We start from the raw sequence: 107,746 nt of genomic DNA on the forward strand, positions 1-107,746 counted from the left end.
TTACGCTGGCCTGGAATCAGCCCACCCGGCCCCTGCCGGACAAGGCTCCCGATAGGAACGAAAGTCAGGCCGATTCAGTTGCTGAAGATCTTGGCCGCGGTCTCCACGAAGGTCAAGCGTTCCATTCGAATGCACAGATTCTTCCGCGCAGCGCCGAAGGACGATCTCAGGTGATCAGACCGCGTCTTTCAGGAGCGCGCCGAGGCGTCGGTAGGCCCGCCGGAAGGCCTCCTCGTCGAGAAGGAGCCGACCATTCTCCTCATGAAGTTCAGGGATCGCCTGTTCGCCGAGCGAGATGCACAGCTCGACGATGACGCGCGCCTCCGCGGTCGTGCCGATGCCCGGGATCTTCTTCAGGTCAGGATGGGCTTCCAGCCATGCGGCGACCACGTCGACGAGGCCCTCACGGCTCTCCTCGCTCGACCACGAAACGGCGGTCGTCGTGCCGGGCTCGCGGGCGAAGAGCGCGAGGCGGCGCTGCGTGACATCATCGTCCTCTGCGCCACGCACAGACTCGGCGACGATCAGAGACGCCGCGATCACCAGGGCGTCGCTGTACTTCGTGAGCAACCGTTCGGTCAGCGCGGGGTCGTACTCCAGCGCCGTTCCGAAGATCGCCTCGTCGAGCGCCGGGAAGTAGTTGAAGAACGTGCTGCGCGAGACCATCGCGGCTTCGCAGATCTGATCGACGGTGACGCTCTGGATGCCGTTGTCATAGGCCAGCTCGACAGCGGCCTGCTCTATCCGGCGTCGGGTGAGACGGCGTTTGCGCTCACGCAGTCCTTCAGGCACGCGCACCTCTCCTCATCCGCTCCAATAAACCAGGCTACGTGCAGTGCGGCATCATTGTGGCCGCCTCCCCAGGCGGCCACAATGATGAGTGACCCAATGAGCCCGATGGTCGTCGCGTCCCCAGTCGCGCGCCCCCTCTGCCATCGAGGTCCCCCTCCTTCCGTCACCGTCCTCGAGAACGGCGGAAGCGTCTAAGTTTGGATCACAGTCCAACTTTACACCCCAATGCAGTTTTCCGCACCACTTTCGGTCCGGAACACACGAATCCCGCCGGCCGAGGGGGCAACCGGCGGGACTCGTGCAGGACTCAGCGCAGCTGCACCGCCGGAGCATCCAGGTCGATGCGCGTCACGCTCGAACCCGAGGTCGAGGTCCACGTCGTCGACGGCGCGTACGAGCCCGCGTCGAGATCGGCCTGCGTCACGACGTGCGAGGCCGAGGTGCAGGTGTACGACTGCTCGCCCGGCAGCGAGCGGTAACGGCAGTTCTGCGCCGAGTTCTCCGGGTCGAAGCCGGCGAGGTCGCCGGTCGGCACGACGGCGGTCGCCGCGGTCGAGAGGTTGCGCACCGTGAACGAGAACCGCAGCACGTCGCCGACCGCGTAGGTCTCCTGCGGGTTCGTGTGCGAGCCGACGACCGAGATGTTTCCGGCCGTGCCGAAGTACACGCCCGGGCCGGTGTGCTCGACGGTGGTCACGGTGGAGCCCGAGGTCGATGTCCACGTCGTGGTGGGCACGAACGCCTGCGCGTCGAGGTCGGCCTGCGTGATCGTATGCTTCGCCCACGGGCAGGTGTACGACCCGCGCGCCGGCAGGTCGCGGTAGCGACAGTTCTGCGCGGCATCCGCCGGATCGAAGTTCGTCAGCCCCGTGCCGACCGGGGAGATCGTCGTCTTCGATGCCGACAGGTTCGTCACCGTGAACTCGTACGCGACGACGTCGCCGACCTTCCAGCCGCCCGCGGGAGTCGCACTGGTCACACGCGACGAGGTGACCTCGAAGCCGCCCGGGGTGGCGCTGGGCGCAGCGAGCAGCCAGTCGTGGTCGAACTTCGCGAAGCGGATGCCGCCGTTGCCACGGTTGGGCTCGTAGAGCATGCCGACCGTTCCGTCAGCGAGCGTCGCGAGGGTCGAGTACCCCATGCCCTCCGGCTGGAAGACCCGCGAGATCGACCAGGTGTCGCCGTCGTCGTAGCTGATGCGGATGGTTCCGTTCTCGCGCTCGACCTGGGATGCCGAGTTCGAGAACAGCAGCACCTTCGCCTCATCCGACCCCTGCGGAGCGTTGGGGTAGGCGCGCAGGATCGAAGCGTTGTTGGTCGGGTCGGGCAGGTCGGTGTCGAGGGTCACGGGCCCGTAGGTGACGCCGCCGTCCTCCGAGTACGCCACCTTTCGGTAGTAAGACCTGGCCGAGTCGCGCGAGTTCATCATCACGCGGCCGTCCGAGAGCTCGACGGTCTTGTTCTCATCCATGCCGGTGCCGAAGGGCGTGCCGGCCTGCCAGGTCTCGCCGTGGTCGTCGGAGTAGACCGACACGGCCTGCACCTGGCCGCTCGTGGTGAGGAACGTGAACTGCTGCACGAGGCGGCCCGCCCACGGGCCGTAGCGCAGCTGGATTCCCTGGCCGGATGCCGCGAACCGCGACTTCACGTCGAGGTCTCCCGTGATCTCGGCGGTGATCGTGCGCTCGGTCCAGGTGTGGCCGTCGTCGGTCGATACGGAGACGTTCGCGTGGGCGACGTTGCGGTCGGCGGGATCGGTGCCGGGCTGCGAGCCCCAGAAGCCCTGGTCGTAGGACTTCACGTGGAAGTTGAAGATCGCACCGGTCTCACGGTCGACGATGTAGCTCGGGTCGGAGTATCCCTCGATCGGGGCACTCGTGCTGCCGGCCGCGATGACCTCCTGCGGACCCCAGGTGAGGCCGTTGTCGGTGGACCGTCGCTGAAGGATCGAGTTCGGGCCGGGCGAATCGGCCCCGGTCGGGCGACCATCGTACGAGGCGAGCAGGTCGCCGGAGTTCGTGACGGTCAGCGCCGGGATGCGGTAGTTCGGAAACCCGCCCTGCCCATTGGTGGCGAGCTGCTGCTCGGTGTACGAGCCGGCACCGCCCGTGGGAGCAGCGATGTCGAAGTCGGGATCGGGTGCGGCGGCGGTCGCGGCGGAGAGGGGGATCAGCGCGCCGCTCACCCCCATCAGCAGTGCGGTCGCAAGCACGAGTGCTCGGCGAGAGGATCGGCGGGGAGACGTGATCATCCTGTTCCTTCCGGGGGTCGGCGACGCTGACCGTCGCTCCCGGAAGGGAACGAGATGCAGCGTTGCAACTCGGGATGTCAGATGTCTGACGTTAAGCAAGCTAGACCACCGGATGCATGCACGTCAATGGTTCGGAGGTGCCGCAGCATCCTTTTGTTAGGTTTGCTGAGCGACGTTCAATCGCCACCAGGGGAGGCACCGGACATGAGATTTTTCCGCCGAATCGAGATTCCCGCCGAAATCCGCGATGAATCGGATGCTGTCGAGCCGGGCCTGTGGTCCCGTGGATTCGGTCTCGCCGCGACGCGCAGCCTGCAGACGCTCGCCGTCCTCGCGCTCGTCGCGATCGTCGTCTTCGCGATCACGCAGCTCTCGCTCGTGTTCATCCCCGTCACAATCGCGCTGATCCTCGCCTGCGCCATCCACCCGGTCGTGAATCTCATGCGCAAGCGGGGCGTCCCCTCGATCCTCGCCACGTGGATCGCACTCATCGGGATCATCGTGGTTCTCGGCGGCATCATCTGGATCATCGTGCTCACCGTGCGGACCCAGTGGGATGACCTGGCGACCTCCGCCACCGAGGGCTTCGTGCAGGTGGCGGCGTGGGTGCAGACGCTCCCCTTCGACATCGAGGCGATCGATCTCGATGACGTGTGGTCGACCGTCACGGGCTTCCTCACCAGCGCCTCGTTCGGCCAGGGCGCTCTCGCCGGTGTCTCGGCGACGGCCAGCTTCTTCACCGGCCTCGCATTGATGATCGTGGTGCTGTTCTTCTTCCTCAAGGACGGGCCGCGCATCTGGGAGTTCCTGCTGCGCCCCTTCACCGGCCAGGCGTACGCCCGCGCCCGCCGGGTCGGCGATAAGGCCGTCGAGGTGTTCGGCAGCTACATCCGCGGCACGTCGATCGTCGCGGCGGCCGATGCGATCGGCATCGGCATCGGCCTCGCGATCCTGCAGATCCCGCTGGCCGTGCCCCTCGCCGTGATCGTCTTCCTGACGGCATTCATCCCCCTCGTCGGCGCGACCGCCGCCGGCATCCTCGCCGCCCTCGTCGCGCTCGTCACGCACGGGCCGATCGAGGCGCTCGTGGTCGTCGGAATCGTCGTGCTCGTCAACCAGCTCGAGGGCAACTTCCTGCAGCCGGTCGTCATGGCCCGCTCCCTCAAGCTGCACGCCCTGGTCATCCTGCTCGCGTTGACCGCCGGCACGATCCTCGGCGGGATCGTCGGCGCCGTGCTCTCGGTGCCGCTCGCCGCCGCGGCTTGGGGCATCATCACCGTCTGGGACGGCCCGAGCACCCCCGCGCGCCCGTTCCGTCAGAAGCGCTCCGAAACGGTCTGATCCCGCGCGGGACGGTCACCGCGCGGCGAGGGCCTCGCGGATGCGGCCGAGCGCCTCGCCCAGGAGCGGGCGGGGCATGGCGAACACGAACCGGGTGAATCCGATCGCGGCCTCGCCGCATGCGGCGCCGTCCGTCATCGCGACGCGGGCATTCTCGCGGAACCACTCCCCCAGATCGCCGGTCAGTCCGGTCTCCCGGAAGTCCAGCAGCGCGATGTACGTGCCCTCGACCGCGGTCAGGCGCACACCGGGAATCCCGGCGACGAGCTGCTCGAGCATCCGCCGATTGCCGTCGAGGTAGTCGCGCACATCGTCGAGCCAGCCCGCGCCCGCCGTGTAAGCGGCGAGGTTCGCGACCGCACCGATCGTCGCGGTGCCATGCCCCAGCCATCCGCCATCGGCCTGCCAGAGCGCTTCGGACTCGGCATCCGAGAAGATCATCTGCGCGCACTTGAGACCGGCGAGATTCCACGCCTTCGAAGCGGATGCCGCGGTCACGGTGTGCGCGGCGGCCGAGGCGGAAACCGAGGCGTAGGGCACGTGCTGCGCGTCGCCGTAGACGAGAGGCGCGTGGATCTCATCCGAGAACACCCGGCCGCCGGCCCGCTCGACGACCTCCGCGACCGCCCCGAGCTCATCGCGCGTGAAGACCGTGCCGAGCGGGTTGTGCGGGTTGCAGAGCACGAGCAGCTCCCCGCCGTCGGCGAAGGCCTGAGCGACGGCATCCAGGTCCATGACCCAGCGGCCATCGACCTCACGGCTCGGCACCTCGCTCACGCGGCGGCCGTGCCTGGGCGGCACCGACAGGAACGGCATGTACGCCGGCGTCGGCACGATCACCGCACCCTCCGGCGAGGTGAAACGGGTGAGCGCGAACTCGAAGGCCGCGATCACATCGGGCACGAGCTTCACCCGGTCGGCGCCGAAGCGCCAGCCGTAGCGCTCGGAGTACCAGTCCGCCGTCGCCGCACGCAGCTCGGCGTCCAGGTGCGCGGGCAGATATCCGGTGAGGCCCGCATCGACGGCATCCGTCATCGCCCGCCGGATCACCGGAGCGACGCCGAAGTCCATCTCGGCGACGAAGGCGCCGATCGCGTCGGGGAACATCGTCCACTTCAGGCTGCCCGCCGCACGCAGGTCGGTCTCGGTGATCGCGTCGAAGCTCATGCCCCCATTCTCACCGCACGGAGGCCGGAGAGGGCGATGCGATCAGCCCAGGTGCTCGATGAGGATGCTGACACCGATGCCGACGAGCACGAGCCCGCCGACGATCTCAGCTAGCTTCCGGAACCGGGTGCCCACGCGGTGCCCGATGAGCACGGCCACGAACGAGAGGGCGAAGGTGACGAGCCCGATCACGGCGATCGCGAACCAGATGTTGATGTCGAAGACCGTCAGGCTCACACCGACGGCGAGCGCGTCGATGCTCGTCGCGATCGAGAGCATGACGACCTCCCGCACCGAGAACGCCTCTTCGCTGTCGACCGTGTCGCCATCACCGCCGCGCAGCGCCTCCCAGAGCATCTTCCCGCCGATGACGAGCAGCAGACCGAAGGCGATCCAGTGGTCGATCGGGTCGATGATGTCGGAGAACGCACTCCCCAGCATCCATCCGATCAGCGGCATGAGCGCCTGCGAGAATCCGAAGGCGATCGCGAGGACGAGCGCTCCCTTCAGAACGCCGCGGCGCAGCGCGAGCCCCTTGCCGAGGGCGACGGCGAAGGCATCGGCGGAGACGCCAAGGGCGAGCAGGAGCAGGGTGAGGAACGGCATGACAATCCCGGGTCGTGCCGGCGGGAGCCGACGGTGCATGGCGCGGGGCGACAGGATGCCGCATCCGCGCGCCGCTGCGCTGATCGCCTCATCCAGCCTGTCCCATGGACGCTCGGGGACACGACTCGGAATCGTGATTGCCAGCATTTCGGGGCGCTGAAATCACCGGCTCCCGGTGGAAGGAGATCCCCGGATGCCGCGTCTCAGCGCTGCCGCGATCGCACTGCCTCGGCGACCTCGCGCAGATCCTGCGCCCACCGGTCGGCATCGTCGCGCGTGTACCGGGCGATCGGCAGCGCGATGCTCAGCCCGATGCGGTGACCGCCGACCTCGCCGATCGACGTGGCGAGCGCCGCGATGCCGGGCTCGCTCTCGGCGAGGTTCGAGGCGATCCGGGTCGTGCGCACCTCGGCGAGATCCTCGAGAAGCGCCGGCATATCGATATCGGTCCGTGCATGAGGGAGGCCTGCGGCATCCGCGTAGCGCTGCACGATCTCTTCATCGGTGAGATCGGCGAGCAGCGCCTTGCCGCCGGCGGTGGCGTGCGCGGGCAACCAGACGCCGACGCGCAGCCCGAAGCGCAGCGTGTGCGTGCGGGCCTCGATGCCGTCGAGGTGCAACACGCGGGTACCGTGGAGCGCCGCGAGGTGCACGGTCTCTCCGGAGCGGTCGAACAGCGCCTCGAGCGCGGGGCGCAGACGGTCGGTGAGCTGCGGGATGCGCGTCGAGAGTCCGGGGCTCGTCAGAGCGGGGCCGGCTGAGTAGCGGCGGTCGGGGCTCTGCACGGCGAAGCCGTCGTGCACGAGCGTGGCGAGCAGCCGTTGCGCGGTGGAGGCGTTGACGTCGAGCAGAGCGGCGGCCTCGGTCACGCCGAGCGAGCCGTGGTCGATGATCGTCTTCAAAAGGACGAGGGCACGGTGGACGGACTCCACCCGTGGCGCTTCTTTGCGTATCACGCAAAAGAAGCTACCAGGGATTGCTTCTTACGCAAAGAGGTTCTACTATCGCTTAAATCGGAAACAGTCCGCACCCCAACGATTGAGGCACCATGTCGATGAAGACAGGAATTCTTCCCGAGACCGCGAGTATGCGAGCCCCGGGCAACCAGAGCAAGCGCTCCTCTCTCGCGGGCTTCATCGGCTCCGCGCTCGAGTACTACGACATGTACATCTACGCGTCGGCATCCGCCCTCGTCTTCGCCCGCGTCTTCTTCGCGGACGCCGGCGCCACCGGCCTGCTCTACTCCCTCGGACTCTACGGCGTGGCCTACCTCGCCCGCCCGCTCGGCGGATTCATCGCCGGGCACCTCGGTGATCGCTTCGGCCGCCGCAACATCATGATCCTGACGCTCCTCGTCATGGGCGTCGCCACGTTCCTGATCGGCTGCCTGCCGTCCTACGACACGGTCGGCATCCTCGCGCCGATTATGCTCGTCGCTCTGCGCCTGTGCCAGGGCCTGTCGGTCGGCGGCGAGCTCGCCGGCGCGACCTCGCTCACCCTCGAGCACGCCCCCGACAAGCACCGCTCGCTCTACACCTCCTGGGCCGTCAACGGCATCTGGGTCGGCTACATCCTCGCAACCCTCGCCTTCATCGGCGTCGCCGCCCTCCCCGACGACCAGCTACTCGCGTGGGGTTGGCGCGTGCCGTTCTGGCTCAGCGCCGTGCTCCTCGTGGTCGGCCTCATCATCCGCAGCACCGTCCGCGACACGGAGGCGTTCACGATCGAGAAGGAGTCCGGCACCACCGCGAAGGTGCCGCTGGGCGAGGTGCTGCGCCACCAGCCGTGGGACGTCGTGCGCCTGATCTTCGCATCCTTCCTGCTCGTCATCAGCACCACCGTCCCCGTCTACGGCCTCACCTACGCCACGAACGTCGTGGGCATCGACGCCGACGTCATGCTGTGGGCCGTCATCATGGGCTACGTCGTGGCGCTCATCACCCAGCCGCTCATGGCTTCGCTCGCCGACAAGATCGGCCGCAAGCCCGTACTCATCGGCGGCAACCTGCTCGGCGCCGTCGCCGTCTGGCTCTTCTTCTGGGCCGTCGGCGAGGCGAACATCCCGATGATCTTCATCGGCGTGCTGCTGACGGTCTCGATCGCCCTGGCCGCGACGAACGCCGTGTACCCCTCGTACTTCGCCGAGCTGTTCAACGTGCGCTACCGCGTGACCGGCATGGCCGTCGGCCTGCAGCTGGGCCTCGTGCTGACCGGCTTCTCGCCCGTCATCATTCAGGCCATCTCCACCGCCAACGGCGACGCCTGGTGGCCGGCTGCGGCCTACACGACCCTGGCCTGCGTCATCTCGGCGATCGCGATCGGCACGGGCCGCGAGACGTACAAGACGCCGCTCGACGAACTGGGCGTGCAGCAGCGCTGAGCCCCTGCGGCTCGAGCCTCCGCTCCCGTCGCACTTTCTGTCGGCGCGTCGCCTCGACGCACGACAGAAAGTGCGACGGGAGCGTTTTGCACTCGGGGGATCAGTCGCGCGGATCGGCGCGGTAGTCCTCGATCGAGGCGTTGAAGCGGTGCAGGAGTTCGGCGAAGCGGTCGACGTCGTCATCCGACCAGTCGCCGAGGATCTTTCCGAGAGCATCCACCGAGCGATCGCGCACCGCGACGAGGCGCTGTTCGCCCTCGGGGGTGAGCACGAACTTCCGCGCCAGACCGCCCTCGGGATCCGGCTTGCGCTCGAGGAATCCGGCCCGCATGGCCGCGCCCGTCTGGCGCTGCAGCGTGGACGCGTCGAGACGGAGCATCTCGCTCAGCTCGGAGATGGACATCGGACCATGGATGCTGATTCCGCTCAACAGCAGATAGACGCTGCGGTCCATGCCGCGCGCGCTGCGGTGGTGCGCGATCGTGTAGCGACTGAGCATCATCTGCTCGTACTCGATGTCTCCGATGCGGCGTTCCATGACCTGCCTTCCGATTACTCGATCCTATCGCCGATGTGTAACATACCTACGTTGTGCATAGTGCATATCAAGGACGTTGAGGGGGCCTCGTGGTCAGGACAGAGAGCGTACCGAAGACCGGATTCATCGTCGGAGTCCTCGCGCTCGCCGGGATCGCGGCATCCATCACCCAGACGATGGTGACCCCGCTCATCCCGCAGCTGCCCGCGATCTTCGCCACCTCACCCGCCAACACCGCCTGGATCATCACCGCGACGCTGCTGACCGCCGCCGTCGCCGTGCCGATCTCCGGCCGCCTCGGCGATCTCTTCGGCAAACGGCGCATGATCCTCGTGCTCGCCGTTCCGCTGATCCTCGGCGGCCTGGTCTGCGCCGTCGCCCCGAACGTCGAGATCATGATCACCGGCCGCGCCTTGCAGGGCCTCGGATCGGGAATGGTCCCCCTCGGAATCGCCCTGCTGCGCGACCTCGTGCCGACCGACCGCCTCCCCTCGGCGATCGCCACGGTCAGCGCAACGCTCGGTGTCGGCGGCGCGATCGGCCTGCCCGTCTCGGCGGCCGTCATCGAGTTCGCCGACTGGCGCACCCTCTTCGTCGGCGGAGCCGCCGTCACCCTGCTCGTCGCCCTCGCGATCTGGCGCTTCATCCCCGTCACCGCCGCCGGCGCCGCCGGCCAGCGCTTCGACGGCCTAGGTGCGATCGGCCTCGCGATCGGCCTCGTCTCCCTGATCCTCGCGGTCTCGAAGGGCTCCGAATGGGGGTGGGCCTCGCCCCTCACACTCGGGCTGCTCGCCCTCGCGGTCATCGTGCTCGTGCTCTGGGGCTTCTGGGAGACCCGCACGACCGATCCGCTCGTCGACCTGCGCACCGCCGCACGACCCCGCGTGCTGCTGACCAACATCGCCTCGATCTTCGTCGGCTTCGGCATGTACGCGAGCATGCTCGTCATGCCCCAGATCCTGCAGCTGCCGAGCGGAACCGGCTACGGCCTCGGCCAGTCGATCCTCGCCGCGGGCCTGTGGATGGCTCCTGCCGGCCTCATGATGATGCTCCTCTCCCCCGTCAGCGGCCGCCTGATCCGCACGCGCGGGCCCAAGTTCACCCTCGTGCTCGGCGTCTCGATCCTCGCCGCCGGCTACGGCGTGGGCCTCGTCGGCATGGGCAGCACCTGGGGCCTGCTGCTCACCGGAATCGTCATCAACAGCGGTGTCGCCTTCGCCTACGGCGCCATGCCCGCCATCATCATGAGCGCCGTCCCACGCAGCGAGACCGGAGCCGCGAACGGCTTCAACACGCTCATGCGCTCGCTCGGCACGACGACCGGAGCCGCCGTGATCGGACTCGTGCTGGCACAGATGACGACCGACCTCGGCGGAACCGCGGTTCCCACCGAATGGGGCTTCCGCACCGCGCTGATCCTCGGCGCCGGGGTCTCGGTCGTCGCCGCGATCATCGCCGCGTGCATCCCGGCCGCGAAGAAGGCCGACCTCGGGATCCCGGCGCAGGATGCTCCGACCGAGGAGCCCGTCGGCTCCGCGCGCTGAGCGCGGGCTCGCATTGTCGCTCCCGCAAGTCCTGACGCTCGACGAAACCACCCATCGCCAACCGCACGCTCATCGGCTACATTGTCAACAATCTTGCCGCCCTTGAGAGGAACGCCGATGCCTGACAAGACCGACGTGCGCGCACAGTTGCGCGACGCCATCCTGCGGGGCGTCTACGCCCCGCGCCAGCGCCTCATCGAAGCGGATCTCGCCACCGAGTTCGGAGCCAGCCGCTTCACGCTGCGCAACACCCTGATCCAGCTCGAGGCGGAGGGGCTGATCGAACTCACCCCGAACCGGGGTGCGCGGGTGCGCGAGATCTCCCCGGCCGAAGCGGTCGAGATCACCGAGATCCGCCAATCGGTCGAGGGTCTCGTCGCCGCTCGGGCGGCCGAGAGGGCGACGGATGCTCAGATCGCGGTGCTGCGTCAGATCGGCACCGACATGGTCGAGGCCATCGACGGTCATGAGCTGATGCGGTATTCGGAGCTCAACGTCGCCCTGCACGCCACGGTGCGCGAGATCGCCGAGCATGCGGCTGCCGATCGGGTGCTCGAGCAGCTCAACGGGCAGATGGTGCGCCATCAGTTCCGACTCTTCCTCGTGCCGGGGCGGCCCAGCACATCGCTGCCCGAGCATCTCGAGATCATCGAGGGCGTCTGCACGCGCGACCCCGCCCGTGCCCGTGCCGCGATGGAGATTCACGTCGGCAGCGTCATCGCGACTCTGAAGGAGTTCGCCGAAGCCGTCCCCGTTCCCCTCTGACGCCCCTCTCGCGGATTGTTATCAATTTCGTAAACAGAATTGACAGCGTCATCGGCTCGTGAGTAGCGTCGGGTCATCGGATGGCATTGGGGCCGTCCGCCGACACGACGGAGTGACATGAAAAAGGCAGGCATCTTCGCCCTCGCTGCGATCACCGCGGGCGCACTCGTACTGACCGGATGCACCGATTCGGATGCCCCGGCCACCGGATCCGGCGGCGACAGCGGCAGCTCTGCGGACCTGACGCCCATCACGGTCGGCGTCATCCCGATCGCCGACACCGCCGCCCTCTACGTCGGAGAGGCCGAGGGCTTCTTCGAGGAGCAGGGCCTCGACCTCACGATCGAGACCGCCACCGGCGGCGCTGCGATCGTGCCCGCCGTCGTCTCCGGCGACTACGACTTCGGCTTCAGCAACACGCTCTCCCTCATGGTCGCGGCCGACCAGGGCCTCGACATCCAGATGGTCTCGGCCGCTGTCGGCACGACCGGAGACACCACGAAGGACATGGGCGCGGTCATCGCCAAGCCCGGCTCCGGAATCTCCTCGCCCGCCGACCTCGCCGGCAAGAAGGTCTCATCCAACAGCGTCGGCAACATCAACGACACCGTCGTGCGCTCGGTCGTCGATGAGAACGGCGCCGACTCGTCCACGATCAGCTTCGTCGAGGTGCCCTTCCCCGACGCGATCGCCGCCGTCGAGAACGACCAGGTCGATGCCGCGTTCGTCGTCGAGCCGTTCGTCACGAGCGCTCTGGACGCCGGCCTCGACGTCATCACCTACGCCTACGCCGACTTCGACACGAACCTCGACATCGCCGCCTACTTCTCCCTCAACAGCATCGACGCTGACCTGCTCGAGAAGTTCCAGACCGCGATGACCAAGTCGCTCGAGTTCGCCGACGCGAACCCCGACGTCGTCCGCGAGGTCATGGCCACCTACACCTCAACCCCGCCCGAGGTCCTCGCCGAGATCACGATGCCCACGTTCCCGACCGAGATGGACCGCGCCTCGATCGAGAAGCTCGCCGCCGCGGCCCAGGAGTACGGCGTCCTCAAGGCCGAGCCGGACTTCGACAACCTGCTGCCGTGACCGCAGTCATCAACACGCACAGCGAGGTGCGGCGGCTCGGCCGCCGCACCTCCTGGGTGGGCAAGAACAGCGGAGCGCTGCTCGGCCTCGTGGGCGTGGTGGGCTTCCTCGCCATCTGGGAGATCGCCTCCCGCTCGGGCCTGGTGAACTCCCGCTTCATCCCCGCCGCCAGCGACGTGCTCGTGCGCTTCGGCCAATACGTCATCGACAAGGCCTTCTGGCGGGACGTGGGCGACACCATGACCAGCTGGTTCGTGGGCCTGCTCATCGCCGCGATCGCCGGCATCGTGCTCGGCTTCATCATCGGATCGAGCCGCTTCATGGAGCGCTTCACGCACTCCACGATCGAGTTCCTGCGGCCTGTGCCCTCCGTGGCCCTCATCCCGCTCGCGGTGCTGCTGTTCGGCACCAAGATGCAGTCCAGCCTGCTCCTGATCGTCTACGCCGCGTTCTGGCAGATCCTGCTGCAGGTCATCTACGGAGCGAAGGACGTCGACCCGGTCGCCGACGCGACCGCCCGCAGCTACGGGCTCAGCCGCCTGCAGCGCGTGCGCCACGTCGTCTGGCCGACGGCGCTGCCCTACCTGATGACGGGTCTGCGCCTCGCCGCGGCGGTCGCCCTCGTCCTCGCCATCACGGCCGAGATGCTCATCGGATCCCCCGGACTCGGCAAGCAGATCGCCGAGACACGAGAGGGCGGCGACACCCTCAGCATGTACGCGCTGATCGTCGCGGCCGGACTCATCGGCGTGGCCATCAACCTCGTCGCCCGCTTCGTCGAGCGGCGCGTGCTCGCCTGGCACACCTCCGTACGAATCGAGGCGATGGGATGAAGTTCCTCAAGTCCGTCCTGTTCCTGCTGGGGCTGCCCGCGATCCTCATCGCCCTGTGGTGGATGTCATCGGTCGTCAACCCGAGCTTCTACGTGCCGACTCCGCCGGAGCTCGTTACGACGTTCTTCGAGACGTGGTTCGGGGAGCGCTTCCAGCGCGACGTGCTGCCGAGCATCGGCCGCCTCAGCCTGGGAGTCATCGGCTCCATCGCTTTCGGTGTGGTCTTCGGCATCCTGATCGGATCCTTCCGTACCGTCCGCCGCCTGCTCGAACCGCTCCTGGAGTTCTTCCGCGCGATCCCGCCGCCCGTCCTGCTGCCCCTGCTCATGATCGTCATGGGCGTGAACTGGCGCATGCAGGTGTTCGTGATCATCTTCGGATCGCTCTGGCCCGTGCTGCTGAACACCGTCGAGGGCGTGCGCGCCACCGACGAGGTGCAGCGCGAGACCGCCCGCAGCTACGGACTCGGCCGGCTCGACCGGCTGCGCTACCTGACGCTGCCCGCCGCGGCACCGCAGATCATGGCCGGTGTCCGCCAGTCCCTGTCCATCGCCCTGATCCTCATGGTCATCTCGGAGCTCTGGTACACCTCCGCGGGCCTCGGGTTCACCATCGTCCAGTTCCAGCGGAACTTCGCCGTCCCCGAAATGTGGAGCGGCATCCTGGTTCTGGGCCTGCTCGGCCTCGCCCTCGCGGTCATCTTCCGCTACGCCGAGCGTTACATCCTTCGCTGGTACCACGGATTGAGAGAAGTGCAGCGTGAGTCCTGACAACAACACCCCCGTCCTCCTCGTCGAGGGTCTTCGCAAGGTCTACCCGGCACCCACGCCGCAGGCCGAGGCCGTCGAGGCCATCCGCGACCTGACCTTCTCGATCCCGCAGGGGCAGCTCGTCTGCATCGTCGGCCCATCCGGCGCCGGCAAGACGACGCTGCTCAAGTGCATCGCCGGGCTCCTGCCGCCCACCGCGGGCCGGCTCGAGATCGAGGGCAAGGCCATCACCGGCCCGCCCAAGACGATGGCCGTCGTCTTCCAGGAGTACGGGCGCAGCCTGTACCCGTGGATGACCGTGCAGGGCAACGTCGAGCTGCCGCTGAAGAGCGCGGGCATCGCGAAGGCCGAGCGTCGTCGCATCTCGCAGGAGGCCCTCGTCGCCGTCGGCCTCGCCGATGCCGGCGACAAGTACCCGTGGCAGCTCTCCGGCGGCATGCAGCAGCGCGTGGCGATCGCCCGCGCCGTGGCCTACCGCCCGCAGATCCTGCTGATGGACGAGCCCTTCGCCGCGGTCGACGCGCAGACCCGCGCCGACCTCGAGGACCTCGTGCGCAAGATCTGGAAGGACCTCGGCGTCACCGTGCTGTTCGTCACGCACGACATCGACGAATCGGTCTACCTCGGCCAGCGCGTCATCGTGCTGTCGAACCGGCCGACCGTCGTGCAGGACGACATCACGATCGACCTGCCCGATGAGCGCGACCAGCTCACGACGCGCTCCGACCCGCGCTTCGTCGAACTCCGCCACCACATCTACGGTGAGATCCAGCGCGCGAAGACCAACTCGGGCGCCACGCAGCAGGCCTCAGCCTGACACACTCGTTCCCGTCGCACTTTCTGTCGGCGTGCCACACTGGCACGCGACAGGAAGTGCGACGGGAACTGCGCGTTCGCGCGGAGAGAGGACGCACATGAGGGCTCGACACTGGCTCGGGATCGTCGCGCTGTGCCTGGTCGCGACGCTCATGCGTCCGGCGGTGACCGCGGTGGGGCCGGTCATCGACCGGATCGCCGGGGACACCGGCATCCCGCTCGCGCTCCTCGGGTCGCTCTCGACCATCGTGCTGCTCACCTGGGCGGTCGTCTCGCCCTTCGCGCACGGACTCGGCCGCCGCCTCGGCCTCGGCGCCGCGGTGCTCGCGGCCCTCGGCCTGCTCACCCTCGGCGTCATCGTCCGCTCCATCCCCGGCTCGAGCATGTGGCTCTGGGTCGGCACCGCACTCATCGGCATCGCCCTCGCGATCGGCAACGTGCTGCTGCCCGCCGTCATCAAAAGAGACTTCCCGCTGCGCGTGCCACTGATGATGGGCGTGTACTCGGCGATCCTCGGCGGCGCGGGTGCGGTGGCATCGGGTCTTGCGGTTCCGATCGCGGATGCTACGGGCGCCGATGCCGGAGCCGGGTGGCGACTGTCGCTGCTCGTGACCGGTGGCGCCCTCGCCCCGATCGCGATCCTCGCCTGGTGGTCCGTCATCCGCCACGAGGCGCGCACCCGAGATGCGGCCGGCACCGCGGCATCCCGCGCCGCGATCTGGCGCGACCCCGTCGCCTGGCAGGTCGCCGGATACATGGGCGTGCAATCGACCACCTTCTACGTGCTCGTCACCTGGATCGCGACCATGTCGCTCGACACCGGCCGAGACAGCACGCTCGCCGGCATCGATGTCATGGTCTACCAGGTGTTCTCGCTCGTCGGCTCGCTCGCGATCGCCGCCGCCATGCGCGGCCGCGGCGCCCGCATCACCCCTGCGGCCCTCCCCCTGCTCGGCATCGCCGGGATCATCGGGCTCATGCTCCTGCCCGACCTCATCGGCTTCTGGGTCATCCCGCTGGGCACCTTCTCGGGGATGTCCCTCGGCGTCTCCCTGACCCTCATGGCCGAACGCGCCCGAGATGCCAGCACGTCATCCGCCCTGTCCGGGATGTCGCAGGCCGTCGGCTATGCCATCGCCGCGATCGGTCCCGCTCTGTTCGGCGCCGTGCAGGCGAGCACGGGCAGCTGGGCACCATCGCTCGTGATCCTGCTCGTGACCATGAGCCTGCAGGCCCTGTTCGGCGTCTTCGCCGCCCGGCCCCGCTTCGTTCTCGACCGATCCTGAGTCCCGCTTTCCTGATTTCTCAGGAAGGGCGCCGATACAATGGACGACGGCCTCGAGCCGCAATGACGCATTCGATGACACGACACGACGAACGTCCCCACTGCGGCAGCTTCTGACACGGCACGGTCGAACCGCGCACCGTCCGTCCACCCCGTGTCAGGAGCCCCTCTTGTCGTCTTCCTCCGTGCCCACGCGCACACCCCGTCAGGCGGTGGGGATGATCGCGGTCGCCGCTGCGGCCGCGTTCCTCGCCACCTTCAACGAGACGTTCCTCAACGTCGCGCTCACCCCGATCATGCGCGACTTCGACGTGACCGTCGGCACCGTGCAGTGGCTCGCGACCGGCTACCTGCTCGTCGCCGCGGTGTTCGTTCCCGTCGCGAACGTGCTCTACCACCGCTTCTCGACGCGGCCGCTGTTCGTCATCACCGTCGCGTTCCTCGTCGTCGGCTCGATCATCGGCGCCCTCGCCCCGAGCTTCGAGGTGCTGCTCGTCGGCCGTCTGCTGCAGGCGATCGGCACGGGACTTCTGACCCCCATCGGCATGAACATCACGCTGACCGTGGCGCCGCGCAAGAAGCTCGGCCTCGCCATGGGCATCATGGCCGCGATGACGACCCTCGGCCCGTCGCTGGCGATCGTGCTGTCGGGCATGCTGCTGACCATCGCCCCCTGGCCTTTGCTCATGTGGGTCTTCGGCACGCTCTCGATGATCGTCCTGATCCTCGGCGCCCTGCTGCTGCGCAACGTCGCCGAACTCGGCCGCCCCGTGCTCGACGTCGTCTCCTTCCTGCTCATCACCATCGGCCTCGTCGGCCTGCTCTACGGAGTCTCCACCGTCTTCGAGGGGTCTCTGCTCATCGCGATCGGCGCCATGATCGTCGGCCTTGCCGCTCTCGTGCTGTTCGTGGTTCGCCAGAACCGCATCTCGAACCCGTTGATCGACATGCGCCCGTTCCGCAACACGCCCTTCGTACTGGGAATGCTCATGACCATGCTCGGTCTGCTCTTCGTCTTCGCGATGAACGTCGTCGTGCCGATCTTCCTGCAGTCCGCGCAGGGCGTCGAACCCCTCGGCGCATCGCTGGCCCTGGCCCCCAGCATCCTTCTCACCGTGGTTCTCGGCCCGATCGCCGGACGCCTCTTCGACCGCCACGGCGGACGCGTGAGCATCGCGCTCGGCTACCTGGTGATGGCCGTCTTCGTCGCGCTCGTCGTGATTACCGCCGGCAGCGGCTCGGTGGTCCTGCTCGCGCTGCTCTACATCCCGGCCGTGCTCGGCACCGCGTTCGTCGTCGGCCCCGCACAGACCTTCGCGCTCGCCAGCCTCGACCGCGAACTCGCCCCGCACGGCATCACCGCGATCAGCACAGGGTTCCAGGTCGCCGGCTGCGTCGGCACCTCGCTGGCCGTCGGCATCTACGGCGCCCTCGCCGGCCTCGACCTGGCCGACGGCGGCTCGTCCGCGCTGCTCGGCTTCCGCGGCGTCGGCGCGTTCGTCGCGCTGGCCTCACTCATCGGCATCGCCCTGGCCGTCGCCGCCTACCGCGGTAAGCGCGGTGCGGCGACGACGGCGGACTCCGACGAGGCCGCAGCCGAGGCATCCGTCCCCGCCTGACCCCACGAAACGAGAAGGGGGGCGCACCGGTCGAACCGGTGCGCCCCCTTCGTGCTTTCGGGTCAGTCCTCGATCGCGCGCGTCGCCTTGCGGTCGGCGATGAGCGTGTCGCGCACCGTGCGGCGCAGCACCTTCCCGATGAGCGAGGTGGGCAGCTCCTCCCAGACGGTGTAGGCGCTCGGACGCTTGTACTCGGCCAGGTGCTCGCGCACCACGGCACGGACCGCATCCTCGTCGAAGGTCGCCCCCTCTTCGAGCACGACGATCGCCGTGACGACCTCGGCTCCGCTGCCGCGGGGAATGCCGACGACGGCGGATGCCGCAACACCCGGAACCGTCGCGATGACCTGCTCCACCTCACTGGGTGCGACGTTGAAGCCGCCCGTGATGATGATCTCCTTCTTGCGGTCGACGACGGTCACGAAGCCGTCCTCGTCCTGCACGACCAGATCGCCCGTGCGCAGCCAGCCGCCCTCGAGCAGGGTCGCCGCGGTCTCCTCCGGACGGTTCCAGTAGCCCTGGAAAACTTGCGGGCCTCGGATCAGCAGCTCACCGGACTCACCCAGTTCAACCTCGCGGGTCGGCTCGTTCGGATCGACGACCTTGATGTCGGTCGAGGGGAAGGGAATGCCGATCGCACCGATCTTGCGGTGATCGGTGAACGGGTTCGCGAGTGCCACGGGGCTCGTCTCGGTGAGGCCGTAGCCCTCGTTGAGCATGCTGCCCGCCTGGTCCTCCCAGCGCTTGACGACCGCCGGGGTCAGGGTCATCGCACCGGAGATCGCGTAGACGACGCCGGAGAGATCCAGCTTGCCCTCCTTCGCGACGCGCGCGAGACGGTCGAACATCGGCGGCACAGCGGGCACGAACGTCGGCGGGAACTTCTTCGCCGCCTTCTCGACCAGCGCGGGGTCGAACGTCGGGAACAGCACGGCGCACGAACCGGTCTCGACCGAGTAGATGACCGACAGCAGCACGCCGAAGGAGTGGAACATCGGCAGCAGACCGTAGATGCGGCCCTCGCCACGGGTGAACTCCGGCATCCATGCGCCGCCCTGACGGGCATTGGACCACAGGTTCGAGTGGGTGATCATGGCGCCCTTGGGGGTTCCGGTCGTGCCGGACGTGTACTGCAGGGAGGCCAGATCGGATGCTGCGGGGCGCGGGTGCGACGCGGCCAGCGGTGCGCTCTTCTCGAGCTTCGCGAACGGGATCGTGCCCGGGGCGGGAGCCGTCAGCTTCTCGCGGGACTCGCGGGCCTTGGCGATCGGCAGCCCGAGCGCGAACCGCATCGAGAGGGGCATCGCGGTCGTGACGTTGACGGAGATGATGTCGCGCGGGCGCACATCGTCGGGGAGCGCGCGCAGCGTCGGCACGAGCTTGTCCCAGGTGATGACGATGCTCGCCCCGTGGTCGCGGAACTGCACCTCGAGCTCGTCGCGCGTGTACAGCGGGTTGTGCTCGACGACGACCGCCCCCAGCCGCAGCACGGCATAGAACGCGATGACGTGCTGCGGCGCGTTCGGCATGATCAGGGCGACGCGGTCGCCCGCCTTCACTCCCAGCTCGCGCAGGCCGTTCGCCGTGCGCGAGACGCGGTCGCCGAGCTCGCGGTAGCTCACCGTGCGGTCGAAGAAGGCGATCGCTGGGCGCTCCGCCCATTCGGCGACGCGCTCATCGAGCAGGTCGCTGAGCGAACCGGTGACGGGTTCGATGTCGATCGGGGTGCCCGGCGCATAGAACCGGTTCCAGGCGCGCGTCTCGTTCAGCTGCATAGGAAAATCCTACGCTGTGCGGGGTTTCGGGGCGGGGCGGGGCGTTCCGCCCCGCGGAGGTTGTTGCGCGTGGCGGACTTTCTTCCACAAAACCTCCGCCAGGAGCAACAACCTCCGCCAGGAGCAACCGGTGGGCGGGAGTCACCGCACCCGGCGGTGCACCGACTGCGGGGTGAGGTAGGCGGCCAACCCCTCGAGCCCGTACTCGACGCCGAGTCCGGAGTCGTGCCGGCCGCCGAAAGGGGCGTAGTGGTTGGAGGCGAACATGTTGACCCCGACGGAGCCGGTGTCCATGCGCCGGGCGATGCGGAACGCGACATCCTCATCGCCGCCGAAGACGATCCCGCCGAGACCGAACGGGGTGTCGTTGGCGATGTCGACCGCAGCGTCGATCGAATCGGCGCGCAGCAGAGTGATGACCGGACCGAAGATCTCCTCGCGCGCGATCGTCATGTCGGGCGTGACGTCGGCGAACACGGTCGGGGCGACGAACGCCCCGCCGGGGATGGGTTCGGGAACATCTCCCCCGACGGTCGCCCGCGCACCCTCGGCGACGCCGGCGCGAATGTACCCGCGCACGCGGTCGCGCTGCGCGAGGGTCGCGACGGGGCCGAACACCGTGGCAGGATCCAGGGGGTCTCCGACGGGAGCCGCGGCGACCGTCGCGGTCACCATGTCGACGAGTTCGTCGTAACGGTCGGGGGTCGTGACCAGGCGCGTGGAGATGTAACAGGTCTGCCCGGTGTTGCGCATGCTGCTGCGGATCAGTCCCTTCGACATGGCATCCAGGTCGGCATCCGGCAGCACCAGCGCGGTCGACTTGCCGCCCAGCTCCAGGGTGACCGGTCGCAGCAGTTCGCCGCAGGCGGCGGCGATGCGCCGGCCGACCGGCGTCGACCCGGTGAACGCGACCTTGTCGATGCCGGGATGCCGCACGAGCAGCTCGCCCGTGGCGCCCTCGCCGGTGATCAGGTTGATGACCCCCGGCGGGATGCCGGCCTCATCCGCCGCGTCCAGCAGGAACCGGATCGACAGCGGCGTGGGACCAGCGGGCTTGATGACGACGGCGCATCCGGCGACGAGCGCCGGGGCGAGCTTGATCACGACGAGGTTGATGGGGAAGTTCCACGGCGCGATGAGCGCCGCGACGCCGATGGGGTCCTGCGCGACGACCGTCTCCGCTCCCCCGGTCGGGAACGCCCGCACGTCCCCCGTCTCCAGGTGCGCGGCGAGGCTCGCGAACACCCGCAGGATGGATGCCGCGTTCGCCGCGGCCCCGGCGGTCTCCGAGACCGGCGAACCGTTCTCGAGCGTGTTCGTGATGCTCAGCGCGTCGGCCCGGCGCTCGACCGCGTCCGCCATGCGGCGCAGCAGATCCGCACGCTCCGATGGAGCCCGGGCAGCCCACTGGGGTTGGGCGGCCCGGGCCGCTGCCACCGCGGCATCGACGACCGCCTCGTACGCCTCGGGCACCGCCCCCCATTCCTCACCGGTCGCCGGGTCGACGACCGGTGAGGTCACGGGGGAGGTCGCCGTCGTCTCGACCCCGCCGATGCGGTGGCCGGTGACGCGGGTGTACGGCAGTCCTGCCGCGGCCTCGCGGTGGCGATCGCGCATCGCCGCCACGAGGTCGTCTGTGAGAAGGGTCATGACAGCTGCTCGATCCTCAGCAGCAGCTCGGCGCGGTCGAGCTCGGCGGTCGCCATCTGCACGGCGGCGTCGGTGAGCAGCTCGGGCATGATCTCCGCGTGCAGGCGACTGCAGTAGTGCGCGGGCGTGAACCCGAACCACTGCGAGGCCAGCGCGATGCCGGTCGGGGTGAACCGCCACAGCCGGTCGGCGTCGCGCACGAGGGAGTCCTCGATCGAGTGCGATTCCTGCCGGGTGTCGTGCCCGTCGATGATGTCGGTGACGCGGGTGATGAACGCGTCGTCGTAGCCGAGCGGGGGCAGCACCTCGCGGGCGATGTCGCAGCCGTGCCGCTCGTGCTCGTAGCGCACATCGGCCCGGCGCCAGTCGCCGGCGAAGCCCTCGGAGATGATGCGGTCCTGGTCGACGCGCGCCCAGCCGGTGTCGTGCAGCAGGATCGCGACGCGCACGACGAGCGCGTCGGCCTCGGGGTGCGCCTGGCAGAGCCGCTCGGCGAAGGCGAACGAGATGGGCAGGTGGATGTCGTTCTGCCGCGAGCGCGATTCGGTGACGATTGCCCGCCACAGCGGGTCGAGGTCGTCGTGCGCGGCAGCGGCTGAGATGGGGGTGGTGTCGACGGGGACGACGGCGGGGAGGGTCATGTCATTCTCCGACTTTCAGGCGGCAGCGGCGTCCGGCAGGACGACGGCGGATTTCAGCGGGACGGTGGTGTCGCGGGCCGCATCCGGCGGGATCGTCCCGCCCTTGGTGAGCGCGGATTTCACGGCGAGGAACTCCACCGGGTGATTGACGACGTCGGCGGCGATGAGGCGCCCTTCTCGGTAGTAGAGCACCGAGAACTTCTCGCTGTCGGGCTCTCCGCGCACGATCACCCGGTCGTATCCGGTCGACAGCCCGGCGATCTGGAGCTTCAGGTCTCCCTGGTCCGACCAGAACCACGGAACGGAGCGGTATTCGGCGTCTTCTCCCAGGAGGGTCGCGGCGGCGATCTTCGCCTGCTCGAGGGCGTTGTTGACGCTCTCGAGACGAATGCTGCCGCCGATGCCGAGCGGGTAGGGGTTGGGCATGAGCGTGCAGTCGCCGGCGGCGACGGTCATGCCATCGGATGCTCGGGCCGCCGAATCCACGACGATGCCGCCGTCGACGACGAGACCGAGCTGGTCGGCGAGTTCGGTGCGCGGGATGACGCCGACGCCGATGAGGACGAGGTCGGCGGGGATCACCGTGCCGTCCTCGAGTTCGACGCCGGTGACGGAGCCCTGGGCTCCGGCGATGCGGGCGTCTCCGCCGAGGATGCGGCGGATCCGAGCATCCAGCACGACATCGATGCCGCGTCGCCGGTGCGCGTCGAGGTAGAAGGCGCTGGTCTCCTCGGCGACGACCCGGCCGACGAGCCGGGGCGCCGCTTCGAGCACCGTGACGTTCTTGCCGAGGCCGCGGGCGACCGCGGCGGTCTCGAGGCCGATGAATCCGCCTCCGATGACGACGACGTTCTTCGCCTGCTCATCGGCGAGCGCGGGCTGCAGGGCGATGGCCTGGTCGGCATCGCGCAGGTAGTGCACGCCGTGGTAGTCGGTGCCCTCGAGCGGCAGACGGCGGGCGGATGCCCCGGTCGTCAGCGCGAGCCGGTCGAACTCGATCCGCCGGCCGCCCTCGGTCGTGGCGATGCCTGCGCCGTCGGGGCCGCGGTGCACGGTGACGATGCGGTCACCGGTGACGAGCTCGATGTCGCGTTCGGCGAACCATTCGCGGGTGCGCAGGATCACATCGTCGGGCTGCAGCTCGCCCCTGATCCACCCTTTCGACAGCGGCGGGCGCTGGTAGGGGCGGTGGGGCTCCTCGCCGACGAGGAGGATCGGGCCCGTGTCGCCGCGCTCGCGCAGCACCGAGGCGATCTGGACGCCTGCCTGACAGGCCCCGACGATGAGTGTGGTGGACATGGCGGTCTCCGGGTCAGATCTGGTCGCTGGGGGTGGTGACGTGGTACTCGCAGCCGTCCTGCAGTTTGATCTGACAGGACAGTCGCGAGTTCTCCTCGCGGTCGACGGCGGTGCCGTCGAGCATCTCGTCTTCGAGGTCGCCCGGTCCGCCGACGAGCTCACGGGTCTCCTCGGCGACGAAGACGTGGCAGGTGGCGCAGGACAGGCTGCCGCCGCATTCGCCGACGATGCCGGGCACGCCGTTGCGCACGGCGGTCTCCATGACCGAGTCGCCGGGCCGTCCGTCGATGCTCGTGACGGTGCCGTCGTCGGCGGTGTAGATGACGGTGCTCATGGGATCTCCTTCGATCGGGCGGGGTCTCAGATGAACTGGCGGCCGCCGTCGACGACCACGGTCTGGCCGGTGACGAACGCCGCGGCGGGCGAGGCGAGGTACTGCACGGTGCCGACGATGTCGTCGGGGTCGATGGGGCGGCGGATGGATCCGCGGTCGACGCCGTACGTCTCCGCGTTCTCGATCAGGCCGTGGCTGGCCTCGGTCAGCGTGAAGCCGGGGGCGACGGCGTTGACGGTGATGCCGCGAGCGCCGAGCTCCTTCGCGAGCACCCGGGTGAGGCCGATGACGCCGGCTTTGGATGCCACGTAGTGCGCCCACTGGGCGGAGCCGCTGTAGACGGTGGCCGACGAGATGTTGATCACCCGGCCGTCGTCTGCGAGGTGGGGGGACAGCGCGCGCGCCACTTGCCACGGCCCCTTGAGGTTGACCGCCATCACACGGTCCCACTCCCCCTCGTCGATCTCCTCGAACGGCGATCGGGTGACGGCGGCGTAGATGGCGGCGTTGTTGATGAGCACGTCGACGGATGCTCCGCCCTCCGCAGCGGCGGAGGCGAGAGCATCCGTCGACGCCCGATCGGTCACGTCGACCCGCACCGCGAGAGCCTGGCCGCCGGCATCCGTGAGGGATGCTGCGACGCGGGCAGCCGCATCGCCGTCGATGTCGGCGACGACCACGCGGTCGCCGGCCGCGGCGAAGGCGCGGGCGAACGCTGCGCCCAGGCCTCCGCCGGCGCCGGTGATCACCACGGTGCGAGTCATGTCTTCTTCTCCTGGGGTTCGGGTCAGTCGAGGATCGTGACGGTGCCGGAGTTGCCGTCGACGCGCAGCATCTGCCCGGTGGTGATCTCCACCGAGGCGGTGCCGGTGCCGGTGACGGCGGGCATGCCGTACTCGCGGCAGACGATCGCGGCGTGGCTCATCATTCCGCCGATGTCGGTGACGGTCGCGCGGATCTTGCCGAAGATCGGACCCCAGCTGGGAGCGGTGACCGGGGCGACGAGGATCTCGCCGTCCTGCACCTCGCTGAGCTGGTCGGCGGTGGAGATGACACGGGCAGGCCCCTCGGCGGTGCCGGGAGAGGCTGCCATGCCCTTGAGCGTCCCCTCGGGCACATCGCTCTTGCCGAGCCAGTTCTGGATCTGGTCGTCGGTGATGCCCCACAGCATCAGGGTGAAGGGCTCGGTGATGACCTCGGGCGGGGTGTTCAGCGCCGGCTGCGGACGGGCCGTCGACAGGGCGTCGACGATGCCGCGGCGGCGCTCGACCTCGGCAGGCCAGTGCGAGGGCCCGATCGCCGGGGCGCCGACCATCCAGCCGTTGACGTAGTCGAACAGCACCTCGCGCACCTCGTCGCGGCGCAGGTAGAACATGTCGCTCGTCTCGGGCCAGAAGCCCGCCTCGTGCAGCACCGCCGAGAGCTGGCGGGCCTTGCGCCAGAAGACGCCCATGGTCCAGTGCTCGATGTAGAAGTTGTGGTTCTCGACGTACGGGTAGACGGTGCGCGCAAGCCCCAGCTTGCCCTGGAACGTGGCGAGCGCGTCGCCGTCGAGCAGCTCGGCGTACTCGGCCGTGATGCGATCGCGCTCGGCGACGAGCTCCTCGACATGACGGTCGATGTCGGCGCCCTGCTGCAGCTTCTCGATGTAGCCGGCGATGAACGCCAGCGGGATCGCGGGCACATCGCGCCAGTACTGGTCGTGCGCGTAGAAGCCGTTTCCGGTCGTGAAGTTGAACCAGGGGTCCTGGGCGTCGTTCCACGCCTCGGTCCACGCCGTCCCCGCGGGGTGCGCGGCGATCGCGGCGAGGGTGGCCGCGGCATCCGACGTATCGCCGAAGAGACCCGTGAGGCCATCGCGCACCGCGATCTTCGCCAGCTTCTTCAGCTCGTCATCGGGGCGGAACAGCTCCATATCGACGCCCTGCACCATCGTGGCGATGGCCTGGTCGGGGATGCGGGGGAAGAGCTCCTTGCAGAACATGAACAGGTCGAGGTAAGCGACGTAGCCGAGGTTGAGGAACTCGAAGTGGTACTGCCAGGCGCGGTAGGCCAGCGAGATGAGCTTGTCGTAATTCTCGAGGAACTCCGTCGCCGGGCTAGTGCCCTTGCCGCTGAGCACATCCTCGATCGGGATCATCGCGGGCAGGGCCGTGAAATCGAGCCCCTCGATCTCGTCGATCGTCGCCCGGAGCTTGCGGTGCCAGTTCTCGAGCAGGCTGTCCCAGTTCTCGAAGTAGTGGCCGGCGCGCTGCATGAACTCCGGAACGCGCGCTTCGATGTCGGCCGGGTCGACCGCGACGGGCGACATGAAGACATAGCCGTTGTGGATGCGGTATTCGATGCCGTTCGCGGTGGGGATCAGCAGCTGACGGGCGTTGTACTGCCCGAGGCATCCGACGGCGAACTCGAAACCGATCGTCTCGAAGGGCTTCGTGACGCTCGGCCAGTGCTGGCTGTCGCAGAACCAGAACTTGGCCTCCTCGACGTCTCGGCGGCCGTCCTGGAAGACGAGGTTGTAGGCGTAGATGTCCTTCCAGCCCTCGGCGCCGGCGGGCGGGGCCTGCTCATAGGGGCTCGGGAACGAATTGCGGGCTGTCGTGGCGGGTGCCACAGCGGTCGACTCTGACATGGCTGTGATCCTTTTCGGGTATGCGGCTCAGCGGCCGATCTGGGTCATGAGGGACTGGGTGATGCTGGCGATTCCGAAACCGGAGGTGGTCGGCGCCGCGGCGGGGGTCTTGTTCGACCAGACGGTCTCGGGGCGCGACTGCAGAAGCAGCAGGTTCTCGCCCTCGGGCAGAGTGCGATCGATCGCCCACTCGATGTCCTGCGGGGATCCGAAGTGCTTCTCGGCGCGCTTCGCGATCGCGGCGACCGCGGTCACCTCCGCGTCGCTGAGCGAGCGGATGCCGCGGCGCTCGGCCTCGACCTCGCGCTCCACGACGCCCTGGGAATCGGCATCCGGAATCATCTCGATGTGCTTGTCGCCGATCTGCTCCTCGCTGATCGTCAGCAGCACCTTGTCGACGTGCAGGTTGTCCGGGGTGACGGTCCCCGAGACGACGGACTCCCCCAGCCCCCAGGCCGCATCGATCACGATCGTCGAGCGGTCGCCGTTGGAGGGGTCGATCGTCATCGCGACACCGGCGGTACGGGCATCCACCATCTTCTGCACCGCGACGGCCATCGACAGCCCCTCATCCGGGATGCTGTTCGCCAGGCGGTAGACGATGGCGCGCGAGGTGTAGAGCGAGGCCCAGCAGCGGCGCACATGCTCGGCGACCGCATCGCGACCGCGCAACCACAGGTAGGTGTCCTGCTGGCCGGCGAAGCTCGCATCCGGCAGGTCCTCGGCGGTGGCGGAGGAGCGCACCGCGACCGGCTGCTCCTCGCTGAAGCGCTCCTGCAGAGCGGCGAAGGCCCGCGAGAACTCATCGCGGATGGCGTCCGGGATCTCCCGGCTCAGGAATTGATCCCGGATCTTTGCCGAGACCTCATCCACCATCGCGACGTCCTCGGGGTCGAGGCCGGCCAGCAGCGCATCGATCTCATCGGCGAGCCCCGTGAGCTCGACGAACGACGTGTACGCGGTCGTCGTCACGGCGAACCCGGGCGGCACCGGCATGCCCGCACCGGTGAGATTCACCAGAGAGGCGCACTTGCCGCCGAGATCCTCGATTGTCGCCGGGCCGGGCTCATCGAAGAAACGGATGAAGAGGTAGTCGCTCATGTCAGGCCTCCCAGGTGACGGGAACGGAGAGGGGAACGCGGAACGAGAGGTTCTCGCGGAAGTCGATGTCGGCGCCGTCGACCAGCTGCAGGCCGGGAACGGCGGCGATGGTCTCCTCGAGGGCGATCTTCGCCTGGAGCTTCGCGAGCATGTTGCCCAGGCAGTAATGGATGCCGAACCCGAAGGAGAGGTGATTGCGGGCGTCGCTGCGGGTGATGTCGAAGACCTCGGGGTTCTCGAACACGGCGACATCGCGGTTGGCGGAGCCCATCACGAGGAGCACGTTCGCGCCCTTCGGGATCGCGACTCCGCCGATCTCGGTGTCGGCCAGCGCCCTGCGGCGCCAGGCGACGATCGAGCCGGAGAAACGGAGCACCTCGTCGACCGCACTGGGGATGCGACTGGGGTCGTCGACGAGGTGCTCCCACTGCTCCCGGTGCGACAGCAGGACGCGGATGCAGTTGGCGATCAGCGTCGTGGTCGTCTCATGACCGGCGAACAGCAAGCTGTAGCAGAGCGAGGCGATCTCGTGGTCGGAGATCTCGGCGCCATCACCCTGGGCCGACACGAGGTCGGCGATGAGGTTGTCCCCGCCGGAGTGGTGCGCCTCGGTGACGAGGGCGATGCACTCCTGCCAGTACTCGACGAGGTTGTGCGCATGCGGCACCTGCTCCTCGTCGTCGAGGTTCCCCCACGTCATGGCCGCGCGGGAGTCGGACCAGCGCTTGTACGTCGGCACGAGGGAGGTGTCGACGCCGAGGAGCGTCAGGATCGTGATCGTGGGGATGTCGTAGGCGACCTGCGAGAAAAAGTCGCCGGCGCGGCCGGGGTTCGCGAGCATCTCCTGCAGCGCCTGGCGTGTGTTCTCGCGGATCGTCGGCTCCAGGGCCTTGAAACGGCGCGGGGTGAAGGCGCGCTGGGCGATCGCACGGATGCGGGTGTGCTCCGGAGGCATGCGGGCAGACAGGCCCGAGTAGGCGGTGAAGCCGCCGTCCCGCATAATCTCCGTGGCCTGCGGACCGCGCTCGCGCACCGGGGCCTGGGCGTTCTCGCTCGAGAACGTCTCCCAGTTCTCGAACGTCGACTTCACGTCCTCGTAGCGGGTGACCACCCAGCAGTCGATGCGCTCGTCGTACATGACCGGCTCATTCGCGCGCAGCTCGGCATAGGCGGGGAACGGGTCCTTCAGGTCGAAGGGCTCGTAGCCGTGGTGGGAGCCGGCCTCGACCGCTCCGGTCGTGGCGGCCGCGCTGTGGTCTACCGGACAGCCTGCTGCGGCTGCGGCTGCTGCTCGTGCTTCGGTGAGCGAGAGGGCCATGACGACTCCTTCGTGTCTGCGCCTGTGGTTTTGGTAGTTCCGGCGGCCCGCGTCATGTGCGGGTGGGCCGCCGGAACGTGTCACTCATCTAACGCCGGGTCTCCGCCTCGGGGTCGCTACCCTTCCGTCCAGTGGAAGCCGGTTGCCGCAGCGACTGCAGCGGGAAGTGCCCCACGCTCGCCTCGATGCGGCGGGCGATGCCGCGCAGTGCCGGCAGATGCCGCTCGATCGAGGTCGCGGCATCCGTCGTCGTGACCAACCCCAGAGCGGCCCCGACGAGCCCGTTCTGGAAGACGGGAACCGCGATCGACGTCGCCCCGATGCGCGTCTCATCGACCGTCGTCGCGAAGCTTCGGGTGCGCACGACGGCGAGCTCGGCGCGCAGTGCATCCGGATCGACATGCGTCAGCGGCGTCCGGCTCTCCAGGGGCCGGGAGATGATCGCCTCCCGCACCCACGGCTCCTCGAACGCGAGCAGCACCTTGCCGACCGCCGTCGCATGCAGCGGCAGACGCCCGCCCACCCGTGAGGCCTGCGGGACCCTGCGCGTGCCGTAAACGCGGTCGATGTAGAGGGCCTCGGCGCGCTCGCGCACCGCGATGTGCACCGTCTCCTGGGTCAGCGTGAACAGGTCCTGCAGCAGCGGACGGGCGATCTCCCGCACCTGCCGCCCGGCATGCTGGCCCAGCTCCCACAGCCGCAGGCCGATCTGGTAGCGGCCGTTCGCATCGCGCTGCAGGGCGCCCCAGCTCTCGAGCTCGCCGACCAGGCGGTGAGTGGTGCTCAACGGCAATCCGGTCTCGGTGCTGATCTCGCTCAGACTTCGCGCCGCGAGCGAGCGCTCGAACAGCTCGAGGATCATCAGCACGCGCCCTGTGACGCTCTGCCCCGGTTGGGACGTACGACCAGCCATCGGCCACCCCCTCGTGACACTTCCGGTGAGTGGAAGTGTACGCCGGAGAGGTGACGCGGTCGAGAGGCGCTTCGGCGCCGCTGCGCCGCTGCCCGGTCATCCGGCCGCCGCCCGTCGCGCCGGCTCTACCCGTCACCCCGCTGCACAACTCAGGAGAAACACCGGCATCGGCGGGTTGCTGCGACCTCAGATCACGGAACCGCGGAAAATCTCCGGAGTTATGCGAGGCGGCGTGCGCGCAGGGAGAAAGCGGGTCAGTCCCCCGGAACCCCGAAGGCGTGCTGCGTCTTGATGGGCGCGACGGCCGCCGAGGCGAAGAAGGCCAGCAGCGCGCGGGCGCGATCCGGGTCGGCGGATGCCGCGGCCACTGCACCGGAGAACACGGTGTCGATCGCCGCATCGGCCGGCATCACGCCGAGGATGCGCACGCCCGGCTGGCCGACGAGCTCGCTGAGCTGCTGGAAGCCGAGGTCGACGTCGCCGGCGGCGAGGGATGCCGCCACGGGGATACCGGGCTTCGCCTGGACGAGACGGCCCTCCAGCTCCTCGGCGAGACCCCAGTCGGAGATCATCTGCACGAGCGCGGTGCCGCTGGGACCGGTCGAATAGCCGATCCTTCCGGCGACGCGCAGCGCCTCGCGCAGTTCCTCCACGCCGGCGAAAGCCGGCCCCTCGGGCCGTGCCGCCGGCTCCCCCGAACCGGACGGCACGGCCACGGCCACCTGCGACAGCACCAGGGGTGCGATCGTCGCAGAGTCCACATGCCCGGCATCGGCGAGCTTCTTCAGCGCACCGGATGCCAGGAAGACCAGGTCGAATGCTTCGCCGTCGGCGACGCGGGATGCCGCGTCCACTCCCCCGACGGATTCGACGTCGATACGCGCCAGCCCGGTCGCCTCGGCTGCGGCGGTCAGGTCCGCGAGCACGTGGCGGGTCGCCATCGACGAGATCGCCCTCATGCGGCGTCCTCGAAGGTCTCGGCGTCGACCTCGCCCGTCGCCCGGGCGGCGTAGCGCGGACCGGAGACGGTGTCGTGGTTGATGAGCTCGCCGGCGCGGGCGAGCAGTTCGGCGTCGACGGCGAGGGATGCCGCGGCCTGGTTCTCGATCGCATGATCGAGGCTCGTCGTCCCGGGGATCGGCACGACGTGGTCGCCGCGCGAGAGCAACCAGATGAGCGACAGCTGCGCCGGCGTCACCCCCGCCTCGGCGGCGAGCTCCCGCCAGGCGGGCAGAAGCGCGGCGTTGCGGGGCCAGTGCTCGGCGCCGAAGCGCGGCATCGGCCGACGGATGTCCTTCTCGACCAGCTGCGTCGGATCCCCGACGCTGTCGCTGAGGAATCCGCGCCCCACCGGCGAGAACGCCACGAGCGCGACGCCATCGGCAGCCGTCGCCTCGAGCATCGCGATCTCGGCGTTACGGGTCCACAGCGAGTACTCGTTCTGCACGGCGGCGATCGGGGCGACCGCCTGCGCCTCGCGCAGACGCTCGACCGAGACCTCGCTCAGGCCGATCGCGCCGATCTTGCCGGCCGCCACCGCCTCGACGAGCGCCCCCACGCTCTCGGCGATCGGCACGGACTTGTCCCACCGGTGCAGGTAGTACAGGTCGATGTGGTCGACGCCGAGGCGCGACAGCGAAGCATCCACCTGGGCTGCGACGGTCTCGGGGCGCCCGTCGATGACGCGCTCCCCGTCGACGATCGCCATACCGCCCTTGCTCGCCAGCACGACCTCATCGCGGCGCCCCTGCAGGGCGCGGCCGACGAGCTCCTCGTTGCGGCCGCCGCCGTAGAGGGTGGCGGTGTCCAGATGCGTCACGCCCGCATCGAGCGCGCCGCGCAGCACCGCCAGCCCCTCCTCCGGCGTCGGCGGAACGCCGTACGCGTGGCTGAGGTTCATGCATCCGAGACCCAGGCGGGGAAGCATCACGCGAGCTGCTCCTCCAGCTCGCCGAGCACCCGGTAGCAGTCGATGACCTGGCGGATCGACGAGTTCGGCTCGCGGCCCTCGCGGATCGCGGCGATGAACTCGCGGTCCTGCAACTCGATGCCGTTCATGCTGACAGCGACGTTCGAGACGTCGATCTGCTCTTCCTTGCCGTCGAACAGGTCGTCGTAGCGGGCGATGTAGGTCGCCGTGTCGCCGATGTAGCGGAAGAACGTCCCGAAGGGGCCTTCGTTGTTGAACGACAGCGACAGGGTGCAGATCGCGCCCGTCTCGCTCTTGAGGAGGATGCCCATGTCCATCGCGATGCCCAGATCCGGGTGGATCGGGCCCTGGATCGCGTGCGCCTCGACGATCCTGCCCGCCTGGTAGGCGAACAGGTCGACCGTGTGCGCGGCGTGATGCCAGAGCAGGTGGTCGGTCCAGCTGCGCGCCTCGCCCTTCGCGTTCGTGTTCGTGCGGCGGAAGAAGTACGTCTGCACATCCATCTGCTGCACGTGGAACTCATCGGCCTGGATGCGGTTGTGCACGAGCTGGTGCGAGGGGTTGAACCGGCGCGTGTGGCCGACCATCGCGACGAGCTTCGACTGCTCCGCGAGCTCTGCGACCTCGAGCGTCTTCTGCGCATCCGCCCACGAGTCCGCCAGCGGGATCTCGACCTGCACGTGCTTGCCCGCGGCGAGCACCGCCTGCGTCTGGCTCGCGTGCAGACCCGTCGGGGTGGCGAGGATGACGGCATCCACATCATCGCGCTCGAGCACGGCGTCCAGGCCCACGACCGCGTTCGGCACGCCGTACTCGGCGGCGACGGCATCCGCCTTCTCTTGGGAGGTGGCGGCGACGACCGTCACCTCCGCGTCTTCGATGTTCGCGAGCCCGTCGAGGTGCTTCTTGCCGAAGGCGCCGTTGGCGCCGACGACGGCGATGCGGATCTTGTCAGTCATGGGGATCTCCTCAGACGTTCGGGTTGCTCAGGACCAGGTGGCCGACGGCGGTGTTGGATGCCGGGACGTGGTAGAACCGGTGGTCGACGGTCGGCGCATCGCCGTCGAACTGGTCATCCATCGCACCGCGCGCGATCAGCCAGTCGACGAGCTCGATGCCCTCGGAGCCCGCCTCGTCGACGTACTCCATGTGCGGCCACTCGGTGAGCCCCTTGGGGTCGGCGATCAGGTGGTCGAGGAAGGCGTTGTCCCATTCCTCGTTGATGAGGCCGGCGCGCGGACCCTGCAGCTGGTGGCTCATGCCGCCGGTGCCCCAGATCTGCACGTTCAGCTCCTCGCCGTCCCACTTGTCGATCGCGCGGCGCAGCGCCTTGCCCAGCTCGTAGCAGCGGCGGCCCGAGGGAACCGGGTACTGCACGACGTTGACCGCGAGCGGGATGACCCGGACGGGCCACTTCTCATCGGGACCGAGCTCACCGTAGACGAGAGACAGCGGGACGGTCAGGCCGTGGTCGACGACCATCTCGTTGACGAGCGTGAGGTCGAAGTCGTCCTGGATGATCGACTGCGCGAGGTGCGCGGCGAACTCCGGGTAGCCCTGGACGTCCGGCACCGGGCGGGGGCCGTAGCCCTCATCGGCGACGGGGTACTCGGCGCCCGTGCCCAGCACGAACGTCGGGATGATCGAGGCGTCGAACGCGGTCGCGTGGTCGTTGTAGACGAGGATCACGACGTCGGGGGCGTTCTCCTTGGCCCACTGACGGGTCCAGGTGTAGCCGTCGAAGACCTTCTTCCAGTACGGCTCCTCGGTCTTTCCGAGGTCCATGGCCGCACCGATCGCGGGAACGTGCGAGGTGAACAGCGCCGAGGTGTACTTGGCCGGAGCATCCGGGCGCACCGTCGTCGCCTTCTCGGTCGACGGCGGGGTCCAGCCGTCGAGGTCCTTCAGACGCGCGCCCTCGGGGCGACGGCCGCCGCCGACCATCATGTCGCGGTAGGCCGCCTCGCTCATGCCGGTCATGGAACCAGCCATCTGCTGGAAGCTCAGCCCGTGCGTCGCACCGATCTTCGACAGGAAGTAGATGTTGCCGCCCTCGGCGATCATCGTGTTCAGGTCCATGTCGAGCACGGCCTGGCGCTGCACCGGGGTCAGCGGCCATTCATCGAGGTAGGCGGCCTGATCGGCGAGGAAGCGCTCGCGGTTCTCGGGCTTCATGAGCGACATCGAGAACTGGTTGAGGTGGTAGCCCTTGCGCGCCTGCTCGGCGTCGTAGATCGTCGTGCCGGGAATGTCCTTGTACGGCTTGTCGAGTGCCATGATGCTCTCCTTCAGTCTGCCCAGTAGAGGCGGAGCGGGTTGTCGACGAGCAGCTTCTGCTGAAGCTCGGGGGTCGTCGCGATCCGCGGGATGTAGTCGACCAGCAGCCCGTCATCGGGCATGTGGTCCTTGAGGTTGGGGTGGGGCCAGTCGGTGCCCCAGAGGACGCGGTCGGGGAACTCCTCGACCACGCGCCGGGCGAACGGCACGACGTCGTCGTAGGCCTGCTGTTCGCCGTCGAGGGCGCGGGGACCGGCGACGCTGAGCCGCTCGGGGCACGACACCTTGGTCCACACGTTGGGGTTCTCGCGCATGAAGCGCAGGAAGAGCTCGAACTCCTCGCCGTCGGCATCCTTCGTGACATCGGGGCGACCCATGTGGTCGACGACGACATCGGTCGGGATGCTGGAGAAGAAGTCGTAGAGATCGGGGAGGTCCTCGGCCTCAAAGTAGATGACCACGTGCCATCCGAGAGGAGCGATCTTCTCGACGATCTCCAAGAGGGAGTCGGTGGGGACACGATCGACGAGGCGCTTGACGAAGTTGAAGCGCACACCGCGCACACCAGCCGCGTGCAGTTCGGCGAGCTCGGCGTCGGTCACGTCGCGGCGCACCGTGGCGACGCCGCGGGCACGGCCCTCGCTGCGGTTCAGCGCGTCCACGAGCGCCCGGTTGTCGGCGCCGTGGCAGGTGGCCTGCACGATCACGTTGCGGTCGAAGCCGAGCTGGTCGCGCAGCGCGAACAGCTGCTCTGCCGAGGCGTCGCACGGCGTGTACTTGCGCTCAGGGGCGTAGGGGAACTCGGCTCCGGGCCCGAAGACGTGGCAGTGCGCGTCGACGGCGCCGGCGGGCAGCGCGAACGTCGGCTTCGTCGGCCCGTCGTACCAGTCGAGCCAACCCGGAGTCTTCTCGAAGGGGCCGGTGGTGTCGCCGTGCGCCATCGCTCAGTCCTCCACGTACTCGAGGCCGGCCTTCGCCAGCGGCTCGCGCATCCCGTAGATGTCGAGGCCGAGAACGCCGTCGCGGAACTTCTCGCGCTTGGCCTCCTCGTTGTCCTCGCGCTTCTGGCTGGCATCCGCCACCGCGCCCACGAGCTCACGGGGTACGACCACGACGCCGTCGACATCGGCGACGACCACATCGCCCGGGTTGACCAGGGCGTTGGCGGCGACGACGGGGATGTTGACCGAGCCGAGGGTCGCCTTGACGGTGCCCTTGGAGTTGATCGCCCGGGAGAAGACCGGGAAGCCCATCTTCTCGAGGTCCTCGACATCGCGGACGCCGCCGTCGATGACGAGGCCCTTGCAGCCGCGCGCCGTGAGGGAGGTGGCCAGCAGGTCGCCGAAGAAACCGTCCTCGCTCTCGGTCGTACAGCCGGCGACGATCACATCGCCCTCCTGCACCTGCTCGGCGGCGACGTGGAACATCCAGTTGTCACCGGGCTGCAGCAGCACCGTCACGGCCGGGCCGCACAGCTTCGCGCCCTTCCAGACCGGTCGGATGTAGGGGCGCATGAGGCCGACGCGGCCCATCGCCTCGTGGATCGTGGCGACACCGAACTTCGACAGACGCGCGACGTCGTCAGGGTCGGGGCGCTGGATGTTCGTGTGGACGACTCCGAGGTTGTTCAAACGCATGATCTCTCCTTCTCAGAGGCCGCGCGCGGTCAGGGCACGGTCGAGGCGGGGGTACACGCGACGCGCGTTGCCCTCGTAGACCTGCTGACGCTGCGCGTCGGTGAAGTTGGCGGTGGCGTCGACATAGCGCTTCGTGTCATCGAAGTAGTGGCCGGTGCGCGGGTCGATGTCACGCACCGCGCCGATCATCTCGCTCGCGAAGAGCACGTTGTCGACGGGGACGATGTTCGTCAGCAGATCGATGCCCGGCTGGTGGTAGACGCAGGTGTCGACGAAGACGTTGTTCCAGATGTACTCCTCGAGCTCCGGCTTGCCCAGGGCCATCGCGAGGCCCCGGAAACGGCCCCAGTGATAGGGGATCGCGCCGCCGCCGTGCGGGATGACGAGCTTGAGGTCGGGGAAGTCGCGGAACAGCGTGTCGCCGCCGCGGATGAGCTGCATGAACGCCGTCGTGTCGGCGTTGAGGTAATGGTCGCCCGTCGTGTGCATGACGTTCGGCATGCAGGTGGAGCTGACGTGGATCATCGCCGGGATCTCGTACTCGACGAGTTTCTCGTACAGCGGGTACCAGGAGCGGTCGGTGATCGCCGGGGCGGTCCAGCGGCCGGCCGAGGGGTCGGGGTTGATGTTGACGGTGACGGCGCCGAGCTCCTCGACCGCGCGGACGAGCTCGGGGATGCTGGTGGCCGGGTCCTCGCCCGGGGACTGCGGTAGCATCGCGCCCATGAGGAAGCGCTCGGGGAACAGCTGACTGACACGGGCGACGAGGTCGTTGCACATGCGTGCCCACGTCTTGCTGACCTCGAGGTCGCCGATGTGGTGCGCCATGAACGAGGCGCGCGGGCTGAAGACGGTGATGTCGCTGCCGCGCTCGTTCATGAGCTTGAGCTGGTTGTTCTCGATGCTCTCGCGGATCTGATCGTCGCTGACCGAGAGCGACGCGGGATCGGGGGCCGTGCCCTCGCCCTTCGCGAAGGCGACCTGCAGATCGCGCCAGGCTCCGACCGGGGCGGGAGCGGTGGTGTAGTGGCCGTGGATGTCGATGATCAACGCGTGTCGTCCTTGTCACTCGGAGGCTGTTGCTCATGACTCTAAGACGGACCATGTATATAGTCCAATAGATAAAGAGGTCTTCATATATAGAGGAGTTCGATACATGTCGCTGGCTGACCTGAACCAGTTGCGCACCTTCGTCGTGCTCTACGAACTGCGCAGCGTCACCGCCGCCGCCGAACGCCTGCACGTCACCCAGCCCACCGTCAGCTACACCCTGCGCCGACTGCGCGAACGCTTCGGAGACGACCTGTTCCGCCGTGAAGGCAACGACATGGTCCCCACGGGAAAGGCCACCGCCCTGTTCGGCCCGCTGCACGAGGCCCTCGCCCAGATCGACGAGACGGTGAGCGACCCCGAGGCCTTCGAGCCCTCCGGCTTCAGCGGCGAACTCGCCCTCGGCCTCACCTCGATCGGCGAGCAGACCTTCCTGCCTCCCATCATGTCGGCGCTCGCCCGCGAAGCATCCAGCCCTCACCTCCAGGTCGAACGCCTCGACTCCGACCAGGTCGAGGACGGCCTCATCCGCGGCACCATCGACCTCGCCATGACCGTCTCCATGATCGGCAGCCCGCGCCTGTGGCGCACCCACGTGCGTGCGGTCGAGTACGTCGCGCTGTCCTCCGCGGAGCATCCGCTGCCCGAGACCGGACCCGACATGTTCCTCGGACGCCACTTCGTGCGCGTCTCCGCCCGCGGCGGACACGTCTTCCCCCTGCAAGCGCTCACCGAGCACGGCCTCATGCCGCAGGTCTCGCTCACCGTCGAGGAATACGCCACCGTGCCCGCCGTGCTGCAGGCCACCGACCTCGTCGTGCTCCTCCCCCGCCACGTCGCCGAGGTCTTCAGCGGCTGGTTCCAAGGGCTCAGCATCGCCGACCTGCCCTGGCCCGCCCAGTCGACCCCCGTCTCGCTCTACACACGACGGGAGGCGAGCCTGTCGCCGGCACAGCGCTGGTTCCGCTCCGTGGTGCGCGAAGCCGTCACCACCGACGAGTACCGAAGAGGGTAGGCGTCAGGCCTTCTTCTTGTTCCAGCTGGCCTTCGCGGGGGCGAACGGGCTGCGGATGTGGATCGACCACGTCGAGTGCGGGTGGATGCGCAGCAGCGCCGTCTCGTAGAACGCAACGGCTTCTTCCGCGAGGGTCGGCAGCACGGCATCCTTGTCGATCGTGTCCTCGGGGCGCGGACGCAGCGCCTTCCAGACGAGCTGCACCTCTGGCGCACCCGTGGGAATGCCATTGACATCGATCACCGCCCGCTCCCACGGCAGCGTCAACCGCGGGTCGCGCTTGTACACCCACGCGCGCGGCGCGCCATCCTCGGCGTTGATCTGCAGAACCCAGACGTTCTGCGCATCATCACGGACGAGGACCGGCTGCAGATCCGCGTCGGCCGGAGCCTCCGCGAACGGGATGAGCTCGTCGTCGTCATCGCCCGCACCCGGCGCCCACGCGCTGAGCCCCTCGGGAAGTGCCGCCACGAGCGCGGCGAGGTCACGAGCCACGACGCTCACGTCGATGTTCGTGCGCTCGCGGATCTGCCGGCCGAGCACACGATCGAGCGCCGCGCCGCCGGAGAGCCACCAGCGCACATCCGCCGCGCCGAGCGCCTCGGCTACCTGCTCAGCGGTCAGCGGCACCCACGGCAACGCCGAGGAAGTGAGGGAAGACGACATGTCTCGAGGCTACCTCCCGACGATGCGGCCTTCGTCTCGACGAGAGCCCCGCACCCCGCCTCGGCCCGCCGAGCCCCACCCCGCCTCGCAGCGCACAACTCAGGAGAATCTTCCCGAAACGACGTCGCGCGACCCCAGATCACCCCGACCCACACAGAATCTCCTGAGTTGTGCACGTGGGCGGGGTCGGGCTGGCCCCAGTCCAGCCCGACCCCGCCCGTCCCGGATCAGACCGGCAGCGACGTGAACTTCGCGCGCAGATCGACCTTGCGCACCTTGCCGCTCGCCGTCCGCGGCAGCTCGTCGACGAAGACGACGCCCTTCGGCACCTTGTACTTCGCCAGCTGCGGTGCGACATGGGTGATGATCTCGTCCCCGGTGATCGCACTGCCCGGCACGGGCATGACGACGGCGAGGGGCACCTCTCCCCATCGTTCGTCCGGCACGCCGATGACCGCGACGGATGCGACTTCGGCGAGCCCCATGATGAGCTGCTCGATCTCGGCCGGGTAGATGTTCTCCCCGCCGGAGATGATCATGTCCTTGAGCCGGTCGCTGATGTAGAGGTAACCCTCATCATCGAGGTGCCCGACATCACCGGAGCGGAACCACGCGCCGTCCCATGCCTCCGCCGCGACATCAGGGCGATTCCAGTACTCGGTGATGACGTTCGGCCCGGCGATCTGAATCTCTCCGGAGACCCCGGCATCGACCGGGCGGCCCGCATCATCGACCACGCGCACCTCGGTGAAGAAGTGCGCGAGGCCGGCGGATCCCACGTGCGCGGCCGACTTGCGAGCCGGCAGCGCTGTGGCGCCCGGGGCCGTCTCGGTCAGGCCGTATCCGATCGAGAAGCTCATCCCGCGCTGCTCGAAGGCGTCGACGGTGCGGTCGGGGATGCTCGATCCGCCGCAGGTCAGGCGGCGAACCGTCGACATGTCCGTCTCGGCCCAGGCGGGATGCTCCGCGAGCATCTGATAAGTGGTGGGGACGCCCGAGAGCCCGGTGACGCCGTGCTCCTGCACGGCTGCGAGCACCGCGGCCGGGTCGAAGCGTTCGTGCAGCACGAGCGCTCCGCCCTTCAGCAACCCGGGCAGCGCCCCCATGCTGAGGGATGCGACGTGGAACATGGGCGCGATCATCAGCGACACATCGGTCGAGGTGACGTCGTAGTCGACGATGACGTTCAGGGCGTTCCAGGTCAGGTTGCCGTGTGTGAGCACTGCCCCCTTGGGCCGCCCGGTGGTTCCGGACGTGTAAAGGATCATGGCCGCGTCGTCGAAGGTCACCGGTGTGGAGGGCAGCACGGTGCTGGGGGTGTCTGCGAGGACGTCATCGATCGATTCGACCGGGGGCAGTTCTGCGGGGCCGTCGATCACGATGCGGTGCACGACGGCGGTCTCCCAGGCGGCGGCTCGCGCCAGTTCGCGCTGCGATTGATGGAGCACCAGCACCGCCGCCCCGGAGTCCTGGATCTGGAACTGCAGCTCGCGGGCCGCCAGCCGCGTGTTCAGTGGGACGAAGACCGCTCCGAGCGATCCGCACGCGAAGAAGGTCGTCAGGAAGTCCGGATGGTTGTCGCCGACGTAGGCGACGCGATTCCCCGCACCGACTCCGCGCTCCTGCAGCGCGTTGGCGAATCGGGCGATCCTGTCGGCGAACTCGTCATAGGTGTACGAGATGTCCCCGTAGACGATCGCTGTCTCACCGGCCGACTTGATGCGTCGACGCTCGATCCACGTTCCCAGACCTTGATTTTCCACGTTGCGACTTCCTTGTTGCGTGCGGGTGTCTTCTGTTGTTCAGGCGTAGAAGCGCTGCAGGCTCCGTGCGACGACGGCGGGCTTGGTGCCGCCTTCGCTCTCGATCGTCACGTCGACGGCGAACTGGTAGCCGCCGGGGATCTCGGTGACCTCGGCGATGGCGGCCGTGGCGCGGACCCGGGTGCCGGCCTTCACGGGCGAGACGAAGCGCACCTTGTCGAGGCCGTAGTTGACCTTGGTGGTCACGCCCTCGACGTCGAGCAGCGATTCCCACAGCGGGATGAGCAACGACAGGGTGAGGAACCCGTGGGCGATCGGCGCCCCGAACGGGCCGGCCTGGGCGCGTTCCGGATCGGTGTGGATCCACTGGTGGTCGTCCGTCGCGTCGGCGAAGGTGTTGATCCGGCCCTGGGTGATGTCGATCCACTCGGATGGTCCGAGTTCGGTGCCCACCAGGGTGGGGAGATCGGCGTAGGCGACGGTGGTGGTCATGGCGATGGGCCTTTCTTCGAGGACGGGAGGGTCAGGACAGGCCGAGCAGCCGTGCGGCGTTGTCCTTGAGGATGCCGGGCAGCACTTCCGGTTTGAAACCGGCGTGCTCGGAGTCGGCCATCCAGCGGTCGGGGGTGATCATCGGGAAGTCGGAGCCGAAGAGGATGCGTTTCTTCAGCAGCGAGTTGGCGTATCGGACGAGCTCTTTCGGGAAGTACTTCGGGCTCCATCCCGACAGGTCGATCCAGGTGTTGTGCTTGTGGGTCGCCACCGAGAGCGCTTCGTCCTGCCAGGGCACCGAGGGGTGGGCCATGATGATCTGCAGGTCTCCGAAGTCGGCGGCGACGCCGTCGAGCAGCATGGGGTTCGACAGAGCGAGCTTCAGCCCGCGCCCGCCGCGCATGCCTGCGCCGATTCCGGTCTGCCCGGTGTGGAACAGCGCCACGACACCGGCGTCCTGCAGCGTCTCGTACAGCGGGTAGTGCTGTTCGTCGCTGGGGTCGAAGTTCTGCACCGTGGGGTGGAACTTGAAGCCTCGGACTCCGGATTCCTCGATCAGTCGCGCGGCTCGGTCGACGGCATCCGGGCGGTTCGGGTCGACGGAGCCGAACGGGATGAGGACGTCGGCGTTGTCGGCCGCGCCCCGGGCGATCTCCTCGCTGGAGACGGGAGGGTGATCGAGGAACGTCTCGGCATCGACGGTGAAGACGACGGCGGCCATTCTTCGTTCGCGGTAGTACGCCGCGACGCTGTCGAGGTCGGGGCGCGGGCCGTCTGTCGAGAAGTACCTGGATGCCGCTTCGGAGAGGTCGTCCGGCAGGGAGTTGTGCCCGTGGCCGTCGTCTTCGATGTGGACGTGCACATCGATGGCCTCGATCTGATCGAGGTCGATCGCGGGTTCGTAGCGCGTCATCGGATGCTACTTCGCCGGTGCGGGCGGCTGGAGCTCGTCGGGAAGCGGTGCGAATTTCTCGCCGACGGGCTGGATGCTGGCGACGAACAGCTCGGCCCCGCGGGTCTGGAGATCCTCGATCTTCCAGCCGCCATCGGCGTATTCGGTGGCGACGGGTTCCGGGTGCGACCACACCTGGAGGCGGTCGCCGCCGACGCCGATCGCCTGACCGGTGATGGCGGATGCTGCATCCGAGGCCAGGTAGGCGACCAGGGGTGCGACGTCACCGGCACCGCCGAAGCCGACGTCCTTGCGGAAGAACTCGGGCATCGGCTCGCCGTTGCGGTCCGCTTCGACCGCTGCGTGGAAGTAGGGCACGGTGGCGGTCATGGCGGTGGCGGCGACGGGGATGATCGCGTTGACCGTGATGCCGGCCTTCTTGAGCTCGAGCGCCCAGGTGCGAACCATGCCGACGATGCCGGCCTTGGCTGCGGCGTAGTTGGTCTGTCCGAAGTTGCCGCGCTGCCCGGTGGGCGAGCCGATCGTGATGATGCGGCCGGCGACGCCGTTCTCGCGCATGTAGGTGGCGGCTTCGCGAACGCAGGTGAACGTGCCCCGCAGGTGCACGTTGATGACGAGGTCGAAGTCCTCGTCGCTCATCTTCCACAGCACGGTGTCGCGCAGCACGCCGGCGTTGGTGACGAGGATGTCCAGGCCGCCGAACTCGTCGACAGCGGCCTGCACGAGAGCCTTCGCCGTTTCCGTCGATCCGACGGGCGCCACCACCGCGGTGGCTCTGCCGCCGGCGTCGACGATCGTGGCGACGGCATCCGCTGCGGTCTGCGCGTCGACGTCGTTGATGACGACGGATGCTCCGTTCCGTGCGAGCTCCTGGGCGTAGGCCAGGCCGAGACCACGGCCGGATCCGGTGACGATGGCGACTTTGCCTTCAAGCGTCATGCTTACTCCTTCGTAGGTGACATGATCAGATCACATAATCATTGGATTCGTCAACTATTGAGATTCTCTTCTGACTAGAATTAGGTCATGAGCGATTCCCCAACGCCGATGCTCGACGGCGGCCCCCTGGTCGCCGATCTCAACTTCCTCCTCGCCCGCGCCAATGCGGTCGCCACCGCGTCGACCAACGCAGCGCTGGCGGAGTTCGATCTCAAAGTGCGCTCCTATGCCGTTCTGGCGCTCGCCCGTTCCGAGATCCGCATGAACCAGCGGGAGATCGCCGAATACCTGCGCCTGGACCCCAGCCAGGTGGTCGCCCTCGTCGACGGCCTCCAGGACCGCGGCCTCGTCACCCGCGAGCCAGACCCCCGCGACCGCCGCACGAACGTCGTCTCCACGACCCCGGCGGGCCGCACCATGCACACCGAGGCCGCACGCGTCATCGCCCGCGCCGAGGAAGAACTGCACGCGGGCTGGTCGAGCTCCGAGCGCGACATGCTCACCGATCTCCTCCGCCGCGCAGCCTTCCCCGCCTGAACCGCCCGACCCTGCTCACGCCCGCCGCACGAGAGCGCGGGCAAGAGCCGAGCAGACCACGGCTGCCATGATCATCACGAGCATCCCGAGGGTCGTCGGCAGCGCCGTGCCCACTCCCCACAACCCACCCCATACGGTCGCCAGCGCCCCGCACGTGAACTGGAGCAGACCCAGCACCGCGGAGCCGGCCCCGACCACGCCCGCAGCACGGCCGATCGTCAGCGCCGACGCGTTCGACATGCTCGAAGCCACGCCCGCCGTGAACACGCACACCAGCACCACCCAGACGACGATCGTCATCACCCCGGCCAGCGTCGCGACGGCCAGGAGAACCGCGGCGAGCGTCGCCACCCCCTGCCCGAGCACCGTCGCCCGCACCACCCCCGCTCGGCGCACGATGCGCGCATTGACCAGCGCGCCGAGCACGTAGCTCACGGACCCCGCGGAGAAGGTGAGGGCATAGGTGACGGCATCCGCGCGAAAAACGCCCTGCACGATGAACGACGACGAACCGATGTAGACCATCAGCGCACCGTAGGAGAACGCGAACGACAGCGCGAAGAAGACGTAGGGGCCGTCGCGCAGCAACGTGCGCACGTTGCGGGCCAGCGCGCCGACGAGGGCCGGATGCCGCAACTCCTGCGGCAGAGACTCGCGCACGGCCAGTCCCGCCACCGCCAGCATCACGACCGCGATCGCGCCCAGCCCGGCCAGAGCTGCACGCCATCCACCCCACTCGGAAAGCAGCGCGCCCAGCGGGCTCCCGACAGCAGGGCCCAGGCCCATCATCGCGATGAGGATGCTCATCCCCCGCGCCGCACGATCACCGCGCGCAAGGTCCCCCACGATCGCCCGGGCGAGCGAGGACCCCGCCGCGGCGAAGATCCCCTGCGCGAACCGCAGCCCGATCAACACCTCGATGCTCGGAGCCGCCGCCGCCGAGAAGCTCAGGACGACGAATGCGGCGAGCGCGACGAGGAGCGTGCGACGCCGCCCGAAGGCGTCCGAGACGACCCCGATGAAGAACTGCCCGAACGCCGAGCCGACGAGGAACGCCGTGAGCGTCAGCTGAACCACCGGCACGCTCACCGCGAGTTCGGCGCGCAGACTCGGGAAAGCCGGCAGATACAGATCCGTGGACAGCGCCCCAGCCATCCCCAGAAAACCCAGGGCGCTCAGTAGCCGGGGCGTGAGCACCGGCTGGGCTCGCGCAGCGCGAGCCGCGCGGCCGCTCACCGCACCGAGGTCACATCAGGCCGGAAGCCCCTCTTGGCGCGCTGGATCTGCTCGTAGACATGGTGGCGCAGCTCGGTGAAGCGCGCCAGTGCACGGGTCTCGAGCTGATCGCGAGTCTCCGGCAGATCGACGACGAGGTCCTCCTGCACCACGGTCGGCGACGACGACAGGATGATGACACGCGTGCCCAGGTAGACGGACTCGTCGATGTCGTGCGTGACGAAGAGCACCGTCATCCCGAGGCGCTTCTGGATCGAGCGCACGAGATCTTCGAGATCGGCACGGGTCTGCGCATCGACCGCCGCGAACGGTTCGTCCATGAGCAGCACCTCAGGCTGATAGGCGATGGCGCGGGCGATGGCCACGCGCTGCTGCATGCCGCCCGACAGCTGCCACGGATAAGACGCCCGCGCCTCGGCGAGCCCGACGTTCTCGAGCGCCTCATCGACCAGCCGGGTGCGCTCGGCCTTCGGGACTCCCGCGTTGCGCAGCGGCAGCTCGACGTTCTCGGCCACCCGCAGCCAGGGGAACAGCGAGCGCCCGTACTCCTGGAAGACGACCGCCATCTTCTTCGGGGGCCCGGTGATCGCCTTCCCATCGAGGATCACGTCGCCGCTGGTGGGTTCGAGAAGACCGGCGATGCACTTGAGCAGCGTCGTCTTTCCGGAGCCCGATGGGCCCACCAGGCACGCGAGCTCGTTCTTGCCGAGATCGAAGGTCAGATTGCGGACGGCTTCGACATCTCCGGAATCCGTCCGATAGATCTTCTGCAGGCCGCGCACCGAGAGGAGTGTCTCCTCCGGCGGAAGAGTGCGGCCGCGCGGGATGGGGGCGTTGTTCTCAGGAAGCATTCTCAAGGTCCTTCAGTCCGAAATACCAGCGCAGCAGACGGCGCTCTACAAGGGTGAAAATCATCGAAACGGCGAAACCGATGAGGCCGAGCAGCAGGATGCCGGACCACATCTCCGGGATGGCGAACCGGCGCTGGAACTGGATGATGGAGAAGCCGAGACCTGCCGAGGAGTAGAACATCTCGCTGATCACCATCAGGATGATTCCGATCGGCAGCGCCTGGCGAACGCCCGCAAGAATGTACGGCGCCGCCGAGGGCAGGATCTGGAAGCGCACACGCGCGATGCCGGAGATCCCGTAGGAACGGCACGTGTCGGTCTGAACCGCGTCGGCGGCCCGGACCCCCTCGACGGTGTTCAGCAGAACAGGCCAGATCGCACCCGCGATGATGACGGCGACCTTCATCCGATCGTCGACGCCGATCAGCAGGCCGAAGACCGGGATCAGCACTGGCGGCGGAACAGCGCGGAAGAACTCGAAGATCGGCTCGGTGAACGCGCGCAGATCGCGGCTGAGGCCGATCACGGTTCCGATGAGGCATCCCGCGACGATCGCGATCAGCGTGCCCACGGCGAAATTGCTCAGACTCGGCAGCACATCGGTGACGAAGCGCTCGCCGAACCACGTGGCGAAGAACGTCTGGACCAGTTGCACCGGCTTGGGCACGAACGGACTCGTGGCGTTGAGCGTTCCCGCCCACCAGATGACGATGACCACGATCGGCAGACCCAGCGCGTAGGCGAGAGCGATCAGGGGCTTCTTCATGCGATGACCTCCCCGCGCACCGACTGGTGCCATGAGAGCAGGCGGCGCTCGAGCAGGCGCACCCCGCCGTTGATGATGACGCCCAGCAGCCCCGTCGCCAGGACGAGCGCATAGGTCGAGGCGTAGAGCCCGGCCTCGCGCGACAGCGCGATCTCGCGCCCGAGACCGGGCGTTCCGATGACGAGCTCTGCGGTGACCGCGAGGATCAGCGCCACCGCTGCCGCCAGACGCACGCCGGTGAAGAGGAAGGGCAGAGCCGTGGGGAGGATGACGTCGCGCACACGCTGCATCCAGGTGAAGCCGTAGCTGCGAGCTGTGCTCATCGCCACCGAGTCGACATCGGCGACCCCGTAGAGCACCTGGATGAAGATCTGCCAGAAGGCCCCGTAGACGATGATGAGCAGGCTCTGCTGGAGCGGAACGGCGAACAGCAGCACCGCGAGCGGGATCAGGCCGACCGAGGGGATCGGGCGGAGGAACTCCACGAGGGAACGGGTCGCCTTGCGCAGGAAGGGGCTCAGGCCGATCACGATGCCCAGCGGAACGGCGACGACGATCGCGATCAGCATGCCGAGCGACCAGGAGAGAACCGTCTGACCGACAGCCGCCCAGAACCCTGTCAGGGTGGCGTTCGATGCCAGTGCGACGAGCACGGTGCTCGCCGGCGGCAGATAGACCGGGTCCACGATTCCCGTGCGCGATGCGATCTCCCAGATGAGGAAGAAGGTCAGCACGCCGGCGATGCCGAGCAGCAGGTAGCGGGGTCGGGAACGCCGTTTGCGGCGCCGAGCGGCGGAGACACGGACGGCGCGGGTCGCCGTGTCCACCGGAGGAGAGGAAGTCATCGGAGTACCTTTATCTGGCTCAATGGAGCAGGGTCGCGGTGAGCGTGATGAGGAGGCCGGGGCGTGCGCCCCGACCTCCGAGGATCACGGAACGATGACCGTGTCGAGGTCGGGCTCCGATGCAATGAAGCCGTGCTTGGAGGCGAGGCCGCTCAGCTGCACGATCAGGTCGGGATCGAGGTCGCCCGTGAGCACCTCGAGACGCAGCTTCTGGGCAGCATCGGCGGGCATCCCCGTGAACTCGGAGATGGTGGCGGCGAAGCCGTCCGGGTCGTCGATCGTGGCCTGGAGCACTTCACTGATGGCCGCGCGCCACTTCTCGACGGTCTCGGTGTCTTCCGCGACCGAGGCCGATGTGAACGTCACCATTGTGGGCAGGCCGGGGATCGTGTTCTGGTTCGGGTAGCCGAGCACCTCGTACTTCGCGGGATCGGCGACAGCGGAGGCCAGGAACGGCTCGGGAATCCATACCGCGTCGGCGTTGCCCTTGTCGAGCTGCGCGAGCGCGTCGGGGAAAGCGATCTCGATGAACTTCACCGCGGCGGGATCGCCGCCGTCCGCCTCGACGGATTCCATGATCGTGAGGTCGCCCTGCGTGTTGATCGCGTTGACCGATACCGTTTTGCCCTCGAGGTCGCCCCAACTGTCGATGCCGGAACCCGCCTTCGTGATCACGGCGTTGCTGTCGTCGCCCTCGGCATTGGAGAAGGAGTATCCGCTGACGACCCGGACGTCGACGCCCTGGCTCGCGGCCACCAGGACGGAGAGCGGGTTTCCGACGCCGAAGTCGATCTGCCCCGTCGAGACCGCCGGAAGCATGGCAGCCCCGCCCTGGGTGATCTGTGTCGTGACGTCGAGGCCGTGCTCTTCGAAGATGCCCTCGTCGATCCCGTACTGCACGGCCGCGGCCGGCGCGATCGTGAGCAGGCCGACGGTGATCGGGGTGAGATCCCCCTCAGCCGCGGCCGACGGTGCGGCATCGCCACTGGGCGTGCCCTCGCTGCATCCGCTGAGCGCGAGCGCTCCGGCGACGGCGAGCGCAGCGACGGAAAGTAGGCGTGATCGACGCATGGGCAGTGACTCCTTCGTGACTGTCTCTCGGGTACCCGCGACGATGCGGGTTACTGTGAAGACACCACACCACAAACTCATTGGATTTGTCAATCATTGAAACTGACACTTCTTTCCATTGATTGCTTGATTCAATGATTGAGATTCAATACGATCTGGGCATGGCCACTGTTGCACTGCCTCGCCCCATCTTCGACGAGTCGCACGACGAGTTCCGCGACACCGTCCGCCGCTTCGTCGAGAAGGAGGTCGTGCCGCACATCGATGCCTGGAGCGAAGCCGGTCTCGTCGACCGCACCTTCTTCGCCAAAGCCGCGGCGACCGGGCTCATCGGCATCACTGCGCCCGAGGAGTTCGGCGGCGGCGGCGTCGAGGACTTCCGCTTCAACGCCATCATCATCGAGGAGTTCGCCCGCGCGGGAGCCACCGACGTGTCGATGTCGATCAGCGGCGAGAACGACCTCGTCGCCCCCTACTTCATCAACTTCGGCACGGACGAGCAGAACCAGACATGGCTCGCCCCCATGCTCGCCGGAGAGAAGGTCGGGGCGATCGCGATGACGGAGCCCGGCACCGGCTCCGACCTCGCAGCGATCGCCACCACCGCGATCCCCGATGGCGATGAGCTCATCGTCAACGGCGCCAAGACGTTCATCTCCAACGGACTGCTCGCCGACTTCTTCGTCGTGGCCGTTCGCACCGACCCGGCCGCGGGCCGCGCCGGCATCAGCATCGTCATCATCGACGCGGACACCCCCGGGTTCACCCGCAGCGGCCCCCTGAAGAAGATCGGCCTCGCCGCCCAGGACACCGCCGAGCTCTCCTTCGCCGATGTGCGCATCCCGCGTAAGAACGTGCTCGGCGGCGAGGGCCAGGGCTTCACCAACATGCGCCGCAATCTCGCGATCGAGCGCCTGAGCATCGCCGTGACCTCGATGGCGCGCATGCGCGCCACGTTCGAGCAGGCCCTCGCCTACGCCACCGAGCGCGAAGCCTTCGGACAGCGGGTCGCCGACTTCCAGGCCAACCGCTTCTACCTGGCCGAGCTCGCGACCGAGATCGAGGTGACGCAGACGTTCATCGACCGATGCATCCTGGATGCCTCCGAGCACGCGCTCGACGAGGTGACGGCCGCGATGGCGAAGTGGTGGACGACCGAGCTGCATCAGCGGGTCATCCAGCGCGCGCTCCAGCTGCACGGCGGCTACGGGTACATGCGGGAGTACCCGGTGGCACGCGACTACCTGGATTCGCGCGTCGCCACCATCTTCGGCGGCACGACCGAGATCATGAAGGAGATCATCGGCCGACGCCTCACGCGCTGAGCGCCCGCCCCCTCGCACAACTCAGGAGATTCGTCCCCCACCAGGCCTGTGTCGCCCGGATCACGCGCATCTGCGCAGAATCTCCGGAGTTGTGCCGGGCAGCGACGGCGAGGGCGGCACGAAGCGCGAGACGGAGGCAGCGGACGGCGCCGCCTAAGCCTCGAGCATCGCCCACAGCCCGCGGAACAGCGCGGCCGTCTCGGCGTCGCCGAGGTTCGCGGTGAGCTCGCGCTGCACCTCGTGCACGAGCGGAACGAGCCGCGCGCGCTCGGCATCGCCGTGCGCGGTGAGCGTCACGACGTTGCGGCGGGCGTCGCCGTCGGCGCGGCGGCGGGCGATGAGACCCGCCTTCTCCATGCGCCGCACGAGGTCGGTGACGGTGGAGCGGTCGAGGTCTACCTCGTCGCACAGCTCGCGCTGGCTCGCCTCGCCGAGACGGTCCAGCACGGCGAGGATGCTGTACTGCGCGCTCGTGATCTCGTTCGACGCCACCCGCGACCAGGTCGACAGGTGCAGCTGCTGCGCCCGTCGGATCAGGTTTCCGACGTGGCGCTGCGGTTCGGGGAGATCGGCCATGGTCATCACGGCATCCATCCTCTCAAGCGTTGTCGGCGCCGGCGCACGGCCGGCGCCGACGCTCAGACCGCGGCGGTCGCCGCCACGGGCCGCAGGGCCCCCTGGAAGAAGTCGCGGAGCTCGTCGCGCGCCGACAGGGGCAGCACGTTCGCGACGTACTGGTCGGGGCGCACGATCACGATCGCGCCCTCTGCGGCGATGCCGCGCGCCGCGAAGATGTCGTCCTTCGGATCGGCGGCCCAGACCTTCTCCCAGTCCTGCAGCCCGAGCGGGCCCGACATGGGAAGCAGGATCTCCGGCAGCGCGGTGACGTCGATATCGTGGTGCGATCCGCGGAAGATCGCGTGCACATCGATCAGGCTGTCGATGTCGGCGCCGGCTGCGGTGAGGGCGCGCACGGGCGAGTTCTCGTCGTCGCCGAGCCAGGCCGCGAGCTCACGCACGGCGACTCCGGATTCGTCGCCGAAGGCGTAGATGCGCCAGCGGCCGTCGGCGGTGTGGGAGTGGCCGAGCTGCAGCGGGCGGGCGTCGGCGACGCGGCGCACGGGCGCGGAGTGGAACCGGGTGCCGACCTCGAAACCGGTCGCCAGCTGCTGGTGGACGTCGGTCCCGGTGAGTGTCGAGGGGGCGTACTTCGTCGCGAGACCGGCGGTGTAGCGGCCCTGGCGGGCGAACTCGGCCTGCATGTCGGCCGGCGAGACGCCGCCGCGCTCGGGGTGCTCGGGGTCGAGCGCCGGCTGGGCGATGTAGGCCGACCAGTACTTGTCGAACTCGATGAGGTCGACGGCGATGGCCTGGCGCTCTTCGGAGTAGGTGCGCAGCAGAGTGGCGTCCGATCGTCCCTCGAGAACGGCGGCGAGCTTCCACCCGAGGTTGAAGGCGTCCTGCATCGACACGTTCATGCCCTGGCCGGCCTTCGCGCTGTGCGTGTGGCACGCGTCGCCGGCGACGAAGATGTGCGGCACGGCATCCGCCGGCGCATCCGGGGCGAGATCGTCGAAACGATCGGCGACGCGCTGTCCCACCTCGTAGACGCTCGACCAGGCGACCTGCTTCACGTCGATCGAGTACGGGTGGAGGATCTCGTTCGCGACGAGACGCAGCTCCTCGGCGGTCTTCTTGCGGATGTCGCTGTCTCCGGCGGGGACCTCGCCGAGGTCGACGTAGCAGCGCACCATGTTGCCGCCCTCGCGGGGGATCATCAGCAGGCTGCCCTTGCCGGCGGACTGCACGACGTTCTTGGTTCGCCAGTCGGGGAAGTCGGTGACGCCGAGCACGTCCATGACGCCCCAGGCGTGGTTGGCGGCGTCGCCCTCGAGACGGATGCCGAGGGCGCGGCGCACGTTGCTGCGTGCGCCGTCGCAGCCGATGACGTACTGCGCGCGCACGGTGAATTCGCTGCCGTCGGCGCGGCGCAGCGTCGCGGTGACGGGGTGGTCGGTGTCGTTCATCTCGTAGCCGACGAATTCGATGCCGTAGTCGGCCTCGAGGCGGCTGGGCGAGTTCGCGGCGTGCTCGAGGAGGTACTGCTGCATGCGGGCCTGGTTGACGATGACGTGCGGGAACTCGCTGAGGCCTTCGGGGGTGTCCTCGACCCAGCCGGTGCGGGTGATCTTCTGACGGTCGTCGTCGGACGGACCCCAGAAGCGCACTTCGTTGACCCAATAGGCCTCGCGCACGAGTGCATCGGCGAGGCCGAAGGCCTGGAACATCTCGACGGTGCGGCAGGCGACGCCGTCGGCGTGGCCGACCTGCAGGGGCTCTTCGCGGCGTTCGATGATGCGGGTGGTGATGTTGGGGAACTGCGCCAGCTGGGCGGCGAGCACGGTGCCGGCGGGCCCGGTGCCGACGATGAGAACGTCGACCTCGTCGGGGAACGCGTCTCCGCGTTCGGCGACCTGGGGTGCCGCGAGCTGGATGTCGGGGTCTCCGGGGCGGTAGCCGTCGCGGTAGAACTGCATCAGATCTCCTTCGATCGTTCCGGCCGGGCCGGAGAAGTCTTCCGAGGAATCGGAATCGTTGGGGTGCCAACGATAATACATGGATGCTGCGTGCGATGCTAGCCCCATGGCGAACTCCCGATCCGGAGAATCGATGACCGAACGCATCGTGCGCGTGCTCGACTCCTTCGGCGACGACCGCACGGTGCAGACCTCCACCGATATCGCCCGCCGCACGGGTCTGCCCTCCTCCACTGCGCACCGGATCGTCGGCGACCTCGTCGCGGCCGGCCTCCTCGAGCGCGATGAGCAGGGCCGGGTGCGCCTCGGCATGCGTCTGTGGGAGCTGGCGCTGCGCGGTTCGCGCGCACTCCGCCTGCGTCAGGCCGCGCTCCCCCACATGGAGCGCGTGCAGGCGCAGATCCGCGAGCACACGCAGCTCGCGGTCCTCGAGCATGAGGAGGCGCTCTTCCTCGAGCGCCTCTCGCACCCCGAGGCCGGCGCGAACATCACGCGCATCGCGGGCCGCCTCCCGCTCAATGCCTCTTCCTCGGGCCTCGTGCTGCTCGCGCATGCCGACCCGGAGATCCGCGAGCGCATCCTCCACGGCCACCTGGAAGCCGTCTCCCCCGAGACGGTGACGGATGCCGAGACCCTCCGGGCCCTGCTCGCATCGATCCGGCGGCGGGGGCACGTCATCGCGCCGGGCTCGATCGAGGCGGTCTCCACGGGGGTCGCGGTGCCGGTGCGCGACCACGGCCAGGTGATCGCCGCCCTCTCGGTCGTGCTCCCCCGCGCGGCGGCCACGACTCCCGCGGTCAACGCCCTGACGAGCGCTGCCGGCGCGATCGAGCAGGACCTGCGCTCCGCACCCTGATTCCATTCAATGGGAATCTTGCAGGCGCAGCGCCCGCGGAGATGCACACTGGTGCACAGCATCCACCCGTCGAAGGAGACGACATGAGCACCGCAGCATCCTCCACCGCGACCATCCGCACCCGCGTCGCCATCGTCGGTGCCGGCCCGGCCGGCCTCGTCCTCTCGCACCTGCTCGCCGACGCCGGCATCGAATCCGTCGTGGTCGATCAGCGCTCGCGCGCGGAGATCGAATCCACGATCCGCGCCGGGATCCTCGAGCAGGGGACGGTCGATCTGCTCACCGCGATCGATCCGAACAGCCGCGTGCACACGGTCGGCGACCGCCATGAAGGCATCGAGCTGCGGTTCCAGGGCGAGGGCCGGCGCATCGACTTCCCCTCCCTCGTCGGACGCAGCGTCTGGCTCTACCCGCAGCACGAGGTGCTGAAGGACATGCTGGCCCTGCGTCTGGGAGCGGGCCAGGACCTGCGCTTCGGAGTCACGGCGTCCCGCGTCGAGGATGTCGACGGAGATCGCCCCCGGGTCATCGCGACGGATGCCGAGGGCGCCGAGTTCACGGTCGAAGCCGACTTCGTCGTCGGCGCCGACGGCTCCCGCTCCGTCGTGCGACCGGCGATCACCGGCTCATCGCGCGATGGCTACTTCCGCGAGTATCCGTTCGCCTGGTTCGGCATACTCTGCGAGGCTCCGGCGAGCGCCGAAGAGCTGATCTACTCGAACTCCGACAGCGGTTTCGCCCTCATCAGCCAGCGCAGCCCCGATGTGCAGCGCATGTACTTCCAGTGCGATCCCGATGCCGACCCGAATGCCCTGAGCGAGGCCGAGATCTGGGAGACCCTGCAGGCGCGGGTGCCCGGCACCACGCTTCAGGAGGGGCGCATCTTCCAGCGCGATGTGCTGCGCTTCCGCAGCTTCGTGGCGTCCTCGCTGCATCGCGGCCGCGCGGCGCTCGTGGGCGATGCCGCGCACACGGTGCCGCCGACCGGGGCGAAGGGCATGAACCTCGCGATCGCCGATGTGGTGCTGCTTGCCCGGGCGCTCAACGCCCTGCTTCTGGAGAACGACCCCCGCCTCATCGACGGCTACGCCGAGAAGGCGCTCCAGCGCATCTGGAAGGCGCAGAACTTCTCCTGGTGGATGACGACCATGCTGCACTCCCTGCCCGAGCACAACGAGTTCGACCGCCGCCGCCAGCTCGGCGAGCTGCGCTCCGTCACCGACTCCGAGGCGGGCCGCACCTACCTCGCCGAGGCGTACACCGGCTGGCCGTTCGACTGAGGATCAGCCCGCTGCCGGCGCCGGGGCGAGCCGGGCCCGGTAGCGCCAGGCCGTGACGGCGAGCGCGATGACGGCGATGACGACGGCGGCGGATGCCACGGCCGGGGCCTCGGGACGATCGGTCCAGCGAGCGACGGAGATCCAGACCAGGCCCCACGCCGTCGCGAGGGCCGGTGCCCAGCGTCCGCCCCGCCAGGCGGTGAACAGTGCGATGAGCCCCGCGACGCTCAGCGCGATGACGCCGCCCGTCCCGGGCGCCTGAGCCCAGGCATCCAGGCCGATCGAGGCCAGCCAGGCCGCGAAGTTCGCCGCCGCGGCGACCGTCACCCACCCGAGGTACAGGCCCACCGTCCCGTCGATGAGGACGATCTCCGCGACGGTTCCCCGGCGCGGGCGCCGGCAGATGCGCACGAAGGTCATCAGCAGCACGCCCACGAGGATGACGATGATCACGAACGACTCGGCGATCCTCCAGGCCTGAACGCACAGGATCCAGACCGCGTTGAGCAGGGCGGATGCCGCGACCCCGTAGCCGATCGCCCGATGGCGCGGCTTCGCGGCCTGCGCCGGCACGGACTGCCAGATCGCATAGCCGAGGAGCCCCAGATAGATCACCGACCAGATAGAGAATGCGATGCCCGCCGGTGCGAGCACCGTCGCATCCGAGGCGAAGGCGCCGCCGGCGACTTCCGGCATCGGGGTTCCGCCGAGCAGCCCCGATCCGAACAGCGCGGCGATCACCGCGCCCGCCACCGTCACGAGGACGACGATCCGGCGCACCCGGTCTGACTTCTCCGTCGAGGACATGCCCCCACCGTAGAGGGGCGACCCCGGGGATTACTCCGCAGCGGGCGGCGTGGCGCAGACCGTGAGGTTCGAGATCGCTTCGTGGTACTTCTCGGCCGTGAACGGCAGGCCGAACTCGGGCGCCGTCTCGCCCTCGGCGGCCGGGGCCTTCGAGGCGATGGCCGCCAGCTCCCAGGCGAGATATGCCGCAGGCGCGGAGCCCGCCGAGGAGCTGTTCAGCACGACCGCCACCGTGAAACCGGTCTCCGGGTCGGAGTAGGCGGAGGTCGCGTAGCCGGGGGTCCATCCGTGCTGGCCGATGAGCGGGCCGACGAGGAACGCTCCTCCGGTGACCTGGTACCAGGAGTCCGCCTTCTCGGAGACGGGGAGCGGGTTCGCGAAGCGCGCGGGGGCGGCATCCTCGGCCCGAAGCGCCTCCCGGGCGCTGGCCTGCACGTAGCGTCCGAGATCGTCGATCGTGGAGACCGCACCGGAATCCGTGAAACCGATGCTCGAGGAGATCGTCGTGATGTCGATGGGGGCGGTGCAGTTGTACCCGCCCTCGATGCTCGGCAGGTAATTGCCGCTCATCGGGTTCGTGCCTGGCTTGGCGGCCGTCGCGCTCGGCAGCGAGGTGCCGGGGAGCTCCAGCGGCTCGGCCACGTACTCGGCGATCAGCGTGGACGCGCTCTTGCCGGTCGCGCGCTCCAGTGCCAGCCCGAGGAGCAGGTAGGCGGAGTCGGAGTCGCGGTAGGTCTGCGGCGCGACGGGGTCGAGGCCGAGGCCGAAGGATGCGAGCTCCAGCGGCGACCAGACGCGCTCGGGGGTGTTCAGCCACATGCCCTTGACCGCCGACTCGGACGACCCGGCGCCGCTCGTGCCGTTGCACAGGTCGAGCAGCGTGACATCGGCGAGGTGCGCGACGCCGGAGACGTAGTCGGGAACCGGGGCGTCGAGCTCGAGCACGCCCTCATCGGCGAGCTGGTAAAGAACATCGCAGGTCATCATGCGCGTCGTGTCGGCGATGCGGAACGACATCTCGGTCGTGACCTCGGTCTGATCCTCGACCGACTGCGTGCCGAGCGCGCTCACCCAGGTGCCGGCCCAGGGCACCCAGACGCCGACGATCGCCCCGGGGCTGCCGGTCTTCGCCATCGCGTTCTCGACCGCCGCCTGCATCTGGGCCGTGGTCTCCTCGGAGAACGACTGGTCGACCTGGGCGGGCGGGGTGTACGAGAAGGGCTCCTCCGACGAGCATCCGGTCAGGACGAGCGCGAGGGCGGCGGCGCCAGCGGCGGCAGCACGCCAGCGGCGCGACGAGAGAAGGTGCATGCACAGAGTCTAGAACGCGCATCCGTTCAACCCCTGATCCTGACGCCCTCCTCCCGGGAGACGTACAGTAATCACGTGTCTCACATCTTCGAAAGCGACGTGGTCGCAGCGATCCTCCACCACATGAACGACGACCACGCTGCGGACAACATGCTCATCGCCCGCGCGTTCGCATCGCCCTCCGATCTTCCGATCACGGCCGCGGTGATGACCGATCTCGATGGCGACGGCGGCGTGTGGCAGATCACGCGCGCGGGCCTGCCGGAGGAGCTGCGCGTCGCGTGGCCGAGCGGATCGATCACCGAGCGCCGCGAGGTGCGCCGCGAGATCGTCGCCCTGTACGACGACGCCTGCGACGCCCTCGGCGAGGAACCCCGACCGCACGACTGACCGCGAGCGACCCGGGTGGTTCCCAAGAGGGTTAGGATAACCTTACACTAGTCGCATGACTGAACTCCTCTCCTTCTCCGCCGCGCTTCGCGAGCGCTCCTCGAGCTCCCACTCGCGCAGCGAGCACGCCGGCTTCATGTCCGACCTGCTCAAGGGCGAGGGCTCCCGCGAGGACTACATCGCGCTCGTCGCTCAGCACTACTTCATCTACGAGGCGCTCGAGTCGGCGGCCGAGCGCATGCGCCGCGATCCGGTCGCGGCGGCCTTCATCAGCGACAAGCTGACGCGTCTGCCCGCGCTCGAATCCGATCTGGCGTTCCTCATCGGCCCCGACTGGCGCGAGACCATCGCTCCACTGCCCACCACTCAGCGATACGTCCATCGCATCAACGAAGTCGGCGCGACCTGGGCCGGTGGATTCGTCGCCCACCACTACACGCGCTACCTCGGCGACCTGTCCGGCGGCATCTTCATCGGCCGGGTCATGCAGCGCCGCTTCGGCTTCGAGACGAACGGCGTCGGCTTCTACCTGTTCGACGACATCGCCGACCCCAACGCGTTCAAGGACGTCTACCGTGAGCAGTTGGATGCTGTGCCGTGGGATGACGCCGAGCGCGAGCGCGTCATCGACGAAGTGCTGCTGGCCTACCAGTTCAACACCGAGCTGTTCCTCGACCTCGATCGGGCACGCGTCGCGGCCTGATCCCTCGTCGAAGCCACGTCCCGGAGCATCTGCTTCAGGACGTGGCTTCGCTGATCTCCGGAGTCGATGACCGGCGGGCCTCCCACGCCTCACGCATGAAGCGGCGCACGTCCTCATCGACCCGGATGTCGCGGGGGCGAAGCGGGCGTGAGAGGTACAGCCCGTCGAGCGAAGTCAGTCGCGAGAGCGCGACGTAGGTCTGGCCGGGCGCGAAGGCACCGTTGCCGAGGTCGATCACGGCCCGATCGTAGGTCTGCCCCTGGGACTTGTGGATCGTCACCGCCCACGCCAGCCGCAGCGGGAACTGCATGAACTCCGCGATCACGTCCCGGCTGAGCGTCTTGGTGCTCGCATCGTAGGAGTAGCGGAACCGCTCCCAGACGGCGGGTTCGACGTCGACGTCCTCGCCATCGATCTCGACGCGCACGGCACCGCCGAGGATGCGCTTCACGGTGCCGATCGTGCCGTTGACCCAGCGGGGCGGGTCGCCCGTCATGGAGACGTCGTTGCGCAGGAACATCACCTGCGCACCGACCTTGAGCTTGAGCTCGGCATCCGCCGGATAGTTCCCCTCACCGCGGCCGAAGTCTCCGTTGATCTCCGCGCGAGCCGTCTGCTCCTTGCCGGCGAGGGCGGTGAGATGACGGGCGTTGATGCTGTTGACGATGTCGTTGCGCGTCGCGAGGGTGATCATGGGGATCTCGCCGGGCTCGGGCTCGGGGGGCGTGCGCGCGCCCTGCCGGTTGAGCACCTCGGCGATGTCGGCGGTCACCCGCCCGTAACGGACGGCGTTGAGCATGGACTTGAAGCCGTCGTCGGACTGACGGTGGATCTGCACGAGCTCGCGCACGTGCAGCGGAGCGCCGTGGCGCCCGAGATCCAGGAGTGCACCGGCATCCCCCATCGTGGCGCCCGCCCACACCTTCGCGTCGAAGAACCAGAACGAGCGGTAATGGTCCTTCACATAGCGCGCCTCATCACCGCGCGGCGGCACCGGGGCGAGCTGGTAGGGGTCGCCGAACATGATGATCTGCACCCCGCCGAAGGGCTCGGCCCGGCGGCCCCGCGCCTGACGGAGAGCCCGGTCCATGCCGTCCATCAGGTCGGCGTTGACCATCGAGACCTCGTCGATCACGAGGGTGTCGATGGCGTTGAGGATGCGTCGGGTGGCGTCGTTCTGCTCGATCTCGCTCTCGGCGATCAACCCGATCGGAAGACGGAACAGTGAGTGGATCGTCTGCCCCTCGACGTTGAGGGCCGCGACGCCCGTGGGCGCGCAGATCGCGATCTGCTTCTGCGTGTTCCAGGCGAAGTACTGCAGGAGCGTCGACTTGCCCGTTCCGGCGCGGCCCGTGATGAACACGTGCTCGCGGGTGTCCTCGATGAGGCGATACAGCTCCTGCTGCTCGGCGGAGAGTTCGGGGAAGGACACGCCTTTCATGGTACGTGCGTCATGCTCGGCACTGTCACAGCCCGCGCTCCTAGACTGGCGCCATGGATCAGCCGAAGACGTCGACGCCGGTGCGTCGCCGACTCGTGGCAGATCTCTCACTGCTCGCGCTGATCGGCGTTCTGCTGCTCGCCGCCCTCGGCGCCGGCGGAGCCGCGCTGTACCAGCAGTACTACGGCCCTTCCGCGTTCGTCTCGCGCTACCTCGATCTGCTCTCGACCGGGCGTGCGGCCGATGCGCTGCGCGTGCCCGGTGTCGCGATCGACCGCGACACCCTCGAGGAAGCGGGAATCGATGCCGCCGCTTCGGAGGCGCTGCTTCGGCAGGCCACTCTCGCCCCGCTCTCCGGGATCGAGATCGTCTCCGAGGAGACGGCTGACAGGATCACGACCGTCACGGCCTCCTACATCGCCGGCGGATACCCCGGAACCAGCTCGTTCCAGATCGAGCAGGACGGCTGGGTGGGCGTGACGCCGAACTGGCGTTTCGTGCAGACCCCGCTCGCGGCGATCTCCCTCACCGTCCTCGGCGCCGATCAGTTCGCCGTCAACGGCTTCAAGATCGACCGGCGGCAGGTCTCCGGCGACGGACTCGACGCCGTCGCGACCGATGCGCTCCCCCTGCTGGTCTTCACCCCGGGCGTCTACTCCGTCACCGTCGACACCCCGATCTCGACGTCGCCGGGCGTCAGCATCCTCGCCGACTCCCCGCTGACGAACACCGCCGTCGAGGTCCAGACCGAACCGACCGCCGAGTTCCTCGAGGTCGTGCAGAACCGTGTCGAGGAGTTCCTCACCGCGTGCACCACGCAGGAGGTGCTCCAGCCCACCGCGTGCCCCTTCGGGCTCGAGGTGCGCAACCGCATCGAGGGCCTGCCCTCGTGGTCGATCGCCACGCAGCCGCAGGTGAGCGTTACGCCCGACGGCGGCCAGTGGGTGATCCCGACGACGGATGCCGTCGCCCACATCGAGGTCGAGATCCGTTCGCTCTTCGACGGCTCGGTCGAGCAGGTCTCGCAGGACGTCCCGTTCCAGGTCAACGGCACCATCTCGATCCTGCCCGACGGGTCGGCGTCGATCCGGGTCGGCTCTCCCAGCAGCTGATCAGCGGTTCGCGCGCTGCTGGTCCTTCTCTGCCAGAGCCGAAAGGCGCGCGTTGTACTCCTCGAGCTCGGCGTCGCCCGTGCGATCGGCGTGACGGTCCTGGCGCCGCTGCACCTTCGTGTCGTCTCGGCTCCACTGGATCGCGACGGTGATCGCGACGATGAGCGTGGGGATCTCGCCGACCGACCAGGCGATGCCGCCGCCGATGTACTGATCCTCCATCGGGGTGGGGCCCCAGGTGCGGCCCATCGAGCCGAACCACTCGGCCACCATGAGCCCCTCCTGCATCATGATCGCCATGCCAAAGAAGGCGTGCATGGCCATGACGGCGATGAGGGTGATGAGCCGACCCGGGTAGGGCAGGCGGTACGGGACGGGGTCGACGCCGACGAGGCTCATGACGAACAGGTAGCCGGAGATGAGGAAGTGGATGATCATCCACTCGTGGCCCAGGTGCTCGTACATCGCCCAGCGGACGATGTCGGTGAAGTAGAACGCCCACAACGAGAGGATGAAGATCGCTGCGGCGACGATCGGGTGGGTGACGACGCGCGAGAACGGCGAGTGCACGGCCCACATGATCCACTCGCGGCCGCCGCGGGTGCCGTCGTCGCGCTTCTCGATCGCACGCAGGGCGAGAGTGATCGGGGCTCCGGCGACGAGCGCGAGCGGGATCGCCATCGACAGCATCATGTGTCCGAGCATGTGCACGCTGAAGAGGTAGTCCTGGTACAGGTTCAGGGGCCCGCAGGTGACCCAGACGAGCAGCAGCAGGCCGAACATCCAGATGATCGTCCGGTGGATCGGCCAGCGGTCCCCTCGGCGGTGCAGGCGCCAGACGCCCGCGGCGTAGAAGAAGGCGCCGAGGGCTGCGGCCAGCGCCCAGAGGATGTCCCAGTCCCAGCCGAACAGCCACATGTCGAGGGTGAACTCCGGAGGCAGCGGTTCGCGGGTGAGGATCTCGGCCGGGGTCTGCTGGACGGGCACCGTCTCGCCCGTGGGCGGAGGCGTACGGGCGAGGGCTGCGGCGGCCCCCGACGCGAGCCCCATGAGGGCGACCTCGCAGAGCACGAGCATCCAGAACCAGCGCGACGCGTGCTCTCCCGCCAGGCGCGGGATCAGGCGCAGGCGGTACCAGGCCCCGAGCAAGCCCATGCCGCCGAGCAGAACCACCTTCGCGACGATGATCATGCCGTAGGGCGTCCAGAGGGCGTCCCAGCCGCCCAGGCCGACGGTCGAACGGACGACGCCCGAGACCGCGACGACGAAGAACGCGGTGATCGCCAGGCTCGAGTAGCGGCGCACCAGGGCCGCCCGGTCGACGCCCGGGGTATCGCGCAGCACGACGAGCAGGAGCAGTCCACCGAGCCAGACTGCTGCTCCGACCGTGTGCAGCAGGATCGAGTTGACGGCGATGACGTGACCGGAGAGCTCGCCGGAGTGCCCCTGGGTCGCCATGGGCAGAAGGGATGCGACGGCGAGAATCGCCGTCAGCAGAACCGGGGTCCACGTTCGCCAGGCGAAGACGAGGATCGTGATGAGCGCGCCCATGATCGTCGTGATCAGCCAGGCGCGCCCGAGGGGCAGGTCGAGGAGGAACCGGCCGAGCTGCTCACCGAACTGGTTGTCGAGGGTGACCTGGGCGTTGAAGGCCGACTGGAACGTCAGGAATGCCGTGGCGGCCGAGGAGAGGGTGAAGACGGCGGCGCCGAGGGATGCCGTGTCCAGGGCGATCTCGAAGGGCTTCTCCCCCGCGCGCAGAGCGAACAGCGCGAGCACCATCGGACCGATCATGGCGGCCGCGGCGAGGTTGTTGATCGTGCGCGCCACCGGCAGGCCCCAGCGCACGAACTCGCCGGGATCGGCGATGACGAGCGGTGCCGCACCCCCGCCGTAGAGGAGTGCGGCGACGAGGGCGACCGCGGTGGCGATCACGAGGATCAGCAGTCCGCCCGCACGGTACGCCGAAGGGCGCGCGGAACGGGGGCTCGGGGAACTCACCCCTCCAGCCTATGCTCGCCCACCTAGGGAAAGCCCCGATGGATGCACGAAGGCCGCGCCTCCGGAGGGAGGTGCGGCCTTCGTGAGGGAAGCGGTCTTACTTGACGGCTGCCTTGAGCTTGGAGCCAGCGGTGACCTTGACGCGCTTGCCGGCCGGGATCTTGATCTCGGCGCCGGTCTGCGGGTTGCGGCCGGTGCGAGCGGCGGTGTCAACCTGCTCGAACGCGATCCAGCCCGGGATAGAGACCTTGCTGCCCTTGGCGACGGCGTCGGAGACGGTCGCGAAGAGGGAGTCGAGGACGCCCGAGACAGTGGCCTGGCTCTGGCCGGTGGCGGAAGCGATGCTCGCGACGAGCTCGGTCTTGGTGATGGACTTGTCAGCCATGTCATCCTCCAGCGACGAGAGACCGTCGCGTTGTCGTTGTTGTCGGAGCGAGTGCCCCTGGTCGTGTGACCGCCTCGAATGTATCAATCTCAGCCGAGAATTCCGCGTCATTTCGCGGGTTTTGGGCTTTTTATGCGCGTGTCGCGGTGCAGATGTGACGAATGTGGCTCACGGGGCGGGTTTCTGCTGATCGAGCACCAGCTCGAACGAGAGCACCGCGGACCACCAGGAGTCGCCGAGTTCAGGGGTGTGCAGAACCACATCCGTGCTCTCCGCTCCCGGGGTGAGGTAGTACCCGGTCAGGCGTGCGGGGAAGTTCGTCACCGGCGGGAGGTTCTTCTCTCCGACGACCAGCTTGCCCGTGGCGCCGATCCGCGATGCGATCGAGTTCGCCTCGGTCGCGCCCTGGAGCGTGAAGATGCGCTTCTTCGAACGGCGGCTCGCCTGCTGCGCATCGACGCTGTCGATGGCGAAGACGAAGTCGGGTTCGCGGCCGGCGGGGTCGAAGTTCTTCAGACGGATGCTGCTGCGCACGGTGAGCACGATGGACAGCAGCAGCCCGAGCGCGATGAGGGGAACGACGATCGCCCACGTCCAGTTCCAGAATCCCGGGGCGCCAGGCTTCTCGAGGAACACGTCGCCGTCACGGGTCTCGACCCAGATGTCGATGCGGTCACCGATCTGCAGCTCCTCGTCGCGGATCGAGTCCGAGGTGCGGGCGAGGCCCGCCACGTCGTACTCGATCGTGACGGTGCGGTACTCGACCCAGTGGCGCGAGCGACGTCCGCCCTCTCGCACCTTCGTCGTGCCCTCCGAGATCACGTCTCCGGTCGTCGCCGCATAGGTCGCGCTGACGTCCTTCGCCAGCCCCGTCACGTTGGCGTATCCGAGAGCGCTGAAGCCGGCGGCGAAGAGGATCAGGACGACGACGAGCCCGATGCTGCCGCGCGCAGCCCGGTTGATGAATGTTCTATCGGTGATGATGTTCGCCATGGTCGGCGGTTCCCCCCCGGGAAATGGTTGCTGCTGTCTTTCAGAGATGAGAAAGGGGCGAAGCTCCGAAGAACCTCGCCCCGATCAGGAAGCTATCGCTTACCAGCTCGACTTGGTGATGCCGGGAAGCTCGCCGCGGTGAGCCATGTCACGGAAGCGGACACGCGAGATGCCGAACTTCGTGAGCATGCCACGGGGGCGGCCGTCGATGGCGTCGCGCGAACGGACGCGGACCGGCGAAGCGTTGCGGGGCAGCTTCTGCAGGCCGACGCGTGCGGCCTCGCGGGCCTCGTCGGTGGCGTTGGGGTCGACCAGGGTCTTCTTCAGCTCAGCGCGGCGCTCTGCGTAGCGCTCGACGATGACCTTGCGCTGCTCGTTGCGAGCGATCTTGCTCTTCTTAGCCATGGATCAACGCTCCTCTCGGAATTCGACGTGCTTGCGGACGACCGGGTCGTACTTCTTGAGCACGATGCGGTCGGGGGTGTTGCGACGGTTCTTCTTGGTCACGTACGTGTAACCGGTGCCTGCCGTCGAACGCAGCTTGATGATCGGACGGACGTCCTGAGCCTTCTTAGCCATTAGAGCTTCACACCCTTCGCCTGGAGGTCCTTGACGACGTTCTCGATGCCACGCACGTCGATCACCTTGATGCCCTTGGCGGACACGTTCAGCGTGATCTTACGGCCGAGCGACGGCACGAAATAGGTCTTCTTCTGCACGTTCGGGTCGAAGCGGCGCTTCGTCCGACGGTGCGAGTGCGAGATGTTGTGACCGAAGCCGGGAACAGCTCCTGTCACCTGGCACACTGCTGCCATGTGATTACTCCTTCATTACCGTGAAGCCGGACGGCTTCACCCAAGATCCCTTGTCTGCGCGCCACCCTTCGGCAGGAGATTCCTGATCCGGATGAAGGGATCGGAAGGCCGTAGGAAAGGAGAAGCACACGAACTGCGCACAGGAGTGTGCACAGACAAGGAGTCAGTTTAGCACGGAGGAGCGCCTGCGAACGACCCGCAGCAGCAGCCCGCCGAGCGCGGCCACGAGCCCGCCCAGCACGAGCAGCAGCGGCACCGCAGCACCGGTCATCGCCAGCGCCGCGCCCTGGCCCGCGGGCGCGGCGCCCGCGGCGGGATCGGCATCCGCATCGGCCCCCGACCCCGGAGCACCGGTCCCGCCATCGCCGGGCTCGATCCCGCCGCCATCACCATCGCCGCCATCGCCCCCGCCGTCCGTCGCGGCAGCCGCCACGCCCCCGGTGGTCGCGTGCACGGCCTCGATGCGCACGGCCTCGGGGCCCATGCCTGCTCCCTTCGCAGCGACGGCGATCGCGATCTCGTTCCCGCCCTGCATGTTCAGCAGTCCGCTCGGCACCGTGAACTCGTCCTGCGGGCCGATATCGCCGATGTAGACGCCGATGTTCCAGCCGTTCACGAACAGCGTCGCCTGCGATCCATCGGTACGTCCGGCATCGAACTTCGACGAGTCGATCATGAGGCGGAAGGCGGTGTCCTGGCCGGCAGGAACATCCAGATCGAAGGAGCTGCGGTACCAGTCGACGCCGGCGGCGTCGGAGACGAGGTCGGATGCGGAGTCCCAGGCGGTGTCGTCGAAGCCTGCCAGATGCCAGCCGGCGGCTTCGCCGGCGAGGCCGCCGTTGTTGTAGATCGTGCGCTCCGGGTCGGCGTCCGCCGCGGTCGCGCCGCGCAGGCGCCACTCCACCGCGCCGTCGCCGTTCGTGAGCTGCGCGTCGTAGAGTCCGCGGTTCTGGCGCGAGAGCCCGTCGTCCGACCAGTCGAGGTTCTGGCCGAGGTTGTGCACGAGCACCGAGACGACGACCTCGTCGCCCGCGGCGACCGCGCCCTCCGGGATCGTGACGTTCTGCCACGCGCCGGCCGCGGCCGGCGATCCGGCGTACTGGCCGTTCACCCACACCTGCATGAACGCCGGCGCCTTGCCGTGCCCCGGCTGTCCCGTACCGCCGTTGCCCTGCAAACGGATCGTGCCGCCGTCCTGCACGGCCGTGTAGTGGGCGCGGTACCAGACCGAGCCCTCGAAGAAGCCGTAGTGGTTGGAGTCGAGCACGATCCTCTGGTTCGCCCCGGGGCCCTGCCAGCGCGTGCCGGCGGTGGAGTCGGCGACCAGCCAATCGGAGTCGTCGAAGGATGCGCTCGACTCGGCGTCATCGGATGCCGTCATCCAGTCGAGCTCGGGGGCGGCCACCTCGACGGGGCCGGGCGCTGCGATGGCGGCTATGCCGTCGGAGACCGTGGCGTCCGCTCCGTTCCATGTGACGCGATCGATGCCGTCCGGCAGGTCGAGACGCAGCTCGCCGGCGGCATCCATCGAACCGGTCAGCGCCGCATCCGCGCCGTCGAAGGCGACGGTGCGGGCGAGGTAGGCGCCTTCGACGGCGACCGTCGCCGTCGCTCCCGTCGCGGCGCGGGCGATGCCGCCGCCCGTCGACCCGTCGACGAACCAGACCCGCTCCGCGCTCTCGCGATCCATGATGCGCAGCGTCAACGGCGCTGCGCCGTCATCGACCGTGACGTCGATCGGGGCGCCGTGGGTGTAGTTCAGCCGCAGCTGCCCGGTCTCGGCGTCCCAGAGGCTCGTGACGCCGTCGGGCGTCGAGACGGCGGGCTCGCGGTCGTAGTGCAGCACGCTCTCGCCGGCATCGCCGGAGTAGCCGATCGCGTACTGCACGGTTCCGCCGCGGCGCTCGAGCGCTGCACCGAAGAGCTGGCTGGTCGTGTAGTACAGCGCGTGACCGCCGATGCGGGTGTCGGCGGTCAGCATGAGCGCGTCACGGCCGTGCAGGGTGAGCGCCGTGCCCTCCTGCTGCGGCACGCGCTCCCAGCCGACAGCACCCTCCGGCAGGGCGCCCTCCGTCTCGGCGCTCTCGTAGATCATGACGGCGTCGAGCGCGTGGAAGGATCCGCTCGATCCGGCGAACCGCTCGCCGGTGACGACGACCCGCACATCGTGCTCGCCGTAGTCGAGGTCGCGCTGGGAGAAGAGCACCTTCTGCGGCTCGGCCGAACCCGTGACGGTCTCGCTCGTTCGTCCGGCGAGCTCGCCGTCGATGAACACCTCGGCCGGTCCGTGGTTCTGCGAGTACGGGCCGATCAGCTCGAATCCCGCCCCGGTGAACGAGAACTCGTAGGAGTCCCCGGCGGTATCCGAGAACGTCTCGTCGCCGCCGATGTCCCCCGCGGTCCAGTTCTTGCCGGTCGCGTACTCCCACGCCCCGGTGAACGTGATCCGGTCGCTGTCATCGTTCAGCTGCGTGCGCGCCGTGCTCGGCACGAGGAACGCGTCGACGGCGACGACCGTCCCGGTTCCGCCCGCAGCCGCCCTTCCGAGGTTCTCCACGACGATCGTGTGCTCGCCCGGCGTCAACCCACCGATCTCGAAGCTGATCTGCTGCACCGGCTTGTTCTGCTCGGTGTCGACGTAGGAGGTGAACTCTCCCTGGTCGACGCCGTCGATGAGAACCCGCGCCATCCCGTGGTCGATGCCGGTCGAGGTCATCAGCTGCACGCGCGTACCGGTGAACGAGAAGGTCGCCGTGGCTCCGGCATCCGTCGACGATGTCACGGCGCCTCCGTAGGCGCCCCCGTCATCGCCCGTCACCCACTCGCCCTCGTAGACGATCGCGTCGTCCGCGTCGTCGGTGATGGCGACGGCATCCTCCTGCGCGGCATCCGCCGCTCCGATCACCAGCGGGAAGGTGAATTCCGTCTCGGCGGTGTCGTTCGAGTCGGCCAAGCGGAAACCGAGGAAGCGCGTCGCGCCGCCCTCGGTGGCCGAGGCCGCGGCCTCGTCGACCGCGATGCGCTGATAGGCCTTGACGGCACTGCCGGAGAGCACCTCGACAGTCGGGGCCGCCGCCGGATCCATCGCGGCGAGGTCGGGAACCGCCTGCAGGAACTCGCCGATCTCCTTCTGCGCGGCGAGCTTGCCGGTGATCGTGCGGTCCTCGGTGAGGGCGGCGCCGTAGTCGTAGCTCGTGAAGCCCGAGGACGGCGACCCCGTCCAACCCCAGTTCGTACCGCCGAAGGTCATGTACGAGTTGTAGGCGGTGACGCCGTTGCCGACGTTGCGGGTCCCCCACTGCCGGGTGAAGCCCTCGTCGGTGAAGTCGTAGCAGGCGTCCGTCCCGAAGGATGCGCCCCACGGCGTGAACGCGCCGCCCTGCGACTCGGTGATGAACTGCGGGGTGTCCGGAGCGATCGCGCGGAAGGCGCCCTCCGACTCGCCGATCCGGTTTCGGCCGGCCGAGCAGTTGAACCCGAGCGGATAGTTGTCGTACGCATAGAAGTCGAGCCCGTACGTCTCGGTATCGCGGAACCGACCGCCCATGCCCCAGTCGTTGTGGAACACCGGAACCGTGATCCCGTCGGCCTTGACGCCGGCCGTGAGGTCGGTGAGGAACTTCTTGCGCGCGGGGGCGTCGTCGATGAGCTCGTTCTCGACCTGGTACATGAGCACCGACCCGCCGCCGTCCGTGACCTGGTGCTTCCCGATGATCTCGTTCACCGCGCTCAACCAGGACAGCGAGGCGGCGAGCACCTCGGGATCGGCTGATCCGCGCAGCGGCGAATCGGTGTTCACGAGATACGCGGGCAGCCCGCCCATCGAGATCTCGGCGTTCACATAGGGGCCGGGACGGGCGATGACGTAGAGGCCCTCCTGCTCGGCCATCGTCAGCAGCAGATCGACGTCCCGGATCCCGGTGAAGTCGAACTCTCCGCCGGCCTCGTCCTGGTGAAGGCCCCAGAAGAAGTAGAGAGAGACCGCGTTGAAGCCGGCGCTGCGGATCTTCTGCAGCAGATCGCGCCACTGCTCGGGGTCGGGAAGCCGCCAGTAATGGAATTCGCCCGACCAGATGTTCAGCCGCTCGCCGTCGACGCTGAACGAGTGCTCGTCCCAGGTGATCTCATGCGCTGCGCCGTCGTTGCCGGGGAACACCGTCGTGCCGATGCCCGCTGCCGCCCCCACCTCGGTCGTCGGCGCCTGCGCGGCCGCGAGAGCACCCCCGGCGCCCGTGGCGAGCATGGCCGTGACGAGACCGCCGATGAGGAGGGTGCGTGCGGCACCCCGCATCTGGTTCAACGCGCGCTGCCGCATTCCGACACCTCTCTGTGGGGAGACGGCATCGTGCTTCGATGCCGCGATGGCCCCGACAGTAGAGAGGACGATTATTTACGTCAACAAGCGGCAGAAAGATCATCGATCTCCTCCACCTCCCGGTGCTGATCAGCCGCCGGCCGCCTCAGCGGCACCGCGCCCCCAGCGGAAAGCCGACACCGTCGGGTCGCCGTCGATCCAGAACCGCCACGGGAATGCCGCCGTCCCGGCGATCCCGGCGACGCCGACGCGCGGCCCCGTCGCGATCGCCGCGACCGGCTCGCCCCACCACAGTTCGGCCGACGCGCCGCCGCGCCGATCGTCGCCGATCGCGTCGATCCCGTCGTGCAGTGCGTGCCGCAGACCCGAGACCTGCCCGAGGCGCCCCGGACCGCGGGCCAGGTCGCGCCCGGATCGTCCGGATCGGGATGCCGCGGCATCCGCGCCCTGAATCACCTCGGCCGCGCGCAGCAGCACCCCGCCGGCCGAGCCGTCGGGGCCGCACACGACGTTGACGCACGAGTGGATGCCGTGACTGAGGTACACGTACAGATGCCCGGGCTCTCCCCACATCGTGTCGTTGCGCGCCGTGCGCCCGCTGCGCGCATGGGATCCGGGGTCGGGCACCGGTCCGGTGCCGAGCCCGTGATAGGCCTCGACCTCGGTGATCCGCAGGTGCACCGCAGCGCCGTCGACGACCGTGCGCAGCTGGGCCCCGAGCAGCCGCGGCGCGACCTCCACGGGCAGCGGCCCGAGGTCGTCCCGCGTCGCACGGCGCATGTCAGAACGCCGGGGCCATGGCGCACCAGGAGACGTCGAAGCCCGTGAGCGCGACGAGCTCCTCCCCCGAGCGCAGGTCGAGCAGGTGCGTCTCGAGCCGCTTGGGCAGCGGCACGAGCATGTCGTCGTAGGTGTTGCCCGCCAGGTCGGGGGCCACCGTCACGGCGGCGTACTGCCCGCTCGGCGAGGCGCACGCCTGCAGGATCGCGTTCCCGGCTCCGACTTCGAGCAGCGGCGTCGCCTGCCCCTCGTCATCGACGCGGATGATCGCCTGCCCGGTGGGAAGGCCCACCTCGTCGCGGGCCACGACGTGCCGCAGGGTCCCACCGGGGAACGGCGTGATGGTCGTCGCGGCGCCGTAGTCGGGCTCGGATGCCGCGAGCGGGACCTCCGAGCCATCGGCGAGGTTCAGCTCCACGACGCTGCCGTCGATGCGCTCGACGATCGCGGTGTACGTGCCGCGGGAAACCCCCAGCAGGCGCATGGCGAGTCCGAGGGGCTGCGCACCGGCGTCGCCGGAGCGGTCGTCGAGCGACAGCGTGCCGTCGAAGTCGATGAACAGCACGGCCGTCGAGTCGGGCACGAACTGCCACTCCGCGATGCTGGCCTCCGTGTCACCGACCTCGATGATGCGCGGTTCGTCCCCGCCGGAGATCGACTGGGTGACCAGCACGCTCGCGCGCCCGCTCTCCTCGCTGATCTCGCGGTCGGAGTAGGTGTAGCCGACGAGCCCGCCGCGTTCGGAGACCTGCACTGCGCTGACGTACCCGTCGCCGGGCAGGACGAGCTCGCGCTCATCCTCGCCGGAGAGGTTCATGACGAGGATGCGCGATCCGTCTTCGTCCTCCACCGCGACGATCAGGTGCGTGGACGTCGCCCGGTAGTCGTTGATGCGCGGATGCGTGAACACGGGCTGCGCCTCGCCGGCGAGGTCGGTGCGGAAGATCTGGTCGTCTTCATCCGTGCGGTTGAGGAGGAAGACCTCGGAGGCCGGGGTCGTGAACGAGGTGCGCAGATCGGCTGCCGGGCCTCCCCCGACGCCGGTCGCGTCCGCGACCGTGACGGTGTAGTCGGTCTCATCGTCGAGTGGAACGGTGAAGCGGATGCCGATGCTGCGGCCCGTGGCATCCACCGTGAACGGCACCGCCGGTTCGACCGTCACCTGTTCAGCGGCGATCGGTTCGACGGCCTGGTTCAGGGTGAGGATGACGCGGCTGCCCGAGACCTGCATGGCCTCGTCCGCATCGACCTGAACATCGCTGATGCGCGGCCCCTGGAACAGGCTCACTGCGCCGAGGCCGGTGGCCACGACCGCGAGAACACCGACGACGGCGAGCAGCGAGGCCAGGAAGCGGCGATCGCGCGGCGGTCGAGGGGCGGCGGGCGGCTCTTCCACGAGGGGCGGGACGGCCGCGAAGACCGGCTCGGGGGCGAGCGGGATCGCGGGGACGCTTTCGACGCGCTCCGCCGAGCGGTAGACGGGGGCGGCCGGCGCCGGTGAGTCGACGGCTTCCGCCCCAGACGTTGCCGCAGCCGCCGCCTCGGCGACCTCCGCCGCTTCCCGCGCCGCGCGCGCCTCGGCGCGGGTACGGGGCGCGGGCTGACCCTCAGTACTCATAGGGATCCCCCGGCTCATCGATCTCGACGACGCTCTCGGGGATGACCCGCAGCCCGCCGTTCTCATCGGCGGCGACCGTTCCGGTGACCTCGATCCACTGCCCGGTTCCATAGCTGGAGGCCTCCAGAGACACCGGAACAGCGGCGGGCTGGGCGTCGATCACGCAGTGCGTGATGACCAGACGGGTCAGGTTCACGGCATCCGCGTCCTGTCCGGGGGTGACGAAACCCGTGAGCGTGACGGTCGAGCCGTCATAGGATTCGGGGCGCGACGCTGTGGCGAAGACGGTCGACCATTCGCCGATGCCGAACGTCGTCGTGTCGGCGACGCCGAGCGTGGGGGTATCGGCGCCCGCGAAGAGGACCCCGCCGGTATCGGCGCGCGACATGGCGAGCTCGACCGAGAGGGATGCCGGGGGCAGCACGAGGGCCGCGATGACCACGCCGCTGGCGGCGACGCCCGCCGTCACGGTTCCGATGAGTCCGAGAGCGCGTTTCGCAGAGCCCGCGGCCGAAGCATCCGGCCCCTCCTGCGCTGAACCGTGATCATGCCCGTGGTCGTCCTCCTCGCCGGGGGCGAGCGTGAACGACCAGATCGCGCCGATCAGCACCGCGACGGCGCCCGCGCAGGCGAACCAGATGGATCCGGGGCTGATGTAAAGGGTCAGCCGCCCGGCGATCGCGAGCCCCAGGGTGACGATCGAGATCACGACGGCGAGCCCGAGCCCGAGCCAACGGGACGCGATGCCGCGAAGGCGAGAACGTGATTCAGCCAAGGACGTTCACCCCGATTCCGATCGCGAAGGCGCTGAGCAGCACCACGACGACCACGCCGATGAGCGTGCGGGTCGTGAACGTGGTGCGCAGCAGTGCGAGCATCTTGACGTCGACGAGCGGGCCGACCAGCAGGAAGGCGATGAGCGCCCCCGACGAGAACGTCGAGGCGAACGACAGCGCGAAGAACGCGTCGACGTTCGAGCAGATCGCGACCGTCATCGCCAGCGCCATCATCGCCACGATCGACAGCACGGGGTTCGACCCGATCGCCAGGAGCACATCGCGCGGGATGAGCACCTGCACGGCCCCGGCGAGCGCCGAGCCGATCACGAGGGCGGGCATCACCGCGCGCAGTTCGATGAGGAACTGGGTGAGGCTGCGCCGCGTGGGCGTGCCGTGCTCGTGGGTGACGCGCTCACAGGTCGCGGTGAACTGCTGGGTGAGCAGTGCGTCGGGCGAGGGGTGGCGGCTGTAGATCCAGCCGATGAGATTCGCGATCAGGTACCCGCCGACCAGGCGGGCGATGAGGATGCCGCCGTCCCAGCCGAATGCGGCGTGCGTCGTGATGATGACGATGGGGTTCACGATCGGTGCGGCGATGAGGAAGGTCATCGCCTCGGCCGGCGCGAGCCCGCGCATCATGAGGCCGCGGGCGAACGGCACGTTGCCGCACTCGCAGACGGGGATCAGCATCCCGAGCAGCGACAGCGCGGCGCGGCGGGCCCAACCGGCCCGCGGCAGCCAGCGTTGGATGGCGTCGGCGGGCAGCCAGACCTGCACGACGATCGACAGCACGACGCCGAGCACGACGAAGGGCAACGCTTCGATCAGCACGCTGAGGGCGAGCGTCAGCCCGTCCTGCGCGCGGGTGGGCAGGGATTGGGGGAAGAGCGCCGGGAGGAACCGGTCGATCGCGAACAGCGCCGCGACGACGACGGCGCCCAGGAGCACGCCGATCCAGGGCGAACGCCGCGGACGCTGCGGATGACGGTGCCCGCCCGCAGTCGAACGGTGGCGGTGCGTCGAGACGGCGCTCATGCGCCCTCGTCCTTCTTCGCGCGCTGATTGGCGCACGGGGTGCACAGGCCGAAGATGTCGACGACGTGCTCGGCGGCGGTAAAGCCGTGCAGCGTGGCGGTTCGCTGCGCCCAGGCCTCGACGTCCTTCGCCTCGATCTCGACGGTGAGGCCGCACGAGCGGCAGATCAGATGGTGATGATGGCCCTCGGTCGAGCAGGCGCGGTACAGCGCCTCACCCTCGGGGCTCTGCAAGGAATCCGCGTCGCCGGAGGCGGCGAGGCCGGAGAGGGCGCGGTAGACGGTCGCGAGACCGATTCCGGTGTTCTCCTCCCGCAGGGTCGCGTGCAGCGCCTGCGCGCTGACGAATCCGCGCGCATCGGAGAGCGCTTCGCGCACGCGTTCGCGCTGCCACGTGTTCCGCTGAGCCATGCCTCGAGTCTAGGCCGCGGCGATGGACCGGGGCTGGGCGCGCTTGACCCGTTCGCGAGAGCGCTGCACCACCCAGCATCCGGCGTAGATGAGGAAGGAGATCGTCGTGATGTAGGGGCTCACCGGCAGGGTGCCGGCCAGCGCCAGCAGGATGCCGCCGACGGCGGAGACGAAGCCGAACAGCGCCGCCAGCAGCGGCACGCTGAGGGGGCCGGCGGCGACGCGCATCGCGGCCGCCGCGGGGGTCACCAGCAGCGCCATGACGAGTAGCGCACCGATGATGTGCACGCTGACGGCGACGATGAGCCCGAGCAGCACCATGAACGCGAGGCTGATGACGCGGGTGGGGATGCCGCGGGCGGAGGCGGCGACCGGGTCGAGCGAGTCGAAGCGCAGGGGGTTCCACATGAGCAGCAGGCCTACCAGGACGAAGGCGCTGATGCCGATGAGCCAACCCAGGTCGGGGCTGGAGACCGACACGATCTGACCGGTCAGCAGGCTGAAGCGGTTGGCGCTGCGGCCGTCGTAGAGCGAGAGGAACAGGATGCCGAGGCCGAGGCCGAACGGCATGAGCACACCGACGACGGAGTTGCGGTCACGGGCCTTCGAGCCGAGGACGCCGATGATGATCGCCGCGACGAGTGCGCCGCCGAGGGAGCCGGCCACCACGCTGCCGCCGAACAGGAGCGCGGCCGCAGCGCCCGCGAAGGACAGCTCGCTGACGCCGTGCACCGCGAAGGCCAGATCGCGCTGCATCACGAAGACGCCGACGAGACCGCCCACGATCCCGAGCACGGCGCCGGCGATGATCGAGTTCGTCAGCAGTGCGACGAGGGCTCCGTAGTCCTGGAACGAGAAGACGTCGGACCAGTCGATGAGCGGCCGGATCATGCGTCGTCCTCGTCGTCGTGGTGATGGGGTTCGGCATCGGGGACGCCGACGACCACGAGCCGGTCTCCGGCGCGCAGCACGAAGACGGGTGTTCCGTAGAGGTCGGTGAGCACGCGGCTCTGCAGGACTTCATCGGGGGTGCCCAGAACGAAGCGTCCGCCGGCGATGTAGAGGATGCGGTCGACCCGGCCGAGGATCGGGTTGATGTCGTGCGTGACGAACATCACTGCGGCGTCGCGCTCCTTGCGCTGCCGGTCGATGATCTCGGTGACGCCGAGTTGGTTCGCCAGGTCGAGGTTCGAGAGGGGCTCGTCGCACAGAAGCAGGTCCGGAGCGTCGGCGAGGGCCTGACCGACGCGCAGCCGCTGCTGCTCGCCACCGGAGAGGAGTCCCACGCGCCTGTCGGCGAAGGCCGTGGCGCCGACGTCTGCGAGCAGCCGGTCGACGCGCTCGCGGTCGCCGCGGCGCGGGATCGGCAGCCCGAAGCGGGTGCCGTTGACGCCGAGAGCGACGACGTCGCGGGCGCGCATGCTCGTCTCGGGAGGGAGCGGCCTCTGCTGGGGGATGTACCCGATGCGCGGATTGCCGCTGCGCACCGGTCCCCCGGCGACGCGGATGGCGCCCTCGCTCAGCGGCTGCAGGCCGAGGATCGCCCGCATGAGGGTGGTCTTTCCCGAGCCGGAGGGGCCGAGGACGGCGATGAACTCACCGGGCTCCACGGTCAGGTCGAGGCCGGACCACAGCTCGCGGTCCCCGCGGCGCAGACCCGCGCCCCGGATCTCGAGGACCGGGGTGCGGGCGGCATCCGACGCGTCGCCGGGAGTCGCGCTCACGAACGGAGCGCGTCGGCGAGGTTCTGGATCGCGTCGTGCATCCATTCAGCGTACGACGCCTCACCCTCCAGAAGCTCCGTGAACGCCACGATCGGGATGCCGGCGGCCTCGGCCGCCTGCTCGATGCGCTCGGTCTCGGCCCCTCCGGTCTGCGCGTTGGTCAGCACGACCACGACCTCGCCGGAATCGATGGCGTCGAGGGCCCGCAGAAGCGTTGCCGGTGCGACATCGCTGCCCTCCTCGACGGCCGAGGCGAATCCGTCCGGGGCGAGATCCGTGAGACCTGCCGCCGCGGCGATGTAGCCGGGCAGCGGTTCGGTGATGAAGACTCCGGTGCCTTCGGCCGAGGCGGCGAGCTCCTCGAGATCGCCCTCGAAGCCCTCGAGCTCGGAGATGATCTGATCGGCGGATGCCGTGAACCCGGCCGCGCCATCGGGGTCGAGCTCGCCGAGCTCCTCGGCGAGCCCCGCGACGACGTGGATCATGGTGTGCGGGTCGAACCAGACGTGCTCATTGAAGCCGTCGATGTGATCGTGGCCCTCATGGTCGTCGTGGTCGAGCTCGTCGTGTTCCGCGTGATCGTGCTCCGCGGCATCCTCGCCCTCATGCTCATCTCCATGCCCCTCGTTCCCGGGGAAGTCATGCGAGAACTCGACGGCCGAGAGGACATGGGCGTCCGACCCTTCGAGCAGGGCATCCATGAAGGAGTCGTAACCGCCGCCGTTCTCGATCACGAGGTCGGCGCCCTGGACCGTGAGCCGGTCCCGGGCGGACGCCTCGTAGGAGTGCGGGTCCTGCGAGGCGGAGGTGATGATCGAGGTCACGTCCACGCGGTCGCCGCCGATCTGTTCGACCAGGGAACCGTAGATGTTGGTCGTCGCGACGACGGCGATTGCCACGCCATCGCCCGCACCGGGCTCCGTCGTCGATGAGCATCCCGCCAGAACGAGGGCGGAGGCGGCCAGCAGAACGAGGGAGCGGGGCTTGTGCATGCTTCGACACTACACGCTAATGATAACCATTCTCAACACGGATGGGCGATGAGTGCCGGATAGTGTGATCGGGTGACCGCATCTGACCCGGCGGCCCCCGCCGTCGCATCGCGACCAGGGGCCGTCTACTTCATCGGGCGGGCGCTGCTGCGACCGCTTTTCGGACTGATCTACCGGCCTCGATACAGCGGGCAGAAGAGCATCCCCGCCGGAGGGCCGGTGCTGCTCGTCAGCAACCACCTGTCAGCCCTCGACACCCTCGTCATCCCGACGGCGGCGTCGCGGCCCGTGCAGTTCCTCATCAAGTCGTCGTTCTTCACCGACTCCGGCCCCCTCGGAGGCGCGAAGCGCTGGTTCTTCACATCGATCGGCGGCGTCCCCGTGCACCGCACGACCGGACGCGACGCCCGCGCCGCACTCGACGCGGGCGTGAGCATCCTGCGCGCCGGCAGCGTGTTCGCCGTCTTCCCCGAGGGGACGCGCTCCCGCGACGGCAGGCTGCACGACGGACACGGCGGAGCCGCATGGATGGCCCACGAGACCGGGGCGACGATCGTTCCCGTCGGCCTGATCGCCACTGCGACCGCCACGCCCTTCGGATACCTGCGCCGCGGAGCACCGCGCCTCGAGGTGCGCTTCGGCACCCCTCTGGATCTCGACGACCTCGACGGGTTGCCGGGCGGCAAGGCCCGCCGCGAGATCACCGAACGGATGATGGCGGCGATCGCCGCGCTCAGCGGCCAGGAGCGCTCCGGCAGCGTGAACGCGAGCTCGCGGGACTGAGCACCGTCGGCCGGCGGATCAGTCGACCAGCAGCGCCGGCTCCTCGAGGATGGATGCGACGTCGGCGATGAAGCGGCTCATGCCGTCGCCGTCGATCACGCGGTGGTCGAAGGATCCGGCGACCGTGGTCACGTAGCGCGGACGCACCTCGCCGTCGACGACCCACGGCTTCTGGCTGATCGTGCCCATCGCGAGGATCCCGGCCTCACCGGGGTTAATGATCGGCGTGCCGGCGTCCATCCCGAACACGCCGATGTTCGTGATCGTGATGGTGCCGCCCTGCTGGTCGGCCGGCGGCGTCTTGCCGTCGCGGGCGGTCAGCGTCAGACGGTTCAGTGCGCGGGCGAGGTCGCGCATGCTGAGGTCCTGCGCGTCCTTGATGTTCGGCACCAGCAACCCGCGCGGGGTCGCCGCGGCGATGCCGAGGTTCACGTAGTGGCGCACGGCGATCTCGGCGCCGTCCTCGGTCTCGACCCAGGCGGCGTTGACCATGGGGTTGCGGCGCACGGCCCAGATCACGGCGCGCGCGACGATGAGCAGCGGCGACACCTTGATGTCGGCGTAGTCGGGCGAGGCCTTCAAGCGCTTGACGAGCTCCATCGTGCGGGTCGCGTCGACCTCCTTCCACACCGTGACGTGCGGTGCCGTGTAGGCGCTGCGCACCATCGCCGAGGCGCTGGCCTTGCGCACGCCCTTGACGGGGATCGCCTCACTGCCGGCCTCGTTCACCGAAGCGGACGAGCTCTGGTCGACGGCGATGCCGCGGGCGAGCCCGATCGCCGGATTCTGCGGGGCGGGGACGGTCTCCTCGCGGACGCTCCCCCACTCGGGCGTCTCGATGTTGCGGAAGACGCTGGCCTGCGAGGCGTGCTTGACGACGTCATCGCGGGTCACCTCGCCGTCGGTCCCGGTAGGGGTGACGGATGCCAGATCCACACCCAGATCGCGGGCGAGCTTGCGGATCGGGGGCTTGGCGATCACGCCGACCGATGAGCGCACCGGGCGCACCGCGGGGCGGCGGCGACGCGAGCTCGCCCCCGCGCCCGAGCCGTAGCCGACGAGCACCGAACCGGATCCTTCACCGGCATCGGCAGCAGGAGCCGCCGGCGCCTCGACAGGGGCCGCGGGCGCAGCATCCGAGACGAAGGTGATGATCGGCGTGCCGACCTCGACCGTCGCGCCCTCGTTGACGAGCACCTCGCCCACCACACCGGCGTACGGCGAGGGCAGCTCGACGAGCGACTTGGCCGTCTCGATCTCGCAGATGACGTCGTTGATCGCCACGGTGTCGCCGGGGGCGACCTTCCACGCGACGATCTCGGCCTCGGTGAGACCCTCGCCGACGTCGGGGAGGGGGAAGTTCTGGGTGCTCATGGGGTGCCCTTCATTTCGACTCGCTGCGCTCGCGCAACGACCGGAATCGGTCAGTAGGCCATCGATCGGTCGACCGCATCGAGGATTCGATCGGCGTCCGGCAGGAATGCGCCCTCGAGGTTCGCGGGCGGGAACGGGGTGTCATAGCCCGAGACGCGCAGCACCGGGGCTTCGAGCGCGTAGAACGCCCGCTCCATGACGGTGGCCGCGATCTCACTGCCCAGACTCGTGAAGCCCGAGGCCTCCTGCGCGTAGACCATGCGGCCGGTCTTGCGCGCCGAATCGAGGATGGGGCCGTAATCGACCGGAGACAGCGAGCGCACATCGACGACCTCGCAGCTCGTGCCCTCGCCCTCGGCGAGCGCCGCCGCCTGCAGCAGCGTCGTGACCATGGCGCCGTGACCGACGAGCGTGACGTCGGTGCCCTGGCGCACCACGCGCGAGGCGTGCAGCGGCAGCGCCGATTTCTCGAGGTCGACCTCTCCCTTGGGCCAGTAGCGGCTCTTCGGCTCCATGAAGATAACGGGGTCATTCGAGCGGATCGCCTCCTGGATCATCCAGTAGGCATCGTTCGGCGTCGACGGGGACACCACGCGCAGGCCCGGGGTGTGCGTGAAGTACGCCTCGGGGCTCTCCTGATGGTGCTCGACGGCACCGATGTGCCCGCCGTAGGGGATGCGGATGACGATCGGCAGCGACAGTGCGCCCTCGTGCCGGTTCGTCAGCTTCGCGAGCTGCGTGGTGATCTGATCGAACGCCGGGAACACGAAACCGTCGAACTGGATCTCGATCACCGGGCGGAAGCCCGCCATCGCGAGGCCGATCGCCGTGCCGACGATCCCGGACTCGGCCAGGGGCGTATCGAGCACGCGATGCTCGCCGAAATCGCGCTGCAGGTGCTCGGTGATGCGGAACACTCCGCCGAGCTTGCCGATGTCCTCGCCCATGAGCAGGACCTTCGCGTCGTCTTCCATCGCCCGGCGAAGACCGGCGTTCAGCGCGCGGCTGAAGGGCATCGTCTCGAGTGCCATCAGCGTGCTCCTCCGTCGGTCGGCTCGTCGAACGAGGCCTCGTACTGGGCGCGCCAGGCGCGCTGCTCCTCGATCAGCGGGTGCGGTTCGCTGTAGACGTGGTCGAAGATCTTGTCGGCCGACGGCGGGGTCAGCGCGAGTGTCCGCACGCGCAGGTCTTCCGCGGCGGCGGCGGCCGAGGCGTCCACGTCGTCGAAGAAGGATGCCGCAGCACCCTTGCCCTCGAGGAACGCGCGCATGCGCGCGATCGGATCGCGCTGCGCCCAGGCGGCCTCCTCGTCGGAGGTGCGGTACTTGGTCGGGTCATCGCTCGTAGTGTGTGCGCCGAGCCGGTAGGTCTCGGCCTCGATGGCGCGCGGGCCGCCCCCGGCGCGCGCCTCTTCGAGCGCGAGACGCGAGACGGCATAGCTGGCGAGCACGTCATTGCCATCGACGCGGACGCTCGGGATGCCGTAGCCGGCGCTGCGCTGAGCGAAGGGCACGCGCGTCTGCGTCGAGACGGGCACGGAGATCGCCCACTGGTTGTTCTGCAGGAAGAAGACGGTCGGCGCCTGGTAGCTGGCGGCGAAGACCATGGCCTCGTGCACATCGCCCTGGCTGGATGCCCCGTCGCCGTAGTAGACGACGACGGCCTCATCGCGATCGGGGTCGCCGGTGCCGGTGCGGCCGTCGAAGGTCAGGCCCATGGCGTATCCGGCGGCGTGCAGGGTCTGCGAGCCGAGCACCAGCGTGTAGAGGCGCGTGTTGCCGTTCTTCGGGTCGGTCGGGTCCCAGCCACCGTGCGAGACACCGCGCATGAGCTTGATGATGTCGACGGGGTCGACGCCGCGGATGCGGGTGACCGCGTGCTCACGGTACGAGGGGAACAGCGTGTCCTGGGCGCGGGCGGCGCGGGCCGAGCCGACCTGCGCGGCCTCCTGGCCGCGGCTCGGCGGCCAGAGCGCGAGCTGGCCCTGGCGCTGCAGGTTGGTGGCCTGGTTGTCGATCGCACGGATCTCGACCATGTCGCGGTAGAACTGCTCGAGCTCGCTGTCGCTGATCGCATCGATCAGCGACAGGTACTGCTCGGCGGCAGGGCTGGGCGCGAAGCGGCCGTCCGCCTCCAGGACGCGGACGATATCGGTCTCTGAGGAGGTCACCGTTCTACGCTATCCGAGCCGCGGTCATGATCACTGGAGAGGCTCGACAACGGATTCCGCGATCTGCAGTACCTTCTCTACCGATTCATGCTCTCCGACGGATATACGGATCCCATCGCCCGAGAACGGCCGGACGATCACATCAGCGGCGGAGAAGGCGGCGGCGACCTCGTCGGTGCGCTGGCCCGTGGCCAGCCACACGAAGTTCGACTGGCTCTCGGGGATGTCCCAGCCCTGAGCGCGCAGGGCGCTGACGAGCGTGTTCCGACGCTCGACGATGACGGCGACGCGCTGGCGCAGCTCGGCCTCGGCGGCGTCGTCGAGGCTCGCGATGGCCGCGACCTCCGCCGCGGATGTCACCGACAGCGGGATGCCGGTCGCCCGGGCCGCGTCGAGCACCTTCTCCTGACCGATCGCGTAACCGACCCGCAGCCCCGCCAAACCGTACGCCTTCGAGAAGGTGCGCAGAACGACGACGTTCGGGTGGCTCTCGTAGATGCGCTCCGCGAGCCCGTCCACGGCGTCTCCGTCGGTCACGAACTCGGCGTAGGCCTCATCGAGGATGACGAGCACATCGGCGGGGACCCGTGCGAGGAACGCGGCGAAGTCGGTCGAGGTGATGATCGGCCCCGTGGGGTTGTTGGGCGTGCAGACGATGATCGCGCGGGTGCGATCGGTGACGGCATCCGCCATCGCGTCGAGGTCGTGACCGCCCTCCGCCGTCAGCGGCACCTGCACGCCGGTCGCCCCGGCGACCAGCACAAGTCCGGGGTAGGCCTCGAAGGAGCGCCAGGCGTAGACCACCTCATCGCCGACGGATGCCGCGGCCTGCACCAGCTGGTAGAGGATCGCGACACTGCCGCTGGCGACGTGCACCTGGTCGGCGGTGACGCCGTAGCGCGCGCCGAGAGCATCGCGCAGGCGGCCGGCCGTCGCATCCGGGTACCGGTTGACCGGCGTCGTCTTCTCCAGCGCCGCGAGCACCGCGGGCAGCGGATCGAAGGGATTCTCGTTGCTGGACAGCTTGAAGGCATCGGCGCCCGCCTGCTTTCCCTGACGGTACGGCGCGAGCGCCATGATCTCGGGACGCATACGGGGAAGAATCGGCTCAGTCACGATGGTCAGTCTACGAGCGGGTCCTCTCGACGGTCAGATCAGTGGTTCAGAGATCATCCTGCTGTCCAACGCGATCATCAGCTCTTTCTCCTTCGGATCGCTCATCGCCACCAGGAGCGTGATCGCGGCGAGCGCGCTGTTGTTGATGGCGATGCCACGCCCGCCATCAAGCAGACCGTTCTTGCTGAGGAATGTGACGAACAACGCTGCCGCACTGCGTTTGTTACCGTCTGAGAGAGGGTGATCTTTGACGATCAGATACAGCAGATTCGCGGCCTTCTCTTCTGCGGTCGGATACAGGTCTGCACCAGCGAGCCCCTGATAGATCGCACCGATGACTGCGGCGAGCTGCTGCCTGGTCAGCCATACCGTTTCCGCATCCGCGCGGATCTCCAGGATCGTCGCACCATCGGGAGCAGTGTAGAGCTCTACGTGAGTCGCCGATTCAGCCATCATGACTTCACGGTTGACGGAGCCACCGACAGAGAGGGCGATCGAGTTCGCCGAATCGCTGACCGGTGGAGCGTGCGAGACTGAACGGACCATGCGCTTCATCATCAAAGTCGTCGTCAACGCCTTCGCCCTCTGGGTGGTGACGCTGATCCCGATGCTGCAGGTGGGCATGACCGCCTTCGACCCCGCCGGTGACCTGCAGCTCCTGCTGACCTATCTCGCCGTCGCCGCGATCTTCGCCCTGGTGAACTCGATCATCGGCACGGTCATCAAGATCGTCGCCTTCCCCCTGTACCTGCTGACCTTCGGGCTCATCTCGCTCATCGTGAACGGGTTCCTGCTGTGGCTGACCGCGTGGATCACCTCGGGACTGGGCTGGGGACTGAGCGTCGGCGACTTCTGGTGGGGTGTCGTCGCCGCGATCATCATCGCGATCATCAACGCCGTCTTCGGCGCGATCCTGCGCCCGCAGAAGAAGAAGCGCCGCCGCTGACCTCATCCGCGCTCGGCCACGTACTCGGTCGAGACGACGCTCTCGGCCTCGGCCAGCTCCTTCCAGTACTGCTCCATGCTCGCCATGCGCGGATCATCCGAGGCATCCAGGAGCGCTGCCGTATCGATGTAGTCGCCGAGCCAGTGCGTCTTCAGCGCGAGATCCTGCACCCCGGGCAGTGGATCGCCGACGCGCGTGACGACCATGCTGTCCGCTGAGCCGCTGCCGCCGGGGGAACCGCCGCCGGCGAGCGCGCTGACCATGTCGTCGGTATGGCGCAGCTCGATGATCTGCTGACCGGGTTCGAGGGTCGGATGCACGGGGCTGCCCGCCGTCACCTGCAGCCCGACGTCGAAGTGGCTCTGGGTGGCGAGGTAGGCGGAGTTCATCGCCGCCTGCGAGTGGGCCCACACATCGACGCGGTCTCCGGCCTCGGCGCCGGCCTCTTCGAGAGCGCGCACCGTGGCGGCGTAAGAGGCCGACTCCTTGCCGGTGTAGAGCTCGAGGTTGGATTTCAGATCGAGCGGGTTCTTACCGCCGATGCCCGCGGACGATGTGCCGTGGGCGTAGAGGATGAAGCGGTTGCGCCCATCGGGCATCGTGTACTTCTCGACCTTGAGCTGCGCATCCGACCCCTTCTGCGGGAAGCGGCCGAACGCCTCGGCGAGACTCGTCGGGGGCCGGATGCCGTACTGCGTCTGCCCCGCGCTCACCCGTACCGGGCCGCCGCTGCCCTGCAGGGTCGCGCCGGGGGCGAGCGGGCCGACACCCGCCCCGACCTTGGCCGCCGCGGCGAAGATCAGGCCCGCCAGATCGATCCGCATCGGGCCGAAGATGCTCGTGTCGAATTGACGGTCGAGCCCCTCGAAGCGCTTCTGCTCCCACTGGGCCATCATCTGCTCCTCGATCTCGAGGATCTTCGGATCCGATGCGGTGAGCGCCGCGATGCGCGCCTGCAGCAGAAGCGTCGCCGCCGCGTCGTCGCGGATCGTCCGCGCCGCGAGCTCGGCGCGCAGCTCGACCAATTCGTACACATCCGCCATGAGAAGCGTGCTCCGCGCCCCGCTGACGCACTCGGCCTGCAGGGCCTCGCACCGCTCGGTCGCCGCCGCGAGCTGTCCGGTTCCGCCCCCGAAGAATCCGGCGCCCGAGCTCAGATGGCCGAGCGCCGTGCTCACGGCGGCCGCGGCATCCGCGAATCCCAGCGAAAGCGCGAAGAGGGAGTCCGCGACCTGTCGGAGCGCCTCGGGATCGACGGCGATCGCCCCGCCGTGCGTGATCTCGATCTGACCGCTCATGCCCCCACCACCCGGTCGATCTCGCCGATCCGCACCGCCAGTTCGCTCAGCTCGAACGCGGTGCGCTCAGCTGCGTCCGTCACCCGCAGATTGAGCTCGCGCACCCCCTGCGCCTGCCACATCGTTTGCTCGACGAGCGAGGCGAGGGCCGCGCCTGCGCCCTCGAGTGCGCAGACCGCATCGTTCAGAGCGCGGCGCGCCGCATACGCGTGCCAGATCTTCTCGGGGGTTCCGCCATCGGCGGCGATCGTGTTCAGCATGCCCCCAGCCTGTGACGGGGCCGGAGCGCCCGCCGATCGCGCAGGCGGGATCCGTGCGCCGATCGCCCGGGCCATCGGATGTGCAGAAAGAGAGCGTGACTGCTGGGCAGAAGAATCACCGACCTGCACAATGGGAGTTGTGACACTGTCGGACCCCTTCCGCGTCATCTTCGTGTGCACGGGCAACATCTGCCGCTCCCCCATGGCGGAGGTGGTCTTCCGCGAGCTCGCGGAGCATCAGGGCCTCGGGCCGATTCTCGTCTCCACGAGCGCCGGCACCGGCGAATGGCACGTCGGAGAGCGCGCCGATTCCCGCACGATCGACGCGCTCGACCGCCGGGGCTACGACGGCTCGATGCATCGTGCCAAGCAGTTCACCGCGGCATCCTTCGCCGAGAACGACCTCGTCATCGCCCTCGACCGCACCCACGAGCGCATCCTGCGCGAGTGGGCCCGCGACGAGGACCAGGAGGGCAAAGTGCTGCTCCTGCTGTCGTTCGACCGCGACGCTCACGGCCTGGACGTGCCCGACCCCTACTACGCCGACGACGGGATGTTCGATTCGGTGCTGACTATGATTGAGACCGCGACCAGGGGCCTGTTCCGTCAGCTCGAACCCGCGTTGCGACCCAGCCGCACGACGCCCCGCATCTGAGGTGAGGGGCCCGATCAGGAGGACTCCCCTGACTACGCCGAACACCTTCCCCGTCCAGCCGCTGAGCCCTCTCGACGGCCGCTATCGTCCGGCCGTCGCGCCGCTGGGCGACTATCTCTCCGAGTCGGGCCTGAACCGCGCCCGCGTCGAGGTCGAGGTCGAGTGGCTCATCGCCCTCACCGACCGCTCGCTGTTCGAGACCTCGCCCCTCTCAGATTCCGACAAGGAGCGCCTGCGCGGCCTCTACCGCGACTTCGGGCAGAACGAGATCGACTGGCTCGCCGAGAAGGAGGCCGTCACCCGTCACGATGTGAAGGCCGTCGAGTACCTCGTGCGCGACCGGCTCTCGACCCTCGGCCTCGACGCGATCGCCGAGCTCACCCACTTCGCCTGCACCAGCGAGGACATCAACTCGGTCTCCTACGCGCTGACCGTCAAGCGCGCGGTCGAGAATGTCTGGCTGCCCGCACTGGATGCCGTGATCGAGAAGCTGCGCGCCCTCGGCGTCGAGCACGCGGATGCCGCGATGCTCTCCCGCACGCACGGCCAGCCCGCCACCCCCTCGACAATGGGCAAGGAGCTCGCGGTGTTCGCCTGGCGTCTGGAGCGCGTGCGCGCCCAGATCGCTGCATCCGATTTCCTCGCCAAGTTCTCGGGAGCGACCGGCACCTGGTCGGCGCACCTGTCGGCCGACCCCGACGCCGACTGGCCGACCATCGCCCGCGAATACGTCGAGGGCCTCGGCCTGGGCTTCAACGTACTGACCACCCAGATCGAGTCGCACGACTGGCAGGTCGAGCTCTACGACCGCATGCGTCACGCCGGCGGCATCCTGCACAACCTCGCCACCGACATCTGGACCTACATCTCGATCGGCTACTTCACGCAGATCCCTGTGGCCGGCGCCACCGGATCCTCGACGATGCCGCACAAGATCAACCCGATCCGCTTCGAGAACGCCGAGGCGAACCTCGAGCTGTCGGCCGCGCTGCTCGGATCGCTCTCCCAGACGCTGGTCACCAGCCGCCTGCAGCGCGACCTCACCGACTCGACGACCCAGCGCAACATCGGCGTCGCCTTCGGCCATTCGCTGCTCGCACTCGACAACCTGCGCCGCGGCCTGGGCGAGATCTCCCTCGCCCGCGAGGTGCTCCTCGGCGATCTCGACACGAACTGGGAGGTGCTCGCCGAGGCCATCCAGACCGTGATCCGCGCCGAGGTCGTCGCCGGTCGTTCGACGATCAGCGACCCCTACGCACTGCTGAAGGAGCTCACGCGCGGGCACCGCGTGGGAGCCGCGGAGCTCGCCGAGTTCGTCTCGGGCCTGGAGATCGGGGATGCCGCGAAGCAGCGTCTGCTGGCTCTCACCCCCGCGACCTACACGGGTATCGCCGAGCGCCTGGCGAAGTAGCCGTTCAACGCAGAAGCCCCGAGCCAGTGGCTCGGGGCTTCTGCGTTGTCCCGGCGATCAGTCGCCGGCGGGCTTGTCCTCGGGGTCTTCGTCGTAGAGCACGGGGCGCTCGACGGTCGCCTCGTCGTACTGGCGGGGGTCGACGGCGAGGATCAGCATCGACATGATCAGCAGCGTCACGATGAACGCACCGCCGCCGACCACCAGACCGAGACCCACCGGGGTCAGCCCCTCGTACGTCCCGTTGGCGATCATGGCGTTCACCCGCGAGGTGAAGGCTCCCGTCGACACGAGTGTCACCGCGGCGGCGAACACTCCGCACGCCAGGGCGATCCCCAACAGGTGCAGGGGGCGCAGAAGCTCCCGGCGCTCGACCTTCTTCTCACTCACGACTGTCCTCCCGTCTCGACCGGCTCGCTCGTGGCGGTGCCGGTCGCGGCATCCTTCTTCTCCTCGGCGCGACGCGGCGAGAACCCGGCGATCGCGAGGAAGACCGCGACGATAGCCGTATATCCGCCGAGCATGCCGACGGCCAGGATGATTCCGGTGAGCGTCAATGCTCCCGCCCCCTCGACCGTGTAGTCGAGCGAATAGCCGACCGGGATCACGAGGAGGATGACCGCGAGAAGGAGTCCGAGCACACCGATCGTGATCGAGTCCTTGGCGGTGCTGTCGATGTTGCGGGCGCGCAGGCCCGCGATGAGTTCGATGAGGCCGGTCGCCGCGGCCCAGATGATGAGGACGAGGAAGAACGCGCCCTCGGTGCGCAGGGCCGGAACTCCGCTGACGGCAGCCGCGAGGAGGTCGACGATGCCGAGCAGGATGTAGGGCGCGCGTCCGTCGGGACGCGGTACGACCCAGGCGGCGATGAGGAGCACGAGTCCGCTCGCCGCCACGAATCCGCCGAAGACGGAGAAGCCGACTTCGGCCGAGTGATCGGCGGAGAACGTGACCATGACCGCCGACAGCGCGGCGAAAAAGGCGCGCAGAAGTTGGACGTGACGCACGGTGAAGGTGCGGGCGGTGGCAGACATGGCTCTTCCTCGGTCTTCCGGGGTGATGCTTCCAGTCTACGCGCGGGCAGGAGCGCCCAGGCCCAGGAAGAATGCGGGGCCGGCACTCGTCCCCAGAACGACTGCCGGGCCCCGCAGAAAGCACGCAGCGGGGGGACACTGCGCCACAGACGAACCATGGCCACTGCGCCCAGTCGCGAAGCCCGTCGTGTCACCCACACCTGAAACCCGGCGGCCCGGGCGATCGTGCGTGGACTTATGCTCGAGAATACTGAGTACGTTTTCACATACCTGGGGATGTCTGTGATGGTCGAGCAAGAAGATTTCGCTGAGGCCCTCCGCGACGCGATACGTCGGCGTGGAGTGACTCTGACCTGGCTGCGCGAGCATCTGGCCGACAGCGGCAACCCCGTCTCCGCGGCGACGCTCAGCTATTGGCGGTCGGGGGCGCGGCGCCCGGAAGGCGCGCAGTCGATCGCGGCGATCGAGCAGATCGAACAGCTCCTGCGCCTGGAGGCGGGCACGCTGGTCTCGCGCATCGGCCGCAGCCAGCGGGTCGGACCGCTGCCGAGCGCGCAGTACCCCCTGGAGGCCGCGCGCCTGGAGAAGACCGTCTCGGAAACGTTCGCCGCGCTGGGCGCCCCCGCGATCGACCCGGCGCGCGATGTGTCGACGACGTCGGTGACGGAGGTCGGCGCCGATGGCGCAGTGATCTCGCGCACCACCCGCACCCTGCTGCAGTCGACATCGGGGACCATCACGAGCGTCCCCTACCTCGAGATCACGGCCGGGGTTCGATCACCGGCGCCGATCTACTCGGTGATCGCCGGCGGCCGCATCTCCGACGTGTACTCGCACCCCGGAGGCGAGGTGCACGGCGCGATGTTCGAGCTGGAACGTCCCCTGGGCCCCGCCCAGACGACGATGCTCGAGTGGTCTCTGACGCTGCCCGACGGCTTCCCCCTTCCGCACGAGACGGGGCACGGGATCGCCCGACGGGCCCGCGAGCTCGTGCTCTGGACCCGCTTCCACCCCGACGCGCTCCCTGACTGGATCGACGAGATCGAGGAATGCCCGGATGGCACGACCGTCACGCCGCTTCACCTCGATGGCGCGACTTCCGTCCACCAGGTGCGTCAGAACTGGGGACCGGGGATGCTCGCGCTGCGCTGGGGATACGGCCCGCGGCCCTGAGCCGGGCTCAGCGCACCACCGCGGTCGCCGTGCTCAGTCGTGTGAGCACCTCGTGGCTGATGGAGCCGAGGAGGAACCGTGCGATCGCCCCGCGGCCGTGCGAGCCGACCACGGCCAGCGTCGCGGTCGCGGCGAGTTCGTTGATGACCGCGGAGGGGTAGCCGGGCAGCGCGCGGGTCTGGATCTCGAGGTCAGGATAATCCTGGCGGAGACCGGCGAGCGAGAGGGCGAGCGTCTCCTCCGCCGTGCGCTCGAGCGCCTGCATGTAGTCGTCGGGGTAGACCAGCGAGTTGCGGGGCCGTGCGGTCAGCGGCGTCCATACGGAGACGGCGATGAGCGGCTCGCGCAACCGGTCGGCCTCAGCGGCGGCGAAGGCGATCGCGGCGCTCGATACCGGTGAACCGTCCACACCGACGATGACGCCGTTGCGGTCGTCGAGATCATGATCGGGGATGACGACGACGGGAATGGCGGATGCCGCGACGATGCGGATGCCTCGGATGCCGCGCACGGGCCCCGATTCCGGACCGCGGTAGTCACTGCCGATGACGAGCATGTTCTCGCCGGCCGCCGTCTGGGTGAGCTGTGCCACCGGGTCCCCCTGCAGCAGGATCGTCTCGACGCTCAGCCCGTCGGCGCGCAGCTTCTCCGCTTCGCCCTCGAGCCAGTCGCGCACCTGCTGCGACGTCTCGGCGAGCAGCTCGCCCTCTCCGACGACGCCGATGGGCCCGCCGATCACCGAGGCGAGCAGCAGCGGCAGCTCCCTTTCCCGGGCGCGCTGCGCGCTCCACGCGATGACACGGGTTCCGGCGGACGTGGGTTCGACGCCGGCGACGATGCGATTGCTCATGGTGAGTCCTCCTGAGCCGAGCGTATCCAGGTGCACCCCTGCACGGCTAGGGTTACCACCCGGGAGAACGCCGGAGGTATGCTCCCGACATGAGGAGTTCTGACCTGCTCCGTGTTCGGCTGCCCGCAACCAGCCTGCGAACCGGTTATGACGCCGATGATGTCGACGATCTTCTGGACCGTGCGACATCCGCCCTCGACTCATGGGAGCGGGGTGATCCCGCCACCGATCTGCGCTGCGAGGAGCTGCTCGATCACGAGCACAGCGCTTCGGGCACGCTGTTGCGCAGCGTCCGCCTGCGGCCGGGCTATGCGATCGACGCGGTCGACCAGCTGCTCGACGACATCCGCGCCCAGCTGCTCATCTACGAGGCGCAGGGCGGGGACGACTCCGCCTCCTAGGCGCCGGTCGCCACCGGGCGCCCCGGGGTGTTCGACCACTGGCTCCACGAGCCGGGGTAGATCTTCGCGTCGATGCCCGCCTCCGCGAGCACGAGTGCGCTGTGGGCGGCCGTGATCCCGGAGCCGCAGTAGAGCGCGACAGGGGCACCCGCGGTGACGCCGACGGCGGCGAAGCTCTCGCGCAGCGTGTCGACGTCGTTGAGGGTGCCGTCATCGCCGACGTGCTTCGTCGTCGGCAGGTTGACGGCGCCGGGGATGTGACCGGCGATCGGGTCGAGCGGTTCGATGTCGCCGCGGAAGCGCTCCGAGGCGCGCACGTCCAGCAGCACGCCGTGCTGCGGGAATTCGGCCGCCTCATCGATCGTGATGCTGTCGCGGGTGACGTCGTCGAGCGTCGCATTGCCGAGCGTGTACTCCACGGATCCGGCTTCGACCTCGCCCCCGGCCTCCGTCCAGGCGCGCCATCCGCCGTCGAGCACCCGGATGTCGACGCCGCCCTGACACAGCAGCCACCAGGCGCGTGCGGCGGCGAGTCCGCCGGCGTTGTCATAGGCGACGACCGTATCGCCGTCGTTGATGCCCCACCGGCGCACGGCGTCCTGCACCTGCTGCGTGGTCGGGAAGGGGTGGCGCCCGTCCTGCGGTGTGCCGTGCGCGGTGAGCTCGGTCTCGAGGTCTGCGTAGACCGCGCCCGGGATGTGTCCGGCGAGGTAGTCCTCACGACCGTCGGAGGGTCCTGCACCGGGCATGCTCAGCCGCCACCGCACATCGATGATGCGCACCCCGGTGCGCATCAGGTCGGCGAGCTGGGCGACATCCACGAGATGAGACATACCCACAGGCTACGCGGGCAGGACGATGAAGGGCACCGCGGCGCGAACGCTGCGGTGCCCTTCATCACGCGGGTGGGATCAGTTGTCGTCGTCCGACTCGTCCTCGTCGCCGGCCTCGACGGAGTCCTCGTCGGATGCGTCCTCCTCGGATGCCTCATCGGCGACGGCCTCATCGGCGGAAGCATCCTCGACCGGGGCGTCCTCGACCGGGGCGTCCTCGACCGGGGCGTCCTCGACGACCGTCTCATCCGCAACCGCGGCGACGGTCTCGTCTTCGAGGTCTTCGCTGCCGAGAACACCATCCGGACGGATGAGCTCCCGAACCTCGGCCATGAAGCTGTTCATCTGCTGCTGCTGCCAGCGCAGCTGACGCGTACGGTCCTCGGCGTCGCGCAGCACATCGGTCGCGTGGCCGGTGACGGTGGCGACGATCTTCTGCGCCTTCGCACGGGCGCGCTCGAGGGTCTCGCGGGAGCGGACCTGGGCGTCGGCCTCGATGGCCTGCGCCTGCGAGCGCATCAGACGCTCGTAGTCATCGGCCTTCGCGGAGATGCGCTTGGCGTGCTCGAGCGACGAGGCGACCTGCTCGTTGGCGTCGGTGGTGATGCGCTCCGCGTGCGCGACGGCCTGGTTGTGCAGCAGCAGGAACTCCTGCTGCGCCTCGTCCTGACGACGGGTGAGGGTCTCTTCGAACTCGAGGACGCGGGCGTTCATCTCGCGCACCTCGCGCTCGGCATCCGCGCGCTGCTGCGTCGTCTCGCGCGTGACCATCGAGCGCAGCGCCGCGGCGCCCTTCTCGGCCTCGGTGCGGACGGTCGCGGCCTCCTGCTCGGCCTGGTTGACCTTCTCGGCGGCGTGCGCGGCCTCGCGGTTGATGCGCGCCTCGTGCGCGGTGAACTCGGTGTCGATGCGCAGGCGCACCTGGTCGGCGTCGTGCTGGGCCTGGGCGGTGATGCGCTCGACCTCGGCCGCGAGCTCCATGCGGCGGGCATCGGCCTCGCCGCGCGCGGCCTCGAGCAGGCGCTCCGCCTGCACCGCAGCGTTCTGGATGAGCACGGTGGCCTGCTCCTCGGCGACCCGCAGGACCGCCTCGAACTGCATGCGCGAGCCCTCGGTGTCGCCGTCGCTCTTGGGCGCGTCGACGAGCTCGTTCGTGAGCGTCGAGACGTGGTTCTCGGCCTCTTCGGCCTGTGCCCGCGCGGCGACGAGGTCGGCCTCGAGCGCGGCGATGCGCGCTTCGTTCTCGGCCTGGGCCTCGGCGATGCGGGCGTCCTGCTGCTCCTGGAGCTCCTCGAGGCGGGCGGCGCTGGCGGCGGCGCGCTCGTCGCCCTCGGCACGGGCGGCCTCGACCTCGGCGCGCACCGACTCGATGTCGCGGTTCACACCTTCGCGGGCCTCGGCGAGCTCGCCCTCGGCACGATGCAGCTGCATGCGCAGTCCGGCGATCGCCGCGTCGACCTCGCCGCGATCGTAACCGCGGAAGCCGACCGTGAAGGCGCCCTGCTGCTCGCGGGGCTGACTCTGCCCCTGCGCCTGGTTCTGCCCCTGCACGAGCTGATCGAAGAAGTCAGCCCCCTGCGCGTCGTCGTGGGTGTTCTCGCGGGAGTCGTTCACAGAGGGACCTTTCTGGGTGTTGTGGATCGCTGGAGGAACCCGAATCCGGGTTCACAGGGTGGGGGGAGAATGCGATCCACAAAAGAGTGGGGAAGAGCAGTGATGAGGATCCCTTCTAGCCTAATCGAGCCGCCTGTGGATGGGGAACCGGGAGTTTCCACCCGCGCTGCGCCGAGCACTTGTTTTCGGCGCGGCGAAAAGATAGCTTTTCGGCATGCCGAAAAATGGTCGTTCGTGCGCCGCGTGGGCCGCGATGCTCACTGTGGCTTTCGCGCTGCCGGCCTGCGCCGCACCGATGCCCTCGACGGCGGATGCCGCATCCGATGGCCGTCCGGTCGTGCTGACGACCTTCACCGTGCTCGCCGACATCGCCCGAAACGTCGGCGGCGAGCACCTACAGATCCTCTCGATCACCACTCCGGGCGCCGAGATCCACGGATACGAGCCCACACCCGGTGACATCCGCCGGGCCTCCGACGCCGCGCTCATCCTCGACAACGGACTGGACCTCGAGGCCTGGTTCGCACAGTTCGTCGCCTCGGCGGATGCTCCGCACGCCGTCGCCTCGGACGGCGTCGAGCCGATCCCGGTCGCCCTCGGCGAAGCATCCGGCGCCCCCAACCCCCACGCCTGGATGAGCCCGCTCAACACGCAGCTCTACGTCGACAACATGGTCGCGGCCTTCAGCGACCTCGATCCCGCCCACGCCGAGGACTTCGCCGCCCGCGGCGCCGCCTACAACGCGGAGCTTCAGCAGATCCACGACGAGATGCTCGACGGCCTGAGCGATGTTCCCGTCGAGCGCCGCATCCTCGTCACCTGCGAGGGCGCGTTCAGCTACCTCGCCCGCGACGCCGGACTCGACGAGGCGTACATCTGGCCCGTCAATGCCGACCAGCAGGCGACGCCACGACGCATGGCCGCGACGATCGACACCATCCGCGAGCGCGATGTGCCCGCGGTTTTCTGCGAATCGACCGTCTCCGATCGGGCGATGCAGCAGATCGTGCAGTCCACGGATGCCGTGTTCGGCGGCGTCCTCTACGTCGATTCGCTGTCGGCCGCCGACGGGCCGGTGCCCACCTACCTCGACCTGCTGCGCCACGACGTCGACACGATCGTCGCCGGGCTGACGGGAGACGCCCCATGAATCCGGTCGATGTGCGTTCCGCGACCGTCCGCTACGGCGACGTGCTCGCCCTCGACGACGTGTCGATCTCCCTCGCCGCCGGCCGGATCACCGGCCTGGTCGGCATGAACGGGTCCGGCAAGTCGACACTGCTCAAGAGCATCCTCGGGCTCGTCCGCCCGGCATCCGGATCCGTCACGATCCACGGGAGCGACCCCGCGGGCGCGCGCCGGCGCGGGCTCATCGGTTACGTGCCCCAGAACGAGGACGTCGACTGGGCGTTCCCCGTCTCGGTGCGCGACGTCGTCATGATGGGGCGTTACGGCCGGCAGGGCATGCTGCGGCGAGCGCGGCAGTCCGACAGGGATGCCGTCGCCGAGGCCCTCGACCGCGTCGAGCTGGCCGATCTCGCCGACCGGCAGATCGGGCAGCTCTCCGGGGGCCAACGCAAGCGCGCCTTCGTCGCCCGCGGGATCGCTCAGGGCGCCGGGATCCTGCTGCTGGATGAGCCGTTCGCCGGCGTCGACAAGCGCAGCGAGGCGACGATCGTGCGCCTGCTTCGCGAGCTCGCGGCGTCCGGCAGCACGGTGCTCGTCTCCTCCCACGACCTGCACGCGCTGCCCGAGCTCGCCGATGACGCCGTGCTGCTGCGGAGTCGGGTCCTGTTCCACGGTTCGGTCGAGGAGGCGCTGGCTCCGCAGAACCTGTCGCGCGCCTTCGGACTGGAGGCGTCATGATCTGGGACTGGATTCTCGAACCCCTGCAGTACGAGTTCATGGTGCGCACCCTCGCGACGACCGTGATCGCGGCGGTGCTGTGCGCCGTGCTATCGTGCTGGCTGGTGCTGGTGGGCTGGTCGCTCATGGGCGATGCGGTCTCGCACGCGGTGCTGCCCGGGGTGGTGCTGGCCTACATCTTCGGGGCGCCGTTCGCGATCGGCGCGCTGGTCTTCGGCTTCCTCGCGGTCGGGCTCATCGGGCTCATCCGCGATACCAGCCGGGTGAAGGAGGACGCCGCGATCGGCATCGTCTTCACCACCCTGTTCGCGCTGGGGCTCGTGATGATCTCGGTCACCCCGAGCCACATCGATCTGAACCACATCATCTTCGGCAACATCCTCGGCGTCTCCCGGGCGGACCTCGCGCAGATCGCGATCCTCGCGGTCGTCGCTTTCACCGTGCTGATCGTCAAGCGCCGCGATCTGACGCTGTTCGCGTTCGACCCGACGCATGCCTTCGCGATCGGCCTGTCGCCGCGGCTGCTCAGCGCCCTGCTCCTGGGCGTACTCGCGCTCACCTCGGTCGTCGCCCTGCAGGTGGTCGGGGTGGTGCTCGTCGTCGCGATGCTCATCATCCCGGGCGCCACCGCCTACCTGTTGACGGATCGTTTCGGGCGGATGCTGGTGATCGCGCCCGTCCTCTCGGCGCTGTGCAGCGTCGTGGGCATCTATCTCAGCTACTGGTTGGACGCAGCATCCGGGGGTCTCGTCGTCGTCGTGCAGGGCGTCGTCTTCGCTCTCGTCTACCTGTTCTCGCCGCGTCAGGGCGTGATCGGGAGACGGGTGCGCGGGCGGCGGCTCAGCACCGCCCGCGCCGGGGTCAGCGTCCGTTCGGGGTAACGACCGCGCGACCCGAGAGCTCGCCGGCCTCGAGCCGGCGATAGGCCTCGAGCGCGTCGTCCATCGCGAAGTACTCGACGTCGGGGACGATCTTGCCCGCGCGGTAGAGGGCCGCGACCTCGTGGAGCTCCTCGATGGTGCCCCAGTAGGTGCTGGTGAAGTCGACCTCGTAGGGGACCTTGAAGAAGTTCCATGCGAACTCGCCGCCGGCGATGCCGACGACCGTGAGGCGGCCCTGACGGGCGACGACGGATGCGGCGAGCGCGATGGTCGGCGCGACGCCCACGAAGTCGAACACGGCGTTGACGCCCTTGCCGCCGGTGAGCTCGCGGATGCGCTCGGCCTGGCCCTCGCCGCCGGGGACCGTGATGGCGCCGAACTCCTCGGCACGAGCCATGGCCTCGGGCTTCATGTCGGTCGCGATGACGGTGGCGCCCGTGATCGCGGTGAGGATCTGCACGGCCACGAGGCCGAGGCCGCCGAGGCCGATCACGAGGGCGGTCTTGCCGCCGCCCGCCAGCTTCGGCAGCGACAGCTTGATGGCGTGGTACGGGGTGAGCCCGGCATCCGCCAGCGGGGCGGCGGCGTAGGGGTCGGCGTCGCCGAGGGGCACGAGGTTGCGGGCGGGCACCGTCATGTACTCGGCCATGCCGCCGTCACGGCCGAGGCCGGAGGCCATGTAGGGCATGTCGGCGACGTTGTCGCAGTAGGTGTCCTGGCCGCGCGAGCACGGTGCGCAGTGTCCGCAGCCGATGGGCCCGTAGACGAGATAGGCGTCGCCCTTGTTCAGGCCCGTGACGCCCTCGCCGACCTCTTCGACCCAGCCGGAGCTCTCGTGGCCGAGGATGTACTTCGGCTCGAGCTGGGTCATGCCCATGCTCGCGTCGTAGTCGGCGTACACGGCGACATCGGAGTGGCAGGCGCCGGCGCCGGCGACCTTCAGCAGCACCTCCCCGGGGCCCGGCGTGGGCTTGTCGACCTCGGTCAGAGCCGGCTTGGTCTTCCAGTTCTCGAATACGACGGCGCGCATGCTGCCTCCTTGAGCGTGTGGGTTGGTCGGGCCGGGTCCGGTCCCGACGATCCGAGGCTATCGAGCGGGGCCGCGATGCGACAGGACCGGGCCCGTAACGCGCCGGTCACATGGCTTCCGTAGCCTGGATGCATGGCAACACCCTGGCGCGCGCACGACGACGGCATCAACTTCCACACCCGCAAGTGGGTCCGGCCCGAGGACCTCAACGCGAACGGCTCGCTGTTCGGCGGGAGCCTGCTGAAGTGGATCGACGAGGAAGCCGCGATCTACGCGATCGTGCAGCTGGGCAACTACCGCGTGGTCACCAAGCTCATCTCGGAGATCAACTTCGAGGCATCCGCACTGCAGGGCGACCTGATCGAGATGGGACTCACCGCGACCGAGTTCGGCCGCACGTCGCTGACGATGCGCGCCGTGGTGCGCAACATGATCACCCGCAAGCGCATCCTGACGATCGAGAAGATCGTGTTCGTGAACCTCGGCGACGACGGGCGCCCCGCCCCGCACGGCTACGACTCGATCACCTACGACCGGGACCGGATGCCGCGCGAGCACGCCGCGACCGACACGATCCGCCTCCCCGGCGTCTGACCTCTCAGCGGCGCAGCAGCTTCTTCCACCGCTTCTGCACGACGATCGGAACCGGTTGGGTGACGACGGCATCGACGGTGAGCGAGCTGTTGTCGGGGCCGATGATCGCGATCGGCGTGGTCAGGGTCATCTCATCGGGCGTGACGGGCATCTTCGCCAGCGCGCGGTGCGCCCGCACATAGGCGGGCACGAGGATGACGACGGCGCCGAGCCACGCGAGCGGGTTGCTCAGCGCGACGCCGCCGAAGCCGAGCACGGCGCCGAGCGCGACGGCGGCGCCCACGCGCATGAACAGCTCGATGACTCCGGTCACGGTGGGAATCAGCGCCTGGCCGAGTCCCTGAAGCGCTCCGCGCAGCACGAACAGCACACCGAGCAGCGCGTAGCTGGCGCCGTTGATGATGAGCATGAGGTGGGCGAGTTCGACGACCTCATCGGAGCCCTCTCCGACGAACAGGCGCACGAGGTGCGTGCCGAAGGCGATGAGGACGGCACCGAGGACGAGGGATGCCGCGATCGCCATCCACGTCGCCTGGACGACGCCGGATCGGATGCGGTCGGGGCGGCGCCCGCCGAAGTTCTGCGCGACGTACATCGACACGGCGAGACCGAGGGATTGCAGCAGTGCGGTGGCGAGGCTGTCGACGCGCGATGCCGCGGTGTAGGCGGCGACCGCCTCGGATCCGAGCAGGTTGAGGGCCACCTGCACGACGAGGGTGCCGATCGCGATGATCGAGGCCTGGAAGCCCATCGGGAGCCCGAGGCGCAGGTGGTCGGCGATGTCGGCGCGGGTGATCCGCCAGTCGGCGCGGCGCACGTGCAGCACCGGCATCCGCCGCCGCACGAATACGAGGCACAGGAGAACCGAGACGGCCTGCGAGACGACCGTCGCGAGTGCGGCCCCGGCGACGCCCCAGCCGACGGGACCCACGAGCACGATCACGAGGACGACGTTGAGGACGCAGGCGATCGTGAGGAAGATGAGCGGCGTCTTGGAGTCTCCGATCGAGCGGATGATCGCCGACAGGTAGTTGAAGAACATCGTCGCCCCGCCGCCGAGGAAGCTGATCTGCGTGAACAGCGTCGCCTCGGCGAGCAGTTCGGGCGGTGTCTGCATGAGCACGAGCACGGGTTCGGCCAGCAGCGGCCCGCCCACCGTGATGAGAATGCTCGCGACCGCGGCGAGCACGGTGCCCGTGGCGACCGATCGGCGCACGGCGGCGAAGTCCTTCGCGCCGAAGGCCTGCGCGGTCGGGATCGCGAAACCGCTCGTCATGCCCCACGCGAATCCGAGCAGCAGGAACAGGAGTGAGCCCGTCGCGCCCACCGCCGCCAGAGAGTTCACCCCGAGCTCGCGTCCGACGACGATCGTATCGACGACCTGGTAGAGCTGCTGCACAATGTTGCCGATGAGCAGCGGCACGGAGAAGGCGAGGATGACGCGCCACGGGCGTCCGGTGGTGAGAGAGGTGGCCATGCGACAGGGGCTTCCGGGACGATACGGGTGATGTGCATGCCGCGTTACGGCGAGGAGTCAGTGTATCGAATCGTTTCGATCTCAACCTTGACGAAAGATGGGCGGATGCCGCCGGATCACCGCGAGTCGTAGCGAGCCCGCGCCGCCTCGACCTCGGGCTGGTGCGCGAGGGCCCAGGTCCCGATCGTGACCGCGATCGGCACGAGCGTCGCGCCGAGCGGGGTCAGCTCGTACTCGACCCGCGGCGGCACCTCGGCGTGCGCCGTGCGCTCGACGAGCCCATCACGCTCGAGCTGCCGCAGCGTTCGGGTGAGCATGCGCTGGGAGATGCCGGGGATGCGCTGGAGCAGCTCGGTGAAGCGCATCCGGTCGCACTGCAGCGTGGCGACGAGCAGCAGCGACCACTTGTCCCCGACCCGGTCGAGCATCTCCCGGACCATTCGCCCGGCGGATTCGTCGAAGGAGCAGGTGTTCTCATAGCCGAAACCCTCATCGCGGGCCGCGACCGCCGGTAACACCGATGTGCCTTTTGTACGCGTCATCCCTCTCCCCCATTCTTGGTTACTGATCGTAACAATCGAACCCCGCAGAACAGGACACCGAATGCTCATCGCCCTCTGGATCGTCAACGCCCTCCTCGCGCTCGCCATGCTCGGCGGCGGCGGCATGAAGCTCGTCACCCCGAAGGCCACGCTCGCCGAGCGCGGCATGCCCTGGACGGAGGACTTCTCGTCGCTGTCCATCAAGGCCATCGCCGCGCTCGAGGTCATCGGCGCACTGGGCCTCATCCTGCCGCTGCTCACCGGGATCGCGACGATCCTCGCCCCCATCGCCGCCGTCGGCCTCGCCATCATCATGGTCGGCGCCACCGTGGTGCACCTGCGCCGCCACGAGCCCGCCGCACCCGCACTCGGTCTCACACTGCTCGCGGTCGCGAGCGCCGTCCTCGGATTCCTCACGGTCTGAGCGCGGTCATTTCTCCGCGGCGGCAGCCCCCAGATTCCCGCCCTGGCTGGAGACGAAGGTGCTGATCGTCGGCGCGATCGTGCGCATCTCGGGCTGGCGCAGGATGAAGACGCTCAGCGCGAACTCGTTCCAGATCGCGACGCTCGTGAGGATCACGACGGTCGCGGTGACGGGCCGCAGCATCGGGAAGACCACGCGGAAAAGCGTCTGCACCGGGCCTGCGCCGTCGATGACGAACGGTTCGTCGCCTACTCGACGACGCTTCTCATCCGGGCATCCACCGTCGGCACGACGCCGCCGGCGGGCCGCTGAATCGGCGACCGTTCTCCGAGGAGGGCGTTCAGCCCTTGCTGGTGACGAGTTCGCCGCCGAGCCGCTCGGCCACCCGCGGACGCGCGATGCGCGGCTCACGGACCGGTGCGACGGCCGGTTGTTCGACGGCCGCTGCGGATTCCTCGACGACGGCCACGATCGCGGGCGCGGGACGCGCCTCGATCGCCCGGACCGCGACGCGCAGGCCGAGTCCGGCGACAAGCGCGACGATGAGCGCGCTCCCCGCGACGATCGCCGGGATCCACTGACCCGAGAACCCGGATGCGAGGCTCATGACCGCCCCGACGATCCAGACTCCCGTGGCGCCGCCGACCACGCCCGCCGCGGACCTTGCGACGGCGAGCAGCACGACGATCGCGCATGCGACCGCGATGACAGCGCCGATGATCCCGAACGGCAGGAAGAACGCCGCCAGATCACGAAACACACCAATTGTTGACATTTTGACCCCCCGGTCAGCCTCCGTACCCATAAATGTACGCAGGGCTTCGGACATTCGCATCCATCGAGAGGATGACGTTATGGAAACGGGAGGATGATGGAGAGGTGGCCGTTCCTCTTTCTGACCTGACCCGGATGCCGGACCCGCAGCTCGTGTACGCCTCCGACGGCGTGCAGCTCGCGACCTACAGCTGGGGCGAGCTGGATGCTCCGACCGTCGTGATCGTCCACGGCTTCGCGTCGAACGCCCGCGACACATGGGTGCTGACCGGCTGGGCGCGCGAGCTGACGGATGCCGGGTACCGCGTGCTGGCGCTGGATCAGCGCGGTCACGGCAAGAGCGACAAGCCGCACGATCCCGGTGCCTACGCGATCCGCACTCTCGCGACGGATGTCGAGACGGTCATGGACACCTATCTCGTCGAGGAGGCCTATTACATCGGCTATTCGCTCGGCGCCCGCGTCGGCTGGGAGGTCGTGCGCGACCTCCCCCACCGCATCGACCGCGCCGTGCTCGGGGGCGTGCCCGACGGCATCCCTCTCGAGCGGCTCGACCTCGACCAGGTGCGCACGTTCATCGCGACCGGCGAGCCCGTCACCGACCCGGCGACGAAGAGCTACATCACCCTCACCCAGCGGGTGCCCGGCAACGATCTGAACTCGCTGCTCGCCCTCGCCGAGGGCATGCGCGCGACCCGCACGATCGACCCGGATCCGGCGAGCGCCCCGGTGCGGCCGGTCCTGTTCGCGACGGGCGAGAAGGATGGCGTGATCGCCGGTTCGCGGGCGCTGGCGGACGCCGCGCCCGACAGCCGGTTCTTCGAGATCCCGGGACGCAACCATTTCAATGCACCGGGTTCGCGCGCGTTCAAGGATGCTGCGCAGCAGTTCCTCGCCGAAGGAGCGCTGTCCGGGGCATCCTGAGCCGCGGCATCCGTTCTACGATCGGTTCATGCCCTCTGCAATCCCCGCCATCATCGCCACGAACGCCACCGACCCGCTCGCCCCCGGAACCATCGAACGGCGCGATGTGCGCGCGAACGATGTGCGCATCGCCATCCGCTGGGCGGGCATCTGCCACTCCGACATCCACACCGTAAACGGCGACTGGGGCCCGCAGCGCTACCCGCTTGCGGTCGGCCACGAGATCGTCGGCACCGTCGCCGAGATCGGCGCGGACGTCACCGAGTTCGTCGTCGGCGACCGCGTCGGAGTCGGATGCATGGTCGGTTCGTGCCGCGAGTGCGCGAACTGCGTCTCCGGCGACGAGCAGCACTGCGAGAAGGGCATGATCGGCACCTACGGCGCGATCGACTTCGACGGCTCGGTGACCCAGGGCGGCTACTCGACCGAGGTGGTCGTCGCCGAGGACTTCGTGCTGCACGTTCCCGAGACGATCCCCTACGAGGCCGCCGCTCCCCTGCTCTGCGCCGGCATCACCACCTACTCGCCGCTGCGCCACTGGAACGCGGGCCCCGGCACGAAGGTCGCCGTCATCGGCCTGGGCGGACTCGGCCACATGGCCGTCAAGATCGCACACGCCATGGGCGCCGAGGTCACCGTGCTCTCCCGCTCGCTGGCCAAGAAGGACGACGCCCTGAAGCTCGGCGCCGACCACTACTTCCCCACCGAGGACCCCGAGACCTTCACGGCGCTGCGCAACACCTTCGACCTGATGATCAACACGGTCTCGGCGCCGATCGACATCGACGCGCACCTCGACCTGCTCGCCATGGGCGGCGCGCTCGTGAACGTCGGTCTGCCGCCCGAGGCACTGCCGGTCAGCGTCAACCGTCTGATCCGCGGCCGTCGTTCGTTCGCAGGGTCCAACATCGGCGGCATCGCCGAGACGCAGGAGATGCTCGACTTCTGCGCCGAGCATGGCATCGCCCCCGAGGTCGAGGTCACCTCCGCTCAGGACGTCAACGAGGCTTGGGAGCGGGTGCTCGCCGCCGACGTGCGCTACCGCTTCGTGATCGACACGACGACGATCGCGTGATCGCTGCGGCGCGTCGGATCCGCCCGGCGCGCCGCAGAAAAAGCCCTGATCAGACGGGGTCGGTTTCCCCTATCGCTCAGCTTTCGCTATTCTCGACCACTTCGGCTCCCGCATGACGGGGGCGTTACGCAACGCGAGATGAATATACGAAACGGGTGATGGTCGTGAACCATTCCAGCAATATGTCGAGCTCGAAAGGTCGGAAGAAGCAGGCGCACAGGCGTCGGCGTCTCCGCGTAGACGATGTGCTGGTGGTGAAAAAATCCCGCATCCGAACCGCCATCTCCGGCACCGTCGTCGGAAACTTCATGGAGTGGTTCGACTTCGGCATCTACGGCTACCTGGCCATCACGATGGCCGCGGTCTTCACCGAGGGACTGCCCCGCGAGGCGGGAATCCTCGTCACGCTGCTCGGCTTCGCCGTGTCCTTCCTCGTCCGCCCGCTCGGCGGACTCGTGCTCGGCCCGCTCGGCGACAAGATCGGCCGCCAGAGGGTGCTGTTCTTCACGATGGCGATCATGGCGGCATCCACCGCCCTCATCGGCGTCCTGCCCACCGCCGCCCAGATCGGCCTGTGGGCGATCGTGCCGCTGTACCTGCTGAAGATGGTGCAGGGCTTCTCGACCGGCGGCGAGTACGCCGGTGCGGCGACCTACGTCGCCGAGTTCTCCTCCGACCGCCGCCGCGGCTACTGGTCGTCGCTGCTGGATGTCGGGTCGTACCTCGGCTTCGCCGCCGGAGCATCGACCGTCGCCCTGGTCACGGTCATCACCGAGACGGTGTCGGGCCCCGGCGCCATGCTCGACTACGGCTGGCGCATCCCGTTCCTCATCGCCCTTCCGCTGGGCGTCGTGGCCATCTGGTTCCGCCTGCGCATCCCCGAGACTCCGGCATACGAGGTCGCGGAAGAGGCCGGCGAGACTGAGATCGATGATGCCGACCCGCTCGCCCGCCACGGCATCCTCGGAATCCTCCGCCACCACTGGCGCGCGGTGCTCATCTGCATGGCGATCGTCGCCGCGACGAACACCGTCAGCTATGCGCTGACGAGCTACATGCCCACCTATCTCGAGAACGCGGTCGGCGTCTCGAACCTCGTGGCCGCGATGTCGACGGTTCCGGTGCTCATCGCCCTCGCCCTGTGCATCCCGCTCGTCGGGCGCCTGTCCGATCGGGTCGGACGTCGCCCGATCTACCTGGCCGCCTCTATCGCGACGCTGGTCCTCACGGTCCCCGGTTTCGCGATCATGCAGACGGGTCAGATGTGGGCGATCATGCTCGCGCTCGTGATGGTGGCGCTGCCGCTCGCGCTGTGGATCGGGCCGTCCGCCTCGGCGCTGCCGGCACTGTTCCCCACGGCATCCCGTTTCGGGGCGATGGCGATCGCCTACAACGTGTCGGTGTCGCTGTTCGGCGGAACCACACCCCTGTTCAGCGAGGGCCTTATCCAGCTGACCGGCAACACGTTCATGCCGGCGTTCTACATCATGCTGTTCGCGGTCATCGGCGGCGTCGCGGCATTCACGATGCCCGAGTCCGCCCGGCGCCCGCTTCTGGGCTCGCTGCCGACCGTCGAGACGAAGGCCGAGGCCGTCGAGCTCGTCGCCGGTCAGGACGAGAACCCGCTCATCGACACGAGCACGATGCCGCTCGACATCATCCCGCCGGCTGATCCGTCGCAGAAGGGCGAGCTGGCCGGGGTCTGACGTGAAAGGAGTGCGGGGTATGGCCGCCCCGCACTCCTTCCCTTCGCAGCCGACCGCGGCTGACGCGTCAGGCCTCGCGGCGCGGCAGCACCCAGCCTGCACGCGGGAAGTGGCACGTGTAGCCGTTGGGGATGCGCTGCAGATAGTCCTGGTGCTCGGGCTCGGCCTCCCAGAAGGGGCCCTCGGCCTCGATCTTGGTGACGGCCTTGCCCGGCCACAGGCCCGAGGCGTCGACGTCGGCGATCGTCTCGCGGGCGACGCGCTCCTGCTCCTCGCTCAGCGGGAAGATCGCCGAGCGGTAGCTCGAGCCGATGTCGTTGCCCTGGCGGTCGAGCGTCGAGGGGTCGTGAATCTGGAAGAAGAACGCCAGGATGTCGCGGTAGGTGGTCGCGGCTGGATCGAACACGATCTCCACGGCCTCGGCGTGCCCGGGGTGGTTGCGGTAGGTGGCGTTCGCATTCTCGCCGCCGGTGTAGCCGACACGGGTGTCGAGCACGCCGGGCTGGCGGCGGATGAGGTCTTCCATGCCCCAGAAGCAGCCGCCGGCGAGCACGGCGGTCTCGGTGCCGGGTGTGCGGGTGATGGTTCCGGTATCAGTCATGAAAACACTCCTTCTCGTGCTTCCAGTCTGACGCATCCCGCGCCCATCGGATCCGCCACGGCACGAGGCCCCTCCCGCGCCAGGGGGGATGGCGCGGGAGGGGCCTCGGTCACCGGCGGGGGAACCGGTGGTTTACAGGGCCTTCCAGGGGCTGAAGATCCACCAGCCGCTGCCGGGGGCCTGGTTACGGGTCCACCAGCGCGCCTGATATTCCTCACCCTTGTGGACGACCTTCTCACCGGCGGTGAAGATGCGCGATGCGGTCCAGACGGCGTTGCCGTCGGCATCCGTCGAGATCTCCTGCCAGGCGCCGTACGGGCTCTTGCCGGGCGTCTCGTTCCACGACCACCAGGCGGCCTTCCAGGTGCTGCCCTTGTGGGTGACGACGTCGCCGGCGCCGTAGATGGCGCGCGGGTTCCACGCGGCGGCTCCGGGCTCCTCCGGCGCGGCCGGCAGCTCGATCGCGACCTCGTCGGCGACGGTGTCCGCGGTCAGCGAGCCGTTGGTGCCGCTGGCGGCGACGGATGCTGCGACCACGCGACCCGCGTCGATGTCGGCGCCCGTGAGGGCGACCGTGACGGCATCGAGCGCGGCGCTCTCGCCCGCGGCGAGCGCACCGATCTCGATGTCGCCGGCGGTGACGCCGTCCAGGCGCACGTTGCCGGTGTTGGTGACGGTCGTCGTCCATTCGACGGAGTCGGCGGTGTCGGCGAACCCGTTGCCGTTCGCGTCGTTCCAGACGCCGGTCGTGGCGACCGCGAGGGCCGGGGCGCGCTCGATCACGTCGACCTCGCCGCTGGCGACGGAGAACTCCTTCGCGCTCTGGCCGACGGCCTCCATGCGCCATTCGGTGTCGATCTCGAAGAATCCGCGGTCGAGGTCGTCCTGGGTGACGGTGTAGCGCGGGGTCCCGCAGGTGTACCCGGCGGCGGGCGCCAGGTCGCGGTAGCGGCAGTTGCCGGCGCCGTGCTCGGGCAGGAACGGTGCGAGGGCCCCGGCGGTCGGGACGACCGTGGCCGTCAGCGGTCCGGTGTTGTCGACGCGGAACGCGTAGGGAACCGCATCGCCCACCGCATACGGGTCGGTGGCCAGGTCGCGGCCCGCGTCATCGCGCGAACCGGTGATCGTGGCATCCAGAGCGCCATCGCGCAGCACGACCGTCGCGCCGGTGTGCGTCACGGTGACCGGGTCGACGGCGCCATCGGTCGGTGCGATCGTGAACGAGAACTCGGGCGTGAAGGTTCCGCGGTCGATGTCCTCCTGCGTCAGCGTGACGCGCGGGGTGCTGCAGTTGTACGCGTCGTAGGCGGGCAGCTTCTGCCACTGGCAGGCGGTGGGCGCGAAGCCGCTCGTGAAGTTGTTCGCTGCCGGGACGACCACGGTCTCTTCGTTCGATGTGCTGACCACGCGCGTCTGGAAGCTGAGCACATCGCCGGCCTGGTACGGGTTCGCGGCGATGTCGCGGGCGGCCGTGGTGTTCGTGACGGTGAGGGTCGCGCCGAGGATCGACTCGCGCGGCAGGATCATCGTCGCGGTCGTCTGGCTCAGGCGGCCGTCGGCAGCCGTGAACGCGGCCTGCAGCTTCTGCGTGTTCGAGGCTCCCGCGGGGGCGGTCAGCTCGACGTCGACCGTGACGCTCTCGCCCGGGGCGAGATCGGTGACGGAGGCGTCGGATGCCGTCCAGCCGGCGCCGACGAGGAACGACACCGTGCCGCTGAGGGCCGTGTCCTCCTGGTTGGTGACGGTGACCGGAACAGTGGTCGCGACCTCGGGCTCGAGAGTCATCTCGGGGACCGACAGCGGGGCGCAGGCGGCGTTGAGCCACTCCTCGTCGAACGAGGAGAAGCGGGTGTCGTTGGTGTAATTCGACTCCCACAGCACGCCGATGCGGCCGTCATCGATCGAGGTGACGGTCGAGTAGCCGAAGCTGCCGGTCTCGATCGTGCGCAGGCCCGGCCAGGTGTCGCCGTCGTCGCAGGAGAGGCGCACGCCGCCGTTGACGCGGTTCGCGTTCGCGCCGTTGTTCGCGTTGGTGAACAGGAGCTTCTTCGCGTCGGCGCTGCCCTCGGGGGCATCGGGGTGCAGACGCACGATAGAGCCGTTGTTCGTGGGATCGGGAAGCTCGGGGTCGCTCGTGACGGGTCCGTAGGTGACGCCGCCGTCCTCGGAGATCGCGACCTTTCGCATGCGGCCGTTGGCGCTGTCGCGCGAATTGAGCATGACGCGGCCGTCGCTGAGTTCGACGGTCTTGTTCTCGTCCATCGAAGTGCCGACGAATTCGCCGCGCTGCCAGGTCTCGCCGTGATCATCGGAGTAGACCGAGTAGGCCTGGATAACGTCGGATCCATTCGCCTGGCGGACGACGCCGGCGTACTGCTGGATGAGACGCCCGGCGTATTCGCCATAACGCAGCTGGATGCCCTCACCGGAGGTGGCGAACATGCCCTTCACGTCACCGGGGACGACCTGGTAGACGCCGTTGACGGTCTCGCCGTTCGCGGGCTTGGTGACGTTCGTGATGGGGCGGGGTTCACTCCAGGTGACACCTCCGTCGTCGGAGCGCACGACCACCGTGCTCGTCACCTGACGGTCATCGTCGTCGTTGCCCCAGGCGCTGCCGTGGAAGCCCTGGTCCTTGGAGTACACGAAGAACGCGAAGAGGCTGCCGGTCTCGACGTCGTGCACGAAGCTCGGGTCGGAGTAGCCGTACTGGCCGGCGCCGACCTTGCCCTCCGCGATGAACTGCAGCGGGCCCCAGGTCTGGCCGTTGTCGACCGAACGGCGCATGATGATCGAGTTCGGGTTCGGGGAGTCCGCGGCGCTGCCGGGGCGGGCGTCCCACGACGCGACGATGACGCCGTCGCCCAGGTGCGCGAGCGCCGGGATGCGATAGAAGAAGTTCTCGGCGGTGCGATCGGCTGCGATGTTCTGCATGCTGTACGTGCCGGGTGCCGCGGTCGGGTCGGTGAGGTACTCGGGGGCGGTCGCGGCATAGGCGCCGGTCGTCGGGACGACGAGGGCGAGCGCGAGAGCGCCGACGAGACCGAACTTGGCTCCGCGGCTGCGCAGACAGTCGCGCAGGGGACCTTCGGGGGGTGGTGCATGGACAGGCCTTTCTGCTCGTGCAAGAGAAACCAGACGTCAGACGTCAGATTTCTCAACACCATAGCGAGGACGATGAGCCGACCGCAATAGACTTTTCGGCATCGATCCAGAAACGGAGCACGCCATGCCCGCACCGTCACCGCGCCTGGTGGGCGACGCCGCCGTGCGCGCAGAGATCGCCGGCGCGGTCTGGTCGCTGCAGCCCGCCGAACGCGGTCTCGACGCCAACATCATCGACCTGCCCGCGGGCGATGAGATCGCCCGTCACGACGGCCCCGCGCTCGACGTGCTGATCCTCGTGCTCGATGGCGGCGGAGTGCTCGAGACGGCCGGCGAGCCCATCGACCTGACGCCGGGCGCACTGGCATGGCTCCCGCCGCACTCCGAGCGCCGCTTCATCGCCGGAGCATCGGGCCTGCGCTACTTCTCCGTGCACGCGAGAAAGCCCGGGCTCACGATCGGCGCCGCCCCCGCACTCGACGAATGAGCCGGATGACCGATTACACCCTGGCCCTCGCGGCGTTCGAAGCCGCTCTCATCGTGGCCGGGGTGCCCATGCAGGCCCCCGGCGCAGCGAATATCCGCCGGGATCCACGGGATGCGCACGCTCGAAGCATCCGCCATGAACTTCAGCAGTGGCTCGACTGGGGAGGGCCAGCACCCGCAAAGAGTGGGAGCTACACGCCCGTTTTCGGGAGCTTCCGCAAGCTCGACCATGAGAATTCCGCGCTCCTGCAAGACGCTTTCGATCGCCTCTATTCCGATGAGAATGGCCTCCCCACCCCCTGGAACGAGCAGGTTCTGGACTCTGCACCGCGAGGTTCGCTGGCGCCGATCGCCTCCGAATCCCAGCGTTCGATCCTGCTCGATCTCAGGAGCGGCAGGGTGCTCGCACAAGGGCACTGGGACCACGACAGGTTCCGTGTTCTCGCCCCGAGCATGGCCGAGCTGCTCACCGGCTGGACCGACCTGGTCACCAACGACATGACCTACAACAGCGGCACCCGAACATGGATCCCCCGCCGCACGGACAGCAACTGGAACGAAGGGCGCCTCCGCATCGGCGGGTTCGTGTGACCCCGCCCCCTTCCGAAGCACCTGCGCACAACCGCATGGACACGCCCCGAACTTCATGGAAGTATCAGACATCTGATGTCTAAGCCGCTGCACACCCCCACGGCAGCACCGGCCTTCGTTCGAAGCTCGATTCGCTTCATCGCCGTGACAACGATCACACTCGCACTCACTTTCACGATCCTGACCACCAGCAGTTCCGGCGCGCTGGCTCAAGCTCCAGCGCAATCCCCGAGCCAGGTCACTTCCGCACCGTTTGGGCGTGAGGAACGGACTGGTGACAGGTTCGGTTTAGGCCGCGAGTGTGAGCGGCTCGGCTAGCTTGGCGTCGAACGCGATAGGCGTCAAGCCGCCGAGTGTGTCCTGCGCTCGTTGGCGGTGGTACTTCCGCTCGATCCAGACGACGATCGCGAGGCGCAGGTCCTGCCGGCTCGCCCACCGCTGCTGATTCAGCACGTTCGTCTGGAGGAGTGACCAGAAGCTCTCCATGGCGGCGTTGTCTCCGGCCGCGCCGACCCGGCCCATCGATCCGACCATGTCGTGGCGGCGCAGCTCGCTGGCCATGGCTCTGCTGCGAAACTGACTGCCTCTATCTGCGTACAGGATGCATCCGGCAACGGGGTCTGTCAGGTTAACGGTGGATCTGGCCTGGCGCATTCTTAGTTGATTCGGCCTTCGAAGGTGATCGCGAAGGCG

106 protein-coding genes and 1 pseudogene are annotated in these 107,746 nt (G+C 68.7%); 34 read left to right on the forward strand and 73 right to left on the reverse strand.

Annotated elements, in window-relative coordinates:
* Window positions 1–174 precede the first annotated feature (174 nt).
* Window positions 175–792, reverse strand: coding sequence for a TetR family transcriptional regulator (locus tag ACWAUG_RS06895; RefSeq protein WP_460801953.1), 618 nt, complete (start codon window positions 790–792; stop codon window positions 175–177).
* Between the two features lie 307 nt (window positions 793–1,099).
* Entirely contained in the window at window positions 1,100–3,043 is a 1,944-nt protein-coding gene (locus tag ACWAUG_RS06900) for a sialidase family protein (protein WP_460801954.1), read from the reverse strand.
* Between the two features lie 204 nt (window positions 3,044–3,247).
* Here ACWAUG_RS06900 and ACWAUG_RS06905 point away from each other — a divergent pair, with 204 nt between their 5' ends.
* Complete coding sequence (locus ACWAUG_RS06905) at window positions 3,248–4,384, forward strand: AI-2E family transporter (RefSeq protein ID WP_460801955.1); 1,137 nt, start codon at window positions 3,248–3,250, stop codon at window positions 4,382–4,384.
* 15 nt (window positions 4,385–4,399) lie between these two features.
* On the opposite strand, the gene ACWAUG_RS06910 is transcribed toward ACWAUG_RS06905, so the two are convergent.
* Genes ACWAUG_RS06910 through ACWAUG_RS06920 form a run of 3 tightly spaced genes read right to left on the reverse strand, consistent with a single transcriptional unit; the run spans window position 4,400 to window position 7,089 of the window.
* Complete coding sequence (locus ACWAUG_RS06910; protein ID WP_298040396.1) at window positions 4,400–5,551, reverse strand: MalY/PatB family protein; 1,152 nt, start codon at window positions 5,549–5,551, stop codon at window positions 4,400–4,402.
* A 42-nt stretch (window positions 5,552–5,593) separates the two neighbouring features.
* Complete coding sequence (locus ACWAUG_RS06915; protein WP_298040397.1) at window positions 5,594–6,304, reverse strand: manganese efflux pump MntP; 711 nt, start codon at window positions 6,302–6,304, stop codon at window positions 5,594–5,596.
* A 56-nt stretch (window positions 6,305–6,360) separates the two neighbouring features.
* On the reverse strand, window positions 6,361–7,089 hold the full coding sequence (locus tag ACWAUG_RS06920; RefSeq protein ID WP_298040399.1) for an IclR family transcriptional regulator: 729 nt from the start codon (window positions 7,087–7,089) through the stop codon (window positions 6,361–6,363).
* Between the two features lie 116 nt (window positions 7,090–7,205).
* Here ACWAUG_RS06920 and ACWAUG_RS06925 point away from each other — a divergent pair, with 116 nt between their 5' ends.
* Complete coding sequence (locus tag ACWAUG_RS06925) at window positions 7,206–8,537, forward strand: MFS transporter (RefSeq protein ID WP_460801956.1); 1,332 nt, start codon at window positions 7,206–7,208, stop codon at window positions 8,535–8,537.
* Between the two features lie 100 nt (window positions 8,538–8,637).
* On the opposite strand, the gene ACWAUG_RS06930 is transcribed toward ACWAUG_RS06925, so the two are convergent.
* Window positions 8,638–9,075: a MarR family winged helix-turn-helix transcriptional regulator gene (locus ACWAUG_RS06930; protein WP_460801957.1), complete on the reverse strand. Its 438-nt coding sequence runs from the start codon at window positions 9,073–9,075 to the stop codon at window positions 8,638–8,640.
* An 89-nt stretch (window positions 9,076–9,164) separates the two neighbouring features.
* On the opposite strand from ACWAUG_RS06930, the gene ACWAUG_RS06935 reads away from it, so the two are divergent.
* The 8 genes from ACWAUG_RS06935 (at window position 9,165) to ACWAUG_RS06970 (ending at window position 17,799) form a co-directional block, all read left to right on the forward strand.
* Window positions 9,165–10,619 (forward strand): MFS transporter, encoded by a 1,455-nt coding sequence (locus ACWAUG_RS06935; RefSeq protein WP_460801958.1) that lies wholly within the window; start codon window positions 9,165–9,167, stop codon window positions 10,617–10,619.
* A gap of 117 nt (window positions 10,620–10,736) precedes the next feature.
* Entirely contained in the window at window positions 10,737–11,384 is a 648-nt protein-coding gene (locus ACWAUG_RS06940; RefSeq protein WP_460801959.1) for a GntR family transcriptional regulator, read from the forward strand.
* Window positions 11,385–11,501: 117 nt separating this feature from the next.
* Window positions 11,502–12,476: an ABC transporter substrate-binding protein gene (locus ACWAUG_RS06945; RefSeq protein WP_460801960.1), complete on the forward strand. Its 975-nt coding sequence runs from the start codon at window positions 11,502–11,504 to the stop codon at window positions 12,474–12,476.
* Window positions 12,473–13,309: an ABC transporter permease gene (locus ACWAUG_RS06950; RefSeq protein ID WP_298040410.1), complete on the forward strand. Its 837-nt coding sequence runs from the start codon at window positions 12,473–12,475 to the stop codon at window positions 13,307–13,309. The genes ACWAUG_RS06945 and ACWAUG_RS06950 overlap by 4 nt, the downstream gene beginning before the upstream one ends.
* The gene (locus tag ACWAUG_RS06955) at window positions 13,306–14,079 is read left to right on the forward strand and encodes an ABC transporter permease (RefSeq protein ID WP_298040412.1); all 774 of its coding nucleotides are present in this window, start codon (window positions 13,306–13,308) and stop codon (window positions 14,077–14,079) included. Before ACWAUG_RS06950 ends, ACWAUG_RS06955 begins: the two co-directional genes overlap by 4 nt.
* Window positions 14,069–14,896, forward strand: coding sequence for an ABC transporter ATP-binding protein (locus ACWAUG_RS06960; RefSeq protein WP_298040414.1), 828 nt, complete (start codon window positions 14,069–14,071; stop codon window positions 14,894–14,896). Before ACWAUG_RS06955 ends, ACWAUG_RS06960 begins: the two co-directional genes overlap by 11 nt.
* A gap of 97 nt (window positions 14,897–14,993) precedes the next feature.
* Complete coding sequence (locus tag ACWAUG_RS06965) at window positions 14,994–16,181, forward strand: MFS transporter (protein ID WP_460801961.1); 1,188 nt, start codon at window positions 14,994–14,996, stop codon at window positions 16,179–16,181.
* A gap of 184 nt (window positions 16,182–16,365) precedes the next feature.
* Window positions 16,366–17,799 (forward strand): MFS transporter, encoded by a 1,434-nt coding sequence (locus ACWAUG_RS06970; RefSeq protein WP_460801962.1) that lies wholly within the window; start codon window positions 16,366–16,368, stop codon window positions 17,797–17,799.
* Window positions 17,800–17,861: 62 nt separating this feature from the next.
* Here the strand turns inward: ACWAUG_RS06970 and ACWAUG_RS06975 are convergent, their stop codons facing one another.
* The 17 genes from ACWAUG_RS06975 to ACWAUG_RS07055 all read right to left on the reverse strand — a co-directional run bounded on the left by ACWAUG_RS06975 (window position 17,862) and on the right by ACWAUG_RS07055 (window position 36,356).
* On the reverse strand, window positions 17,862–19,574 hold the full coding sequence (locus ACWAUG_RS06975) for a long-chain-fatty-acid--CoA ligase (protein ID WP_460801963.1): 1,713 nt from the start codon (window positions 19,572–19,574) through the stop codon (window positions 17,862–17,864).
* A gap of 141 nt (window positions 19,575–19,715) precedes the next feature.
* Complete coding sequence (locus ACWAUG_RS06980; RefSeq protein WP_460801964.1) at window positions 19,716–21,224, reverse strand: aldehyde dehydrogenase family protein; 1,509 nt, start codon at window positions 21,222–21,224, stop codon at window positions 19,716–19,718.
* Entirely contained in the window at window positions 21,221–21,865 is a 645-nt protein-coding gene (locus ACWAUG_RS06985) for an HD domain-containing protein (protein ID WP_460801965.1), read from the reverse strand. The genes ACWAUG_RS06980 and ACWAUG_RS06985 overlap by 4 nt, the downstream gene beginning before the upstream one ends.
* Window positions 21,866–21,880: 15 nt before the next feature.
* Window positions 21,881–23,164 (reverse strand): NAD(P)/FAD-dependent oxidoreductase, encoded by a 1,284-nt coding sequence (locus ACWAUG_RS06990; protein WP_460801966.1) that lies wholly within the window; start codon window positions 23,162–23,164, stop codon window positions 21,881–21,883.
* A 13-nt stretch (window positions 23,165–23,177) separates the two neighbouring features.
* On the reverse strand, window positions 23,178–23,498 hold the full coding sequence (locus tag ACWAUG_RS06995; RefSeq protein ID WP_460801967.1) for a 2Fe-2S iron-sulfur cluster-binding protein: 321 nt from the start codon (window positions 23,496–23,498) through the stop codon (window positions 23,178–23,180).
* A gap of 26 nt (window positions 23,499–23,524) precedes the next feature.
* Complete coding sequence (locus ACWAUG_RS07000; RefSeq protein WP_460801968.1) at window positions 23,525–24,262, reverse strand: SDR family NAD(P)-dependent oxidoreductase; 738 nt, start codon at window positions 24,260–24,262, stop codon at window positions 23,525–23,527.
* Window positions 24,263–24,285: 23 nt separating this feature from the next.
* Window positions 24,286–26,130 (reverse strand): PEP-utilizing enzyme, encoded by a 1,845-nt coding sequence (locus ACWAUG_RS07005; protein WP_460801969.1) that lies wholly within the window; start codon window positions 26,128–26,130, stop codon window positions 24,286–24,288.
* Between the two features lie 27 nt (window positions 26,131–26,157).
* On the reverse strand, window positions 26,158–27,231 hold the full coding sequence (locus ACWAUG_RS07010; RefSeq protein ID WP_460801970.1) for a PEP/pyruvate-binding domain-containing protein: 1,074 nt from the start codon (window positions 27,229–27,231) through the stop codon (window positions 26,158–26,160).
* Window position 27,232: 1 nt separating this feature from the next.
* The gene (locus tag ACWAUG_RS07015; RefSeq protein ID WP_460801971.1) at window positions 27,233–28,549 is read right to left on the reverse strand and encodes a cytochrome P450; all 1,317 of its coding nucleotides are present in this window, start codon (window positions 28,547–28,549) and stop codon (window positions 27,233–27,235) included.
* Window positions 28,550–28,637: 88 nt separating this feature from the next.
* Window positions 28,638–29,462 carry an IclR family transcriptional regulator gene (locus ACWAUG_RS07020; RefSeq protein WP_460801972.1) on the reverse strand — a complete coding sequence of 275 codons (825 nt, stop codon included), beginning with the start codon at window positions 29,460–29,462 and terminating at the stop codon, window positions 28,638–28,640.
* 254 nt (window positions 29,463–29,716) lie between these two features.
* Window positions 29,717–30,421: a substrate-binding domain-containing protein gene (locus ACWAUG_RS07025; protein WP_460801973.1), complete on the reverse strand. Its 705-nt coding sequence runs from the start codon at window positions 30,419–30,421 to the stop codon at window positions 29,717–29,719.
* Window positions 30,418–31,389: an aldo/keto reductase gene (locus tag ACWAUG_RS07030; protein ID WP_460802032.1), complete on the reverse strand. Its 972-nt coding sequence runs from the start codon at window positions 31,387–31,389 to the stop codon at window positions 30,418–30,420. Before ACWAUG_RS07030 ends, ACWAUG_RS07025 begins: the two co-directional genes overlap by 4 nt.
* The gene (locus tag ACWAUG_RS07035; protein WP_460801974.1) at window positions 31,389–32,351 is read right to left on the reverse strand and encodes a Gfo/Idh/MocA family oxidoreductase; all 963 of its coding nucleotides are present in this window, start codon (window positions 32,349–32,351) and stop codon (window positions 31,389–31,391) included. Before ACWAUG_RS07035 ends, ACWAUG_RS07030 begins: the two co-directional genes overlap by 1 nt.
* A 10-nt stretch (window positions 32,352–32,361) precedes the next feature.
* Window positions 32,362–33,669, reverse strand: a complete 1,308-nt coding sequence (locus ACWAUG_RS07040) for a protocatechuate 4,5-dioxygenase subunit alpha/beta (RefSeq protein ID WP_460801975.1) — start codon at window positions 33,667–33,669, stop codon at window positions 32,362–32,364.
* Between the two features lie 11 nt (window positions 33,670–33,680).
* Entirely contained in the window at window positions 33,681–34,610 is a 930-nt protein-coding gene (locus ACWAUG_RS07045; RefSeq protein WP_460801976.1) for an amidohydrolase family protein, read from the reverse strand.
* A gap of 3 nt (window positions 34,611–34,613) precedes the next feature.
* Window positions 34,614–35,306, reverse strand: coding sequence for a 4-carboxy-4-hydroxy-2-oxoadipate aldolase/oxaloacetate decarboxylase (gene ligK / locus ACWAUG_RS07050; RefSeq protein WP_460801977.1), 693 nt, complete (start codon window positions 35,304–35,306; stop codon window positions 34,614–34,616).
* 12 nt (window positions 35,307–35,318) lie between these two features.
* The gene (locus tag ACWAUG_RS07055) at window positions 35,319–36,356 is read right to left on the reverse strand and encodes an amidohydrolase family protein (protein WP_460801978.1); all 1,038 of its coding nucleotides are present in this window, start codon (window positions 36,354–36,356) and stop codon (window positions 35,319–35,321) included.
* A gap of 106 nt (window positions 36,357–36,462) precedes the next feature.
* Here ACWAUG_RS07055 and ACWAUG_RS07060 point away from each other — a divergent pair, with 106 nt between their 5' ends.
* Window positions 36,463–37,371: a LysR family transcriptional regulator gene (locus ACWAUG_RS07060; RefSeq protein ID WP_460801979.1), complete on the forward strand. Its 909-nt coding sequence runs from the start codon at window positions 36,463–36,465 to the stop codon at window positions 37,369–37,371.
* A 3-nt stretch (window positions 37,372–37,374) separates the two neighbouring features.
* Here the strand turns inward: ACWAUG_RS07060 and ACWAUG_RS07065 are convergent, their stop codons facing one another.
* The 5 genes from ACWAUG_RS07065 to ACWAUG_RS07085 all read right to left on the reverse strand — a co-directional run bounded on the left by ACWAUG_RS07065 (window position 37,375) and on the right by ACWAUG_RS07085 (window position 42,144).
* The gene (locus ACWAUG_RS07065) at window positions 37,375–38,037 is read right to left on the reverse strand and encodes a nucleotidyltransferase domain-containing protein (RefSeq protein ID WP_460801980.1); all 663 of its coding nucleotides are present in this window, start codon (window positions 38,035–38,037) and stop codon (window positions 37,375–37,377) included.
* 227 nt (window positions 38,038–38,264) lie between these two features.
* Window positions 38,265–39,800, reverse strand: a complete 1,536-nt coding sequence (locus ACWAUG_RS07070) for an acyl-CoA synthetase (RefSeq protein WP_460801981.1) — start codon at window positions 39,798–39,800, stop codon at window positions 38,265–38,267.
* 39 nt (window positions 39,801–39,839) lie between these two features.
* Window positions 39,840–40,292 carry a MaoC family dehydratase gene (locus tag ACWAUG_RS07075; RefSeq protein WP_460801982.1) on the reverse strand — a complete coding sequence of 151 codons (453 nt, stop codon included), beginning with the start codon at window positions 40,290–40,292 and terminating at the stop codon, window positions 39,840–39,842.
* A 31-nt stretch (window positions 40,293–40,323) separates the two neighbouring features.
* Window positions 40,324–41,205, reverse strand: a complete 882-nt coding sequence (locus ACWAUG_RS07080; RefSeq protein WP_460801983.1) for an amidohydrolase family protein — start codon at window positions 41,203–41,205, stop codon at window positions 40,324–40,326.
* A 6-nt stretch (window positions 41,206–41,211) separates the two neighbouring features.
* Window positions 41,212–42,144 (reverse strand): SDR family NAD(P)-dependent oxidoreductase, encoded by a 933-nt coding sequence (locus tag ACWAUG_RS07085; protein WP_460801984.1) that lies wholly within the window; start codon window positions 42,142–42,144, stop codon window positions 41,212–41,214.
* An 87-nt stretch (window positions 42,145–42,231) separates the two neighbouring features.
* Between ACWAUG_RS07085 and ACWAUG_RS07090 the strand changes: the two genes are divergently transcribed.
* The gene (locus tag ACWAUG_RS07090) at window positions 42,232–42,681 is read left to right on the forward strand and encodes a MarR family winged helix-turn-helix transcriptional regulator (RefSeq protein ID WP_460801985.1); all 450 of its coding nucleotides are present in this window, start codon (window positions 42,232–42,234) and stop codon (window positions 42,679–42,681) included.
* Between the two features lie 15 nt (window positions 42,682–42,696).
* On the opposite strand, the gene ACWAUG_RS07095 is transcribed toward ACWAUG_RS07090, so the two are convergent.
* The 5 genes from ACWAUG_RS07095 to ACWAUG_RS07115 all read right to left on the reverse strand — a co-directional run bounded on the left by ACWAUG_RS07095 (window position 42,697) and on the right by ACWAUG_RS07115 (window position 47,450).
* The gene (locus ACWAUG_RS07095) at window positions 42,697–43,917 is read right to left on the reverse strand and encodes a Bcr/CflA family efflux MFS transporter (RefSeq protein ID WP_460801986.1); all 1,221 of its coding nucleotides are present in this window, start codon (window positions 43,915–43,917) and stop codon (window positions 42,697–42,699) included.
* Window positions 43,914–44,768, reverse strand: coding sequence for an ABC transporter ATP-binding protein (locus ACWAUG_RS07100; protein ID WP_460801987.1), 855 nt, complete (start codon window positions 44,766–44,768; stop codon window positions 43,914–43,916). The genes ACWAUG_RS07095 and ACWAUG_RS07100 overlap by 4 nt, the downstream gene beginning before the upstream one ends.
* Window positions 44,758–45,534: an ABC transporter permease gene (locus ACWAUG_RS07105; protein ID WP_460801988.1), complete on the reverse strand. Its 777-nt coding sequence runs from the start codon at window positions 45,532–45,534 to the stop codon at window positions 44,758–44,760. The genes ACWAUG_RS07100 and ACWAUG_RS07105 overlap by 11 nt, the downstream gene beginning before the upstream one ends.
* Window positions 45,531–46,379 carry an ABC transporter permease gene (locus ACWAUG_RS07110; RefSeq protein ID WP_460801989.1) on the reverse strand — a complete coding sequence of 283 codons (849 nt, stop codon included), beginning with the start codon at window positions 46,377–46,379 and terminating at the stop codon, window positions 45,531–45,533. The genes ACWAUG_RS07105 and ACWAUG_RS07110 overlap by 4 nt, the downstream gene beginning before the upstream one ends.
* Window positions 46,380–46,463: 84 nt before the next feature.
* Window positions 46,464–47,450 (reverse strand): ABC transporter substrate-binding protein, encoded by a 987-nt coding sequence (locus ACWAUG_RS07115; RefSeq protein ID WP_460801990.1) that lies wholly within the window; start codon window positions 47,448–47,450, stop codon window positions 46,464–46,466.
* Between the two features lie 161 nt (window positions 47,451–47,611).
* Between ACWAUG_RS07115 and ACWAUG_RS07120 the strand changes: the two genes are divergently transcribed.
* Window positions 47,612–48,775, forward strand: a complete 1,164-nt coding sequence (locus ACWAUG_RS07120) for an acyl-CoA dehydrogenase family protein (protein WP_460801991.1) — start codon at window positions 47,612–47,614, stop codon at window positions 48,773–48,775.
* Between the two features lie 153 nt (window positions 48,776–48,928).
* On the opposite strand, the gene ACWAUG_RS07125 is transcribed toward ACWAUG_RS07120, so the two are convergent.
* Entirely contained in the window at window positions 48,929–49,357 is a 429-nt protein-coding gene (locus tag ACWAUG_RS07125; RefSeq protein ID WP_460801992.1) for a MarR family winged helix-turn-helix transcriptional regulator, read from the reverse strand.
* A 56-nt stretch (window positions 49,358–49,413) separates the two neighbouring features.
* Window positions 49,414–51,312, reverse strand: a complete 1,899-nt coding sequence (locus tag ACWAUG_RS07130) for an FAD-dependent monooxygenase (RefSeq protein WP_460801993.1) — start codon at window positions 51,310–51,312, stop codon at window positions 49,414–49,416.
* A 133-nt stretch (window positions 51,313–51,445) separates the two neighbouring features.
* On the opposite strand from ACWAUG_RS07130, the gene ACWAUG_RS07135 reads away from it, so the two are divergent.
* Window positions 51,446–52,168, forward strand: coding sequence for an IclR family transcriptional regulator (locus ACWAUG_RS07135; RefSeq protein WP_460801994.1), 723 nt, complete (start codon window positions 51,446–51,448; stop codon window positions 52,166–52,168).
* Window positions 52,169–52,251: 83 nt separating this feature from the next.
* Window positions 52,252–53,448, forward strand: coding sequence for a 4-hydroxybenzoate 3-monooxygenase (locus ACWAUG_RS07140; RefSeq protein ID WP_460801995.1), 1,197 nt, complete (start codon window positions 52,252–52,254; stop codon window positions 53,446–53,448).
* Between the two features lie 3 nt (window positions 53,449–53,451).
* Here the strand turns inward: ACWAUG_RS07140 and ACWAUG_RS07145 are convergent, their stop codons facing one another.
* Complete coding sequence (locus ACWAUG_RS07145; RefSeq protein ID WP_460801996.1) at window positions 53,452–54,255, reverse strand: tryptophan-rich sensory protein; 804 nt, start codon at window positions 54,253–54,255, stop codon at window positions 53,452–53,454.
* Window positions 54,256–54,285: 30 nt separating this feature from the next.
* A complete protein-coding gene (locus ACWAUG_RS07150; protein ID WP_460801997.1) occupies window positions 54,286–55,566 on the reverse strand; it encodes a serine hydrolase domain-containing protein in 1,281 nt (426 codons plus the stop codon).
* 75 nt (window positions 55,567–55,641) lie between these two features.
* Between ACWAUG_RS07150 and ACWAUG_RS07155 the strand changes: the two genes are divergently transcribed.
* Both ACWAUG_RS07155 and ACWAUG_RS07160 read left to right on the forward strand, forming a co-directional pair.
* Window positions 55,642–55,956, forward strand: coding sequence for a DUF2470 domain-containing protein (locus ACWAUG_RS07155; protein ID WP_460801998.1), 315 nt, complete (start codon window positions 55,642–55,644; stop codon window positions 55,954–55,956).
* Between the two features lie 55 nt (window positions 55,957–56,011).
* The gene (locus tag ACWAUG_RS07160) at window positions 56,012–56,659 is read left to right on the forward strand and encodes a biliverdin-producing heme oxygenase (RefSeq protein ID WP_460801999.1); all 648 of its coding nucleotides are present in this window, start codon (window positions 56,012–56,014) and stop codon (window positions 56,657–56,659) included.
* 34 nt (window positions 56,660–56,693) lie between these two features.
* Here ACWAUG_RS07160 and ACWAUG_RS07165 read toward each other — a convergent pair whose 3' ends face one another.
* Window positions 56,694–58,100 (reverse strand): ATP-dependent DNA helicase, encoded by a 1,407-nt coding sequence (locus tag ACWAUG_RS07165; protein ID WP_460802000.1) that lies wholly within the window; start codon window positions 58,098–58,100, stop codon window positions 56,694–56,696.
* Between the two features lie 53 nt (window positions 58,101–58,153).
* Between ACWAUG_RS07165 and ACWAUG_RS07170 the strand changes: the two genes are divergently transcribed.
* Window positions 58,154–59,212 carry a hypothetical protein gene (locus ACWAUG_RS07170; protein ID WP_460802001.1) on the forward strand — a complete coding sequence of 353 codons (1,059 nt, stop codon included), beginning with the start codon at window positions 58,154–58,156 and terminating at the stop codon, window positions 59,210–59,212.
* Here the strand turns inward: ACWAUG_RS07170 and ACWAUG_RS07175 are convergent, their stop codons facing one another.
* The 15 genes from ACWAUG_RS07175 to ACWAUG_RS07245 form a co-directional block, all read right to left on the reverse strand.
* Window positions 59,213–61,213 carry a cytochrome c oxidase assembly protein gene (locus ACWAUG_RS07175; RefSeq protein ID WP_460802002.1) on the reverse strand — a complete coding sequence of 667 codons (2,001 nt, stop codon included), beginning with the start codon at window positions 61,211–61,213 and terminating at the stop codon, window positions 59,213–59,215.
* Window positions 61,214–61,310: 97 nt separating this feature from the next.
* A complete protein-coding gene (locus ACWAUG_RS07180; protein WP_417509406.1) occupies window positions 61,311–61,598 on the reverse strand; it encodes an HU family DNA-binding protein in 288 nt (95 codons plus the stop codon).
* A 168-nt stretch (window positions 61,599–61,766) separates the two neighbouring features.
* The gene (locus ACWAUG_RS07185; protein WP_460802003.1) at window positions 61,767–62,591 is read right to left on the reverse strand and encodes a hypothetical protein; all 825 of its coding nucleotides are present in this window, start codon (window positions 62,589–62,591) and stop codon (window positions 61,767–61,769) included.
* Window positions 62,592–62,690: 99 nt separating this feature from the next.
* The gene (gene rpsN, locus ACWAUG_RS07190; protein ID WP_298041381.1) at window positions 62,691–62,996 is read right to left on the reverse strand and encodes a 30S ribosomal protein S14; all 306 of its coding nucleotides are present in this window, start codon (window positions 62,994–62,996) and stop codon (window positions 62,691–62,693) included.
* A gap of 3 nt (window positions 62,997–62,999) precedes the next feature.
* Window positions 63,000–63,170 carry a 50S ribosomal protein L33 gene (gene rpmG / locus ACWAUG_RS07195; protein ID WP_298041383.1) on the reverse strand — a complete coding sequence of 57 codons (171 nt, stop codon included), beginning with the start codon at window positions 63,168–63,170 and terminating at the stop codon, window positions 63,000–63,002.
* On the reverse strand, window positions 63,170–63,406 hold the full coding sequence (rpmB, locus tag ACWAUG_RS07200; RefSeq protein WP_298041386.1) for a 50S ribosomal protein L28: 237 nt from the start codon (window positions 63,404–63,406) through the stop codon (window positions 63,170–63,172). The genes rpmG and rpmB overlap by 1 nt, the downstream gene beginning before the upstream one ends.
* Before the next feature lie 163 nt (window positions 63,407–63,569).
* Window positions 63,570–67,721: a beta-galactosidase gene (locus tag ACWAUG_RS07205; RefSeq protein ID WP_460802004.1), complete on the reverse strand. Its 4,152-nt coding sequence runs from the start codon at window positions 67,719–67,721 to the stop codon at window positions 63,570–63,572.
* Window positions 67,722–67,850: 129 nt separating this feature from the next.
* The gene (locus ACWAUG_RS07210) at window positions 67,851–68,501 is read right to left on the reverse strand and encodes a DNA-3-methyladenine glycosylase (protein ID WP_460802005.1); all 651 of its coding nucleotides are present in this window, start codon (window positions 68,499–68,501) and stop codon (window positions 67,851–67,853) included.
* Window position 68,502: 1 nt separating this feature from the next.
* The gene (locus ACWAUG_RS07215) at window positions 68,503–70,119 is read right to left on the reverse strand and encodes a hypothetical protein (protein ID WP_460802006.1); all 1,617 of its coding nucleotides are present in this window, start codon (window positions 70,117–70,119) and stop codon (window positions 68,503–68,505) included.
* Entirely contained in the window at window positions 70,109–70,894 is a 786-nt protein-coding gene (locus tag ACWAUG_RS07220; RefSeq protein WP_460802007.1) for a TIGR03943 family putative permease subunit, read from the reverse strand. Before ACWAUG_RS07220 ends, ACWAUG_RS07215 begins: the two co-directional genes overlap by 11 nt.
* Entirely contained in the window at window positions 70,887–71,933 is a 1,047-nt protein-coding gene (locus ACWAUG_RS07225; protein WP_460802008.1) for a permease, read from the reverse strand. The genes ACWAUG_RS07220 and ACWAUG_RS07225 overlap by 8 nt, the downstream gene beginning before the upstream one ends.
* Window positions 71,930–72,343 carry a Fur family transcriptional regulator gene (locus ACWAUG_RS07230; RefSeq protein ID WP_460802009.1) on the reverse strand — a complete coding sequence of 138 codons (414 nt, stop codon included), beginning with the start codon at window positions 72,341–72,343 and terminating at the stop codon, window positions 71,930–71,932. The genes ACWAUG_RS07225 and ACWAUG_RS07230 overlap by 4 nt, the downstream gene beginning before the upstream one ends.
* A gap of 9 nt (window positions 72,344–72,352) precedes the next feature.
* Complete coding sequence (locus tag ACWAUG_RS07235; protein ID WP_460802010.1) at window positions 72,353–73,234, reverse strand: metal ABC transporter permease; 882 nt, start codon at window positions 73,232–73,234, stop codon at window positions 72,353–72,355.
* The gene (locus ACWAUG_RS07240) at window positions 73,231–74,067 is read right to left on the reverse strand and encodes a metal ABC transporter ATP-binding protein (RefSeq protein WP_460802011.1); all 837 of its coding nucleotides are present in this window, start codon (window positions 74,065–74,067) and stop codon (window positions 73,231–73,233) included. The genes ACWAUG_RS07235 and ACWAUG_RS07240 overlap by 4 nt, the downstream gene beginning before the upstream one ends.
* On the reverse strand, window positions 74,064–75,059 hold the full coding sequence (locus ACWAUG_RS07245) for a metal ABC transporter solute-binding protein, Zn/Mn family (protein WP_460802012.1): 996 nt from the start codon (window positions 75,057–75,059) through the stop codon (window positions 74,064–74,066). Before ACWAUG_RS07245 ends, ACWAUG_RS07240 begins: the two co-directional genes overlap by 4 nt.
* Window positions 75,060–75,131: 72 nt before the next feature.
* Here ACWAUG_RS07245 and ACWAUG_RS07250 point away from each other — a divergent pair, with 72 nt between their 5' ends.
* Window positions 75,132–75,842: a lysophospholipid acyltransferase family protein gene (locus ACWAUG_RS07250; RefSeq protein WP_298041276.1), complete on the forward strand. Its 711-nt coding sequence runs from the start codon at window positions 75,132–75,134 to the stop codon at window positions 75,840–75,842.
* An 18-nt stretch (window positions 75,843–75,860) separates the two neighbouring features.
* On the opposite strand, the gene ACWAUG_RS07255 is transcribed toward ACWAUG_RS07250, so the two are convergent.
* Genes ACWAUG_RS07255 through ACWAUG_RS07275 form a run of 5 tightly spaced genes read right to left on the reverse strand, consistent with a single transcriptional unit; the run spans window position 75,861 to window position 81,048 of the window.
* Complete coding sequence (locus ACWAUG_RS07255) at window positions 75,861–77,216, reverse strand: dihydrolipoamide acetyltransferase family protein (RefSeq protein WP_460802013.1); 1,356 nt, start codon at window positions 77,214–77,216, stop codon at window positions 75,861–75,863.
* Window positions 77,217–77,266: 50 nt separating this feature from the next.
* Window positions 77,267–78,247, reverse strand: coding sequence for an alpha-ketoacid dehydrogenase subunit beta (locus ACWAUG_RS07260; RefSeq protein WP_298041281.1), 981 nt, complete (start codon window positions 78,245–78,247; stop codon window positions 77,267–77,269).
* Complete coding sequence (pdhA, locus tag ACWAUG_RS07265) at window positions 78,247–79,386, reverse strand: pyruvate dehydrogenase (acetyl-transferring) E1 component subunit alpha (RefSeq protein WP_298041283.1); 1,140 nt, start codon at window positions 79,384–79,386, stop codon at window positions 78,247–78,249. Before pdhA ends, ACWAUG_RS07260 begins: the two co-directional genes overlap by 1 nt.
* 30 nt (window positions 79,387–79,416) lie before the next feature.
* Entirely contained in the window at window positions 79,417–80,478 is a 1,062-nt protein-coding gene (locus ACWAUG_RS07270; RefSeq protein WP_460802033.1) for a histidinol-phosphate transaminase, read from the reverse strand.
* Between the two features lie 57 nt (window positions 80,479–80,535).
* A complete protein-coding gene (locus tag ACWAUG_RS07275) occupies window positions 80,536–81,048 on the reverse strand; it encodes a Fic family protein (RefSeq protein ID WP_298041285.1) in 513 nt (170 codons plus the stop codon).
* Here ACWAUG_RS07275 and ACWAUG_RS07280 point away from each other — a divergent pair.
* On the forward strand, window positions 81,047–81,448 hold the full coding sequence (locus ACWAUG_RS07280) for a phage holin family protein (RefSeq protein ID WP_298041290.1): 402 nt from the start codon (window positions 81,047–81,049) through the stop codon (window positions 81,446–81,448). The genes ACWAUG_RS07275 and ACWAUG_RS07280 overlap by 2 nt on opposite strands.
* Before the next feature lie 2 nt (window positions 81,449–81,450).
* Here the strand turns inward: ACWAUG_RS07280 and ACWAUG_RS07285 are convergent, their stop codons facing one another.
* Both ACWAUG_RS07285 and ACWAUG_RS07290 read right to left on the reverse strand, forming a co-directional pair.
* Complete coding sequence (locus tag ACWAUG_RS07285) at window positions 81,451–82,746, reverse strand: hypothetical protein (RefSeq protein WP_460802014.1); 1,296 nt, start codon at window positions 82,744–82,746, stop codon at window positions 81,451–81,453.
* A complete protein-coding gene (locus tag ACWAUG_RS07290; RefSeq protein WP_460802015.1) occupies window positions 82,743–83,006 on the reverse strand; it encodes a hypothetical protein in 264 nt (87 codons plus the stop codon). Before ACWAUG_RS07290 ends, ACWAUG_RS07285 begins: the two co-directional genes overlap by 4 nt.
* A gap of 130 nt (window positions 83,007–83,136) precedes the next feature.
* On the opposite strand from ACWAUG_RS07290, the gene ACWAUG_RS07295 reads away from it, so the two are divergent.
* Window positions 83,137–83,661 (forward strand): low molecular weight protein-tyrosine-phosphatase, encoded by a 525-nt coding sequence (locus ACWAUG_RS07295; RefSeq protein WP_460802016.1) that lies wholly within the window; start codon window positions 83,137–83,139, stop codon window positions 83,659–83,661.
* 1 nt (window position 83,662) lies between these two features.
* Window positions 83,663–85,072 (forward strand): adenylosuccinate lyase, encoded by a 1,410-nt coding sequence (purB, locus tag ACWAUG_RS07300; RefSeq protein WP_460802017.1) that lies wholly within the window; start codon window positions 83,663–83,665, stop codon window positions 85,070–85,072.
* A gap of 57 nt (window positions 85,073–85,129) precedes the next feature.
* Here purB and ACWAUG_RS07305 read toward each other — a convergent pair whose 3' ends face one another.
* Window positions 85,130–85,462, reverse strand: a complete 333-nt coding sequence (locus ACWAUG_RS07305; RefSeq protein WP_298040821.1) for a hypothetical protein — start codon at window positions 85,460–85,462, stop codon at window positions 85,130–85,132.
* Window positions 85,459–86,106: an acyl-CoA synthetase gene (locus tag ACWAUG_RS07310; protein ID WP_460802018.1), complete on the reverse strand. Its 648-nt coding sequence runs from the start codon at window positions 86,104–86,106 to the stop codon at window positions 85,459–85,461. The genes ACWAUG_RS07305 and ACWAUG_RS07310 overlap by 4 nt, the downstream gene beginning before the upstream one ends.
* Window positions 86,107–86,391: 285 nt before the next feature.
* Between ACWAUG_RS07310 and ACWAUG_RS07315 the strand changes: the two genes are divergently transcribed.
* Entirely contained in the window at window positions 86,392–87,279 is an 888-nt protein-coding gene (locus tag ACWAUG_RS07315) for a helix-turn-helix domain-containing protein (RefSeq protein WP_298040824.1), read from the forward strand.
* 7 nt (window positions 87,280–87,286) lie between these two features.
* Here the strand turns inward: ACWAUG_RS07315 and ACWAUG_RS07320 are convergent, their stop codons facing one another.
* Window positions 87,287–88,129 carry a universal stress protein gene (locus ACWAUG_RS07320; RefSeq protein WP_298040826.1) on the reverse strand — a complete coding sequence of 281 codons (843 nt, stop codon included), beginning with the start codon at window positions 88,127–88,129 and terminating at the stop codon, window positions 87,287–87,289.
* A gap of 89 nt (window positions 88,130–88,218) precedes the next feature.
* Between ACWAUG_RS07320 and ACWAUG_RS07325 the strand changes: the two genes are divergently transcribed.
* The gene (locus tag ACWAUG_RS07325; RefSeq protein WP_298040828.1) at window positions 88,219–88,530 is read left to right on the forward strand and encodes a DivIVA domain-containing protein; all 312 of its coding nucleotides are present in this window, start codon (window positions 88,219–88,221) and stop codon (window positions 88,528–88,530) included.
* Here the strand turns inward: ACWAUG_RS07325 and ACWAUG_RS07330 are convergent.
* Entirely contained in the window at window positions 88,527–89,363 is an 837-nt protein-coding gene (locus tag ACWAUG_RS07330) for a sulfurtransferase (protein WP_298040830.1), read from the reverse strand. The two genes, ACWAUG_RS07325 and ACWAUG_RS07330, sit on opposite strands and share 4 nt — an antisense overlap.
* A gap of 78 nt (window positions 89,364–89,441) precedes the next feature.
* Window positions 89,442–90,977, reverse strand: coding sequence for a coiled-coil domain-containing protein (locus ACWAUG_RS07335; protein WP_460802019.1), 1,536 nt, complete (start codon window positions 90,975–90,977; stop codon window positions 89,442–89,444).
* A 214-nt stretch (window positions 90,978–91,191) separates the two neighbouring features.
* Here ACWAUG_RS07335 and ACWAUG_RS07340 point away from each other — a divergent pair, with 214 nt between their 5' ends.
* The 3 genes from ACWAUG_RS07340 to ACWAUG_RS07350 are packed head-to-tail and all read left to right on the forward strand — an operon-like array spanning window position 91,192 to window position 93,724.
* On the forward strand, window positions 91,192–92,127 hold the full coding sequence (locus ACWAUG_RS07340) for a metal ABC transporter substrate-binding protein (RefSeq protein ID WP_460802020.1): 936 nt from the start codon (window positions 91,192–91,194) through the stop codon (window positions 92,125–92,127).
* Window positions 92,124–92,843 carry a metal ABC transporter ATP-binding protein gene (locus ACWAUG_RS07345; RefSeq protein ID WP_298040834.1) on the forward strand — a complete coding sequence of 240 codons (720 nt, stop codon included), beginning with the start codon at window positions 92,124–92,126 and terminating at the stop codon, window positions 92,841–92,843. The genes ACWAUG_RS07340 and ACWAUG_RS07345 overlap by 4 nt, the downstream gene beginning before the upstream one ends.
* Window positions 92,840–93,724: a metal ABC transporter permease gene (locus ACWAUG_RS07350; RefSeq protein WP_298040836.1), complete on the forward strand. Its 885-nt coding sequence runs from the start codon at window positions 92,840–92,842 to the stop codon at window positions 93,722–93,724. Before ACWAUG_RS07345 ends, ACWAUG_RS07350 begins: the two co-directional genes overlap by 4 nt.
* Here the strand turns inward: ACWAUG_RS07350 and ACWAUG_RS07355 are convergent.
* Entirely contained in the window at window positions 93,705–94,754 is a 1,050-nt protein-coding gene (locus ACWAUG_RS07355) for an NAD(P)-dependent alcohol dehydrogenase (RefSeq protein WP_298040838.1), read from the reverse strand. The two genes, ACWAUG_RS07350 and ACWAUG_RS07355, sit on opposite strands and share 20 nt — an antisense overlap.
* A 132-nt stretch (window positions 94,755–94,886) precedes the next feature.
* Between ACWAUG_RS07355 and ACWAUG_RS07360 the strand changes: the two genes are divergently transcribed.
* The gene (locus tag ACWAUG_RS07360; protein WP_298040840.1) at window positions 94,887–95,348 is read left to right on the forward strand and encodes an acyl-CoA thioesterase; all 462 of its coding nucleotides are present in this window, start codon (window positions 94,887–94,889) and stop codon (window positions 95,346–95,348) included.
* Between the two features lie 4 nt (window positions 95,349–95,352).
* Here ACWAUG_RS07360 and ACWAUG_RS07365 read toward each other — a convergent pair whose 3' ends face one another.
* Window positions 95,353–96,825: an MATE family efflux transporter gene (locus tag ACWAUG_RS07365; RefSeq protein WP_298040842.1), complete on the reverse strand. Its 1,473-nt coding sequence runs from the start codon at window positions 96,823–96,825 to the stop codon at window positions 95,353–95,355.
* Window positions 96,826–96,941: 116 nt separating this feature from the next.
* A complete protein-coding gene (locus ACWAUG_RS07370; protein ID WP_460802021.1) occupies window positions 96,942–97,367 on the reverse strand; it encodes a winged helix-turn-helix transcriptional regulator in 426 nt (141 codons plus the stop codon).
* A 61-nt stretch (window positions 97,368–97,428) separates the two neighbouring features.
* Between ACWAUG_RS07370 and ACWAUG_RS07375 the strand changes: the two genes are divergently transcribed.
* Window positions 97,429–97,791 (forward strand): DoxX family protein, encoded by a 363-nt coding sequence (locus ACWAUG_RS07375; RefSeq protein ID WP_460802022.1) that lies wholly within the window; start codon window positions 97,429–97,431, stop codon window positions 97,789–97,791.
* Window positions 97,792–97,797: 6 nt separating this feature from the next.
* Here ACWAUG_RS07375 and ACWAUG_RS07380 read toward each other — a convergent pair whose 3' ends face one another.
* Window positions 97,798–98,202, reverse strand: a complete 405-nt coding sequence (locus ACWAUG_RS07380; RefSeq protein ID WP_460802023.1) for an ABC transporter permease subunit — start codon at window positions 98,200–98,202, stop codon at window positions 97,798–97,800.
* Complete coding sequence (locus ACWAUG_RS07385; RefSeq protein ID WP_460802024.1) at window positions 98,132–98,551, reverse strand: hypothetical protein; 420 nt, start codon at window positions 98,549–98,551, stop codon at window positions 98,132–98,134. Before ACWAUG_RS07385 ends, ACWAUG_RS07380 begins: the two co-directional genes overlap by 71 nt.
* A 119-nt stretch (window positions 98,552–98,670) precedes the next feature.
* Between ACWAUG_RS07385 and ACWAUG_RS07390 the strand changes: the two genes are divergently transcribed.
* The 3 genes from ACWAUG_RS07390 (at window position 98,671) to ACWAUG_RS07400 (ending at window position 102,270) form a co-directional block, all read left to right on the forward strand.
* Window positions 98,671–99,489, forward strand: coding sequence for an alpha/beta fold hydrolase (locus ACWAUG_RS07390; protein ID WP_460802025.1), 819 nt, complete (start codon window positions 98,671–98,673; stop codon window positions 99,487–99,489).
* 28 nt (window positions 99,490–99,517) lie between these two features.
* Window positions 99,518–100,564 carry an NAD(P)-dependent alcohol dehydrogenase gene (locus ACWAUG_RS07395; protein WP_460802026.1) on the forward strand — a complete coding sequence of 349 codons (1,047 nt, stop codon included), beginning with the start codon at window positions 99,518–99,520 and terminating at the stop codon, window positions 100,562–100,564.
* Between the two features lie 182 nt (window positions 100,565–100,746).
* The gene (locus tag ACWAUG_RS07400) at window positions 100,747–102,270 is read left to right on the forward strand and encodes an MFS transporter (RefSeq protein ID WP_460802027.1); all 1,524 of its coding nucleotides are present in this window, start codon (window positions 100,747–100,749) and stop codon (window positions 102,268–102,270) included.
* Between the two features lie 67 nt (window positions 102,271–102,337).
* Here ACWAUG_RS07400 and msrA read toward each other — a convergent pair whose 3' ends face one another.
* Both msrA and ACWAUG_RS07410 read right to left on the reverse strand, forming a co-directional pair.
* Complete coding sequence (gene msrA, locus ACWAUG_RS07405) at window positions 102,338–102,871, reverse strand: peptide-methionine (S)-S-oxide reductase MsrA (protein WP_460802028.1); 534 nt, start codon at window positions 102,869–102,871, stop codon at window positions 102,338–102,340.
* Window positions 102,872–103,003: 132 nt separating this feature from the next.
* On the reverse strand, window positions 103,004–105,805 hold the full coding sequence (locus ACWAUG_RS07410) for an exo-alpha-sialidase (RefSeq protein WP_460802029.1): 2,802 nt from the start codon (window positions 105,803–105,805) through the stop codon (window positions 103,004–103,006).
* 295 nt (window positions 105,806–106,100) lie between these two features.
* On the opposite strand from ACWAUG_RS07410, the gene ACWAUG_RS07415 reads away from it, so the two are divergent.
* Window positions 106,101–106,463 carry a cupin domain-containing protein gene (locus ACWAUG_RS07415; RefSeq protein ID WP_460802030.1) on the forward strand — a complete coding sequence of 121 codons (363 nt, stop codon included), beginning with the start codon at window positions 106,101–106,103 and terminating at the stop codon, window positions 106,461–106,463.
* A 5-nt stretch (window positions 106,464–106,468) separates the two neighbouring features.
* Window positions 106,469–107,053 carry a hypothetical protein gene (locus ACWAUG_RS07420; RefSeq protein ID WP_460802031.1) on the forward strand — a complete coding sequence of 195 codons (585 nt, stop codon included), beginning with the start codon at window positions 106,469–106,471 and terminating at the stop codon, window positions 107,051–107,053.
* 288 nt (window positions 107,054–107,341) lie between these two features.
* Here the strand turns inward: ACWAUG_RS07420 and ACWAUG_RS07425 are convergent.
* Window positions 107,342–107,662, reverse strand: a pseudogene (locus tag ACWAUG_RS07425) (transposase); the annotation flags it as partial.
* Between the last annotated feature and the right edge of the window lie 84 nt (window positions 107,663–107,746).

Source organism: Microbacterium sp. GXF6406, from assembly GCF_054798215.1.

Coding starts and splice junctions, on each gene's coding strand:
- ACWAUG_RS07180 (WP_417509406.1), bottom strand. CDS start 61,598: ATGGCTGACAAGTCCATCACCAAGACCGAGCTCGTCGCGAGCATCGCT.
- ACWAUG_RS07340 (WP_460802020.1), top strand. CDS start 91,192: ATGCCGAAAAATGGTCGTTCGTGCGCCGCGTGGGCCGCGATGCTCACT.
- ACWAUG_RS07410 (WP_460802029.1), bottom strand. CDS start 105,805: ATGCAGAACATCGCAGCCGATCGCACCGCCGAGAACTTCTTCTATCGC.
- ACWAUG_RS07245 (WP_460802012.1), bottom strand. CDS start 75,059: ATGCACAAGCCCCGCTCCCTCGTTCTGCTGGCCGCCTCCGCCCTCGTT.
- rpmB (WP_298041386.1), bottom strand. CDS start 63,406: ATGGCAGCAGTGTGCCAGGTGACAGGAGCTGTTCCCGGCTTCGGTCAC.
- ACWAUG_RS07010 (WP_460801970.1), bottom strand. CDS start 27,231: ATGAGCGACTACCTCTTCATCCGTTTCTTCGATGAGCCCGGCCCGGCG.
- ACWAUG_RS07060 (WP_460801979.1), top strand. CDS start 36,463: ATGTCGCTGGCTGACCTGAACCAGTTGCGCACCTTCGTCGTGCTCTAC.
- rpsN (WP_298041381.1), bottom strand. CDS start 62,996: ATGGCTAAGAAGAGCAAGATCGCTCGCAACGAGCAGCGCAAGGTCATC.
- ligK (WP_460801977.1), bottom strand. CDS start 35,306: ATGCGTTTGAACAACCTCGGAGTCGTCCACACGAACATCCAGCGCCCC.
- ACWAUG_RS07210 (WP_460802005.1), bottom strand. CDS start 68,501: ATGCGCCGTGCGACGCGGGACGACCTCGGGCCGCTGCCCGTGGAGGTC.
- ACWAUG_RS07370 (WP_460802021.1), bottom strand. CDS start 97,367: ATGACGCGTACAAAAGGCACATCGGTGTTACCGGCGGTCGCGGCCCGC.
- ACWAUG_RS07140 (WP_460801995.1), top strand. CDS start 52,252: ATGAGCACCGCAGCATCCTCCACCGCGACCATCCGCACCCGCGTCGCC.
- ACWAUG_RS06925 (WP_460801956.1), top strand. CDS start 7,206: ATGTCGATGAAGACAGGAATTCTTCCCGAGACCGCGAGTATGCGAGCC.
- ACWAUG_RS06990 (WP_460801966.1), bottom strand. CDS start 23,164: ATGTCCACCACACTCATCGTCGGGGCCTGTCAGGCAGGCGTCCAGATC.
- ACWAUG_RS07350 (WP_298040836.1), top strand. CDS start 92,840: ATGATCTGGGACTGGATTCTCGAACCCCTGCAGTACGAGTTCATGGTG.
- ACWAUG_RS07040 (WP_460801975.1), bottom strand. CDS start 33,669: ATGGCACTCGACAAGCCGTACAAGGACATTCCCGGCACGACGATCTAC.
- ACWAUG_RS07355 (WP_298040838.1), bottom strand. CDS start 94,754: ATGCGCGCCGTCGTATTCGAGAACTGGAAGACCAAGCCGGCTCTGACC.
- ACWAUG_RS07420 (WP_460802031.1), top strand. CDS start 106,469: ATGACCGATTACACCCTGGCCCTCGCGGCGTTCGAAGCCGCTCTCATC.
- ACWAUG_RS07235 (WP_460802010.1), bottom strand. CDS start 73,234: ATGATCCGGCCGCTCATCGACTGGTCCGACGTCTTCTCGTTCCAGGAC.
- ACWAUG_RS07270 (WP_460802033.1), bottom strand. CDS start 80,478: ATGCGTCCCGAGATCATGGCGCTCGCGCCGTACCGTCAGGGAAAGCAG.
- ACWAUG_RS06975 (WP_460801963.1), bottom strand. CDS start 19,574: ATGCAGCTGAACGAGACGCGCGCCTGGAACCGGTTCTATGCGCCGGGC.
- ACWAUG_RS07150 (WP_460801997.1), bottom strand. CDS start 55,566: ATGCACCTTCTCTCGTCGCGCCGCTGGCGTGCTGCCGCCGCTGGCGCC.
- ACWAUG_RS07045 (WP_460801976.1), bottom strand. CDS start 34,610: ATGGCGCACGGCGACACCACCGGCCCCTTCGAGAAGACTCCGGGTTGG.
- ACWAUG_RS07415 (WP_460802030.1), top strand. CDS start 106,101: ATGCCCGCACCGTCACCGCGCCTGGTGGGCGACGCCGCCGTGCGCGCA.
- ACWAUG_RS07085 (WP_460801984.1), bottom strand. CDS start 42,144: ATGACGCTTGAAGGCAAAGTCGCCATCGTCACCGGATCCGGCCGTGGT.
- ACWAUG_RS07075 (WP_460801982.1), bottom strand. CDS start 40,292: ATGACCACCACCGTCGCCTACGCCGATCTCCCCACCCTGGTGGGCACC.
- ACWAUG_RS07030 (WP_460802032.1), bottom strand. CDS start 31,389: ATGCTTCCCCGCCTGGGTCTCGGATGCATGAACCTCAGCCACGCGTAC.
- ACWAUG_RS07400 (WP_460802027.1), top strand. CDS start 100,747: ATGTCGAGCTCGAAAGGTCGGAAGAAGCAGGCGCACAGGCGTCGGCGT.
- ACWAUG_RS06930 (WP_460801957.1), bottom strand. CDS start 9,075: ATGGAACGCCGCATCGGAGACATCGAGTACGAGCAGATGATGCTCAGT.
- ACWAUG_RS07100 (WP_460801987.1), bottom strand. CDS start 44,768: ATGCTTCCTGAGAACAACGCCCCCATCCCGCGCGGCCGCACTCTTCCG.
- ACWAUG_RS06910 (WP_298040396.1), bottom strand. CDS start 5,551: ATGAGCTTCGACGCGATCACCGAGACCGACCTGCGTGCGGCGGGCAGC.
- ACWAUG_RS07255 (WP_460802013.1), bottom strand. CDS start 77,216: ATGAGCACCCAGAACTTCCCCCTCCCCGACGTCGGCGAGGGTCTCACC.
- ACWAUG_RS06945 (WP_460801960.1), top strand. CDS start 11,502: ATGAAAAAGGCAGGCATCTTCGCCCTCGCTGCGATCACCGCGGGCGCA.
- ACWAUG_RS07295 (WP_460802016.1), top strand. CDS start 83,137: ATGGGAGTTGTGACACTGTCGGACCCCTTCCGCGTCATCTTCGTGTGC.
- ACWAUG_RS07285 (WP_460802014.1), bottom strand. CDS start 82,746: ATGAGCGGTCAGATCGAGATCACGCACGGCGGGGCGATCGCCGTCGAT.
- ACWAUG_RS07025 (WP_460801973.1), bottom strand. CDS start 30,421: ATGAGGGCGATCTCGTCGATGGCGACCCGCCACGTGCTCGCGGACCTG.
- ACWAUG_RS07260 (WP_298041281.1), bottom strand. CDS start 78,247: ATGGCACTCGAGACGATGCCCTTCAGCCGCGCGCTGAACGCCGGTCTT.
- ACWAUG_RS07320 (WP_298040826.1), bottom strand. CDS start 88,129: ATGAGCAATCGCATCGTCGCCGGCGTCGAACCCACGTCCGCCGGAACC.
- ACWAUG_RS07160 (WP_460801999.1), top strand. CDS start 56,012: ATGACTGAACTCCTCTCCTTCTCCGCCGCGCTTCGCGAGCGCTCCTCG.
- ACWAUG_RS07315 (WP_298040824.1), top strand. CDS start 86,392: ATGGTCGAGCAAGAAGATTTCGCTGAGGCCCTCCGCGACGCGATACGT.
- ACWAUG_RS07115 (WP_460801990.1), bottom strand. CDS start 47,450: ATGCGTCGATCACGCCTACTTTCCGTCGCTGCGCTCGCCGTCGCCGGA.
- ACWAUG_RS07395 (WP_460802026.1), top strand. CDS start 99,518: ATGCCCTCTGCAATCCCCGCCATCATCGCCACGAACGCCACCGACCCG.
- ACWAUG_RS06980 (WP_460801964.1), bottom strand. CDS start 21,224: ATGACCCTTCTCACAGACGACCTCGTGGCGGCGATGCGCGATCGCCAC.
- msrA (WP_460802028.1), bottom strand. CDS start 102,871: ATGACTGATACCGGAACCATCACCCGCACACCCGGCACCGAGACCGCC.
- ACWAUG_RS07185 (WP_460802003.1), bottom strand. CDS start 62,591: ATGGCGAACATCATCACCGATAGAACATTCATCAACCGGGCTGCGCGC.
- ACWAUG_RS07345 (WP_298040834.1), top strand. CDS start 92,124: ATGAATCCGGTCGATGTGCGTTCCGCGACCGTCCGCTACGGCGACGTG.
- ACWAUG_RS06985 (WP_460801965.1), bottom strand. CDS start 21,865: ATGACCCTCCCCGCCGTCGTCCCCGTCGACACCACCCCCATCTCAGCC.
- ACWAUG_RS07360 (WP_298040840.1), top strand. CDS start 94,887: ATGGCAACACCCTGGCGCGCGCACGACGACGGCATCAACTTCCACACC.
- rpmG (WP_298041383.1), bottom strand. CDS start 63,170: ATGGCTAAGAAGGCTCAGGACGTCCGTCCGATCATCAAGCTGCGTTCG.
- ACWAUG_RS07105 (WP_460801988.1), bottom strand. CDS start 45,534: ATGAAGAAGCCCCTGATCGCTCTCGCCTACGCGCTGGGTCTGCCGATC.
- ACWAUG_RS07020 (WP_460801972.1), bottom strand. CDS start 29,462: ATGGCTGGTCGTACGTCCCAACCGGGGCAGAGCGTCACAGGGCGCGTG.
- ACWAUG_RS07275 (WP_298041285.1), bottom strand. CDS start 81,048: ATGGTCCGTTCAGTCTCGCACGCTCCACCGGTCAGCGATTCGGCGAAC.
- ACWAUG_RS07230 (WP_460802009.1), bottom strand. CDS start 72,343: ATGGCTCAGCGGAACACGTGGCAGCGCGAACGCGTGCGCGAAGCGCTC.
- ACWAUG_RS07120 (WP_460801991.1), top strand. CDS start 47,612: ATGGCCACTGTTGCACTGCCTCGCCCCATCTTCGACGAGTCGCACGAC.
- ACWAUG_RS06995 (WP_460801967.1), bottom strand. CDS start 23,498: ATGAGCACCGTCATCTACACCGCCGACGACGGCACCGTCACGAGCATC.
- ACWAUG_RS07145 (WP_460801996.1), bottom strand. CDS start 54,255: ATGTCCTCGACGGAGAAGTCAGACCGGGTGCGCCGGATCGTCGTCCTC.
- ACWAUG_RS07110 (WP_460801989.1), bottom strand. CDS start 46,379: ATGACTTCCTCTCCTCCGGTGGACACGGCGACCCGCGCCGTCCGTGTC.
- ACWAUG_RS06915 (WP_298040397.1), bottom strand. CDS start 6,304: ATGCTGGCAATCACGATTCCGAGTCGTGTCCCCGAGCGTCCATGGGAC.
- ACWAUG_RS07090 (WP_460801985.1), top strand. CDS start 42,232: ATGAGCGATTCCCCAACGCCGATGCTCGACGGCGGCCCCCTGGTCGCC.
- ACWAUG_RS06965 (WP_460801961.1), top strand. CDS start 14,994: ATGAGGGCTCGACACTGGCTCGGGATCGTCGCGCTGTGCCTGGTCGCG.
- ACWAUG_RS07125 (WP_460801992.1), bottom strand. CDS start 49,357: ATGACCATGGCCGATCTCCCCGAACCGCAGCGCCACGTCGGAAACCTG.
- ACWAUG_RS07080 (WP_460801983.1), bottom strand. CDS start 41,205: ATGACGCGCTACGAACCCGCGATCGACCTCGATCAGATCGAGGCCATC.
- ACWAUG_RS07015 (WP_460801971.1), bottom strand. CDS start 28,549: ATGGCCCTCTCGCTCACCGAAGCACGAGCAGCAGCCGCAGCCGCAGCA.
- ACWAUG_RS07130 (WP_460801993.1), bottom strand. CDS start 51,312: ATGCAGTTCTACCGCGACGGCTACCGCCCCGGAGACCCCGACATCCAG.
- ACWAUG_RS07135 (WP_460801994.1), top strand. CDS start 51,446: ATGACCGAACGCATCGTGCGCGTGCTCGACTCCTTCGGCGACGACCGC.
- ACWAUG_RS07325 (WP_298040828.1), top strand. CDS start 88,219: ATGAGGAGTTCTGACCTGCTCCGTGTTCGGCTGCCCGCAACCAGCCTG.
- ACWAUG_RS07170 (WP_460802001.1), top strand. CDS start 58,154: ATGGATCAGCCGAAGACGTCGACGCCGGTGCGTCGCCGACTCGTGGCA.
- ACWAUG_RS07310 (WP_460802018.1), bottom strand. CDS start 86,106: ATGTCTGCCACCGCCCGCACCTTCACCGTGCGTCACGTCCAACTTCTG.
- ACWAUG_RS07035 (WP_460801974.1), bottom strand. CDS start 32,351: ATGACTGACAAGATCCGCATCGCCGTCGTCGGCGCCAACGGCGCCTTC.
- ACWAUG_RS06955 (WP_298040412.1), top strand. CDS start 13,306: ATGAAGTTCCTCAAGTCCGTCCTGTTCCTGCTGGGGCTGCCCGCGATC.
- ACWAUG_RS06940 (WP_460801959.1), top strand. CDS start 10,737: ATGCCTGACAAGACCGACGTGCGCGCACAGTTGCGCGACGCCATCCTG.
- ACWAUG_RS07365 (WP_298040842.1), bottom strand. CDS start 96,825: ATGGCCACCTCTCTCACCACCGGACGCCCGTGGCGCGTCATCCTCGCC.
- ACWAUG_RS07205 (WP_460802004.1), bottom strand. CDS start 67,721: ATGCGGCAGCGCGCGTTGAACCAGATGCGGGGTGCCGCACGCACCCTC.
- ACWAUG_RS07375 (WP_460802022.1), top strand. CDS start 97,429: ATGCTCATCGCCCTCTGGATCGTCAACGCCCTCCTCGCGCTCGCCATG.
- ACWAUG_RS07065 (WP_460801980.1), bottom strand. CDS start 38,037: ATGTCGTCTTCCCTCACTTCCTCGGCGTTGCCGTGGGTGCCGCTGACC.
- ACWAUG_RS07005 (WP_460801969.1), bottom strand. CDS start 26,130: ATGTCAGAGTCGACCGCTGTGGCACCCGCCACGACAGCCCGCAATTCG.
- ACWAUG_RS07330 (WP_298040830.1), bottom strand. CDS start 89,363: ATGTCTCATCTCGTGGATGTCGCCCAGCTCGCCGACCTGATGCGCACC.
- ACWAUG_RS07000 (WP_460801968.1), bottom strand. CDS start 24,262: ATGACTCGCACCGTGGTGATCACCGGCGCCGGCGGAGGCCTGGGCGCA.
- ACWAUG_RS07290 (WP_460802015.1), bottom strand. CDS start 83,006: ATGCTGAACACGATCGCCGCCGATGGCGGAACCCCCGAGAAGATCTGG.
- ACWAUG_RS07215 (WP_460802006.1), bottom strand. CDS start 70,119: ATGAGTACTGAGGGTCAGCCCGCGCCCCGTACCCGCGCCGAGGCGCGC.
- ACWAUG_RS07225 (WP_460802008.1), bottom strand. CDS start 71,933: ATGAGCGCCGTCTCGACGCACCGCCACCGTTCGACTGCGGGCGGGCAC.
- ACWAUG_RS06905 (WP_460801955.1), top strand. CDS start 3,248: ATGAGATTTTTCCGCCGAATCGAGATTCCCGCCGAAATCCGCGATGAA.
- ACWAUG_RS06900 (WP_460801954.1), bottom strand. CDS start 3,043: ATGATCACGTCTCCCCGCCGATCCTCTCGCCGAGCACTCGTGCTTGCG.
- ACWAUG_RS07165 (WP_460802000.1), bottom strand. CDS start 58,100: ATGAAAGGCGTGTCCTTCCCCGAACTCTCCGCCGAGCAGCAGGAGCTG.
- ACWAUG_RS07280 (WP_298041290.1), top strand. CDS start 81,047: ATGCGCTTCATCATCAAAGTCGTCGTCAACGCCTTCGCCCTCTGGGTG.